This window comes from Rhizobacter sp. P5_A1, from assembly GCF_056400745.1.
Genome location: NZ_JBFUKR010000015.1, coordinates 1 through 112405, shown reverse-complemented (window position 1 = coordinate 112405; position 112405 = coordinate 1). Strand labels below are relative to the sequence as shown.

The window sequence follows — 112405 nt, the reverse complement described above, 5'->3', positions numbered from 1 at the left end:
AGTGTTCGTGCTGTTCTGCTGGCTCACGTCGCTGTTCTACCTGTATTACGAGCAGCACTACAAGATCAAGTCGCTGGGCGCGTTCGTGATGCTGGTGGTCAGCGCCGCGGTCGGCTTCCTGATCTGGTACACCGTCGCGCGCGAGGCGAGCGAGATCCAGCCGCTGGTGCCTGCGCTGCAGAGCTGGTGGATGAAGCTGCACGTGCCGGCGAACTTCATCGGCTACGGCAGCTTCTCGCTCTCGGCGATGGTGGCGCTCGCCTACGTGCTGAAGAACTCGACACCGCGCGCGCTGTGGATCGGCCTGCTCGGCGTGCCGGGCGCCGTGATCGCGCTGCCGTTGCTCGGCTTCGCGCTGTTCGGCGGCCTCTCGCCGGACGGCATGGCGTCGGCCGCCAAGTCGGGCCGGATGGTCGTGGGTCTGATGGCGTTCTTCGCGTTCGCGATCCTCGCGCGCAAGTGGATCAACGCGCGCACGCCGAGCGCCGAGATCGCCGACGACCTGATGTACAAGTCGATCGCGGTCGGGTTCGCGTTCTTCACGATCGCGACCATTCTCGGTGCGTTCTGGGCTGCCGAAGCCTGGGGCGGCTACTGGAGCTGGGACCCGAAGGAAACCTGGGCGCTGATCGTCTGGCTGAACTACGCGGCCTGGCTGCACATGCGGCTGATGAAGGGTCTGCGCGGCAACGTCTCAGCCTGGTGGGCGCTGACCGGGCTCGTCGTCACCAGCTTCGCGTTCCTCGGCGTGAACATGTTCCTTTCAGGCTTGCACTCCTACGGTACGCTGTGATCACCTGATCCTGCCGATCATGGCGGCGATGCTTGCGCCGCGGTCCCGCCTGATTCGGTGACGAGAATCTCATCAGGCATCAACAGCACGTCGACGCCGTACAAGCGCGCCAGGGCGATCAGCTTTGGCGGCGCATGGCGCAGCGCGAACGGCTTGCCCCAGGCATCCGCCGCGCGCTGGCATTCGAGCAGCACGGCCAGCGCGGCCGAGTCGAACTGCTGAAGGTTCGAGGCGTCGATCACCACGGTGGGGTGCTGCTGCTCGTCCTTCAGCGCCTGCATCAGCAGGCGCCGCGTGTCGTTGGCCTCTTTGGCGGTAACGCTGGCGGGCAGCAGCAGCATGGGCGCGATCAGCTCTTCGAGGCGCCGGCCGACTTGTTGCGCGCAGCGAGCTTCGAGATCAGACCGTCGATGCCGCCCGAGCCGATCTCCTGCGAGAAGCTGTTGCGGTAGTTCTCGACGAGCCAGACGCCGAGCACGTTCACGTCGTAGATCTTCCAGCCGTTCGGCGTCTGTTCGAGCCGGTAGTCGAGCTGGATCGGGTCGCCGCGACCCTTGATCTCGGTCTTCACGACGACCTCGGGATCGGTCGGCGCGCCGCGCATCGGCTTGAGTTCGACGGTCTGGTCCTGGACCTGCGCGAGCGCGCCGGAATACGTGCGCACGAGCAGAATCTTGAATTCATCCTGCAGGCGCTTTTGCTGCTCGGGTGTGGCCTGGCGCCAGTAGCGGCCGACAGCCGACGACGTCATGCGCTGGAAGTTCACGTACGGCATCACCTTGGTGTCGACCAGCGCAATGATCTTCTGCACATCACCCTGCTTGACCGACTTGTCGGCCCGCAGCGCATCGAGCACTTCGGTCGAGACTTCCTTGATCAACGCATCGGGCGCCTTGCCCGCCTGGGCTTGCGCCTGCGCGAATGCGCTACCTATGGTCAGCAACAGCGCAGCGGTCAGCCACGGAATGATTCGCTTGAACAACATGTTGTTTCCTTTTCGTTGGACCGGCGCCGCAGCGCCCGATCGCTGTCTGAGCCCGTGCGGGTCGCTTGGTTCAGTGCGGTCCGCCCTCTACAACGCGCGAGGCGAGCATCCGGTTCACGGCTTCGCCGGCGTCGACGCGCCGCGCGCCGGGGCCTCGGGCGCTTCGGGTGCCGACGCTGGCGTGCCGGCGGGTGTCGGCGCCTCGGGCATGTCGGGCGCGTCGCCGTCGAAGACCAGGCTGCGGCGCCGCTGCAGGTAGGCATCGCGAATGAAGCTGTACTTGTCGAGCGCGATGTCGTCGATCACCTGGCTCGCACCGAGCAGTTTCGCGCGCGTGTTGATGATCTGCAGCCCGACGATGCCGAACTGCCAGCTGCCATTGTTGAGGTAGAGCGCCGGCGACGCGGTGCGATCCAGCGGCAGCGCGATCGACTCGCGCACCGACGAGGGCCCGATCAGCGGCCACACGACATAGGCGCCGGCGCCGAAGCCCCAGCGGCCGAGCGTCTGGCCAAAGTCTTCATAGTGGTGCTCGAGCCCGAACTCGCTGGCGATGTCGAGCACGCCGAAGAAGCCGAACACGGTGTTGGTCGTGAAGCGCACGACATCGGTGAACGCCGGCTCGCCCTTGCCCTGCAGCACGTTGTTGACGGCCGACCACGCATCGGCGGCATTCGCGAAGAAGTTGTCGACGCCGCGGCGCACGAACTGCGGCACGACCTTCGCGTAGCCGGTCGCGACCGGCTTCAGGATCTTCTCGTCCAGCCCTTCGTTGAACGCGAAGACCTTGCGATTCCAGTTCTCCCACGGGTCGAGGCGCGCGCCCGGGCCGCCGCGGGCGTCTTTCATGAGAGTCTGCGTTGTCGCACAGCCGCCGAGCACGAGCGACGCGCTCACCGTCAGGGTCAGCAGCGCGAGCCCGTACCACGGGCGCGTGTTGGAGGTGCGGATCATTTCTTGCCTCCGGCGGCTGTGGGCGGCACAGCAGCGGCCGGCGCTGCACCTGCGTCGGCCGCCTTGCTGAACAGGAACTGGCTGATCAGGCTTTCGAGCACGATCGCCGATTGGGTCTGCTTGATCGTGTCGCCGGGGGCGAAGTTCTTCTCGTCGCCGCCAGCTTCGAGGCCGACATACTGATCGCCGAGCAAGCCAGAGGTCAGGATGCGTGCCGACGAGTCGACCGGGAACTGCACCGACTTCTGCATGTCGAGCTTCACGACGCCTTGGAAGGTCTTCGGGTCGAGCACGATCGCCGACACGCGGCCGACGGTGACGCCGGCGCTGCGCACCGGCGAGCGCACCTTCAGCCCGCCGATGTTGTCGAACTTCGCGGTCAGCACGTAGGTTTCACCGCCGTTGAAGGTGCCCAGGTTCGCAGTCTTCAGCGCCAGGAACACCAGGGCGGCGATCCCGAGCAGCACGAAGAAACCGACCAAGATTTCGGTGCCTCTTCGGTTCATCGCAAGGCCTCGTCAGAACGTGTTTTCATCTGCTTCTTCTTTCTGTTGTCGCTCAGCGCGTCGAGAACATCAGCGCGGTGAGCACGAAGTCCATCGCCAGGACACTCAGCGACGAGATCACGACCGTGCGTGTGGTCGCGCGCGCCACGCCCTCGGGCGTGGCCGTGGCCTCGAAGCCCTGGTAGACCGCGACGAAGCTGCAGATCACGCCGAACACGATGCTCTTGACGATGCCGTTGCCGAGGTCGCGCTTCACGTCGACGCCGTGTTCCATGATGGACCAGAAGTTGCCCGGGTCGAGCCCGATCATCAACACGCTGACGACGTAGGCGCCGAGGATACCGACGGCCGAGAACAACAGCGCCAGAACGGGCATCGCAATGATGCCGCCGATGAAGCGCGGCGCGAGTACCCGGCTCTTCGGATCGACCGCCATCAGCTCCATCGCGGCAAGTTGCTCGCCGGCCTTCATCAGCCCGATCTCGGCCGTCAGCGAGGTACCGGCACGGCCCGCGAACAGCAGTGCGGTGACGACCGGGCCGAGCTCGCGCACCAGCGAGAGGTTGACGACGAGACCAACCGAATCGGCGGCGCCGTAGGTGACGAGCGCGTAATAGGTCTGCAGCGCGAGCACGAAGCCGACCGCCAGCCCCGACGACAGGATCACGAGCAGCGAGAGGTTGCCCAGCGCGTGCACCTGCACCACCGCGAAGTACGGACGGCGCAGCGACGCCGGCAGCGTACGCACAAGCTCCCAGAAGAAGAACGCGTGGTGCCCGAGCGCGCGCAGGCATTCGAGCACGAAGCGGCCGATCGCGCCGATCCAGTTCATGCCTGGGCGCCGCGCAGGCCGAGATCCTGCGCCAGCGACGGCGCGGGATAGTGAAACGGCACCGGCCCGTCGGGCTCGCCGCGGATGAACTGGCGCACCTGCGGGTCGGTGCTGGCATTCAGTTCCTCGGGCCGACCGTGCGCAATCACGACGCCGGGTGCGGCCATGATGTAGGCGTAGTCGCAGATCTCGAAGCACTCCTGCACATCGTGCGAGACGATCAACGAGGTCGCGCCGGTCGCGTCGTTCAGCTTGCGGATCAGGTTCGCGGTGACGCCCATTGCGATCGGATCGAGGCCGGTGAACGGCTCGTCGTAGAGCAGCACTTCGGGGTCGAGTGCGATCGCACGGGCGAGCGCAACGCGCCGGCCCATGCCTCCGGAGATCTCGGCGATGCGCAGCTTCGCAGCACCTCGCAGGCCGACGGCATTGAGCTTCATCAGCACGATGTCGCGGATCATCTCTTCGTCGAGATCCGTGTGCTCGCGCAGCGGGAACGCGACGTTCTCGAACACCGACAGGTCAGTGAACAGCGCGCCGAACTGGAACAGCATGCCGAGCCGGCGGCGCAGGCGATAGAGCTGCTCGGCGCTGCGCGTGTCGATCGCCTCGCCATCGACGCGGATGCTGCCGCTGCCCACCGGATGCACCCCGCCGATCAGGCGCAACACGGTGGTCTTGCCGCAGCCCGAACCGCCGAGGATCGCGGTGACCTGGCCGCGCCCGAAGCACATCGAGATGTCGTTGAGGATGTTCCTGCCGGGGTCGTAGCCGAACGTGACGTGGTCGATCGCGATCAGCGTGTCGGGGCTGACGGCGTCGGGGTTCGTTCGGCTGGGGTCACTCGGCATTCTTCGGGCGTTGTTGTCGCGGGCCACAACAGCGCAACGAGGCCGCATTTCTGGCGCGGTCGGCTGTCGAAAACGATTGTCTCACGCGACCTTCGCGGCCGTTGCGCCGCCTCGGGCGCTTTTGCACACCTTCACATGCGCTGTCTCGAGCTCGCAACTCAACGCGGCAGGTCGCTCGCACCCATCAGGAACAGATCGACCGCGCGCGCCGCCTGCCGTCCTTCGCGGATCGCCCACACGACCAGCGACTGGCCACGCCGCATGTCGCCGGCGGCGAAGACCTTGTCGACGTTGGTCGCGTAGCCGCCGACCGCATCGACGCTCGCCCGCGCGTTGCCGCGCGCATCCTTCTCGATGCCGAAGGCCTCGAGCACGCTCGAAACCGGGCTCACGAAACCCATCGCGAGCAGCACCAGGTCCGCCGGCAGCACCTGCTCCGAGCCGGGCACCTCGACCATCTTGCCGCCCTGCCACTCGACACGCACCGCCTTCAGCGCCTTGACCTTGCCCTTGTCCTTGCCCTCGCCGGCGATGAACTCCTTCGTCGCGATCGCGAACTCGCGTTCGCAGCCTTCTTCATGGCTCGACGAAGTGCGCAGCTTGATCGGCCAGTAGGGCCAGACCAGCGGCTTGTTCTCGGACTCCGGCGGCATCGGCAGCAGCTCGAACTGCGTGACGCTGGCTGCACCGTGGCGGTTGCTGGTTCCGACGCAGTCGCTGCCGGTGTCGCCGCCGCCGATCACGATCACGTGCTTGCCATCGGCGCGAATTTGGGTGATTCCATGGTTCTTGAGCTTGCCGCCGGCGTTGATCAAGTTCTGCTGCGGCAGGAACTCCATCGCGAAGTGGATGCCATCGAGCTCGCGGCCCGGCACCGGCAGATCGCGCGACTGCTCGGCGCCGCCGGTCAGCAGCACCGCGTCGAACTCGGCCTTCAACTGCTCCGGCGTGATCGTTTCCTTGGCCCAGTTCGTGACCTTCGAACCCTCCGGAAGCTTGCCGATCAGCACGCCGGTGCGCATCGACACGCCCTCGGCCTCCATCTGCCTGACGCGGCGATCGATGTGTGTCTTCTCCATCTTGAAGTCGGGGATGCCGTAGCGCAGCAGGCCGCCGATCGCATCGTTCTTCTCGAACAGCGTCACGTCGTGGCCGGCGCGCGCCAGCTGCTGCGCCGCCGCCATGCCGGCCGGGCCGGAGCCGACGACCGCAATGCGCTTGCCTGTCTTCGCCTTCGGCGGCCGCGGCTTGACCCAGCCCTCGGACCAGGCGCGATCGATGATCGCGTGCTCGATGCTCTTGATGCCGACCGCGTCGTCGTTGACGTTCAGCGTGCACGCCGCCTCGCACGGCGCCGGGCAGATGCGGCCTGTGAACTCGGGGAAGTTGTTGGTCGAGTCGAGCACCGCAAACGCGTTCTTCCAGTCGGCCCGGTACACGAGGTCGTTGAAGTCGGGAATGATGTTGTTGACCGGGCAGCCGTTGTTGCAGAACGGCGTGCCGCAGTCCATGCAGCGCGCGCTCTGGATCTTGGCCTCGTCCTCCTTGAGGCCGATAACGAATTCCTTGTAGTGCTTCTTGCGCTCGGCGACGGGCGCGTAGCCCTCTTCGAGGCGCTCGTATTCCATGAAGCCGGTGACTTTTCCCATGATGGCGTGTTCTTCTCGTGGTGGCTTACTTGGCGGGCACCGACTGGCTCTTGGCCTTCGTCGCGCTGCCGGCATCCTGGATCGCCTTGGCGGCGGCCAGCTTCGCGGCCTGCTCGCCCAGCGCACGCTTGTACTCGTTCGGGAAGACCTTCACGAACTTCGCGCGCGACTCGACCCAGTGGTCCATGATGTGGCGCGCCCGCAGCGAGCCGGTCCACTTGTGGTGGTCCTCGATCAGCTTCTTCAGCAAGGCCTCGTCGCTCTGGCCCTGGTGCCACAGCGGCTTGTCGGCCTCCTGCTCGGCGGTGCTCAGCACTTTGCCAAGCGTCACCATCGAGGTGTTGCAACGCGATGCGAAGCTGCCGTCTTCGTCGTAGACGTAGGCGACGCCGCCGCTCATGCCCGCCGCGAAGTTGCGGCCGGTCTTGCCGAGCACGGCGACCGTACCGCCGGTCATGTACTCGCAGCCATGGTCGCCGGTACCTTCGACGACCGCGGTCGCGCCCGACAGGCGCACCGCGAAGCGTTCGCCGGCGACGCCGCGGAAGAACGCCTCGCCGCTGGTCGCGCCATACAGCACGGTGTTGCCGACGATGATGTTCTGCGTCGCATCGCCGCGAAACTCGATCGACGGCCGGATCGCGATGCGCCCGCCGCTCATGCCCTTGCCGGTGTAGTCGTTGGCGTCGCCGATCAGGTAGATCGTGATGCCCTTCGCGAGGAATGCGCCGAAGCTCTGGCCGCCGGTGCCCTCCATCTGGATGAAGATGGTCTGGTCGGGCAGGCCCTCGGGCCGGTGCCGGATCAGTTCGCCCGACAACATCGCGCCGACGGTGCGATTGACGTTGCGCACCTCCTCCATGAACTGCACCTTCTCGCCGCGATCGATCGCCGGGCGGCACTTCTCGATCAGCTTGACATCGAGCGCGCGTGCGAGGCCGTGGTCCTGCGCCTCGGTCTGGCGGCGCGGCACCTCGGCCGGCGCGGTCGGTGACTGGAACACGCGGCTGAAGTCCAGACCCTTCGCCTTCCAGTGGGCAATGCCCTTCTTCGTGTCGAGCAGGTCGGCGCGTCCGATCAGATCGTCGAACTTGCGCACGCCGAGCTGCGCCATGATCGAGCGCGCCTCCTCGGCGACGAAGAAGAAGAAGTTGACGACGTGCTCGGGCCGACCGGTGAACTTCTTGCGCAGCACCGGATCCTGCGTCGCGACGCCGACCGGGCAGGTGTTCAGGTGGCACTTGCGCATCATGATGCAGCCCTCGGCGACCAGCGGAGCGGTCGCGAAGCCGAACTCGTCGGCGCCGAGCAGCGCGCCGATGACGACGTCGCGCCCGGTCTTCATCTGACCGTCGGCCTGCACGCGGATGCGCGAGCGCAGCCGGTTCAGCACCAGTGTCTGCTGGGTCTCGGCCAGACCGAGCTCCCACGGCGTGCCGGCATGCTTGATCGAGCTCCACGGCGACGCGCCGGTGCCGCCGTCATGGCCGGCGATGACCACGTGGTCGGCCTTCGCCTTCGCGACGCCGGTCGCGACCGTGCCGACGCCGACCTCGCTGACGAGCTTGACGCTGATGCTGGCGCGCGAGTTCGCGTTCTTCAGGTCGTGGATCAGCTGCGCGAGGTCTTCGATCGAATAGATGTCGTGGTGCGGCGGCGGCGAGATCAGCCCGACGCCGGGCACCGAATAGCGCAGCATGCCGATGTAGTCGGTGACCTTGCCGCCCGGCAGCTGGCCGCCTTCGCCCGGCTTCGCGCCCTGCGCCATCTTGATCTGGATCTGGTCGGCGCTCGACAGGTATTCGGTCGTGACGCCGAAACGCCCCGAAGCGACCTGCTTGATCTTCGAGCGCAGCGAATCGCCCTCGTTCAACTCGAAGTCGACCTGGATGTTGCCGGGCCCGATGACGTCGCTGAACTTCGTGCCCTGCTTGATCGGGATGCCCTTCAGCTCGTTGCGGTAGCGCGCCGGGTCTTCGCCGCCCTCGCCGGTGTTGCTCTTGCCGCCCATCCGGTTCATCGCGACCGCGAGGTTCGCGTGCGCTTCGGTGCTGATCGAGCCGAGCGACATCGCGCCGGTCGCGAAGCGCTTGACGATCTCGCTCGCCGGCTCGACCTCTTCGATGTGGATCGCCTTCGCGGGGTCGACCTTGAACTCGAACAACCCGCGCAAGGTCATGTGCCGATGCGACTGGTCGTTGATGATCTGCGCGTATTCCTTGTAGGTCTCGTACTTGTTGGCGCGCGCGCTGTGCTGCAGCTTGGCGATCGCGTCGGGCGTCCACATGTGCTCTTCGCCGCGCACGCGCCAGGCGTATTCGCCGCCGGCATCGAGCATGTTCTCGAGCACCGGGTCGTCGCCGAACGCGCACCTGTGCATGCGGATCGCCTCTTCGGCCACATCGAAGACATCGATGCCGCCGACCTGGCTCGCGGTGCCGCGGAAGTACTTCTGCACCAGGTCCTTCTCGAGCCCGATCGCCTCGAACAGCTGCGCGCCGCAGTAGCTCATGTAGGTCGACACGCCCATCTTCGACATGATCTTCGACAGACCCTTGCCGACCGCCTTGACGTAGTTGTAGATCGCCTTGTCGGCCGAGAGGTCGCCGGCGAGCTCCTTGTGCATCGCGGCGAGCGTTTCCATCGCGAGGTACGGGTGCACCGCCTCGGCGCCGTAGCCGGCGAGCACGCCGAAGTGATGCACTTCCCGCGCCGAGCCGGTCTCGACGACCAGCCCCGCGGTCGTGCGCAAGCCTTCGCGCACCAGGTGTTGATGGATCGCCGACAGCGCGAGCAGCGCGGGGATCGCGACGAAGTCGCGGTTCATCTGTCGATCGCTGATGATCAGGATGTTGTGACCGCTCTTGATCGCGTCGACGCTTTCGGCGCAGAGCGACGCCAGCTTGGCTTCGACGCCTTCGTCACCCCAGACCAGCGGGTACGTGATGTTCAGCTCATAGCTCTTGAACTTCGCGCCAGTGTGCTTCTCGATCTCGCGCAGCCGCGCCATGTCGTCGAAATCGAGGATCGGCTGCGCCACCTCGAGGCGCATCGGCGGGTTCACCGCGTTGATGTCGAGCAGGTTCGGCTTCGGGCCGATGAACGACACCAGCGACATCACGATCGCCTCGCGGATCGGGTCGATCGGCGGGTTCGTGACCTGCGCGAACAGCTGCTTGAAGTAGTTGTAGAGCGGCTTGTTCTTGTCCGACAGCACCGCGAGCGGCGAGTCGTTGCCCATCGAGCCGATGCCTTCCTCGCCGGCCTGCGCCATCGGGCTGAGCAGGAACTTGAGGTCTTCCTGGGTGTAGCCGAAGGCCTGCTGCCGGTCGAGCAGCGATTCGGGGTGCGCGGCGGGCCGCTCGCCGGGCGGCACGTCGTCGAGCTTGACGCGCACGCTCTCGATCCACTGGCGGTACGGCTTGGCGGACGCGAACTGGTTCTTCAGTTCTTCGTCTTCGATGATGCGACCCTGTTCGAGGTCGATCAGCAGCATCTTGCCGGGCTGCAGGCGCCACTTCTTGACGATGCGGTTCTCCGCGATCATCGGCAGCACACCCGACTCGGAGGCGCCGACCACCAGGTCATCGTCGGTGACGATGTAGCGCGTCGGGCGCAGTCCGTTGCGATCGAGCGTCGCGCCGATCTGGCGGCCGTCGGTGAAGACCATCGCGGCCGGGCCGTCCCACGGCTCCATCATCGCGGCGTGGTATTCGTAAAACGCGCGGCGGCGCTCGTCCATCGTCGCGTGCTGCTCCCAGGCCTCGGGGATCATCATCATCGCGGCATGGGCAAGCGAGTAGCCGCTCATCACGAGCAGTTCGAGCGCGTTGTCGAACGTGGCGGTGTCGCTCTGGTGCTCGAAGCTGATCGGGTAGAGCTTCTTCAGGTCGTCGCCGAGCACCGGCGACCTCATCACGCCCTCACGCGCGCGCATCCAGTTGAAGTTGCCCTTGACGGTGTTGATCTCACCGTTGTGCGCGACCATCCGGTACGGGTGCGCGAGCGGCCACTCGGGGAACGTGTTGGTCGAGAAGCGCTGGTGCACCAGTGCAAGTGCCGAGACGACGCGCGGATCCTGCAGGTCCTTGTAGTACTTGCCGACCTGGTCGGCCAGCAACAGGCCCTTGTAGATGATCGTGCGGCAGCTCATGCTCGGCACGTAGTACTCGCGCGAATGCGTCAGCTTCAGTGCCTGGATCGCCGCCGAAGCGGTCTTGCGGATCACATACAGCTTGCGCTCGAGCGCGTCCGGGACGATCACGTCGGGCCCGCGGCCGATGAAGATCTGCTTCAGGATCGGCTCTTTCGCGCGCACCGTCGGCGACATCGGCAGCTCGGCATCGACCGGCACGTCGCGCCAGCCGAGCAGCACCTGGCCTTCGGCCTTGACGGCACGCTCCAGTTCCTGCACGCAAGCCAGCCTGGAGGCATGCTCCTTCGGCAGGAAGATCATGCCGACGCCGTATTCGCCCGGTGGCGGCAGTTCGACGCCTTGCAGCGCCATCTCGGCACGGTAGTACTCGTCAGGGATCTGGATCAGGATGCCGGCGCCGTCGCCCATCAGCTTGTCGGCACCGACCGCGCCGCGGTGGTCCAGGTTCTCGAGGATCTTCAGCCCTTGCTCGACGATGCTGTGCGCCTTCTGGCCCTTGATGTGGGCGACGAAGCCGACACCGCAGGCATCGTGCTCGCGGCTCGGGTCGTACAGGCCGAGGCGTTGCGCAGCGTCGATCTCATGGACGGGCGCGGGAGCGGAAGTGGCGGGCCCGAGGGCGTGTTTTGGCATGGCGGCGCTCCGTGAATTCGGCGAAGGATACTGCAGTGCAGCATGGCGCTCAAGAACAATCTCTCCAATCTGTCCCCATTTTAGAAGATTGCTATGTCATTTCGTATTAAATGGGGACAGTTCAAATGATAGATCAATCGGTGCCGCTGGCTCTGCGCGGAGGCCGACCGCGCGGTCGTGGCGCGACCGGCCGGTCGCTCGTCGCTGCGACCGCAGCGACAAACGCCGGCGCGCCGAGCGGCCAGCCACCGCGCGCGGCGCCGAACAATTCAGCGACCTGGTCATCGCGCAGTGGGCGCTGCAATTCCTTGTCATGCCGTGCCTCCCGCTCGAACGGCGTGTTGCCGAGCCGCCACCAGAACTCGTGTTCGGTGATCGCGGGGGCCGCGCCGCGACCGACATGGTGGCGCGCGCTGGACCAGGGCCATTCGCTGGCCATCCCCGCTGCGCCAGCCCGGACCGGCGCCTGTTCGATCATCACGATGCAGCGAAGCAAATAACGTTCCGGGTCCAGCGCCGTGGCCTGGAAGCGGCCTGCCCAAAGCGAACCGCTCCCGCCGTGGCGCCGGTGAAACGTCGCGACGTAACGCCGGTTCACGCGCTGCATGAAGCGACCGAGGTCGGCGGCATCGCGCGGCGTCGCGAGCAGCAGCACGGCATCGTCGAGCAACGCGTACGCGTGCAGCGCAACCGGGCCGCCGCGCGTCAGCTCGCGCAGCGCGTCGAGGTAGGCAAGGCGGTCAAGGTCGTCGACGAATGCGGGCTGTGCGCCGCCGCTGCGCTGAACCACCAGATGCGGTTGGCCGGCGACGGCCAGGCGCGGCATGCGGGCCATGGGCGGGATTCGTCCGACGTGACGGTGGTCAATTCGGGCCGGCGCGCGGATCGCCGAGCTCGATCGTCGCACCGGTCAGGCGGCGGTGCTCCTTCAGCGCGAACCGGTCTGTCATGCCCGCGATGTAGTCGACCACGGCCTGTTGCAACGGCAGGCGCCGCGCGTGTTCGGCGGGCAGCTGCGCCGGACGCGCGAGGTAGGCGTCGAACAGTTCGCGGACCACCGTTCTCGCACCATCGGTCGTTCGCACCACCTGCTCGTGCCGATACAGCCCGCGGCGCAGAAAAGCGTTCACCTGGCGCAATTCCTCGCCCATGCCGGCACTGAACGCGATCAGCGGCGGCGCTTGGCGCGCCGCGTCGGCCGAGTCGGGCCGACCTGCGGTCAGCAGTACGGTCGACGCATCGATCAGGTCGTAGACGAGCGCCGACAGCATGCGGCGCAGCGTCTCGTACAGCAGGCGCCGGCCGGTCAGCGTCGGCGCGCTGCGCAGTGCTTCGTGATGGAAGGTCAGGAACAGCGGCAGCTCGAGCAACTGCTCGTAGACCAGCAGGCCGGAACGCACGCCGTCGTCGATGTCGTGCGTGTTGTAGGCGATCTCGTCGGCCAGGTTGCACACCTGGGCCTCCAGGCTCGGCTGGCTGCGATCGAGAAACCGGCGGCCGACGCCGCCTGGCTCGTCGGCCTCGAGCGCGAGCGCACGGCGCCGCGAACAGTGCTTCAGGATGCCCTCGCGCGTCTCGAAGCTCAGGTTCAGCCCGTCGAACGCCGGATAACGTTCCTCGAGAACATCGACCACGCGCAGGCTCTGGAAGTTGTGCTCGAAGCCGCGGCTGTCCGGATCGACCTGGCGCAGGCGCTCGTCGAGCGCATCCTGCCCGGCATGGCCGAACGGCGTGTGCCCGAGATCGTGAGCGAGCGCGATCGCTTCGCACAGATCCTCGTTGAGGCGCATCGTCCGCGCGATCGAGCGCGCCAGCTGCGCGACCTCCAGCGAATGCGTCAGGCGCGTGCGGAACAGGTCGCCCTCGTGGTTCAGAAAGACCTGGGTCTTGTAGACGAGGCGGCGGAACGCAGTGCTGTGCACGACGCGATCGCGATCGCGCTGGAAGTCGTTGCGCGTTGGCGCCGGGACTTCGGCGTGGCGCCGCCCGCGGGTCTTCTCCGGGTCGCTGGCCCAGGCGCTGAGCGAGCCGGGCGGCGAGCTCGAGCCACTCACCCTGTGTGCGCCTCGAGCACCTGCGCCACGAGCGCATCGGGCGCTCGGCGCAGACCGGCACGACCGGGCGCCTCGATCACGACGAAGCGGATCGCTCCCGCCTCGGCCTTCTTGTCGAGCCGCATCAGTTCGAGGTAGCGCTGCGTTCCCAGCTTCGGCCCGACGACCGGCAGCCCGGCACGCTCGATGATCGCGTGGATGCGGCGTGCATAGTCGGCGCCGATCAGGCCGAGCCGCGCCGACAGATCCGCCGCCATCACCATCCCGCAGCCGACGGCCTCGCCATGCAGCCACTCGCCATAGCCCAGGCCGGTCTCGATCGCGTGCCCGAAAGTGTGGCCGAAGTTCAGGATCGCGCGCAGATCGGCCTCGCGCTCGTCCTGCGCGACGACGCCGGCCTTGATCTCGCACGAGCGCTTGATCGCATGCGTCAGCGCCGCCTTGTCGCGGGCTTTCAGCGCATCGAGGTTCGCGTCGATCCAGTCGAGGAACGCGTCATCGGCGATCGGACCGTACTTGATGACCTCGGCAAGGCCAGCGACCAGCTCACGCTGCGGAAGGGTGTCCAGTGAGTCGATGTCGGCGACGACACGCAAGGGCTGGTTGAACACGCCGATCATGTTCTTGCCGAGCGGATGGTTGATCGCGGTCTTGCCGCCGACCGAGGAGTCGACCTGCGCGAGCAGCGTGGTCGGCACCTGCACGTACGGAACGCCGCGCATGTAGCAGGCGGCGGCGAAGCCGGTCATGTCGCCGACGACGCCACCGCCGAGGGCAAACAGCACCGTCTTGCGGTCGCAAGCCGAGGCGAGCAGCGCATCGAAGATCGAGTTGAGCGCGGTCCAGCCCTTGTGCGACTCACCATCGGGCAGCACGATCAATTGCACCTGTGCGAACGTGCCCCGCAGCGCCACCGTCAGGCGTTCAGCGAGCAGCGGCGCGACGGTCTCGTTGGTCACGATGGCTGCCGCATGGCCGGTCGCAAGGTCGCGATAGATTTCGGGCCGATCCAGCAAGCCCGACCCGATCAGGATGTCGTAGCGGCGCTCGGCCAGGTCGATGTGGACACGCTCAATGCCGGAGTTCATCGCCCAAGTGTACGAGGGCACCGCGCGGGCGGCGGCACTCGTCAACGCGGCCGCGAATCGACCGGCGACGGGGCGCTCACGGGATCGACGACACCAGCGAGCTCCAGTTGCATCAGGATCATGTTGACGAGCGTCGGTACCGACGGGCGACCGGTCTCGACAATGAAGTGGGCCGTCTCACGGTACAGAGGATCGCGGACCGCGTACATCTCGCACAGCCGTCCCAAAGGGTCGGCCACCTGAAGCAATGGACGCTTGACGTCGTGGCGCAGGCGCCGGTACAGGTCCTCCGGGGTCGATCGCAGGTAAACGACGATCGCATGCTGGTTCAGCGCCTCGCGGTTGGCTGACCGCAGCACCGCGCCACCGCCGGTCGCAAGCACAAGGTTCGGGGCTTGCACCAACTCCGCGATCACCTGCGCCTCGATTTCACGGAAGCGTTCTTCGCCTTCGTGCTCGAAGAAGGCGCGGATCGAGCAGCCGATGCGCTGCTCGATGACAGCATCGGTGTCGATGAAGTCCCGGTTCAGTCGCCTGGCGAGGTGCCGGCCGATCGTCGACTTGCCGCCACCCGGCATCGAGATCAACGCAATGGTTTCGGGCTTGCGCACGGGCCTGCGCCAACGTGAGTCGTCGGATCTTCCTCGATGTGGCCCCAGGCCGGTCAGGCACCAGGCGTCGTCGTGACGGTCAAGGTGACGTTGTTTCCGAGCTTGTCGACAACAACGATGTTGCCCGGCGAGACACAGCCACCGAGCGTGGTGATGGTGAAACTGCCGCCGCGATCGCTGACCGATCCGGTGTTCAGTGCTATGAAATCCGGCACCGTATTGTCGAGGCGATAAGGAGCCGCGCCGCCATAGACGAAGATCGTCGCGGTTCCGCCGGCGGGGCAGGTGCCCACCGACGTACCGACCGGCGGCGCCGTGAAGGTCACCGTGCTGGGCACGATACTGAACGTCGTGGGTGAGCCCGCCTCCGCATCCCCGCCCCCGCCACAAGCCGTCATCGCTGCGGCAGCGACCAACACGGGAATGGCGGCAATCAGCTTCCTTGATTTCATCGCTCGCACCTGTTTACTAGAGTTCTAAGTATCCGTTCGCGCGGCATCGCGCCATCTGCTCGCTCTCAGCGCGCGGCCGAACGATCCGTGACCACCTTGGGGGTCAGGAAAATTAGCATCTCGGTCTTGGCGCTGGACTTCGTACGCGTCTTGAACAGATTGCCGAGATAGGGCACGTCGCCAAGGAACGGCACTTTGGAAACGTCTTCCCGTTCGTTCTGCTCGAAGATGCCGCCGATCACGACGGTACCGCCGTTCTCGATCAATACCTTGGTCTGGACATGCTTGGTGTTGATAGCGAAACCCGCGATGCCGGCCGACGTGCCCCGGCTGTCCTTTGTCACGTCGACATCCAAGATCACGTTACCTTCCGGGGTAATTTGTGGAGTTACTTCGAGCTTGAGGTTGGCCTTGCGGAAACTGACCGCGGTCGCGCCGCTCGAGGTCGCCGATTGATATGGAATCTCCTCGCCTTGCTCGATCAGCGCCTTCTGCTGATCAGCCGTGATCACGCGAGGGCTGGACACGATCTTGCCCTTGCCATCGGCCTCGAGTGCCGACAACTCGAGGTTCAGGAATCGATTCGCGCCAGCCGTGAACAAGGACAGGGCGAAGCTCGCGGCCGAGTTTCCCCCTTGTGGGGTGGCTGGCAGGTTCACAAAATTGGTATCAGCAAAGGTGCTCGTCGCGCCTGTCTGACCCGTCTGCGTACCGACCGCGTTCAGATTGCCGCCAACGCCAATGTAGTTGCTGCCCCCCACGTTATAGCCGGAGATTCCGCCGTTCAGGCCGCGCTGATCAACCAAGCCAAGCTTCACTCCCAACGAGCGCCCGAACGTGTCATCGGCGATCACGATACGCGACTCGATCAGCACCTGCCGGACCGGGATGTCGATCTTCGCGACCATGTCCTGGATTTCCTGCAGCTTCGTCGGAACGTCGCTGACGAACATTTGGTTTGTCCGCGTTTCGTAGATCACGCTGCCGCGTGACGACAAAATGCGCGAGTTGGCACCGCCGCCTTGCCCGCCCCCTTGGCCAGTCAGCCCCGCTGCGACATCGGCGGCCTTCGCGTAGTTGAGCTGGAACGACTGCGTGCGCAGCGGCTCGAGCGCCGCGATCTGCGCCTTGGCCTCCAGCTCGACCTTTTCCTTCGCGTTGAGTTCGTCCTTCGGTGCAATCAGGATCACGTTGCCGGACTTGCGCAGCCCCAGGCCCTTGGCCTGCAGAATGATGTCGAGTGCCTGATCCCAGGGCACGTCCTTCAGCCGCAAAGTCACGTTGCCGGTCACCGTGTCACTGGTCACGACGTTGAAGTTCGTGAAGTCGGCGATCACCTGCAGCAGCGCGCGAACCTCGATGTTCTGGAAGTTCAGAGACAGCTTCTCGCCCGCATACCCAGGGCCTTGCGTCAGCTTGTTCGGATCGACCTTGCGCTGGCGCACTTCGAGCACGAACTGGTTGTCACTCTGGTAGGCGCTGTGTTCCCAGTTTCCGCGCGGTTCCACCGTCATGCGAACGCGGTCGCCGTTCTGCGAGGTCGTCACGCTCTGCACCGGCGTGCCGAAGTCGGTAACGTCGAGCCGGCGGCGCAGGTTCTCCGGCAGGGTCGAGCGCAGGAATTCGATCACCAGACTCTGGCCCTGCTGGCGGATGTCGACACCGACCTGGTTGTTCGGCAGTTCGACGATCACGCGACCCGCACCATCGGCGCCGCGGCGGAAATCGATGTCCTTCAGCGCGAGCGGATTGGCGTTCTGGCTCGGCGCGAAGTGCACCGGTGCCTGTGCCGTCGCCGTTGCAGGCGCGGCGGCCACCGCGGCCTCCGGCGCCGGACCGGCGTCGAGCACGACCAGCAGCACCTTGCCCTGGATTTCGGCGCGGTAGCTCGCGGCCTTCTTCAGGTTCAGCACGAGGCGCGTGCGCTCGCCGGCCTGCGCGACGTTCACCGAGCGCAGATTGCCCTGGTTGATCTCGACATTGGACTTGCCCAGCGCGTTTGTCACCCCCGGCAGGTCGATCGCGATGCGGGGTGGCGTCTGGATCGCGAACCCGGCCGGAACCGCGGTGAGCGGCTCGGACAATTCGACGCGAATCACTTCCGATCCGCCCTGCTGGCTGCTGTTGATCGACTGGATCGCGTTCTGCGCCAGCGCGGAGGCGCAGGCGCCCAACGACAACAAGAGCGTCAAGGCACGAGCGCGCCACTTAACTGTCATGTGATTCTCCTGATTGCTCTTCATCGCGCCTTCTCCTGAAGCTGGAGGGCGCTGGTGCGCTCAATCCATTCGCCGACTGCATCCTGGACAATTTCGCGGATCGACACATCGGTCTCGGAAATCTTCATGATCTTCCCGTAGTTCTGGCCAAGGTAGTCGCCCTGCTTGACTTGGTAGAGCAAGTTGTCGACCTTCAGCAAGGCATAGGGACGACCGCCTTTGACGACGCTGCCGACCATCGACATGCTGTCGAGCGGATAAGCCTCGAGCGGCTCCTTGCGGCGGTTGATTTCGCTCGCCAGCAGTGAATTCGGCTGCTTGGCCTCCTGCTTGAGCGCGACCGTCAGTTTCTGGGTGCTGAAGGGCTCGATACCGCCGAGCGCAGCGTACGGCTGCGGCGTGAATTTCTTCGGCGGTGACAGCGGCTCCACATTCGGCTTGACCTCGCGCCGCTGCTGCTCCATCCACTGCGTCAGTTCCTGCTGCTCGCCGCCGCAGGCAGACAGCGCGAACGCGACAACGCCGATCGCCATCAGCAGTCGCGGAGGTACCGGTCGCGCCATCATTTCTTCACTCCCGGCTTGGCCTTGGCGGCTGCGTTCTTCTTCACCGCCTCGAGCTCGGTCGCATCGAGGTAGCGATACGTACGTGCAGTCGCCTCCATGGCCAACGCGCCCGTCGTATCGCGCGGCGAGCCGGCGATGTTCAGGTTGTGCAGGGTGACGATGCGCGACAGGTTCGCGATGTCGCCGGCGAATGCGCCCAGGTCGTGATACCGCCCCGACACCCGGATCGAGATCGGGAGTTCCGCGTAGTAGTCCTTGACGACCACCTGGCCCGGGCGGAACAGCTCGAACTGCAGGCCTCGGCCGAGGCCCGCTTGGTTGATGTCTGAGAGCAGCGCGTCCATCTCGGCCTTGCCGGGCAGCTGCTTCTCGAGTTGCGTCACGTACTCTTCGACCTGCAGCTTCTGCTTGCGCAGTTCGGCAAGGTTGACGGCCTGGCCGAGCTTCGCGCGGTAGTCCTGTTTGAGCCCAGGCTCCTTCGCACGCTCGGCGTCGAGCTCCTCATGGGCCGTCGCCAGCAGCGTGAACCATCCCAGCACGACGACCGCGATCGCAACAAGCGACCAGGTTGCGATCTTCGGCAGCATCGGCCACTGGCCGGGCTCGCTCGGGTTGAGGCTTCGAAACTGCGAGACCGCACCTTCGAAGACCGAGTTCAGGTCGACATTGATCGGGGCTGCTTTGGTCGCCATGTCAGACCTTCTTCGCCATTGCGGCACTGGCGGGCGCGCTGGCCGGCGCCGCAGCGGCGGCGGCAGCCGCCTTGGCCTGTGGACGCTTGACCGTCAGACGCATCGAAAAATCGAACAGGCGTTTTTGTTCGCGATTTGCGCCGGTGACCGTCGTCGCCTTGCTCTCGATCAGCTCGGGGGTGACGAACCACTCGGAGTTGTACGCGGTGTTGCGCAGGAACTCTGAGATGCGCTCCTGCGTCTGCGCGATCCCGGTGATGTTCAGCTGTTCGCCGTTCTGTCTCAGCGCGGTGAAGTACATGCCTTCCGGCGTCTGCCGCACGAGCTCGTTCAGGATGTGCACCGGCAGGTTGCGGTCGGTCTGCAGATCCTCGACCGCCTTCTGACGCGCGGTCAACGCGGCGATCTCGGCCTTCAGCGTCGCGATGTCCTTGATCTCGCGGTCGAGCTTGGCGATCTCGGTGGCGAGGAACTGGTTGCGCTCCTGCTGCGCCGCCTTCAGCTGCTCGACGATGAGATACCAGCCCCCGACGATGCCCAGGCCGATCGCGGCCGCCACTCCGAGCCCCGCGAAGAACGCGATCTTCTTGCGCTTGCGCTTCTCTTCCCGGTGCGGGAGCAGGTTGATCAGGATCACTGCACGAACCTCCGCATGGCCAGACCGCAGGCCGTGAGATAGGACGGAGCCTCGCGACGAAGCTTGCTTTCACGCACCGCCGAGCCGAGCTTCATGTTCTCGAACGGGTTCACGACCATCGAGGCGAAGCCCGTCAGCTCGGTGACGCGGTCCTTCAAGCCCGGCAAGGTCGCGGTGCCGCCGGCCAGCATCACGTAGTGCACCTTGTGGTGCGGCGTACTGGTGAAGAAGTACTGCAGTGCGCGGCCGATTTCTTGCGACAGACTGTCGACGAACGGCGCCAGCAAGGTGGTCTCGTAATCGTCGGGCAGATCGGCCGCGAGTTTCTTCTGCTCAGCCTCTTCGTACGAGAAGCCATACTGGCGCGAGATCAGCTGCGTCAGCTGCGAACCGCCGAAGGCCTGATCGCGGTCGTAGAGCATCTCCTCGTCGCGCAGCACCTTCAGGCTGGTCGTGTCGGCGCCGATTTCGAACAGCGCGACCAGCGCGTCCTTGCCCTCGTTTGGCAGCGACGCGATCACCCGGCTCATCGCCAGGCGCGAGGCATGCGATTCGATGTCGAGCACCGCAGGCGTCAGGCCCGCCGCCTCGGCCAGACCCTGTCGATCCTGAACCCGGTCCTTACGCGACGCCGCGATCAGCACCTCGACATCGCCGACCGAGGTCGGGCTCGGCCCGATCACGCAGAAGTCAAGGCTGACCTCGTCGAGCGAGAACGGGATGTATTGATTGGCTTCGGCCTCGACCTGAACCTCGAGTTCTTCCTCGCGCAGCCCGGCGGGCAGCATGATCTTCTTGGTGATGACGGCCGATTGAGGCATCGCCATCACGACCTGGCGGGTCTTGGTGCCGCTCTTCGAGATCACTCGCTTGACCGCCTCGGCGACCTCGTCGAACTTCTCGATCTGGCCATCGGCGATCCAGCCCTTTTCGAAGCTTTCGACGCCGAAACGCTCGACGACGTACTCGCCGGAAGCGCTCTGGCCCAGCTCCACCAACTTCACGCTGGACGAGCTGATGTCCAGCCCGATCATCGGCGGATGTTTGCGGCCCAACAAGGTGTCAAGGAAGCTCACGACGCCTTTCCCCCAGCTGTAAAGATGCGTGCTGGATTGTTAATAAGTTACTTCAATGCTAGCAGTAAAGCCTTTGTGGCACAAAGAAAAATCCGAATTCGCACAGCCTCACTCGTTGCAAAACTCACACGCCGGCAAGGCATGAAACCTGGGTCATCCACGAACCTCGGGAGAACCCCGAAGCTCGCCGTGAAGGGTCGCTCGCGCGGCACGCGGGAGGCTCGAGTGCCATCACTTCGGCGTATTCGCGGCTTTCTATAATGCGAACTTGCAACGTGGAGTGTCATGAGCGAATCCGAGCGCCCAGCCAAGCGGCCCGCTGATCCCCCTGCGCGCGACGGCGCGGCAACTCCGACCTGGGCTCGCTGGCTGACGCGCAGTGCACTGTGGTTGATCGGGCTGGCCGCAAGTGCCGCGATCAGTGTGGTCGTGCTGGTCGGGATCGCGCTCGCGGTCGCCTACCCGAACCTGCCGGAGATCGGCGGACTGATGGATTACCGACCGAAGCTGCCGATGCGCGTGCTGTCGTCCGACGGCGTGCTGCTCGGCGAATTCGGCGAGGAGCGCCGCAACTTCGTGCCGCTCGCGCAGATCCCGAAAGTGATGCAGCACGCGGTGCTGGCATCGGAGGACGCGCGCTTCTATGAACACAGCGGCGTCGACGTGAAGGGCGTGCTGCGCGCCGGCCTCGCGCAGTTCAACCGCTCGCGCAGCCAGGGCGCTTCGACGATCACGATGCAGGTCGCGCGCAACTTCTACCTGTCGACCGAGAAGACCTACACCCGCAAGATCTACGAGATGCTGCTCGCCTTCAAGATGGAGAGCCTGCTGACCAAGGACCAGATCCTCGAGGTCTACATGAACCAGATCTTCCTCGGTCAGCGGGCCTATGGCTTCGCTTCGGCCAGCGAGATCTACTTCGGCAAGCCGCTGCAGGACATCTCGATTGCCGAGGCGGCGATGCTGGCCGGGCTGCCGCAGGCGCCGTCGGCCTACAACCCGATCAACAACCCCGATCGCGCGAAGAGCGGGCAGCTGCGCATCCTCGATCGCATGGTCGACAATGGCTACATCACGCCGGAGCAGCGCGATCTGGCGCGCAACGAGACGCTGCGCTACCGCGAGCCGTCGGAGGTCGCCGTGCACGCGGAATACGTCGCCGAGGCGGCGCGCCAGCTGATCTACACGCAGTACGGCGACGACGCCTACACGCGCGGCCTGAACGTGTACCTGACGCTGAAGTCGAGCGACCAGATGGTCGCGTACCGCGCGCTGCGCCGGGGCATCATGGACTACGAGCGTCGGCAGGTCTACCGCGGCCCCGAAGACTATGTGGACCTGCCGGCGAACCCGAAGGAACTCGACGCACGCATCGCCGAGGCGCTGCAGGACCATCCGGACAACGATGAGCTGAAGGCCGCGATCGCGACCGAAGCCGGGCCGAAGAAGGTGGTCGCGGTGCTGCAGAGCGGCGAGGCGGTCACGATCACCGGCGACGGGCTGAAGCCGGTCGCATCGGGTCTCGTCGTCAAGGGCAACCCGAAGACGCAGATCCGCACCGGCGCAGTGATCCGGCTGATCCGCGGCCCCAGCAAGGACGGCAAGCCCGGCGACTGGAGCATCACGCAGCTGCCCGAGGTCGAGGGTGCGTTCGTCGCGATCGACCCGCGCACCGGCGCCGTCCGCGCGATGGTCGGCGGCTTCGATTACGCGAAGAACAAGTTCAACCACGTCACGCAGGCCTGGCGCCAGCCGGGGTCGAGCTTCAAGCCGTTCATCTACTCGGCGGCGCTCGAGAAGGGCTTCACACCGGCGACCGTGATCAACGATGCGCCGCTGTTCTTCGATGCCGGCTCGACCGGCAGCCAGCCCTGGGAGCCAAAGAACTACGACGGCAAGTTCGAGGGACCGATGACGATGCGGCGCGGGCTCGAGAAGTCGAAGAACATGATCTCGATCCGCATCCTGCAGGCGATCGGCGCGCCGTACGCGCAGAACTGGATCACCCGCTTCGGCTTCGAGGCCGACAAGCACCCTGCCTACCTGCCGATGGCGCTCGGCACCGGTTCGGTCACACCGCTGCAGATGGCATCGGCCTACAGCGTATTTGCCAGTGGCGGCTACCGCGTCAACCCGATGCTGATCAGCAAGATCACCGACAACAAGGGCCGCGTGCTGAACGAGGCCATCCCGCCCGTGCTGAACGAAGGCATGCGCACGCTCGAGGCACGCAACGCGTTCGTGATGGACAGCCTGCTGAATTCGGTCGCATTGCGCGGCACCGCCGCCGCGGCACGGCGCGCGCTGAACCGGCCCGATGTGTACGGCAAGACCGGCACGACCAACGACTCGATCGACACCTGGTTCGCCGGCTTCCAGCCGAGCGTCGTCGCGATCGTCTGGATCGGCTACGACACGCCGCGCAAGCTCGGCGACAACGAAACCGGTGGCGGGCTTTCGCTGCCGATCTGGGTCGAGTACATGAAGCACGCGCTGAACGGCGTGGCGGTCGAGCAGTATCCGGTGCCCGAAGGCGTGGTCAACCTCGGCGACGAGTGGTACTACGAGGAATACACCAAAGGTGCCGGCGTCGCGAGCGTGGGCCTGGACGACAAGATGCCGTCGGCACCCGACGAAGAAGAGCGCAAGAGCATCCTCGATCTCTTCAAACGCTGACGGGCTCCCGGCCCCAGGCCTCAGGTCGGTGGCGTGAACCGCAGTGGCCGACCCGCTTGCGCCGTGGCACAGGCCGACAGCGCCTCGAACAGCTCACCGCCATCGCGCGTGTCGCGCCAGACACCGTTCGCATACTTGTAGTGAAAGCCGCCCGCGCGCGCCGCGAGCCACAGCTCTTGCAGCGGTGGCTGCGTGTTCAGCACGATCATGCTGCCGTTCGGGAAACTCATCTCGAGCAAGCCACCGGTGCGGTGCGCGTCGATGTCCACGACATCTTCTTGCAGCCACGCGTCGATGCAGGCCTCGACGCTCGCCAGGACCGCGTTCGTCCTCGCCACGTATTCGCCGTCGGTCATCGGGTCGTGGGTGAGATCGGCAGACATGGTCGATAGAATCCTGTGATGTTGCAGCGCAAGATCAGTGTAGCGGCGGCCTCGAAGGCTGCGTCGACAGTGGGTGCATGCGTGACCGCGGCCGCGCTGTTCACGGGCTGCGGTCAGAAGGGGCCGTTGACGCTGCCCCGACCTGCAACCGCCGCATCCGCCGCCTCGTCCCCCTCCGCCCCCGCTCAGCGACCATGACTCTGCCCGGCTCCCCGCACATCGCCTATCGCGGCGACGATCTGTTCATCGAGGCGCGTTCGCTCGCCGAACTCGCGCAGGAATACGGCACGCCGCTCTACGCGTATTCGCGTGCGTCGATGCTGGACGCGCTCGCGAGCTATCAGCGCGCGCTCGCCGGCCGCGACCACCTCATCTGCTACGCGATGAAGGCGAACTCCAGCCTCGCGGTGCTGCAGGTCTTTGCGCAGGCCGGCTGCGGTTTCGACATCGTCTCCGGCGGCGAACTCGAACGCGCGCTCGCGGTCGGGGTGCCGCCCGCGAAGATCGTGTTCTCAGGCGTCGGCAAGACGCGCGCCGAGATGCAGCGCGCGCTCGAGGTCGGCGTGATGTGCTTCAACGTCGAAAGCGAAGCCGAACTGGAACTGCTGTCCCGGGTGGCGAGTCAGGCGGGCCGCACCGCCAACATCAGTTTGCGCGTCAATCCGGACGTCGACGCCGGCACGCACCCCTACATCTCGACCGGCCTGAAGGACAACAAGTTCGGCATCGCTCATGCGGATGCACTTGCGAACTACCTGCGCGCGGCCGAGCTGCCGGGCCTGCGGATCGTCGGCATCGATTGCCACATCGGCTCGCAGATCACCGACACCGGCCCGTACCTCGACGCACTCGACCGCCTGCTGGAACTGGTCGAAGCGATCGAGGCCCGCGGCATCGCGATCCATCACCTCGATCTCGGCGGTGGCCTCGGCATCACCTACACCGACGAGGCACCACCGTCGGCTGAGGCGCTCGTCAGGAGCCTGCTCGAACGCGTCGACGCACGCGGCCATGGCCACCGCAAGATCATGTTCGAACCGGGCCGATCGCTCGTCGGCAACGCCGGCGTGCTGGTCAGCGAAGTGCTGTATGTCAAGCCCGGCGAACAGAAGAACTTCTGCATCGTCGATGCCGCGATGAACGACCTGATGCGCCCTGCGATGTACCAGGCCTGGATGAACATCGTCGCGTGTCGCGCGCGCAGCGAAGCGCCGATGCTGTTCGACGTCGTCGGCCCGATCTGTGAATCCGGCGACTGGCTCGGCAAGGATCGCAAACTCGCGGTGCGCGCCGCCGACTTCGTCGCGGTGCTCTCGGCCGGCGCCTACAGCATGAGCATGGCGAGCAACTACAACACGCGCGGGCGCGCGGCCGAGGTGCTGGTCTCGGGCGACCAAGCCTGGCTGATCCGCGATCGCGAGACGGTCGCCGAGTTGTTCCGCGGCGAGCACCTGCTGCCGGCCGGCTGAGAGACCGGCCTCAGATCCGCCCCTCTTCGACCGCGTGGCACGCGATCAGCGCGCCCCCGAACATCTTCAACGCCGGCCGCTCGATCTTGCAACGCTCGTTCGCGTGCGGGCAGCGCGGGTGGAAGCTGCAACCATTCGGTGGATTCAGCGGGTTCGGCACCTCGCCCTGCACCGGCGTGCGTGCGCGGCCGCTCATGTGGATGTCGGGGATCGCATCGAGCAGCATCCGCGTGTACGGATGGCGCGGCCGCGCGAACAACTCACCCTTGTCGGCCAGCTCGACGATGCGGCCGAGGTACATCACGCCGACCTGGTCGCTCACATGCCGCACGACCGCGAGGTTGTGCGAAATGAACAGGTAGGTCAGACCTTGCTTCCTCTGCAGGTCTTTCATGATGTTGAGCACCTGCGCCTGCACCGAAACATCGAGCGCCGAGGTCGGCTCGTCGCAGACCAGGAACTCGGGCTGCGTCGCGAGTGCGCGCGCGATCGAGATGCGCTGCCGCTGACCGCCCGAGAACTGGTGCGGGAATTTCTCGACATCGGCGGCGGCGAGGCCGACCGACTGCAGCAGCTGCGCGACGCGCGCCTTCATCTCGTTCTTGTCGGCGCGCTGGCCCGAGCCGCCCGCGGCCTGCACCAGACCATGCTCCTTCAGCGGCTCGCCGACGATGTCGGCGACCTTCCAGCGTGGGTTCAGGCTCGCGTAGGGATCCTGAAAAATCATCTGCATGCGCCGGCGTAACGCGAGCGCCTGCTTCGAGCGGAAGGTTGCGGCGGTGTCGGTGCCGTCGAACTCGACGCGTCCTTTCGTCGGTGCATACAACCCGACCAGCAGCCGCGCGACCGTGCTCTTGCCGCACCCCGATTCGCCGACCAGCGCGAGCGTCTTGCCGCGCTGGATCGAGAAACTGACGCCGTCGACCGCGTGCACGAACTGGCGCGGCTTGCGTTCGATCACGCGGTTCAGCCACGGCGCGGAAACGTCGAAGGTCTTTGCGAGGTCGTGAACCTCGACCAGTGCGCGCGACTCAGGCTTCGGCACGGCACTCATCAAGCCGCCTCCCGCAGCGCCGGCGCGAGCAGCCAGCAGGCCGCGCGCGTCGCGCCGGCGTCCAGCAGATCGGGACGCTCGACACGGCAGCGATCGAAGACCTTCGGGCAGCGCGGGTTGAACGCGCAACCGGTCGGGATCGCGGTCAGGCGCGGCATCGCGCCGTCGATCTGCAGCAGACGTTCGCGGTCTTCGTCCATCGCCGGAATCGAGCCCATCAGCCCGACGGTGTACGGATGCGCAGGTGCGTGGATCACGTCGTGCACCGGCCCGATCTCGACGATGCGACCGGCGTACATCACCGCGACGCGATCGCAGGTCTCGGCAATCACGCCCATGTCGTGCGTGACCAGCATCACCGCGGCGCCGTGCTCCTTGCACAGGCGCTTCAGCAGCGAAATGATCTGCGCCTGGATCGAGACGTCGAGCGCGGTCGTCGGCTCGTCGGCGACGATCAGCTTCGGCTCGGCCGCGAGCGCGAGTGCGATCACGACGCGCTGGCGCATGCCGCCGGAGAATTGGTGTGGGTACTGGTCGATGCGCGCCTCGGCCGCCGGAATGCCGGTTTCCTGCAGCAACCGGATCGCGCGTTGACGCGCCTCGTCGGCGCTCACCGGCAGGTGCGTCAGGATCGTCTCGACGAGCTGCCGGCCGACCGTGTACAGCGGGTTCAGCGAGGTCAGCGGATCCTGGAAGATCGCGCCGATCTGACGGCCGCGCACCCTGCGCATCTCTTCGTACGGCAGGTTGTCGATGCGCCGACCGTCGAAGCGGATCTCGCCAGCGGCAACACGCCCGGGCGGATCGAGCAGGCCGATGATCGACGCGCCGGTCAGCGATTTGCCGGCGCCGGATTCACCGACGACGCCGAGGATTTCGCCCGGAGCGATCTCGAACGAGACGTCGTCAAGGGCGACGAGCGTGCCGCGGCGGGTCGGAAACTCGACCCTCAGGTGGCGGACTTCAAGCAGCGGCTGGGTCATCGGAGCATCGTCATTTGGAGGTGGCGCTGCAGCCACCGATGGGTTCCTGGTAGTCGACCTTGACCGTGAAGTCGGTCAGCAGCCGATTCGGCTTGACCGCGACCAGGTAGTAGCGGGTGCATGGGGCGACGTTCAGATCGATCGTGCGCTGCTCGCCGAAGCGGTGCGTGCCATCTGGCGGCCCCTGCACGGTGACCTTGCGGAGGCCCGGATCGACGAAGGTCGGGCTGTCCAGCGTGTCGCGATCGTCGACGCGGACGATCTGCACCGAGTAGGTGTCGATCGGCGCCTGGTAGTACTTGTGACCATCGATCTGTCCGTAGCCGGCCGGCAGACCGGCACAAGCGGAGCAGGCCGCGGCGAACGACAGCGACGACGCAAGCTTGAAGAAGGGCAGGTCTTTCATGGTGGACCTCCGAGGTCGTTTGCGGGCAGGGTTCGACCCCGTGTCGCGGCGCAGGTTTCAGCGCAGTCGCGGGTTCAGCGCATCGCGCAGCCAGTCGCCGAACAGGTTCATGCTCAGCGCGATCAGCAGCAGCATCGTGCCGGGGAAGATCACGAGCCACCACGCGCCGCTGAACAGCTGCTTGTTGCCCTCGTTGATGAAGGTGCCGAGCGACGGCGAGGTCGGCGAGACGCCGACGCCGAGGAACGACAGCGTCGCCTCGGTCTGGATCGCCAGCGCAAGGTGGATCGTCGCGAGCACGAGCACCGGCCCCAGCACGTTGGGGAGCACGTGCCTGAGCATGATGCGCATCGGCGGCACGCCGACGACGCGCGCGGCCTGCACGTACTCCTTGCTGCGCTCGACCATCGTCGAGCCGCGTACGGTGCGCGCGTATTGCACCCAGCCCGGCAGCGCGATCGCGAGGATCAGCACGCCGAACGCGAGCGAGTCGTGCGCCTGTGGGAACAGCGCGCGGCCGACACCGGCGATCAACAGCGCAATCAGGATCGACGGGAACGACAGCATCACGTCGCAGACCCGCATGATGAACCCGTCGACGCGCCCGCCGGCGTAGCCCGAGAGCAGGCCGAGCGAGACGCCGATCAGCATCGACACGATCACCGACGCACCACCGATCAGCAGCGAAATGCGCGCGCCGTAGAACAACGCCGACAGCACATCGCGGCCCTGCTCGTCGGTGCCCAGCAGGTACTTCGCCTGGCCGCCTTCCATCCAGGCCGGTGGCAGCATCGAGTCGCTCAGCTCGAGCGTCGCGAGATCGAACGGGTTGTGCGGCGCGATCACGCCGGCGAAGAACGCGCAGAAGGCGCAGGTGAGCGCCACAACCGCGGCGCCGATCGCCATCGGCGAGGTGCGAAACGAATGCCAGACGTCGCCGTCGAAGAAGCGCGCCCAGGCGCCGGGCGGCGCCGCGGGCTTGGCGGGAACCATCACCGTGCTCATGCGGGATCCATCAATGGGCTGGCGCCTTCAACGTGACCCATTTGAAGTACATGTAGTTCGTCGGCAACTGGGTCAGCGTGACGTTCTTCTTGTAGGCCCATGCCAGCGCCTGCTGGTGCAGCGGGATGTGGCCGACATCGTCCAGATGCGTCTTGAACGCTTCGCGAATCATCTCGTCGCGCTTGCTCTTGTCGGTCTCGGTCTGGATCTTCGTTGTCAGCTCGTCGAGCTTCGGGTTGCTGTAGCTGCCCAGGTTGTACTGGCCGCGGCCTGCATCGGTCGGCGTGGCCATCAGGTTGTAGAGCGCGTCGTGCGCATCGGCGGTGCTCGGGGTCCAGCCGAGCAGATAAAAACTGGTGTCGCGACGCAGGATCTTCGGGAAGTAGCTGACCTTGGTCTCGGTCTGCAGATTCACCTTGACGCCGATGCGGGCGAGGTTCGCGGCCACCGCCTGGCAAATCGCGGCATCGTTGACATAGCGGTCGTTCGGGCAGTTCATCCCGACCTCGAAGCCGTTCGGGTAGCCGGCGTCGGCAAGCAGCTTCTTCGCCGCTTCGACATCGTACGGCAGGCGCTTGTTCATCTCGGGCATGAAACCGCGCACGCCCGGCCCGACCATCAGCCCGGTCGGCGCAGCGGCGCCGCGCATCACGCGCGCCTTGATCGTGTCTTCGTCGATCGCCTGGTAGAAGGCCTGGCGCACGCGCTTATCCTTGAACGGATTCTTGCCCTTCACGCTGCTGCTCAGCAGCTCGTCACGCTTCTGGTCCATGCCCAGGAAGATCGTGCGCAGCTCGGGACCCTGCAGCACGGTGAGGCTCGGACTGGCCTTGATGCGCTCGATGTCCTGCAGCGGCACCGGCTCCATCACATCGCTCTCGCCCGACAGCAGCGCGGCAACGCGCGTGGCGTCGTTGCCGATCGGCGTGAAGACGACCTCGTCGAGATTGCTCTCGACCTTGTCCCAATAATTGAAGTTGCGCACGATCACCGTGCGCACCGACGGCTGGCGCTCTTTCAGGCGAAACGGGCCGGTGCCGTTGGCCTTGAAACTCGCCGTGTTCTCGACCCCCTTGCGGCGATCGACCGGGCGCTCGGCCTTGTTTTGCTCACACCATGTCTTGCTCATGATCGCGAAGACCGTCAGCGTGTCCGGCAGGATCGGGAACGGCGTGATGGTTTCGATGTCGACGACGTTGTCGCTGACCTTGCGCACCTCCTTGACCGGCGCGACATAGCCGCGCATGTCGCTGCCGGCGTCGGCCGCGCGCTTGAAACTGAAGATCACGTCGTCGGCGGTGAACGGTGTGCCGTCATGGAATTTGACACCCTTGCGCAGCTCGAAGCGCCACACCGTCGGCGAGGTCTGCGACCACTTCGTGGCCAGCAGCGGCACGACCGACATGTCCTTGCCGCGCCCGACCAGCGACTCGTAGACACTGCCCATGAAGCTCAGCTGCAGCGATTCGTTCAGCGAGTGCGGATCCATCGATTGCACGTCGCCCTGGTTCGACACGCGCAGGGTGACGGCCTGCGCGGCGCCGACGCCCAGTGCCAGGGCCGCGATCAAAAGGGTTTGTTGGAACTTCATGGTCGTCTCCTGACGAGGTAAGTACAAGATTTCAGTGACATCGCGATCAGTGCCCCGCAGTCGACTTCTCGGCCCGCAACCGCGGATCGACGACAAAGTAGAGCATGTCGACGGCCAGATTGATCACGACGAAGATCAGCGCGATCAGGCACAGGTACGCGGCCATGACCGGGATGTCGGCGAAGGTCACCGCCTGGATGAACAGCAGGCCCATGCCGGGCCACTGGAACACCGTCTCGGTGATGATCGCGAATGCAATCAAGCCGCCGAGTTGGAGCCCGGTGATCGTGATCACCGGCACCAGCGTATTGCGCAGCGCATGGCCGAAATACACCACCCGGTTCGGCAGCCCGCGTGCGCGCGCGAACTTGATGTAGTCGGCCCGCAGCACTTCGAGCATCTCAGAGCGCACGAGCCGCATGATCAATGTCAGCTGGAAGACCGCCAGCGTGATCGACGGCAGGATCAGATGCTTCCAGCCATCGGCCGTCAGAAAGCCGGTGCTCCAGGCACCGAGCATCGTGACCTCGCCACGGCCGTAGCTCGGCAGCCATTTCAGCGTGACCGCGAAGATCAGGATCAGCAGGATGCCGATCAGGAAGACCGGCAGCGAGACGCCGACGAGCGAGATCGTCATCAAGGCCTGCGACAGAAAGCTGCCACGGCGCAGCGCCGCGTAGACGCCCATCGGGATGCCGAGTGCCAGCGCGAGGAACGCCGCGCAGAAGGCCAGTTCGAGCGTCGCCGGCAAGCGCTCGGCGATCAGCGACGAGACCTTGCGCCCTTGGCGCAGGCTGAGGCCGAATTCGCCTTGCACCGCCTTGCCGACGAAGCGCACGAACTGCACCGGGAACGGCTGATCGAGACCGAGATCGGCGCGAAGTTGTTCGCGCTGCTCGGGTGTGGCGTCCTGCCCAAGGATGTTGGTGACCGGGTCACCGACGTACTGGAACAGCATGAACGCGATGAACGCGACCGTCAGCATCACGATGACGGCTTGAGCGAGACGGCGGAGAACGAAAACAAGCATCGATTGAGGAGAAACGGTTCAGCCGGCGAGCCGGTGATCGGCTGCGGGCGGATGAAGCAAGAAACGAACGGCTCGAAGGTCGAGGCAGAGTATCGCCGCTCGCGCGTCGAATTCCTCGGAGCGCACCGCACAAGCTCGGTGCGATCAGAGCAAAACCCGAGCCAGCCGTCAAAGGGGAATGCCCGGATGCTGACGGTCCCGCATGTGCGTGCAGCTGCCGAGCACAGGCGAAAAAAAGCCGCCCGAAGGCGGCTTTCGATCTGGCGAGAGCTTGCGCGAGGCAAGCGCCCGATCAGAAGAAGTGACGGATGCCGAACTCGGCACCGGTTGTCCGACCATTGGCGTCGGGGAACGCTGCCAATGAGGATCCACCGAGACTGTTCGGACCTGCAATGGTGCTGGTAGTACGGAACGCCCCGGGGTTGTCGCTCTTCGAACGCGCCACCGTGGTGTAAAGAGCAGTACGCTTTGAAAGGTTGTAAACGTAGCCCAGCGCGAACTGAGTATTCTTGTTGTCAAGTCCCGTATTTGTCAGCTTGCTTCGCTCAGCGCCCACGTGGATCTCGCCCTGGCCCAACGGCACAACGGCGCTGAACGAGAACAGGTTCTCCTTCGCTTGCAGGTATGTGTCGCGATCCCAGTAGCCCAACAGCTTCACAACGCCGAGGTCGTACGAAGCGCCGATGTTGTAGGTCTTGTGCTTGTTGCCAGCCGCATCAAAGGTCTGCTGCGAAGCCGCACCGGCGATATCAAATGGCCCGGCAGCGAACCCGACGCGCCCGCCAACGTAACGACCCGGGAAAGATCCCTCACCAGCGGCGGCCATCAATTGACCATAGACGCCACCGATTCCGCTCGGCAGGAAGTAGCCGATCGTGTTGTCGGTACGCACATAATTTTGGGTCGAAGCCGCAGCGCTGAAGAACTGCTTGATATTGTTCGAACCACCAAGGCCGTTGGTGCCGAACGCATCGAAGATCGTCTCGTTCCAGAACGTCGGCAGATAGTCGCGACCCAACCGGACTTCACCGAAGTTGCCCCACAGGCTGACGGTGGACCGGCGATTCCAGAATTTGCTATTGGCGGTGCCGTTATCGGGATTGACGCCAGCCAGCAGCACGAAACCGGCCTTCAAGCCGCCGCCCAGGTCTTCAGTGCCCTTGAAGCCGAGTTGGCTGCTGTTGATGCCGTCCTGGCTCAGCGACAAACGGCGTGACGAGCCGTCGGCCTTGACGTAGCGCGCGTTCAAGTCGACCGTGCCATACAGGGACACCGAAGATTGAGCCGATGCCACACCAGCGAAAGCGCCCAGAACTGCGAGAGCGAGCAGAGATTTTTTCATTGCAACTATCTCCTAGGTTGAACAAGAGGTCCCGATCAAGAATCACCCTCGTTGGGCAGATCAGGCACAACCCCCTCAGCGGAAGTTGTGCGTATTGCACCAGAGGGGCCGAGTGCTGGAAAGCCTTGCCGGTCAAAAAAGGACTTTATGTTGTCTGAGCACAACGAGGCGCGACGGCCTGTTCGGGGGTCAAAATCGCTCGCCTGCAAGCCCTCGGCTCGGGTCGCCAAGCTGCTCTGACGGGACCTTCTCGGGCTTGCGGTATTCTGCTCAGCACGCCCCACGATCCCACCGCCACTTGTCTCCGATCGACACCCTGTTAAACGCCGCCGACAGCGCGCTGCGCACCTTGTCGGGCGCCAGTCACGCGTCGCGCCGCTGCCCGGCACCGACAGTGCCATCGCCCCCGCTCGACGAGGCCCAACGCCGGCTCGGCGCCGCGCTGATGCGCGTCGATCACGTCGGCGAGGTCTGCGCGCAGGCGCTCTACAGCGCGCAGGCGCTGAGCACACGCGACCCTGTGCTGCGGCGTCAGTTCGAATCGGCGGCGCGCGAAGAGACCGACCATCTCGCCTGGACCCAGCAACGCCTGCGCGAGCTGAACGCCCGCCCGAGCCTGCTGAACCCGCTGTGGTACGCCGGCTCGTTCGCGATCGGCTGGCTCGCCGGACGCGCCGGCGACGCGGTCAGCCTGGGCTTCGTCGTCGAAACCGAACGCCAGGTCGAGCAGCACCTGGAGTCCCACCTGCAGCGCCTGCCGAGCGCGGACACGGCGTCGCTCGCGATCGTTCAGCAGATGAAGGAAGACGAGGCGCGCCACGGCGCGGCCGCACAGGCCGCCGGCGCCGCGGCGCTGCCGGCACCGGTGCGCTGGGGAATGCGCCTGGCCGCGCGGGCCATGACGACCACCGCGCACTACATCTGATTCAGCCGGCCCGGATCTCGAAGCTGGTCGTGATCTCGGCGGTCTTGGCCAGCATGATGGTCGCCGAGCAGTACTTGTCGTGCGACATCTTCACCGCCCGCTCGACCGCCGCGTCGGTCAGCGCCGGGCCGGTGACGACGAAGTGCAGATGAATCTTCGTGAACACCTTCGGATCGGTCGGCGCACGCTCGGAGGTCACGACGACCTGGCAGCCGCGCACATCGTGCCGGCCGCGCTGCAGGATCAGCACGACGTCGTAGGCCGTGCAGCCGCCGGTGCCCGCGAGCACCGTCTCCATCGGGCGCGGCGCGAGGTTGCGGCCACCGCCGTCGGGCGCACCGTCCATCACCAGCAGGTGCCCGCTGCCGGTCTCGGCCGAGAACGCCATGCCGTTCGCGGGCATCCAGTTGATCGTGCATTCCATCGTGTCGTCCTCGATTTTCCGCACCGAATGCGGGCGGCCGCGCGCAGATTGTGCACAGCTTCGCGACGCGTCGAAGCAGCCCTCGCAAATGCCCACGCGTCGTTTATTGCAGCGCAGCAAAAAAGGCTCTACACTCATCGCCACGCGGTGATCGAGCCAGGCCTGAAAGGCGGTTCCGGTTTTCACCCGAACGTTTGTCTCCTCCACCTCCTCCATTGGTGGATTCAGCCCAAGGCAGCAATGCCTTGGGCTTTTTTCTTGGGGCCCTGTGCACCGCTGGCGCGTGCAGGCCGACGTTATGATGCGGCGCCGCAAACCGATCGTCGCTGGAGAGACGCGCATGGCCGCCCCGAACAAGAAGAAGACCGCCCCGCGCGCTGCGAAGGCGAAGACGAAGGCGCCGCTGTCGCTCGCCGACTACCTGCAGAAGATCCTCACCGCGCGCGTCTACGATGTCGCGATCGAGACCGCGCTCGAACCGGCCCGCAGCCTGTCGAAACGGCTGGGCAACCAGGTGCTGCTGAAGCGCGAAGACACGCAACCGGTCTTCAGCTTCAAGCTGCGCGGCGCCTACAACAAGATGGCGCAGCTCAGCCCGGCACATTTGCAGCGCGGCGTGATCTGCGCGTCGGCCGGCAACCATGCACAGGGCGTCGCGCTGGCCGCCAAGCGGCTCGGCTGCAGCGCGATGATCGTGATGCCGGTGACCACGCCCCAAGTGAAGATCGACGCGGTGCGCTCGCACGGCGGCGCCGTCGTGCTGTTCGGCGAGAGCTATTCCGACGCCTACCTGCACGCGCTCGAACTCGAAGCCGAGCACGGCCTGACCTTCGTGCACCCGTTCGACGACCCGGACGTGATCGCCGGCCAGGGCACGGTCGCGATGGAAATCCTGCGCCAGCACCAGGCGCCGATCGACGCGGTCTTCGTCGCCATCGGCGGCGGCGGGCTGATCTCGGGCGTCGCCGCGTACATCAAGTCGGTGCGGCCCGAGATCAAGGTGATCGGCGTGCAGACGCGCGACTCCGACGCGATGCTGCGCTCAGTGAAGGCCGGCAAGCGCGTGCAGCTGCACGATGTCGGCCTGTTCGCCGACGGCACGGCCGTCAAGCTCGTCGGCGAGGAAACGTTCCGCCTCGCGCGCGAGCTGGTCGACGAGTACGTCGTCGTCGACACCGACGCCGCCTGCGCCGCGATCAAGGACGTGTTCCAGGACACGCGCAGCATCCTCGAGCCTTCGGGCGCGCTCGGTGTCGCGGCGATCAAGCAATACGTCGAGACACATCGCTGCAAAGCCAAGACCTTCGTGGCGATCACGAGCGGCGCGAACATGAACTTCGACCGGCTGCGCTTCGTCGCCGAGCGCGCCGAGGTCGGCGAGGAGCGCGAGGCGCTGTTCGCGGTGACGATCCCCGAGGAGCGCGGCAGCTTCCGGCGCTTCTGCGAGCTGATCGGCCCGCGCGCGGTGACCGAGTTCAACTACCGCATTTCAGACGCGAAGCAAGCCCACGTGTTCGTCGGCCTGACGACGACGAACCGCGCCGAATCCGCGAAGCTGACGAAGCACTTCGAACGCCACGGCTTCGGCACGCTCGATCTGACCGACGACGAGCTCGCGAAGGAACACCTGCGCCACATGGTCGGCGGCCGCAGCACCCTGGCGCATGACGAACGTCTGTACCGCTTCGTCTTTCCCGAGCGCCCCGGTGCGCTGATGCGCTTTCTGTCGAGCATGCATCCGGGCTGGAACATCAGCCTGTTCCACTACCGCAACCAGGGCGCCGACCACGGCCGGATTCTGGTCGGCATCCAGGTGCCGCGCGCCGACAAGAAGGGCTTCAAGGCGTTTCTCGCCGGCCTGGCCTACCCTTGCGAGGACGAAACCGACAACCCGGTCTACCGCCTTTTCTTGCGCTGAACTGTCGCGGCGAGCCTCCGCTGATTGCGCGGCGGCGGCCCGGGGCCCCACAATCCCGCCCAGTCCGAGCACTGCCTCGAATCCACGGATGCCCATGTCGGTCAATCGCTCGCTCATTTCCGCCACCTCGAACCCGCTGCTCGAGCAGGCCTTGCGCAAGAAGCTCGCGCACCGTGCCGAAACGACCGGTGGATTGGGCGAACTCGAAGCGCTTGCGGTGCGGCTCGGCCTGATCCAGAACACGCTGAAACCGCGCTTTCGGACGCCCCAGATCGCGATCTTCGCGGCCGACCACGGTCTCGCGGTCGAGGGCCTGAGCGTCGCGGGCAGCCAGTCGACCGCGCTGCTGGCGCATCAGCTGCTGACCTCGCAGCTGCCGGTCGCGGTGTTCGCGCGCATCCAGGGGCTGGAGCTGTCGGTGGTCGATTGCGGCGTCTCCGAATCGGTCGCGCCGCACGCGCGTCTGCTGGCCCGCAAGATCGCGCACGGCACGCGCAACGCACGCGTCGCATCGGCCATGTCGCTCGACCAGGCGCACGCGGCGATCCGCGCCGGCATGGAGATCGCCGATTCGCTGGTCGGCAACGCGGTCGTTTGCGCCGGCATCGGCGTCGGCTCGCACGAGAGTGCGGCACTGGTGTTGTCGCGTCTGTCGGGCGCGAACCTCTCCGACCTGCTGATCGCCGGGCCCGACATGGAAGAGGCGAACCTGGCGCACCTGCTCGCGGTGCTGCAAGGCGCGCAGGCGCGCCACCGCGACGTCACCGATCCGGTCGAGGTGCTGGCCGCGTTCGGCGGCTTCGAGATGGCGATGATGGTCGGCGTGATGCTGGTGGCCGGCAGCAAGCGCCATCTGATCGTCGTCGACGGCATGCCGGCATGCGCGGCGCTGATGGTCGCGGCGCGCATCGCGCCGGCCGTGACCGATTACTGCGTCTACTGCCGCAGTCACAGTCATCAGGGGCTGGACCAGGCCTTGGCCTTGTTTCACGCCTCGGCCCTGCTCGAGCTCGGCATGGAAAGCACCGACGGCACCGGCGCGACGCTCGCGTGGCCGTTGGTGCGCAGCGCCGCCGCGTTGCTCACCGAGGTCGCCGAGGGCGAAGAGCCGGGCCCGACCCATCCAGGCGCAATGAACACCGGCACCGAGCCGGCGACGCCGCTCTGAGCGAGCCGCGCTCGCGAACCGCTTACTGAGTCGGTGCGCCCGAGTCGGGGCGCGGCGGACTTGTCGCCTGACCTGGCGCTGGCGTGACGACCGGCGGCATCGCCTGCGGGGCGATTTGCTGCTGCGGCACGTATTGCGGCACCAGGCCCGGCGGCATCGGGCTCGTCGGCGCGCCGCCGATCGGCGCTGCCGGCAAGCTGCCAGTGGCCGCAGCGAGCTGCCGCGGCAGCTCGAGCGTGATCGTCGGCGCGCCCTGCCCGGCGCCGATCGACGCGGTCCGCAGGCTCACCGATTGCAGTACCAGATTGCCGTCGAGCGGCGCACCGACCGTGTAGGCCTTCGGCATCTTGCCGTCGACCGCGATCAGCGCGACGCCGTGCGCCGAGACGGCACCACCGGCCGCCGCCTGCTTTGGCGCGACGATCCCCAGCAAACGAAAGCGCGACGCGGCCTCGGGTGCCGCCTGCAGCGTCGGCGGCGCGACCGGCGCGGTGCCGAGCAGGCGCGTCAGGTCGCCGCGCACGGCCGCGGCATCGCCGACCGCAACAGCGTACACGGGCGCGGCCGGCGCACGCACCAGCAGGCGCAAGCCCCAGAACACCGCAGTGGCGGCGACCACCGCCCAGATGACGAACGCCGAAAGTCGTGCGAGCATGCGCGATTATGATTCAAGCGACTTCAAATCCCGGCCCCGACCGGCAGGAACATATCCCATGACCTTGGCCCAGAACACCGGCGCACGCTGCGCCTCCGCGGCAGTGGCCCGCAAGGCGCGCGGCTTCACGCTGATCGAACTGATGGTGGTGCTGGTGATCATCGGCGTGCTGGCGGCGCTGATCGTCCCGAACGTGCTCGGCCGCCTCGACCAGGCGCGTGTGACCGCGGCCCGCAGCGACATCAACACGCTGATGGGCGCGCTCAATACCTACAAGCTCGACAACCAGCGTTACCCGACCGCCGAGCAAGGCCTGCAGGCGCTGATCGCCAAGCCGGGCAGCGGCCCGGTCCCGCCGAACTGGCGCGGGCCTTACATCCCGAAGCTGCCGAACGACCCCTGGGACCGTCCTTACCTTTACGCGAATCCGGGCCTGAAGGGCGAGATCGACGTCTACAGCTTCGGCGCCGACGGCGTCACCGGCGGCGAGGACACGAATGCCGACATCGGCTCCTGGCAGTGATGGGGACCTAGCGTGAAGTTGCGCTCGAACGGCTTCACGCTGATCGAACTGGTGGTCGTGATCGCGCTGATCGCGATCGCCAGCGCGATGGCGAGCCTGGCGCTGCGCGACCCGGCCGCGACGCGGCTGGAACACGAAGGCGCGCGGCTCGTCGCGCTGCTCGAGGCGGCGCGCAACGAGGCCCGCGCTGCCGGCTTGAGCGCCCGTTGGGAGCCGCGTGCCGAACAGGAGGGCGCCGAAGGCTTCCGCTTCATCGGCCTGCCGCCGTCATCGCAGCTGCCCAACCGCTGGCTCGTCAGCGGCGTGACGGCCGAGGTGGCCGGCGCGCGCGCGGTGCAGCTCGGCCCGGAGCCGCTGATCGGCGCGCAGCGCATCGTGCTGCACCTCGATACGCAAAGCCTGACGCTGGCGACCGACGGCCTCGGCCCGTTCGTCGTCGTCGACACCGAAGCCGCGACGCCGGCGCGTTCATGAGCCGGCGTCGGTCTTCCGGCTTCACGCTGATCGAGGTGCTGGTCGCGCTGACGATCGTCGCGATCACGCTCGGCGCCGGCATCAAGGCGGCCGGCGCGCTGACCGGCAACACGCAGCGCCTGGGCGACGTCAGCACGGCCCAGTGGTGCGCCGACAACCAGCTCACCGGCCTGCGCCTGAGCAAGCAGACGCCGCCGATCGGCAGCTCCGACTTCACCTGCGTCGAGCTCGGTCAAACCTTCCGCGGCCAGCTCGTCGTGAAGCTGCCGGCGAACCCGAACTTCCGCGTCGTCGAGGCGCAGATCGCCGACGAATCCGGCCAGCCGGTGCTGACCCTGTCGACGGTGATGCAGAAGTGACGACCGGGCCGCGTTCGCGTTCGGTCAGACCCGCGCGTGGCGGCGACTCGCGCGGCTTCACGCTCGTCGAGGTGCTCGTCGCGATGATGGTGATGGCGATCATGGCGGTGATGGCCTGGCAGGGCGTCGACGGCATCGTGCGCGCGCGCGATGCGGCCCAGGCGCGGCTCGAGCAGACGCTGCGCCTGAACACCGTGATCGCGCAATGGGACCAGGACCTCGCGTCGATCCAGGACGGCGGCGTGATGCGCCCGTCGGCGCTGGTCTGCGACGGCGCCACGGTGCGCATGACGCGGCGCACGCCCGATGGCCTGCAGATCGTCGCATGGTCGTTCCGCCCCGAAGCCGACGGCGCCAACACCGGCAGCTGGGTGCGCTGGGCCGGCCCCGCGGTCACCACCTTCGGCGAACTGCAGGACAGCTGGCTGCGCAGCCAACAGCTGCAAGGCACCGAGCCCGGTTCGTTGAAGACGCTGACCGGCCTGAGCGGCTGGCAGGTCTACTTCTATCAGACCAACGGCTGGGCGAACTGCCAAACGACCGGCAACCAGATCGCCGGCACGACCCAACAGGCTCTGCCGTCCGGCGTACGCGTGGTGCTGAGCTTCGCGCCCGGCAGCGGCTTGAACGGCGACCTGACCCGCGACACGCTGGTCACACCCTGAGCGATGCGCACGGTTCTCCTCCAACGCCAACACCGTCCGCGCCGCCAGCGCGGTGCGGCGCTGCTGACCGCGATGATCATCGTGACGCTGGTCGCAACGCTGGCCGCCGGGATGGTCTGGCAACAGTGGCGCGCGGTGCAGGTCGAGGGGGCCGAGCGGGCGCGGGCGCAGTCGGCCTGGATCTTGTACGGCGCACTCGATTTCGCACGCCTGATCCTGCGCGAAGACCTGAAGAGCGGCCGCCCCACCGCGCTGACCGAACCTTGGGCGACGCCGCTCGCCGAGTCGCGGCTGTCGACCTTTCTCGCGGTCGACAAGGCGAACGCCGACGAGGGCCCCGAAGCCTTTCTATCCGGCAACATCAGCGACGCGCAGGCGCGCTACAACCTGACGAACCTGGTGAGCGGCGGCAAGATCGCGCCGCTCGAACTCGAGGCCCTCGAACGGTTGTGCCTGACGCTCGGCCTCGACGCCGGCATGGCCGCGCGCATCGCCCGCGGGATGCTCGACGCGACGCCACTGCCCACGGCCACCACCACCAGCGGCACCGCGACGACCGCCGCAGCCGCGCCGCTGCAGCCGAAGACGATCGCGCAGCTCGCCTGGTTCGGCATTGACCAGAGCTCGCTGCAGACGCTGCAACCCTATGTCGTGCTGCTGCCGGTGGTCACGAAGGTCAACGTCAACACCGCGCCGAAGGAAGTGCTGATTGCGGCGATCAAGGGGCTGGACGCCAGCACCGCCGAGCGCCTGATCCAGGTCCGCCAGCGCACGCCGTTCAAGAACATGACCACGTTCGCCGCCGAGGTGCCGACGCTCGCGCCGCTGCCCGCCAATCTCGACACGGTTTCCAGCTTCTTCGAGGTGCGCGGCCGGCTGCGCCTCGCCGATCACGTGCTGACCGAGCGCTCGATCGTGCAGCGGGCGCCGAACGGCACCTCGACCGTGCAGCTGCGTGAGCGCATCGCGAGCCTCGAGCAGGTCGGTTCGTGAGGCGGCTGCCCGACGCGGCGAGAGCGCCACAACAGGGCGTGGTAAGTCCTTGATTCGCTTCAATTTGTAACCCTTGCGTGCCTACAATGCGCGCGTAACTCACCCGCCCCGCCCATGTCGACCCTCGTTGTCCAGATCCCGCCGCGTTCGCGCCTGCGCAGCAATGCTGCCGGCGACGCAGCACCTGAGGCGAGCGGGCTGGCCACCGAATACGTCTACGTCAGCAGCCCCGACGGGCTCGCGCTCGAGGCGCAGGGCCGCTGCCCCGCCGCATTGCTCCCGAAGGCCACGACGGTGATCGCGGTGCTGTCCGACGCCGACGTCAGCTGGCACCGCATCACGCTGCCGCGAGCACCGGCAGCGCGGATGCGCGCCGCACTCATCGGCGTGCTCGAAGACGCACTGCTCGAGGACGCGGACGACGTCCACCTCGCCCTCGCGCCGAACGCCAGTGCCGGCCAGCCGACCTGGGTCGCGGCGGTCTCGCGGCGCTGGCTGCGCGCTGAACTGGCGGCGCTCGAGAAGGCCGAGGTGTTCGTCGACCGCGTCGTCCCGATGGCCTGGCCCGACGACCCGCCGATCGGCCACTTCGCCGAGACCGAGGTCGACCCGGGCAGCGCCGCGCACGGCATCGCACTGCATTGGTCGCACCCCGACGGTGTCGCGACCGTGCGGCTGCAGGGCGGCCTCGCGCGCGCGCTGGTGCCTTCGCCGGCGCCGGCCGAGACACGCTGGAGCGCGACGCCCGGCGCGGTCGCCGCAGCCGAGCAGTGGCTCGGCGGCCCGGTGCGCGTGATGGCGCCAGGTCAGCGCTTGCTGCAGGCCGCGCGCACGTTGTGGAACCTGCGCCAGTTCGATCTCGCGCGGCGCACCCGCAGCGGCCGGGCGCTGCGCGATTCGGCGCGCAGGTTCTTCAGCCCCGAGTGGCGCGCGGTGCGCTGGGGCCTCGTTGCGCTGCTGGTCGCGCAGATCGTCGGCCTGAACCTGTGGGCCTGGCACCAGCGCGACACGATCGAGGCGAAGCAGCTGGCGATGCAGACCCTCGTCAAGACGACCTACCCGAACGTCAGCGCGCAGGATGTGCAGCGTGACGCCGATGCGGTGATGCAGCGCGAGACGCAGGCCCTGCGCACACTCGCCGGCAAGCCCGGCGACACCGACCTCGAGCCGATGCTGCAGGCCGCCGCATCGGCCTGGCCGGCGGATCGCCCGCCGGTCGAGACGCTGCGCTTCGAGCCCGGCCGACTGACCCTGTCGGCGGCCGGCTGGAGCAACGAGCAGATCGCACAGTTTCGCGGCCTGCTGCGCAGCGGCGGCTGGGCGGTCGAGGCGAGCGAAGGCCGCCTGACATTGAGCCGGGCACGGCCGGGAGCGCTTTCATGAGCCTCGCCCGGCCGCCCGAAGAGGCTCATTCCCGCTCGGCGGGACCGGCCGAAGGCCGAAGGGTGCACCAATGAACGCGACCAGCACGTCGAGCTCGCCCGCGCTGACGAGCCTGCGTCAACAAGCCGGCACCTGGTGGCAGGCACGCGCGTCACGCGAGCGCCAGGCCCTCGCGCTGGTCGCGTTCGTGGTCGTGGCGTTCGTCGTCTGGAGCCTGCTGATCCAGCCGGCGTTGAACACCTTGGCCAAGGCGCCGGCGCAACTCGACCAGCTCGACGCGCAGCTGCAGCAGATGCAGCGCATCTCGAACGAGAGCGGCGCGCTGCGCGCCGCCCCGCGCGTCGCGCCGGGTCAGGCGGCACAGGCGCTGAAGGCCGCGACCGACCGACTCGGCGAGCGCGGCAAGATCGTGCTGCTCGGCGATCGCGCGACGTTGACGTTGACCGGCGCGAGCCCCGAGGCGCTGCGCGGGTGGCTCAACGAGGCGCGCAGCGGCGCGCGCGCGCGGCCGGTCGAGGCACAGTTGCAGCGCGGCCCCCTCGGGTACAGCGGCACGATCGGCGTCGCGCTCGGGGGCAACCCGTGATCCGGCTCAAGCGCAAGCGCACGCGCGGGCTGTTCGCGCCAACCGTCGCGGCCACCGGCTGGGGCGAATCGACCTTCGCCGAGATTTCCTGGGACAAGTCGCGCAGCGCGGCGCTGCGCTGGGCCGCGGCCGGCGTCGTGATCGGCGTGCTCGCGGCGCTCGTCGCATTCGCGCCGGCCGCCTGGCTCGCCGGTGCGGTCGCTTCGGCAACGCAGCAGCGGCTGCTGCTTTCCGACGCGCGCGGCACGGTCTGGAATGGCAGCGCGGTCGCCGTACTGGCCGGCGGCGCCGGCAGCCGCGACGCCAGCTCGCTGCCGGGCCGCCTCGCCTGGACGCTGCGCCCGCAAGGCCTCGGCCTCGAGCTGCAGTTGCAGCACGCGTGCTGCCTGAACGGGGTCGTCGCGCTGCGCGTCAAGCCCGGCTTCGGGCGCACTGAATACACGCTGGTGCCGCCGGCCGGCTGGATCGGCCAGTGGCCCGCCGCACTGCTCGGCGGGCTCGGCACGCCGTTCAACACGATGCAGCTCGGCGGCACGGTGCGGCTCGAGTCGAAGGGCTTGCGCGTCGAGTCGGTGCAGGGCCGCTGGATCGTCGACGGCAAGGCAGATTTCGATGTCGTCGAGGCGGCGTCGCGGCTGAGCACGCTCGAGTCGCTCGGCAGCTACCGGATGAGCATCTCCGGCGACGCCGCGAACCCGGGCATCTCGCTGCTCACCCTGAGCACCGGCGGCGGCGCACTCAATCTCAGCGGCAGCGGCACCTGGGGCCCTGCCGGCGTGCGGTTTCGCGGCGAGGCACGCGCCAGCGCGGTCGAGGAAGCGGCGCTGTCGAACCTGCTGAACATCATCGGACGGCGCGATGGCGCCCGCTCCGTCATTTCGATCGGATGAGCATGAAGCCAAGCGCCAACCCAGAATTTCACGGGCCCGTCGGCGGCCGCCTGCTGCCGACGGTCGTTGCCGCGGCGGTGCTGCTCGCCTCGCTGCTGCCGGCGCCGCTCGTGTTCGCGCAGAGCGCGCGGGCACGGCCCGTGCCGCGCAACGCCGAGACCGTGACGCTGAACTTCGTCAACGCCGACATCGACGGCGTCGCACGCGCCATGTCGGCGATCCTGAAGCAGCAGTTCGTCGTCGATCCGCGCGTCAAGGGCACGATGACGCTGTACAGCGAGACCCCGCTGACCCCGGGCGACGCCTACAAGAACTTCCTGGCCGGGCTGCGCGGCCTGGGCTTCACGGTCGTCGAGGTCGGCGGCCTGTACAAGATCGTCCCCGAGGCCGACGCGAAACTGCAGACCGGCACCGTGACCGTCGGCGAGCGCACCCTGCGCGGCGGCGATCAGGTGCTGACGCAGGTGTTCCGGCTGACGCACGAGAACGCGAACAACCTCGTCGGCGTGTTGCGCCCGCTGATCAGCCCGAACAACACGATCAACGCGAACCCCGGCAACAACACGCTGGTGATCACCGACTACGCCGACAACCTGCAGCGCATCGGCAAGATCATCGCGGCGATGGACACGCCCGCCGCCGGCGACGTCGAGGTCATCGCGCTGAAGTACGCCGTCGCCGCCGACATCGCGCCGCTGGTCCAGCGCATGACCGACAGCACCGGCGCGACGGCCGCCGGCGCGCCGGTACCGGGCGGCGTGGCCGGCAGCACGAACATCTCGTCGGTACAGATCGACACGCGCAGCAACTCGCTGCTGGTGCGCGCGGCGAACCCGGCGCGCATGGCATCGATCCGCGCGCTGATCGACAAGCTCGACAAGCCGGTGCCGTCGGCCGGTGCGGCCGGCAACGTCTGGGTCGTCTACCTGCGCAACGCCGACGCGGTGAAGCTCGCGACCGTGCTGCGCGCGGCCTACGCCAGCGGCACCGGCGGGGCGACCTCGGGCGGCGGCGGCGCCAGCACCGGCTCGCTCGGCACGCCGACGTCGACGACGACCCCCACCGGCGGCGGCACCAGCGGCGCGTCGACTCAGTCGACCTCGCCGCTGACGGCCTCGGGCGGACCGTCGACCGGCGGCTTCGTGCAGGCCGATCCGTCGAGCAACTCGCTGATCATCACCGCGCCCGAGCCGCTGTACCGGCAGCTGCGTGCGGTGATCGACCAGCTCGATTCGCGCCGTGCGCAGGTGTATGTCGAGTCGCTGATCGTCGAGGTCGACCCGAGCCAGAGCGTGGACTTCGGCATCCAGTGGCAGGGCCTCCTCGGCAGCAAGGGCGACAGCAACGTGATCGGCGCCGGAACGAACTTCGGCAGCGGCCTCGACAACATCCTCACGGCCGGCGCCCTCGTCTCGCAGGGCACCAGCGCGATCGCGACGGCAGCGGTCGCGGGCACGCTGCCGAGCTCGGGCTTCAACATCGGTCTCGCGCACAAGTTCGGCAACACCTACACGCTCGGTGCGCTGGCGCGCGCGCTCGACAGCCAGACCGGCACCAACATCCTGTCGACGCCGAACCTGGTCACGCTCGACAACGAAGAGGCCCGCATCGTCGTCGGCCAGAACGTGCCGTTCGTGACGGGCTCGTTCACCAGCACCGGCACCGGCACGACCAGCCCGTTCCAGACCATCGAGCGCAAGGATGTCGGCATCACGCTGAAGCTCAAGCCACAGATCGGCGAGAACGGCACCGTGCGCATGACGATCTACCAGGAGTCGTCGTCGGTCGCGTCCACCACCGCGGTCGGCACCGACAACGCCGGCCCGACGACCAACAAGCGCTCGATCGAATCGACGATCACGGTCGACGACGGTCAGATCATCGTGCTCGGCGGCCTGATCGAAGACAGCTACAACACGACCCGCTCGAAGGTGCCGCTGCTCGGCGACATCCCCTACCTGGGCGCGTTGTTCCGCAGCGAGAGCCGCACGCGCAAGCGCACCAACCTGATGGTGTTCCTGCGACCGGTGGTGATGCGCGACCAAGGCGCCAGCAACAAGATCTCGCTCGACCGCTACGACTACATCCGCGCCCAGCAGATCGAGAACCAGCCGCCGCAGAGCACGATCCTGCGCGTCAACGAATCGCCGGTGCTGCCGCAGGTGCGGCCGGGCGATGTGGGCCCGACCGGCGTGCCGCGCCCGCTCGGCGACACCGCACCGCCACCCCCGCCGATCGCGCCTTCGGTGCCGGCCTCGGGCGTGGCGCCCGAACCGGTGCCGGCGTCGGCGCCGAAGACGAACTGAGGAGCAGGAAGCATGGCCGCCCGCCATCCCCTGCCCTATGCCTACGCGAAGGCGCACACCGTGCTGCTCGAGGACGACGGCGCGCGGCTCGTGCTGTGGGCGCCCGAGTCGGTCGGCCTGCCGGCCCTCAGCGAAGTGCTGCGCCTGTACGACGTCGACGCGCTCGAGCGCGAGGCCGCGGCGTCGCTCGCGAACCGCATCGCGATCGCGTACGCCGGCAGCGAGTCGAGCGCCGCGACCGTGATCGGCGAGGTCGAGAGCGCGGTGGACCTGAGCCGGATGATGCAGGAGCTGCCGGCGATCGAAGACCTGCTCGAGGCCTCGAACGACGCGCCGATCATCCGCATGCTCAACGCGCTGCTGACGCAAGCCGCGAAGGATGGCGCCTCCGACATCCACATCGAACCGTACGAGCGCAGCAGCTCGGTGCGCTTTCGCGTCGACGGCACCTTGCGCGAGGTCGTGCAGCCGAACAAGGCGCTGCACGCCGCGCTGATCTCGCGCCTGAAGATCATGGCCGAGCTCGACATCGCCGAGCGCCGGCTGCCGCAGGACGGCCGCATCTCGCTGCGCATCGGCGGGCGCGCGGTCGATGTGCGCGTGTCCACGCTGCCATCGGCGCACGGCGAACGCGCGGTGCTGCGCCTGCTCGACAAGGCCGAATCGAAGTTCACGCTCGAGGGCCTGGGCATGAGCGGCGAGGTGCTGAAGAAGTTCGACCGGCTGGTGCAACAGCCGCACGGCATCGTGCTCGTGACCGGGCCGACCGGCTCGGGCAAGACGACGACGCTGTATGCGTCGCTGGGCCGCGTCGACACGGCGGGCACGAACGTGCTGACGGTCGAAGACCCGGTCGAATACGAGTTGCCCGGCATCGGCCAGACGCAGGTCAATCCGAAGATCGACCTGACGTTCGCGAAGGCGCTGCGCGCGATCCTGCGCCAGGATCCGGACGTCATCATGATCGGCGAGATCCGCGACTACGAAACCGCGCAGATCGCGATCCAGGCTTCGCTGACCGGCCACCTCGTGCTCGCCACGGTCCACACCAACGACGCGCCGAGCACCGTGACGCGGATGATCGACATGGGCGTCGAGCCGTTCCTGCTGTCGTCCAGCCTGATCGGCGTGCTCGCGCAGCGCCTGGTGCGCAAGCTGTGCCCGCACTGCAAGAAGATCGACGCGCGCGGCCGCTACCACCCGGTCGGCTGCAGCGAGTGCGGCAACACCGGCTACAAGGGCCGCACCGGCGTCTACGAGCTGATGGCGGTCGACGACCAGATCCGGGCGCTGATCCACGGCCGCGCCGCCGAGTCGCAGATCTTCGTCGCGGCCGAAGCCGCCGGTCTGCACTCGATGCGCGAAGACGGCGAGCGCCTCGTCGCCGAAGGCATCACGTCCGCCGAAGAGGTCATGCGCGTCACTCGCGAGTAGCCAGGTGCCCGCCTACAAATTCGAAGCCCTCGACGCTGCCGGCAAATCGACCACCGGCCTGCTCGATGCCGAAAACGCGAAGGCTGCGCGCGGCCAGTTGCGTGCGCAGGCGCTGGTGCCGCTCGCGGTCACGCCGGTCGCGTCGGCCGGCACGCAGGCGACCGGGCTGCGCTTCACGCGGCGCGTCTTCAACACGACCGGCCTGACGGTCTGGACGCGCCAGCTCGCCGGCCTCGTCGGCGCCGGGCTGCCGCTCGAGCGCGCGCTGACCGCGCTCGGCGAAGAGGCCGAGGACCCGCGTCAGCGCGAGCTGATTGCGCACCTGAAGAGCGAGGTCAACAGCGGCTCGCCGTTCGCGCGCGCGCTCGCGAGCGCGCCGCGCGAGTTCGACGAGGTCTATCGCGGCGTCGTCGCGGCCGGTGAGCAGAGCGGTGCGCTCGGCCGCGTGCTCGAGCGCCTCGCCGACGACCTCGAAGAGCGCCAGGAACTGCGCGGCAAGCTGATCGGCGCGACGCTGTACCCGGCGATCGTCTCGCTGATCGCGGTCGTGATCGTGATCTTCCTCGTCACCTACGTGGTGCCGCAGGTCGCATCGGTGTTCACGAGCTCGAAGCGCGCGCTGCCGTTCCTGACGATTGCAATGCTTTCGGTCAGCGGCTTTCTGCGCAGCTGGGGCTGGGCCGTGGCACTGATGCTCGCGGCCGCTGTCGGCCTGCTGATGCTGATGCTGCGCAACGAGACCTTTCGCCAGAGCTTCGATGCCGGCTGGCTCGAATTGCCGCTGATCGGCAAGCTCGCGCGCGGCTACAACGCGGCGCGCTTCGCCGGCACGCTGGCGATGCTCGCCGGCGCCGGCGTGCCGATCCTGAAGGCGCTGCAGGCGGCGAGCGAGACGCTGTCGAACCGCGCGATGCGCGCCGACGCGATGGACGCGCTGGTGCAGGTGCGCGAAGGCGCGCCGCTCGCTTCGGCGCTGGCCGGCAAGAAGCGCTTTCCCGGCCTGCTCGCGATGTTCTCGCGCCTCGGCGAGCAGACCGGCCAGCTGCCGCTGATGCTCGAACGCGCCGCGCGCCAGCTCGGCGCCGAGGTACAGCGCCGCGCGCTGCAGATGGCGACGATCCTCGAGCCGCTGCTGATCGTCGCGATGGGCGGCGTCGTGATGCTGATCGTGCTTGCGGTCTTGCTGCCGATCATCCAGCTGAACACTTGGGTGAAGTGAGCCCCCGGCCGCGGGTACGCGGCCACCCCCCGAGGGGGTGCGGGCCGGCTTGGGGCGGCCCGGCGCTCGGCCCGCCCGCGACGGCGGGAACCATCGGCTACGGGAACCCTTGGCACGCTAACTGCATCACAAACGTAGCGTGTCTGAGGCCCGTTCCAGGGCTTGTTCGCGTGATCTCGGCCCGGGGGCTGTGATTGAATGATCCCGGTGCAGCGTCTTGATGTGGAGGTTCGTTCATGACCGCTTCCAACGATCTGGTTCCGGCCCCGATGCGCCGCAGCGGCATCCCGATCGCCCGCATGCGCAGCCTCTACCGTGTCGACGAGGTCGGCGCCAAGCTCGACAAGCTGCCGCACAAGGAACACGAGAGCCTGCGCTCGACCTACGAGCGCATGCTCGAGAAGGGCCCCGAGCGCTTCCAGGTCAAGCCCTCCGGCCTGCCGGTGATGGATCACCTCTACGACGAGCTGCCCAACTTCGCCGAGGTGCTCGACGATGTCCGGCGCCAGCTCGCGCTCTGCGAAGACAGCCGCGACGCGCTCGAGATCACACCGCTGCTGCTGCTCGGCCCGCCGGGTGTCGGCAAGACGCACTTCGCGCGCGAGCTCTCGGTGCTGCTCGGCACCGGCATGGGCTTCCTGTCGATGAGCTCGATGACCGCCGGCTGGCTGCTCTCGGGCGCATCGAGCCAATGGAAGGGCGCGCGCCCCGGCAAGGTCTTCGAGACCCTGGTCGATGGCCAGTACGCGAACCCGGTGATGGTCGTCGACGAGATCGACAAGGCCGGCGGCGAGCACGCCTACGACCCGCTCGGCGCGCTGTACAGCCTGCTCGAGCACGACACCGCCGGTTGCTTCACCGACGAGTTCGCCGAGGTGCCGATCGACGCGAGCCAGGTGATCTGGGTCGCGACCGCGAACGACGGCCGCGCGATCCCCGACCCGATCCTGAACCGCATGAACGTCTATGAGGTCCAGGCACCGACGCGCGACGCCGCACGTCGCATCGCCGCGAAGCTGTACCGCAGCATCCGCGCCACGCACGGCTGGGGCGAACGCTTCGACACCGAGCCCGGCAGCGACGTGCTCGACGCGCTGAGCGAGATGGCCCCGCGCGAGATGCGCCGCGCCTGGATGACCGCGTTCGGCAACGCCAAGCTCGACCGGCGCGAGCGCATCGAGACGCGCGACCTGCCCGATGCGCGCAGCAAGCGCGGCGCGATCGGGTTCGTGCAGTAGCGCGGGGCCCGGGCGCGCGACGCCGCCGCAACCAACGAAACAAATCCGCCCCCGATCCGAAACGGCGCCGCAACGCGCGCCCGCGATGCTGACGGCTTCTAGCAAGGAGCCCCGATGAACCGCCAGCAGATCGACCTCGTCCGCGCCAGCTTCGCGCTCGTGCAACCCATCGCAACGCAGGCCGCGGCGATCTTCTACGACAAGCTGTTCGCGGCCGACCCGTCGCTGCGCACGCTGTTTCGCGGCGACATGGCGCATCAGGGCGAGCGCCTGATGACGATGATCGGCAGCGCGGTCGGCCTGCTCGACCGACCCGACACGCTGTTGCCGGTGCTGCGCCAGCTCGGCGCGCGCCACGGCGGCTACGGCGTCGTCGACGCGCACTATGCGAGCGTCGGTAGCGCGCTGCTGCAGACGCTCGAGCAGGGCCTGGGTGCGGCATTCACAGCCGAGGTGCGCGACGCGTGGGTCGAGACCTACGGGCTGATCAGCCGCACGATGATCGAGGCCGCGCGCGAGCCGGCCACGGCCGATTGAGGCCGCTCAGCGCAGCAGGGCCGCGACCTTGGCGAGCAGATCCGCCTTCGAGAACGGCTTGTCGAGCGACGCGCAGCGCGCGCTGCGCAGGAACTCGTGCGCGTCGGGCGACAGCGTATCGCCGGTGACGAACAACATGCTGCGCGCAATCCGCGGATGGCGCGCCGAGACCTCGCGCCACAGGCCCGCGCCGTCCATGTCGGGCATGCGCAGGTCGGAGACGATCGCGTCGAAGCGCGCGGTCGCGAGCAGTTCGAGCGCGACCGCGCCCGATTCGGCGGTCGCGACCTCGTAGCCCGCACTCTCCAGCATCTCGCGCATGACGTCGGCCAGCTCGGCCTCGTCGTCGACGACCAGCACCCGCGCCTGCAACGAGGCGCCGGCCTCGGGCGGCGCCGCCGGCGCGGTGTCGGCCTCGGCCAGGCCGCTGATCGGCAGGCTCAGCCGGAAGCTCGCACCGCCCCCCGCCGACGCGGGCTCCAGCACGAGTTCGCCACCATGGTCGCGGGCGAGCGAGCGCGAGACCGCGAGGCCCAGGCCGGTGCCGGTGCCTTCGGGCTTGGTCGTGAAGAAGGGCTCGAACACGCGCTCGCGTGCCGCCCCCGCCACGCCCGGGCCGTTGTCGGAGACGCGCAGCCAGACGCGCGGTTCGCGGTTCGCACGTCGCGGCTCCAGCCCGGTCTGCACGCACACGCGGCGCGCACCCTGCGCACCGGCCAGCGCCTGCTGCGCATTGACGAGCAGGTTCATCACGACCTGGCCGATCTGGTCGCCATCGGCGATCACGTCGGGCAGCGCCTCGGCCAGCGCCGTCTCGAGCTCGATGCCGTGCGTGCGGTAGCCGTACTGCAGCATGTCGAGCGCGGCGCGCACCATCTCGTTCAACGCGACCGGGCCGCGGGCCGATGGCCGGCTGCGCGCCATGTCCAGGAACGTGCGCACGATGCGGCCGCAGCGCTCGGCAGCCTCGCGGATGCGCTGCGCATCGGCCTGCAGTTCGGGCAGCGCCGCGCACTTTTCTTCGAGCAGGCTTGCGCGGCCCATCACGATCGCCAGCGGGTTGTTCAGCTCGTGGGCGACACCCGCCAGCAGGCTGCCCATCGCGGTCAGCTTCTCGCTCTGGCGCAAGGCCTCGCGCTGGCGCTCGATCTCGCGCGTCGCGGCATGCACCTCGGTCACGTCGACCATCGACGCGGTGTAGAAGGTGGCGCCCCGCACATCGGTGCGCCACAGCACCATCTCGATCGGGAACTCGGCGCCGTCGGCGCGCAGCGCGTGCAGCTGCATGCGCGTGCCAAGCACGCGCGGCGCGCCGCCCGCCTGCATGCGCTGCAGCCCGGCCTCGTGCAGCGCGCGAAAGCGCTGCGGCATCATGACCTCGCTGACGAGTCGGCCGAGCACGTCGGCACGCCGGCGCTGGAACATCGCCTCGGCCGAGGGGTTGAACTCGACGATCCGGCCGGCGTCGTCGCTGGTGATCAGTGCGGCCAGTGCGTGGTCGACGATCGCCGACTTCAACGCCTCGCTCTCCTGCAGTTCCTGCAGCCGCGCGGCGAGCTCGACCTCGCGCTGCTTCAGTTCCGTGAACTCGCGCCCGAAGGCCATCACCGCACGCACCGCGCCGCCGCCCGGCGCGTACGGCAGCAGGTGCTCCTGCATGTAGCGCCGGCCCTGGCGCGGGTAGTCGACCCAGCCTTCCCAGCGCACCGATTCGCCGCGAAACAGCCGTTCGGCGACCGGCTCGAAACTGCCGTAGATCGCGTCGCCGAGCAGCTCCGAGACATGCCGGCCGATCGCCTGCTCGGGGCGCTGCAGGCCCATGAAGTCGAGGAACTCGCGGTTGACGTAGATGTAGCGATGATCCGGCCCGATCACGATCACGCGGCCGGGGATGTGGTCGAGCAGCGCCTGCAGCACGTCCAGATCGGGCGGCGGCAGCGTCTGCGCGCCTTCGCGGGCGGGATCGGCCGCGTCGGTCATTGCGGGCCCGGATCGGACGTCGGCACGAACACGTAACCGACGTTGCGCACGGTCTTGATCAACTCCGGCTTGTCGGGGTTGCGCTCGATCTTGCGGCGCAGCCGCATGATGCGCAGGTCGATCGACCGGTCGAACACGTCCCAGCCGCGGTTGTGCGCCTGCTCCATGATCTGGTCGCGGTTCAGCGGCCGGTTCGGGTGACGCGCGAACAGCGCGAGCAGGTCGAACTCGGCGGCGCTGATCTCGATGTCGGCACCGTCGGCGCCGAGCAGGCGGCGCTCGTCGAGGTCGAGCTGGCAGCCACCGAACGCGACGCGGCGCAATGCAGGCACCGCTTCGCCCGACGCGGCAGTGGCCGGCGTGAGCGCGGCGATTGCCGCAGCGGTCACCTCGGCACGGCGCAGCACCGCGCGCACGCGCGCCAGCAGTTCGCGCATCTCGAACGGTTTCGGCAGGTAGTCGTCGGCGCCGAGCTCGAGGCCGACGATGCGATCGACCGATTCGCCGGCCGTCGTCAGCATCACGAGGCCGGTGCGCGGATGCGACTCGCGCATCCAGCGCGCCAGCGACAGGCCGTTCTCCCCAGGCATGTTGATGTCGAGGATCGCGAGCGCCGGCGCCTGCTCGGCGATCGCCAGCCGCGCGGCCGCCGCGTCGGCGGCGGTGCGCACCGCGAAGCCGTGGCGGCCAAAGTACTCGGCGAGCAGCGAGCGCAGCTCGGGCTCGTCGTCGACGACGAGCACGATCGGGCTCGGCTGGCCTGCGGCTGGATGCATCGACGCGGCTCCCGGAAAACGGCTGGTGGCGAAGTCTACCGAGCGCGCCGACGTCGCAGCGCTGTTCTCGCAATGCAGTGACATGGCGCTCAGGCGAACGCCGCCGCGGCCGGTTCACGCAGGCCGTTCGCTTCGAGGTGCCGCACGATCGCCGCCGCAACCCGCGGCGCATGCGTCATCGGCCCGAGGTGGCCGGCGTCCGCGATCTCGACACGCCGCGCCTGCGGCAACGCGTCGGCCAGCCATTCGGCGACCCGGCGTGCCGGTGCGCGCGTGTTCGCACCCTGGATCAGCAGCACCGGCATCGTCAGGCAGGCGAGCAGACGCCGGCTCCAGGTCGCTCGAAACAGCGCGGCGAAGTGACGCGGCACGGTGCCGATGCGCGCCAGCACGGCCGCGCGTTGCGTCGCGCCCATCGCCTCCCAGCTCGCGGCACCGCCCCAGAAGTTGACGAAGGTGCGTGCCGCGCCTTCCGGATCGCCGCCGCGCAGCAGCGCGGCCACCGAGCGCGCGATGTCTTCGATTTCGCCGAACGCCGGGTCACCCTTCGCGCACCCGCGCAGCACGCCGAACGGCACCGGCTCGTACAGTGTCAGCGAGCGCACCCGGCGCGGCTGGCACAGCGCGATCTGCAGCGCGACCGCACCGCCGTACGAGTGCCCGACGAGGTGCACGCCCCGCGGCGCGGAGCCGTCGTCGGCCGCCGGCCAGCACCCGCTCGCGCCGTGGGCATCGACGTGCAAGGTGCTCGGCACCTGCGCCGGCCACGCCGGGCTGCGGCCATGGCCGTGCAGGTCGGGCGCGATCGTTGCGCAGCGGCCGGCGAGCGCGTCGGCCAGCGTGCGCCACTGCGCATGGCTGCCGGTGCTCGAATGCAGGCACACGACGGCGTCGCCTGCGCCCTGGCCGCGCACGAACAGCGGCGGCCGGGATTGGTGCGACAGCTGCGGCGCATCGGACACGGCGTTCATCGTGGCGCCTCGGCGTGCGTTCGGGTCAGTGGTTCGCCGCAGGTGCGGCAGCGCCGGCGGCCAGCTGCTCGCTGCGACGCAGCCAGGCGATCGCGATCGGCGGCTGCTCGATGTAGCGCTGCAGATCGGAGGCGGAGGCCTGCTGGGCCATGCGCGCCACCGCGACGGCGGGGTGGTCGTAGGTCGGGGTCGGCGTCGCGATCACGAACAGGCCGGCCGGGTGCATCAGGATCAAGCGATTCGTGTCGATCTGCGGCGTCTGGCGCTGGATCAGGATCGCCGGGTGCTGCCCCAGCGGGTGGGCTGCGGATTCCGCGCCGGCAGTTTGGGCGCTGGCGCTCGAGCAGGCGCCGAGTAGCGCGGCGGCGATCGCGGCGACGAGGTGGAAGCGGTGGTGGTTCATGGAAGCTCTCCGTGGCGTGGGTGGTTCGGCTGAAGCTGCTGGCTGCAGCAAACCGTATCGCCATGATCGGAGGCCGCGGTTTCAGGCGCGTTGCGCGGCCCCACCGCGTCTGTTTCGTTTGTTGCCGGCCCGGCCAGTCGCTTCGCTAGAGAGTGCCGGAAGGCGCATCGGCGCCGGCGCGCAGCACGACGGCGACCTTCGCCAGCAACTCGGCCTTCGAGAACGGCTTGTCCAGGCCCGCGCAGCCCGAGCGCGCGAAGAAGCCTGCGGCGTCGGGCGACAAGGTGTCGCCGGTGACGAACAGCAGCCGGCCGATCAGCGCCGGGTGCTGCTCGCAGACGCAGCGCCAGAGTGCGGCGCCGTCCATGTCGGGCATCCGCAGGTCGGAAACGACGGCGTCGAAGCGCGCCATGCCGAGCAGCTCGAGCGCCACGGCGCCCGACTCGGCGGTCGAGACCTCGTAGCCGGCCGACTCGAGCATCTCGCGCATCACGCCGGCGAGCTCGGCCTCGTCGTCGACGACCAGCACGCGTGCCAACGTGGCCGGCTCGGCGGCCGACGCCTGCGCCGCGCCGCGCGGCGCGACGCCGGCATCGGCGACCGGCAGCCGGAGGCAGAACACCGCACCGCCGTCGCCCGGCGCGGCTTCGAGCAGCAGGTCCCCGCCATGCTCGCGCGCCAGTGCGCGCGACACCGACAGGCCCATGCCGGTGCCGATGCCCTCGGCCTTGGTGGTGAAGAACGCCTCGAACAGGCGCGCACGCGCCGCCGCCGAGATGCCTGGGCCATTGTCGGCAACGCGCATCCAGACGCTGGGACCCGCGGTCGCGCCGCTGCCGGCGGGTTCGACCCCGGTGCTGACCCGCACCGCTCGGGTTCGATCGACGAGCGCGAGCGCCTGCTGCGCGTTGACGAGCAGGTTCAGCACGATCTGGCAGACCTGGTCGCCGTCGGCGCTGATCTCGGGCAGCGCGGCATCGAGTTCGAGATGCAGCGCGATGTCGTGGCTGCGGTAGGTGTAGCCGAGCATGTCGCCGGCGGCGTGTACCGCGTCGTTCAGCGCGACGCGGCTGCGCCGCGCCGGCTTGCTGCGCGCCATGTTCAGGAAGGTGCGCACGATGCGGCCGCAGCGCTCGGCGGCTTCGCGGATGCGCTGCGCGTCGCGCGCCAGCGTCGGGTCGTCCTCGCACTTCTCTTCGAGCAGGCTGGCACGGCCCATCACGATCGCGAGCGGGTTGTTCAGCTCGTGCGACACGCCGGCGAGCAGGCTGCCCATCGCGGTCAGCTTCTCGCCCTGGCGCAAGGCCTCGCGCTGGCGCTCGATCTGCTGCGCCGCCTCGAAGCGCTCGGAGAGATCCGAGATCGACGCGGTGTAGAACACCGTGCCCTCGGCATCGGTGCGCCACAGCACCATCTCGATCGGGAACTCGCTGCCGTCGGCGCGCAGCGCGTGCATCTCCATGCGCTTGCCGATCACCCGCGCCGCCTCGCCGCGCTGCATGCGCCGCACGCCCTGCTCGTGCGCGTCGCGAAAGCGTGCCGGGATCATCACATCGGCGACCGACCTGCCGATCACCTGTGCGCGCGTGCGGCCGAACATCGCCTCGGCCGCGGGGTTGAATTCGACGACGCGGCCCGCCGCGTCGGTCGAGACCAGCGCCGCCAACGCGTGATCGAAGATCGCCGATTTCAGGGCCTCGCTGGTGCGCAGCTCGGCGCGCTTCCGGGCGAGCTCCTGCTCGCCCAGGCGCTGCTCGGTCTGGTCGAGGCCGCAGACCACGACCGCCTGTACCGGCCCGCCGCCGGGCCGGTACGGCACATACCACTGCTCGCGAAAGCGCCGTCCCTGCTTGGCGTAGTCGGCCCAGCCGCGCCGGTGCAGCGATTCGCCGGCGAACGCGCGATCGAACAGCGGGATCAGGCTCTGGTAGACGCCGGCGTCGAGCACTTCGGACATGTGGTGGCCGATCACCCGCTCGGGCGGCAGGCCCATGAAGCGCAGCGTTTCGCGGTTCGCGTAGCGGTACCGGCGATCGAGGCCGACGACCGCGACGCGGGTCGCGATGTTTTCGAGCAGCAGCTTCATCAGCGCGGTGTCGAGCTCGGGCAGGGTCGACTCGGCATCGCCCCAATGGGCGGTCGACCACACGAGTCCGTGTCCGTCTTCGTGCATGCGTGTGCCTTGACTTCAGGCCGGCGAGCGCGGCGATGGATGTTCGGCGACCGACGCGCCGGCGCCGCTCGCGAGGACCGCAGCGGCGCGGGAATGTTAGCGCACCGCTCCCGCGACGGAGCCGGTGCGCGTCACTCGGTGCGCGATGCGCCGACGGTCTCGACCGCGGTGATCGGGGTCGTGTCGAATGGCTCACGCGGCGCCGGCATCGCGGCGTCGAACGCCGGCGAGGGCGCCGTGGCGCTCGGCGCGGCCGGCTGGGCCGGCACCGCGATGACGCATCCGGCCAGCGTCACGAAAATGGCGATGCCCAGTGCGGCGGCAAGGATCTTGGTTGTCATGGCAGTGTCTCGTTGGGATCAGTGGGACGGGGACGAATCGAACAGGTCTTCGGCGAAGCCCTCGCTGCGGAACAGCATCGGCATGGTTTCCGCGGCCTCGGCCACATGCGCCTGCGCGGCGGCCTGCAAGCGCCGCTGCGTTGGGCCGGTGCCGGAGGGCCGCGCGAGGCTGCGCAGCAGCAGGTTCTGCAAGGTGGCGGTGACGTAGGCGGTCATGGGCAGCTCCGGTGAAGACGGAGTGAATGTGGACGGCGTCGGTATCAGTCGCGTTGCGCGCCGCGCCCGCCTGTGTTTCGTTTGTTGCGCAGCGCCGCTCGTATCATCGACCGCATGCCCACCTCACTCGACGGTCAGCTCGTCGTCGCGATCTCGTCGCGCGCGCTCTTCGACTTCGAGGAGGAGAACCAGCACTTCGAGGCGAACGACGACCGCGCGTACATGCAGCTGCAGCTGGAGCGGCTCGACAGCGCGGCGAAACCGGGCGTCGCGTTCTCGCTGGTCAACAAGCTGCTCGCGTTCAACGTCGGCTCGCCGCGGGTCGAGGTCGTGATCCTGTCGCGCAACGACCCGGTGTCGGGCATGCGCGTGTTCCGCTCGGCCCAGCACTATGGGTTGCCGATCCAGCGCGGCGTGTTCACGCGCGGCCAGTCGCCGTGGCGCTATCTGCGGCCGCTGAACGCGCATCTGTTCCTGTCGACGAACGAGGCCGATGTGCGCTCGGCACTCGGCGCGGCGGTGCCGGCGGCGCGCGTCTATCCGCATTCGGCACGCGCGTCGAACGAGCACCCGAACGAGGTGCGCATCGCGTTCGACGGCGATGCGGTGCTGTTCTCCGACGAGGCCGAGCGCGTGTTCCAGCGCAGCGGGCTCGACGCGTTCCAGGCGCACGAGCGCGACCACTCGGCGACGCCGCTCGCGGCCGGCCCGTTCAAGCCGTTGCTGCTCGCGCTGCAACGGTTGCAGCAGGAGCCGGCCGGGCGCATGCGCATCCGCACCGCGCTCGTCACTGCGCGGAGCGCGCCGGCGCACGAGCGCGCGATCCGCACGCTGATGGACTGGAACATCGAGGTCGACGAGGCGATGTTCCTCGGCGGGCTGCAGAAGGGCGAGTTCCTGCGCGAATTCGAGCCCGACTTCTTCTTCGACGACCAGACCGGTCATGTCGACTCGGCCGCGGCGCACGTGCCGGCCGGCCACGTCGCGTCGGGCGTCTCGAACGGTTGACGCGCGTCGCGCTCCCGATTTCGGGGGTGTCGGCCGGCGTGTCGCTGCTCAGTTCAGCAACCTGCAGCTGAGCCCCGTCACTGCCGTCCCCGAGCCCGGAACCTACGCGATGCTGCTCGGCGGCCTCGGCGCGATCGGCTTTGTCGCCACGCGCCGGCGCACGCACCGCGCCAACGGCTGACGCTTTCAGGGATGGGTCGGCCGGCGCCGGCCGTGGAGAATGCAGGCTCCGCGCTCACGAGGCGTGCCCGCCTGCCGCCACTCATGCGCCATCCGACCCGTTCCCTGATCCTCGGCTTCGCGCTGGCGCTCACCGGCGGCTTCGCCTTCGCCCAGGTCAACGGCTTCTATCGCTTCCCGTCGCTGCACGGCGAGCGCGTCTGGTTCACCGCCGAGGGCGACCTCTGGCGTGTCGGCACCGGCGGCGGCCGGGCCGAACGCATCACGACGCACCCGGCGTACGAGACCCGCCCCGCGGTCTCGCCGGACGGCCGCTGGCTCGCGTTCACCGGCGCCTACGAGGGCCCGACCGAGGCCTACGTGATGGCGGTCGACGGCGGCGTGCCGAAACGCCTCACGTGGGGCGGGCAGACCGTGCTGGTGATGGGCTGGACGCCGAACGGCGAGGTTCTCGTCACCGCGCCGGCCGCGAATGGCCAGCCCGACACGCAGCTCTACGCCCTCGACCCCGCCACGCAGGCGCGCCGCGCGCTGCCCGTCGGCCAGGCCAGCGACGGCGCGCTCAGCGCCGACGGCAAGACGCTCTACTTCACGCGCAGCGGCCTGCGCGGCGACAACGTGCGCGCGTACCGCGGCGGCGCGATGGCGCGCCTGTGGGCGCTGCCGCTCGATTCGAACGCCGAGGCGCGCCCGCTCGTCGACGCCGACGCCAACGCGCGCCGGCCGATGCCCTACGTCACGGCACAAGGCGAGGCCCGTGTCGCGTTCCTGTCGGACAGCGACGGCACGCTGAACCTGTGGTCGGTGACCGCGCAAGGTCTCGACGCACGCCAGCACACGCGCCACGTTGGCTGGGACATCCGCCATGCGTCGATCGACGGCCGCCGCGTGGTCTACGCGCTCGGCGCCGACCTGCACCTGATCGATCTCGCGACCGACATCGACCGCCTGCTGTCCGTTTCGCTCGGCGGCGACTTCGACCAGCAGCGCACGCGCTGGGTCAAGGCGCCGCAGCGCTACCTCTCGGCGGCCCACCTCGCACCGAACGGCGAGCGCGTCGCGCTGACGGTGCGCGGCCACGTGGCGACGCAAGGCGTCGCAGCACTACGCCGCGCCGAGCTGCCGGTGCCGGCCGGGGCGCGCTGCCGCGAGGCCGCGTTCAGCCGCGACAGCCGCGACGTGTTCGCGCTCTGCGACAGCAGCGGCGAGATCGAGGTCTGGCGCTTTGCTGCCAACGGCAGCGGCACGCCAGTGCAGATCACGCAGGGGGCGACGACGCTGCGGCTCGCGTTGTTCCCGTCGCCCGACGGCAAATGGCTCGCGCACTTCGACCAGAACGCCCGGCTCACGCTGACCGCGCTGACCCCGGCGGGCGGCGGTGCGAGCCGGGTGATCGACGCGCCGCGCGCGGCCGGCGAGCCGTTCGTCGCCTGGTCACCCGACAGCCATGCGCTCGCGTTCGCGCGCCCCTTGGCCACAGGCCCGCGTGATCAGCTGATGCTGTTCACGATCGCCGACGCAGCGCTGCATGTGCTGAGCAGCGACCGCTACGACAGCGGCTCACCGGCGTTCACGCCCGACGGCAAGTGGCTGTACTTCCTCTCCGAGCGCAGCTTCGCGTCGCTGAACCGCAGCCCCTGGGGCGATCGCAACATGGGACCGTACTTCGATCGCCGGGCCAAGGTCTACGCGCTCGCGCTGCAGCCGGGCACGCGCTTCCCGTTCCAGCCGCAAGACGAGCTCGCGCCGGCTGCGCCGCGCCCCGAGCCCGGGCCGACGACAACCGCAACGGCCGTCGTCAACGCGCCCGCCGGCGCCGCATCGGCCTCGGTCACCGTGCAGACCAAGCCACCGGCCCCGGCCGCGAAGCCCGCCGGCCCGTTGCCGCCGATCGTGACCGACGGGCTGGCGCAGCGCCTGTTCGAGGTGCCGCTGGCCGCCGGCAACTACGACAAGCTCGGCACCGACGGCAAGCGCCTGTACCTGCTCGAGGCCGAGAGCACGCCCGAGCGCCGCAAGAGCCTGCGCAGCCTCGCGATCGAGAACACCGGCCCGCAGCCCGAATTGTTCGCCGCCGAGACGAAGGACTTCGAGATCACGCCCGACGGCAAGAAGTTGATGCTGGTGCGCAGCACGCGAGGCGACGACGCCGGCGACATCCTGCTCGTCGACACCGGCGCGAAGCTGCCGTCCGACGTCGCCAAGAGCAAGGTCAACTGGACCGACTGGGCGATCGCGGCCGACCCGCGCGCCGAATGGCGGCAGATGTTCAACGACGCGTGGCGCCTGCACCGCGACTACTTCTACGACGCGAAGATGCTCGGTGTCGACTGGACCGGCGCGCGCCGGAAGTACGAGCCGCTGCTCGCGCGCGTGACCGATCGCGCCGAGCTCAACGAGTTGCTCGCGCAGATGGTCAGCGAACTGCACACGCTGCACAGCCAGGTCTACACGCGCGATCTGCGCGATGGGCCCGACGAGATCGGCGCGGCCGGCCTGGGCGCGCGGGTCGTGAAGGTTGCCGAGGGCTTTCGCGTCGAGCAGGTCTACCGCAGCGACCCGGAACTGCCGTCCGAAGCCGCGCCGCTGGCGCAGGCGCGCGTCGCCAGCGGCGACGTGATCACCGCGGTCAACGGGCGGCCGACGCGCGCGGTCGCCGACCTGTCGGAGCTGCTGCGGGGCCAGGCCGGGCGCCAGATGCTGTTGAGCCTGAAGCGCGATGCGGCCCAGCCGCGCGAGGTCGTCGTCACGCCGGTCGACGCGACGCGCGAGCGCCAACTCGCGACGGGCGACTGGGAGGCCGGTCGCGCAGAACGCGTGCAGGCGCTCGGCGCCGGCCGCATCGGCTACCTGCGCCTGCGCGCGATGGGCTCCGGCGACATCGCGACCTTCGCGCGCGAGTTCTATGCGAACGTCGAGCGTGATGGCCTGATCATCGACGTGCGCGGCAACAACGGCGGCAACATCGACAGCTGGGTGATCGAGAAGCTGATGCGCCGCGCGTGGGCCTTCTGGCAGCGTCGCTCGCCCGAAGGGTCGAGGCCGTACCCGAACATGCAGAGCGCGTTCCGCGGGCATCTCGCGGTGCTGATCAATGAGGACACCTACTCCGATGGCGAGACCTTCGCCGAGGGCGTCAAGCGCCTGAAGCTCGGCGCACTGATCGGCAAGCGCAGCTCGGGCGCCGGCGTCTGGCTCTCCGACCGCAACCGCCTCGAAGACAACGGCCTGATGCGCGCGGCCGAATCGGCACAGTTCGCACTCGACGGCGCCTGGCTGGTCGAGGGCAAGGGCGTGACACCGGACATCGAGGTCGAAAATCCGCCGCGCGCCAGCTTCAATGGCGGCGATGCGCAACTCGACGCGGCGATCGAGCACCTGCAGCGTCGGCTGCTCGAGGAGCCGGTGCCGGTGCCGGTCGCGCCGCCGCGCTGATCGCCGATCGTTCAGCCGATCCGCCGCAGCCCTTCCAGATCGAGCACGCTGACGCCGCCGTACTCGATCCGGATCAGGCCCTTGTCCTGCAGCGAATTCAGCGCCTGGTTGACGCGTTGGCGTGACAGCCCGATCAGGTAGCCCAGCTCCTGCTGCGTGATGCGCAGCAGCCCGCCGACACCGGGGTACAGCACCGGATGGAACAGCGCGCCGAGACTGCGCGCGACGCGCGCGTCGACATCGATCATCCGGTCGGTCTCGCGCGCGCCGATGAACTGGCCGAGGCGCTCGTTCAATTGCTGGATCACGAAGCGATTGAACGGGATGCTGCGGTCGAGCAGCCAGTGGAAGGTCGCGACGCTCAGGCCGGCGACCAGGCTCGTGCGCACGGCCTGGATGTTGTAGCGATAGACCTCGCGCTTGATCACGGTGCCCTCGCCGAACCAGCCGCCCGGCGGCAGCCCGGTGAAGGTGATCGGGATGCCGAGCCCGCTGTCGTTGCTCATCTTCAGGAAACCGTCGATCACGCCGAACCAGTAGGTCACCGGCCGGCCGACCCGGCACAGCAACTCGCCGGTCGCGACGCGCACGACCTTCAGGTCCGCGACCGCGGCGGCGCGCTCCTCGCGGTCGAGCGCGGGCAGCCACGGGATATCGGCGAGCTCGGCGCTGTTCGGTGCTCGGGCGCGCTGGTAGAGCGGCGCCTGGGTGACAGAAGCGGTCGCGACAACGGCGGAGTTCATCGAGGGAAACACCCGAGGGGACTGACCCTAGGATTGTCGTCAGAACGACAACGTGGCGTCAAACATGTTTCTACATTCGCATCCAGGCCTGCCTCGCATGCCGACCCCCGGAGACGCTCCGTGCCCACCACCTTCACCCGCCTGATGCTCGAACACGCGGCCCAGCGCCCGAACGCCGCGGCACTGCGCGAGAAGGAATTCGGCATCTGGCAGACGCTGACCTGGAGCGCGCTCGCCACGCTCGTGCGCGAGCTCGCCTGCGGGCTGCACGAGGCCGGGCTGCAGCGCGGCGAGCACCTGGTCGTGATCGGCGAGAACCGGCCACGCCTGTACGCGTGCATGCTCGCCGCGCAATCGCTCGGCGCGATTCCGGTGCCGCTGTACCAGGACGCCGCCGCGACCGAGTTCGTCTTCCCGATCACCAATGCCGCGGTCGCGTTCGCGATCGTCGAAGACCAGGAGCAGGTCGACAAGATGCTCGAAGTGCGCGAGCAGTGCCCGCAGTTGAGAAGCCTCTGGTTCGACGACCCGCGCGGGCTGCGCCACTACCGCGAGCCGGGCCTCGCGCCGCTCGATGCGCTGATCGCCGCCGGCCGCGCATTCAACGCGGCGAATCCCGGTCTGTTCGATGCCGAGGTCGAGAAGACCCGGCCCGACGACGTCGCCGCGATGTTCTTCACCTCGGGCACGACCGGCAACCCGAAGGGCGTCGTCCACACCCACATGACCCTGATCGACCGCGCCCAGGCCGGCGCGCGTTTCGACAAGCTGACGCACGCCGAGGAAGTGCTCGCCTACCTGCCGCCGGCGTGGATCGGCCAGAACATCTTCTCGTACGCGCAGTGGCTGGCCTGCGGCTACGTCGTGAACTGCCCCGAGTCGGCGGCGACGGTCAGCATCGACCTGAACGACATCGGGCCGACCTACTACTTCGCGCCGCCGCGGATCTTCGAGGGGCTGCTGACGACGGTGATGATCCGGATGGAAGACGCCGGCGCGATCAAGAAGTGGCTGTTCCGGCACTTCATGGACGTGGCCCGGCGCGTCGGCCCGCGGCTGATGGATGGCCGGGCGGTGGGCGCGCTCGACCGCCTGCATTACGCGATCGGCAGATGCGCGATCTACGGGCCGCTGCGCAACACGCTGGGCCTGTCGCGGGTGCGCGTCGCGTACACCGCCGGCGAAGCGATCGGCCCGGATCTGTTCACGTTCTACCGCTCGATCGGCATCAACCTGAAGCAGCTCTACGGCTCGACCGAGACCGCGGTGTTCGTCTGCCTGCAGCCCGACCACGAAGCGCGCGCCGACACCGTCGGCGTGCCGATCGAAGGCGTGGAGATCAGGCTGACCGAAGCCGGCGAGATCCTCGTCAAGTCGCCGGGGCTGCTGCGCGAGTACTACCGCAACCCGGCCGCGACCGCCGAGGTGCTGACCGCCGAGGGCTGGTACCACACCGGCGACGCCGGCTTCCTCGATGCCGGCGGGCACCTGAAGATCATCGATCGCGCGAAGGATGTCGGCCGCATCGAGGGCGGTGCGAACGACGGCGCGATGTTCGCGCCCAAGTATGTCGAGAACAAGCTGAAGTTCTTCCCGCACATCAAGGAGGCGGTCGCGATCGGCGACCGGCGCGCGACCGTCTGTGCCTTCATCAACATCGACTTCGAGGCGGTCGGCAACTGGGCCGAACGGCGCAACCTGCCCTACGCGGGCTACACCGACCTGGCACAGAAGCCGGAGGTCTACGAGCTGATCCGCGAGTGCGTCGAGAAGGTCAACGCCGACCTCGCGGTCGACGAGAAGCTGGCCGGCTCGCAGATCAGCCGCTTCCTGATCCTGCACAAGGAACTCGACGCCGACGACGGCGAACTGACGCGCACGCGCAAGGTCCGGCGCGGCTTCATCGCCGAGCGCTACCAGGTGCTGGTCGATGCGCTGTACGGCGGCAAGACGCACCAGTTCATCGAGACCCAGGTCAAGTTCGAGGATGGGCGCAGCGGCGTCGTCTCGGCCGACCTTGCGATCGTCGACACGAAGGTGTTCCCGGCCGTGAAGAAGGCCGCCTAGATGAGCGGCGTCCGCAAGACCGGCGACGTGATCCTCGAGGTCAGGAACATCAGCCTCGCGTTCGGCGGCGTGAAGGCGCTGACCGACATCAGCTTCGACGTGAAGGAGCACGAGATCCGCGCGATCATCGGCCCGAACGGCGCGGGCAAGAGCTCGATGCTGAACTGCATCAACGGCGTCTACCAGCCGCAGCAGGGTTCGATCACGTTTCGCGGCCAGACCTTCAGGCACATGAACTCGCGCCAGGTCGCCGAGATGGGCCTGGCGCGCACGTTCCAGAACCTGGCGCTGTTCAAGGGCATGAGCGTGCTCGACAACATCATGACCGGGCGCAACCTGAAGATGAAGACGAACCTGTTCCAGCAGGCGATCCGCTGGGGCGCCGCCGAGCGCGAAGAGACCGCGCAACGCCTGGTCGTCGAACGCATCATCGATTTCCTCGAGATCCAGCCCTACCGCAAGACGCCGGTCGGCAAGATGCCGTACGGGCTGCAAAAGCGCGTCGACCTCGGCCGCGCGCTCGCGATGGAGCCGCAGGTGCTGCTGCTCGACGAGCCGATGGCCGGCATGAACGTCGAGGAGAAGCAGGACATGAGCCGCTTCATCCTCGACGTCAACGACGAGTTCGGCACGACGATCGTGCTGATCGAGCACGACATGGGCGTCGTGATGGACATCTCCGACCGCGTCGTCGTGCTCGACTACGGCAAGAAGATCGGCGACGGCACGCCGCACGAGGTGCGCAGCAATCCCGACGTGATCAGCGCCTACCTCGGCACCACGCACTGACGCCTATCGCAATGGGATTCTTCCTCGAAACCCTGTTCGGCGGCCTGATGGCCGGGATGCTGTATTCGCTGATCGCGCTCGGCTTCGTGCTGATCTACAAGGCCAGCGGCGTCTTCAACTTTGCGCAGGGCGCGATGGTGCTGTTCGCGGCGCTCGCGATGGCGCGCTTCTCGCAGTGGATTCCCCACCTGCTCGGCTTCGACAACAAGCTGCTCGCCAACGTGCTCGCCTTCGCGGCCGCCGTGCTGGTGATGATCGGCGTGGCCTGGGTGATCGAGCGCCTGGTGCTGAGCAGGCTGGTGAACCAGGAAGGCATCACGCTGCTGATGGCGACCCTGGGCGTCACCTACTTCCTCGAAGGCTTCGGCCAGAGCCTGTTCGGTTCGGACATCTACAAGATCGACGTCGGCATGCCCAAGGAGCCGCTGATGCTGCTCGACAAGGTCTTCGAAGGCGGCGTCCTGATCGGCCTGGAGGACCTCTACGCCGCGCTGATCGCCGCGGCGCTGGTCGCGCTGCTCGCGCTGTTCTTCCAGAAGACCGCGACCGGGCGCGCGTTGCGCGCGGTCGCCGACGATCACCAGGCGGCGCAGTCGATCGGCATCCCGCTCGGGCGCATCTGGATCATCGTCTGGTCGGTGGCCGGTTTCGTCGCGCTGGTCGCCGGCGTGATCTGGGGCAGCAAGCTCGGCGTGCAGTTCTCGCTCTCGCTGGTGGCGCTGAAGGCCTTGCCGGTGGTGATTCTCGGCGGCCTGACCTCGGTGCCCGGCGCGATCATCGGCGGGCTGATCATCGGGGTCGGCGAGAAGCTGTCGGAGGTCTACATCGGGCCCTTCCTCGGCGGCGGCATCGAGATCTGGTTCGCCTACGTTCTGGCTTTGCTGTTTCTTCTCGTGAGGCCGCAGGGCCTCTTCGGCGAGAAGATCATCGATCGGGTCTGACCTCATGCTGTACAGAGAAAACGGTCAGTTCAAGACCAGCTACCGCGCCGACCAGCAGATCTTTCCGATCCTGCAGGATCGCATCGTGATCGGGCTGCTGCTGCTCGCGGCGTTCGTCGCGGTGCCGTTCGCGGCCGACGAGTACCTGCTGCGCGCGATCCTGATTCCGTTTCTGATCCTGTCGCTGGCCGCGCTCGGTCTGAACATCCTGGTCGGCTACTGCGGACAGATCTCGCTCGGCACCGGCGCGTTCATGGCGGTCGGCGCCTACGCGGCCTACAACTTCCATGTGCGCATCGACGGCATGCCGCTGATCGCGTCGCTGCTGCTCGGCGGGCTGTGCGCCACCGGCGTCGGCGTGCTGTTCGGCATCCCGTCGCTGCGCATCAAGGGCCTGTACCTCGCGGTGGCGACGCTGGCCGCGCAGTTCTTCGTCGACTGGGCCTTTCTGCGCATCAACTGGTTCACCAACGATTCTCCGTCGGGCTCGGTCAATGTCTCCGGGCTGCAGGTGTTCGGCTTGCCCGTCGAGTCGCCGGTGCAGAAGTACCTGTTCTGCCTCGGCATCGTGTGCGTGTTCGCGCTGCTCGCGAAGAACCTGGTGCGCGGCGCGATCGGCCGCGAGTGGATGGCGATCCGCGACATGGACGTCGCCGCCGCCGTGATCGGCATCCGGCCGGTCTACGCGAAGCTGACCGCGTTCGCGGCGAGCTCGTTCATGGTCGGCGTCGCGGGCGCGCTGTGGGGCTTCGTCTACCTCGGCGCCTGGGAGCCTGCGGCGTTCTCGATCGACCGCTCGTTCCAGCTGCTGTTCATGGTGATCATCGGCGGGCTCGGCTCGATCATGGGCAGCTTCTTCGGCGCGTTCTTCATCGTCGTGCTGCCGATCTTCCTGAACCAGTTCCTGCCCGCGCTCGGCCGCGTGTTCGGGGTCGAACTGCACACCGCGACCGCGTCGCACGCCGAGCTGATGATCTTCGGCGGGCTGATCGTGTTCTTCCTGATCGTCGAGCCGCACGGCCTGGCGCGCCTGTGGTCGACGGCCAAGGAAAAGCTGCGCCTGTGGCCGTTCCCGCATTGAGCCGCGCAATGCATTCAACCACGCACCGACGAGTGCCCCTTCCACCTCTGGAGACAAGCATGAAACTCAAAGCCTATGCCGCAACCGTTGCGATCGCGGCCGCCACCCTCGGTGCGCTGGCCACGGCGCCCGCTGCCTACGCGCAGGCGAAGGAGCAATTCTTCCCGGTGCTGTCGTACCGCACCGGGGCCTACGCGCCGAACGGCGTGCCGTGGGCCAACGGCTTCGTCGACTACCTGAAGCTCGTCAATGCGCAGGGCGGTATCAACGGCGTGAAGATCGCCTTCGAGGAGTGCGAGACGGGTTACGACACGGCGCGCAGCGTCGAGTGCTACGAGCGGCTGAAGGGCAAGAACGGCGGCGCCTCCGCGTTCCAGCCGCTGTCGACCGGCGCCACCTTCGCGCTGACCGAAAAGGCGCCGGGCGACAAGATTCCCTTGATCACCGCGGGCTATGGCCTGAGCGAATCGCAGGACGGCGGCGTTTTCAAGTGGAACTTCCCGCTCGCCGGCACCTACTGGGTCGCCGCCGACGCGCTGATCCAGCAGATCGGCAAGAAGGAAGGCGGGCTGGCGAAGCTCAAGGGCAAGAAGATTGCGCTCGTCTACCACGACAGCCCGTACGGCAAGGAGCCGATCCCGCTGCTGACCGAGCGCTCGAAGATGCTCGGCTTCGATCTGCAGCTGCTGCCGGTGACGGCGCCGGGCGCGGAGCAGAAGTCGACCTGGCTGCAGATTCGCCAGAGCCGGCCCGACTACGTGCTCCTGTGGGGCTGGGGCGTGATGAACTCCACCGCCATCAAGGAGGCGCAGGCCACCGGCTATGCGCGCGAGAAGATGTACGGCGTCTGGTGGGCCGGCGCCGAGCCCGACGTGAAGGACATCGGCGAAGGCGCGAAGGGCTACAACGCAGTGACGATGCAGCACGGCGCCGAGCCGAACTCGAAGGTCGTGAAGGACATCGCCACGCTCGTGCACGCCAAGGGCCAGGGCACCGGGCCGAAGGAGGAGCTGGGCACGGTGCTGTACATGCGCGGCGCGATGTCGGCGATGCTCGGCGTCGAAGGCGCACGGCGCGCGCAGGAGCGCTTCGGCAAGGGCAAGGTCATGACCGGCGAGCAGGTGCGCTGGGGCCTCGAGAACCTGACGCTGGACCAGAAGAAGCTCGACGCGCTCGGCTTTGCCGGCGTGATGCGCCCGATCAGCACCAGCTGCGTCGACCACCTGGGCGCCAACTGGGCTCGTGTGCACACCTGGGACGGCACGAAATGGGTGTTCACCTCCGACTGGCTGCAGGCCGACGAGCAAATCATCCGGCCGATGGTCAAGGTGGCGGCCGACAAGTACGCGGCCAACAAGAAGTTGACCCGGCGCACTCCCGAAGACTGCCAGTCCTGAGGTCGAGATGACGATGGCTTCGATCCTTCTCGACGTCAACGGCATCGAGGTCATCTACAACCATGTGATCCTGGTGCTGAAGGGGGTTTCGCTGCGCGTGCCCGAGGGCCGCATCGTCGCGTTGATGGGCGGCAACGGCGCCGGCAAGACGACGACCCTGCGCGCGGTCAGCAACCTGCTGAAAAGCGAGCGCGGCGCCGTCACGAAGGGCTCGATCGAGTTGCGCGGCGAGCGCATCGAGCGCCTCGGTACTTCGGAGATGGTGAACCGCGGCGTGATCCAGGTGATGGAAGGCCGCCACTGCTTTGCGCACCTGACGATCGAAGAGAACCTGATGACCGGCGCCTACACGCGCCGCGACGGCAAGGCCGCGGTCGCGGCGACGCTCGAGAAGGTCTACGCCTACTTCCCGCGCTTGAAGACGCGGCGCAGCTCGCAGGCCGCATACACCTCGGGCGGCGAGCAGCAGATGTGCGCGATCGGCCGGGCGCTGATGGCGAATCCGAAGATGGTGTTGCTGGACGAGCCGTCGATGGGGCTGGCGCCGCAGATCGTCGAAGAGGTGTTCGAGATCGTGAGGGATCTCAACACGCGCGAGCAGGTGACGTTTCTGCTCGCCGAGCAGAACACGAACATGGCGCTGCGCTATTCCGACTACGGCTACATCCTCGAGAACGGCCGCATCGTGATGGACGGCGAGGCCGCTTCGCTGCGCGAGAACGCCGACGTCAAGGAGTTCTACCTCGGCACCGGCGGGTCGGAGAAGGACGGCGGCGAGCGCAAGAGCTTCCGCGACGTGAAGAGCTACAAGCGGCGCAAGCGCTGGCTCGCCTGACAAACGGAGAACCCACGATGGCCCACGCCGACGAAGCCGCCCTCGCCCGCCTGCTGCCGCTGCTGCGCCAGCTGCGCGAGATCAAGGGGCTGCGCGAAATGAAGCCCGGCATCTTCTACCTGAAGGGCAGCGCGTTCATCCACTTCCACGACGACGGCGGTGCGCTCGTGGCCGATCTGAAGAAGGCGGGCGGCAGCGGCTTCGACCGCTACCCGGTCGATGCACCGCCGGGCCAGCGCAAGCTGGTCGACGACGCGAAGCGGCGCGCCGCGCGCAGCGACGAAGACTGAGCATGAACTTCGACGCACAACGCAGGGTCGCCGCGGCACTCGCCGGCGCCACCGAAGACGTCAAGTGGGGCGCCGACCTCGTGTATTCGATCGGCGCGAAGATGTTCTGCGTCTTCCTGCTTGACGCCGCGAAGCACGCGCAGAGCTGCTCGTTCAAGGTCGACGACGAGCGCTTTCTCGAGCTCACCGGCGTGCCGGGCGTGATCCCTGCGCCCTACCTCGCGCGGGCGAAGTGGGTGCAGGTCAAGCCCGGCCACGCGCTCGGCACGGCCGCGCTGAACGACCTGATCCGGCGCTCGCACGCGCTCGTGCTGGCGCGCCTGCCGAAGAAGCTGCAACGGGAACTGAACCCATGAACCCGATCGCCGGCGTCCACTACGACGCGCTCGAGATCCGCCCCGCCGCACAGCGCGAGGCCGCGCTGATGGCCGCGTTGCCGCTGCAGATCGCGCACGCAAAGGCCCATGCGCCGGCATTCGCGGCCAGCCTGGCCGAGGTCGACGCGTCGCAGGTGACGAGCCGCGAGACGCTCGCCCGCCTGCCGGTGATTCGCAAGCACGAGCTGCTCGAGCGGCAGCGCGACCCGGGTGCGCCCGATGTGTTCGGCGGGTTCTCGGCGCTGGGCTGGGGCAACGCGCCGGCGCAGCACCGCGCGCTGCGCGTGTTCGCGTCGCCCGGCCCGATCCACGAACCCGAGGGCAGCGCGGCCGACTACTGGCGCATGGCGCGCGCGCTGTTCGCCGCGGGCCTGCGCGCCGGCGAACTGGTGCACAACAGCTTCAGCTACCACTTCACGCCGGCCGGCGCGATGATGGAGAGCGGCGCGTTCGCGCTCGGCTGCACGGTGTTCCCGGCCGGCACCGGCCAGACCGAGCAGCAGGTGCAGGCCATCGCGACCCTGAAACCGGCGGCCTACATCGGCACGCCGAGCTTCCTGAGGATCATCCTCGAGAAGGCCGACGAGCTCGGCACCGCGCTGCCGACGCTGATCAAGGCCTCGGTCGGCGCCGAGGCCTTCCCGCCGAGCCTGCGCGACTGGCTGGCGGCGCGCGGCATCACCGCCTATCAGAGCTACGGCACCGCCGACCTGGGGCTGATCGCCTACGAGACCGAGTCGCGCGAGGGACTGGTCCTCGACGAGGGCGTGATCATCGAGATCGTCCGGCCCGGGACCGGCGACGTGCTGCCGGCCGGCGAGGTCGGCGAGGTCGTCGTGACGGCGCTGAACCCCGGCTACCCGCTGATCCGCTTCGGCACCGGCGACCTGTCGGCGCTGCTGCCGGGCACCTGCCCGACCGGCCGCAGCAACGCGCGGATCAAGGGCTGGATGGGCCGCGCCGACCAGACCGCGAAAGTGCGCGGCATGTTCGTGCACCCGGCCCAGGTCGCCGAGATCGTGCGGCGCCACCCGCAGGTGCGCAAGGCGCGGCTCGTCGTCAGCGGCGAGATGGCGAACGACGCGATGACCTTGCACGCCGAGACCGAGGGCGCGCCGGAGGGCCTGGCGGCGCGACTCGGCGAGTCGATGCGCGAGCTGACGAAGCTGCGCGGCGAGGTCGTGCTGTGCCCGATCGGCAGTCTGCCGAACGACGGCAAGGTGATCGAGGACGCGCGCCGCTACGACTGAACGGCGATCCCGATGCGGCGCGCAGGGTCATGCCGAGCGCAGTGTTCGATCGCCGCGAGCTGCTAGTACTTTCCGCGATGGCACCCCGCGCGACGTTCAGGACAATCGCGCGTCGCTCACCTATTCATCGCTTGGGAAACACATCATGAAGCGTCTTCTGCTCGCCGCGCTCGCGGCCGCCCTGACCGCGCCGGCCTGGGCCGACTACCCCGAGAAGCCGATCACGATCGTCGTGCCGTTCGCGGCCGGCGGGCCGACCGACAAGGTCGCGCGCGACCTGGCCGAGGCGCTGCGCAAGCCGCTCGGCGGCCAGTCCATCATCATCGAGAACGTCGGTGGCGCCGGCGGCACGCTCGGCGCCGCGAAGGTCGCGAAGTCGCCGAACGACGGCTACACGCTGCTGCTGCACCACATCGGCATGAGCACCGCGCCGGCGCTGTACCGCAAGATGACTTACGACACGTTGGGCGATTTCGAGTACCTCGGCATGGTCAACGAAGTGCCGATGACGCTGATCGGCCGCCCCACGCTGCCGGCCAAGAACTACGCCGAGCTGCTGAAATGGTTCGAGGCGAACAAGGGCAAGATCAACCTCGCGAACGCCGGCCTCGGCGCAGCCTCGCATCTGTGCGGCTTGCTGTTCCAGAGCTCGCTGAAGATCGACATGCAGACCGTGCCCTACAAGGGCACCGGTCCGGCGATGACCGACCTGCTCGGCGGCCAGGTCGACATCATGTGCGACCAGACGACCAACACGACGAGCCAGATCGCCTCGCACGCCGTGAAGGCCTTTGCCGTGACCACCGCGAAGCGCCTGGGCACGCCGGCACTGAAAGACCTGCCCACGCTCGACGAATCAGGGCTGAAGGGCTTCAACGTCACGATCTGGCACGGCCTGTACGCGCCGAAGGGCACGCCGAAGGCCGTCACCGACAAGATCAACGCTTCGCTGCGCACCGCGCTGAAGGATGCCGAGTTCGCGAAACGCGAAGAAGCGCTCGGTGCGGTGATCGTGACCGATGCGCGGCTGGGCGGCGAGGAGCACAAGAAGTTCGTCGCGGCCGAGATCGCGAAATGGGGGCCGATCATCAAGGCCGCCGGTCAGTACGCCGACTAGCTGCCTGCGGGCCGAGCGCCGGGCGCTCCGTTCAGCGCAGCGTGATCGGGATCGTCACCGGCCCGTCGTTGACCAGGCTGATCTGCATGTCGGCCCCGAACTCGCCACACGCGACCTGCGGGTGCAGCGCGCGTGCGGTCGCCAGCACGCGCTCGTAGAGCCGCCGCCCGAGCGCTGCCGGTGCGGCGCCCGTGAAGCTCGGCCGGTTGCCGGCCGAGAGATCGGCGGCCAGCGTGAACTGGCTGACGATCAACAGGCCGCCGCACACATCGACGACGCTGCGATTCATCTTGCCCTGATCGTCCGAGAAGATGCGCAGCTTCAGCAGCTTGTGGACGAGCCTGTCGGCGATCGCGTCGCTGTCGTCCGGTTCGGCGCAGACCAGCACCAGCAAGCCTTGGTCGATCGCGCCACGCACAGCGCCTGCGATGCTGACCTGCGCGCGGCTGACACGCTGAACGACCGCGATCATCGATCTGCAGCCTCGTCGAACTGCGCTTCGACATCCGACGGCAGCAGCTGGATCGACGCGCGCAGCCCCGGCACCTCGCTCATCAGCGCCTGCTCGACATCGGTGCGCAGCGCCGCCGCGCGGCCGAGCGTCCAGCTCGCGGGCATGTGCATGTGCAGGTCGACGAAGCGACGCTGCCCGGCACGGCGCGTCACGAGGTGGTCGAAGCGGATCGTGGGATGCGCGAACTGCGCCAGCGTGCGATCGATCTGCGCGCGCACGTCGGGCTCGACAGCGCTGTCCATCAGGCCCTCGACCGAACGCCACGCGAGGTGCGCGCCCTCGCGCAGGATGTTCAGTGCGACGCCGATCGCGAGCACCGGATCGAGCCAGATCCAGCCTGTCATCTGCACCAGCGCGAGCCCGGCGACGACACCGGCGGAGGTCCAGACATCGGTGTACAGGTGGCGCGCATCGGCCTCGAGCGCGATCGATCGGTGCGCGCGCGACGCGACCATCATGCGATGCGCGAGCAGCCCGTTGATCGCCGAACTCGCCACCGCCAGCGCGAGGCCCCAGCCGAGCGATGCAAGCGGCTGCGGGTTCGCGAAACGATGCACCGCGGCCCAGATGATTCCGGCCGCCGCGGCGGCGATCAGCAGGCCCTCGAAGCCGCTCGAGAAGTACTCGGCCTTGGTGTGGCCGGACGGGTGATCCGCGTCGGCCGGGCGCTGCGCGATCGTGACCATCAGCAGCGCGAACAGCGCCGACGCAAGGTTCACGAATGATTCCATCGCGTCGGACAGCAGACCCACCGAGTCGGTGATCCACCAGGCGGCCGTCTTCATCGCGATCGTCGCGACGGCCGCCGCGATCGACAGCTTCAGGAGGGTCTTGACCTGCACGCGCCGCTAGGCGGGCTGGCGCTCGATGCGCTTCAGCTCCTCGCCGAGAAACTGGCTTGCGAGCATCGTCTTGCCGTCGGCGAACTTCACGTGGTAGGGCTCGCCGCTCATGCTGGACTTGCTGGCAATGCGCTCGATGAACTCGCGCGCCGTGGTGATCTCACGGCCCATCGCCTCGAGCTTGCCGCGCAGGAACCTGGCCGCATCGGCGGCGTCGTACTCCGAGCCGTTGCGGATGAACGTCATGTCCTTGCGCGATTCGACCGCATGGATCAGCCGGTCGATCCGCGATTGCTCCTGGGGCGGCGGCGCCGCCGCCGCGCCGATCGCGATCAGAGACGCGAGACCCGCGAGAAAGCATCTGCGAAACATGTGGATCACTCCAGCGTCACCCGCGCGAACTTGCGCTTGCCCACCTGTACGACATAGATTCCGGCGCCGAGTTTCAAGCCGCGGTCGCCGACGACCGCACCGTCGACCCGAACCCCGCCGCCGTCGACCAGGCGCAGCGCCTCACTCGTCGATGGCGCAAGGTTAGCCTGTTTCAGCACGGCGCCGATGCCCAGCGGGGCGCCGGCAAGCGTCACGGCGTCGATCACGTCCGGTACGCCGCCGCGGGCGCGGTGGTTGAAGTCGAGCTCGGCCGCTTCGGCGGCAGCGGCGCTGTGGAAGCGGGTCGTGATCTCCTTGGCCAGCAGGACCTTCACTTCCTTCGGGTTGCGTCCGCCCGCGATTTCCTGCTTGAAGCGCGCAATCTCGGCCTCGGGCCGAAAGCTCAGCAAAGTGAAGAACTTCCACATCAGCGTGTCGCTGATCGACAGCAGCTTGGCGAACATGTCGTTCGGCGGCTCGGTGATCGCGATGTAGTTGCCCTTGCTCTTCGACATCTTCTCGACGCCGTCCAGCCCCTCGAGCAGCGGCATCGTCAGGATGCACTGCGGCTCCTGGCCGTATTCGCTCTGCAGCGCGCGCCCGACCAGCAGGTTGAACTTCTGGTCGGTGCCGCCGAGCTCGAGGTCGGACCGGAGCGCCACCGAGTCGTAGCCCTGCATCAGCGGGTACAGGAACTCGTGCACGCTGATCGGCGTGCCGGCCTTGAAGCGATCGTGGAAGTCGTTGCGCTCCATCATCCGCGCGACCGTGTAGCGCGACGCGAGCTGGATCATGCCGCGCGCGCCGAGCCGGTCGCTCCATTCGGAGTTGTAGCGAACCTCGGCGCGATCGATGTCGAGCACGAGGCTGATCTGGTCGAAGTAGGTCTTCGCATTGGCCTCGATCTGCTCGCGCGTCAGCGGCGGGCGGGTCGTGTTGCGGCCCGACGGGTCGCCGATCATCGATGTGAAGTCGCCGATCAGCGGAATCACCGTGTGGCCCAGATCCTGGAGCTGGCGCAGCTTGTTGAACACAACCGTGTGGCCGAGGTGCAGATCGGGCGCGGTCGGGTCCAGGCCGAACTTGATCCGAAGTGGCACGCCGGTTGCTTCTGACCGGGCAAGCTTGGCCAGCCAGTCGGCCTGCGGCAGCAGTTCGTCGCAGCCCCTCAGCGAGATCGCCATCGCCTCGCGCACCCGATCTGTCACCGGGTGCGCCGGGCCCGCCGGGGCGGAAGCTGAAGCTTGACTGGAAGGCTGGGACATACGGGGCTTTTACGGGGATTGGCGCGGGGCCGGGTCGGTATACTTCGCGGCTTCTCGTGGGCCCGCCTGGCCGGGTTCGCGAAGCTTGCGAACCAGACGCGATGTCGGTGTCTGCCCAGAGGCGAGCGCCCCGGATTCTAGTAGAGGCCCTTCGGGGTGTTAGGGATAAAAGATCGAAGTGCGCGGCCACGCTGCCGCCACTCGCACCAGAGCGTCGAACGCTCCTGAACCGAATTGAAATCGCTGGACTTTCTCGATCGCGCCGTGGCTGCGGCCGCCGCGCGCACGGGTCGCTTTGTGTCCGCCCACCCGCGCAGCCTGTCGGCGGCGGTGATGTTCGGCCTGGCCGGATTCGGCGTCACCGCGTTCGGTATCGCGCCGATGGCGCCCGACGCCGCTGACATTCCGAAACGTCTCGTGACCGAAACCGTCGCTCCCGACGGAATCCAGTCGCAGCTCGACGCGTTGGCGGAACACGAACTGCAGCTCTACCGGACCGACCTGAGCCGCTCGAGCGACACGGCCGACAGCCTGCTGAAGCGCCTGAACGTCAGCGACGCCGACGCCGCGCAGTTCCTGCGCACCGACCCGACCGCGCGCAAGCTGCTCGAGGGCCGCGGCGGCAAGATGGTTCGCGTGCAGACCGACGCGAACGGCGCGCTGACCGAGCTGATCGCGCGTTACGCGCCGGCCAACCCGGAGCAGCTCGGCACCCACTTCACGCGGCTGAGCATCAAGCGCATCGCCGGCAAGCTGCTCGCGATCCTCGAGACCGCGCCGCTGGCCGCGCAGGTGCGCATGGGCAGCGGCACGATCCGCTCGTCGCTGTTCGCGGCGACCGACGAGGCGCGCATCCCCGACAACGTCGCGACCCAGCTCGCCGACGTGTTCTCGACCGATCTCGATTTTCACCGCCAGCTGCAGAAGGGCGACACCTTCTCGGTGCTGTACGAGGCGCTGACCGCCGACGGCGAGCCGATCACCTGGGGCCCGACGAACGCCGGCCGCGTGCTCGCCGCCGATTTCGTCAACGGCGGTCGCACCTACTCGGCCGTCTGGTTCAAGGATGCGAACGGCAAGGGCAGCTACTTCGGCTTCGACGGGCAGAGCAAGCGCCGCGCATTCCTCGCCAGCCCGATGGAGTTCTCGCGGGTGACTTCGGGCTTCGCGATGCGCATGCACCCGATCCTGAACAGCTGGAAGCAGCACAAGGGCGTCGACTACGGCGCACCGACCGGCACCGCGATCCGCACGGTCGGCGACGGCACGGTCGATTTCGCCGGCTGGCAGAACGGCTACGGCAACGTCGTCGAGATCCGCCACAGCGCGCAGCGCTCGACCTTGTACGCGCACATGAGCCGCATCGATGTGAAGCCCGGCGCGCATGTCGAACAGGGCCAGCGCATCGGCGCGGTCGGCTCGACCGGCTGGGCCACCGGGCCGCATCTGCATTTCGAGGTCAAGGTCGGGGGCGTGCAGCAAGACCCGATGATCATGGCGAAGACGTCGGAGTCGGTGCCGCTCGCGCCGGCGCAGAAGGCCGAGTTCGCGCAGCTGGCGCGCAGCCTGCAGAGCCAGCTCGAGGTCGCCGATTCGGTCGCACAATCGGGCGCCTACGCGGAGTAGGCGAAGCGCGAGCGCATTGCGCAAAGCGACGATCGAAGGGCCCGCATGCGCGGGCCTTCTCTTTTTCAGACGGTCACAATCGGGCGATGACTGAGCTCTACCTCGGATTGATGTCCGGCACCTCGCTCGATGGCGTCGACGGCGTGCTGGTGGATTTCGACGCGCCTGGGGCGCAGCTGCTGCGTGTCGTCGCGCACGCGCATCGACCCTTCACATCGGGGCTCGCGCACGAGCTGCTGGCGCTGAACGCGCCGGGCGAGAGCGAGCTGCACCGCGCCGCGCTCGCGGGCAACGCGCTCGTGCGCGTCTATGCGGAAGTCGTCGACACCCTGCTCGCCGCGAGCGGCGCCTCACGCGGGCAGGTGCGGGCGATCGGCGCGCACGGCCAGACCGTTCGACACCGCCCGCGCGAGTTCGACGGTCTGGGCTACACGGTGCAGCTGAACAACCCGGCGCTGCTCGCCGAGCTGACCGGCATCGACGTGATCGCCGACCTGCGCAGCCGCGACGTCGCCGCCGGCGGCCAGGGGGCGCCGCTGGTGCCGGCGTTTCATTGCGCGATGTTCGGCCGGCCCGACGCGACGATCGCCGTGCTCAACCTCGGCGGTATCGGCAACCTGACGGCCCTGCACGCCGATGGTTCGACGGTCGGCTTCGATTGCGGACCGGGCAATGCGTTGATGGACCACTGGTGCCGCGTGCACACCGGGCAGCCCTGCGATGCGGACGGCGCCTGGGCCGCATCCGGCCAGGTGATCGATCCGTTGCTCACGTCGATGCGCGCCGAACCGTATTTCGCGTTGTCGCCGCCCAAGAGCACGGGCCGCGATCTGTTCAACGCTGCGTGGCTGCAGGCGCAGCTCGCGCGCTGCGCGCCGTCGCCGCAGCCGGTCGACGTGCAGGCGACGCTCACCGAACTCACCGCAGCGACCTGCGCGGCCGACGCGCTCGCGCACGCACCCGGCGCGCGCGAACTGCTGGTCTGCGGCGGCGGCGCGTTCAACGCCGAGCTGATGCGCAGGCTCGCTGCACGCCTGCCCGGCATCGACGTGCTGCCGACCAGCGCGCGCGGGCTGCCGGCCGATCAGGTCGAGGGCTGCGCATTCGCATGGCTGGCGCGCGCGTTCATGCGGCGCGAACCGGCGAATCTTCCGAGCGTCACCGGCGCGGCGGGCCCGCGCGTGCTCGGCGCGCTGTATCCGTCGCATTGAAGAAACGCAAAAGCCGCCCGAAGGCGGCTTGAGGATTGAAGCGAAGAGGCGACAGCCTAGGCCGAGAAGCTCGAGCCGCAGCCGCAGGTCGTCGTCGCGTTCGGGTTCTTGATCACGAACTGGGCGCCCTGCAGGTCGTCCTTGTAATCGATCTCGGCGCCGGCCAGGTACTGCAGGCTCATCGCGTCGATCAACAGCGTGACGCCGTTCTTGCTCATCTGCGTGTCGTCGTCGTTGACGATCTCGTCGAACGTGAAACCGTACTGGAAGCCGGAGCAACCGCCACCCTGCACGAACACGCGCAGCTTCAGTTCGGGGTTGCCCTCTTCGTCGACCAGTTCCTTGACCTTGTTGGCGGCGCTGTCGGTGAAGACCAGCGGCACCGGCGGCTCGTCCATCGCGGCGAGCGATTGGAGGTTGTCAGTCTGGACTTTTTCAGCGATAGCGCTCATGCGGAACTCCTGCGGCAATGTGCCGATGCGCTCGATTATCCCGGATTCGACGCGGCGAGTTTGAGACCGGGCTTCTCTGCGGCACCGATCGGCCGCAGTTCACCATCAATGGTGGCGCCCGGGTGCATTTCAAGCACCTCGTATCGCACGTCGCCGACGATCACCGCCTTCGGCTGCAGCTCGAGCAGTTCGCTCGAGCGGACCGGCCCGGTGACCGACCCGTTGATGATCACGTGCCCGCCCGAGACCTTGCCCGTGACGCGGGCTTTCTCGCTGATCACGAGGATGCTCGAAGCATCGCCGGCAGCGGTCACGTCACCAAGCACCTCGCCGTCGATGCGCAAGCCTTCGGTGAAACGCAGCTCGCCGTGGATCACGGTGCCCTCGCCGACCAGCGTGCGGATGGGCGGTTGGTTCTTTTTGCCGAACATGGGAGGCTCTCCAACGTGTCAGCCTGTATCGGCCGTTTTTCGCGCCACTTAAGGCTTGATGGTCAGGCTGGCTCTCAGCGCGCCGCTCAGGTCGGTCACCCTGACCGAGACGGTTTTTACCATGGCCTGCGGTACATGATCGATCATTCCTTCGACGCGCAGATATTGTTTCAATTGCAGCGTCCGCGGACCGTCGGGCGGCGTGAAGCTCCACGGTTTGCCATCGAGCAAACCCGCCAGCGTGACCTCGTAGCGGCCCCTGAATTCGGGCGGCGTCTTGCCGGCCTGCATCATGAGCAGTTGAAAGCGCAGGTGGCCGGGCGACATGGGCTCGGCCTGCAGCCCGCGGATCGCCAAGCCCTCGCCCGCCCCGGCCGGCAGCAGGCGCTCGAAGAAGCCGAGGTCGCTCTTGATCGCGAGGCTCTCGGCCTCGGCGAGCCGGAGTTGCTGGGCGAGCTTGTCCTGCACCGCCTTCTCGGCCTTCAGCAGGCTTTCGGCGGTGTTGGCGATCGAGATCGCCTTCTCACGTTCGCCGCGCAGTTGCGCGACCTCGACGCGCAGCCGTTGCAGTTCGTCGGCCGAGTTGCGCTCGAGCCCGGCGATGGTCTTGCCGATTTCGAACGCCCACAGTGCCAGCGCGGCCGAGAAGCCGAACATCAGCGCGATCACCGCCCAGCGCAGCGGCCATGGCAGGTGGCTGCGCACGATCATGCGCGGCGCGCTGATCGACAGGCGGCGGCGCAGCAGCTTGAAACGCATCTCCGGGTCCGGCTTCTCGTCAAGGAGGCGCGATTGTAGAAGCGCCACAAAACACAAAAGCCACCCGAAGGTGGCTTGGCGTTGGGGGCGGCCGCGGGCCCAGCGCCGGGCCGCTCCCAAGCGGGCCCGCATCCCCTCGGGGGATCGGCCGACGTACCCGTCGGCCGAGGGGTGCCAGTTACCGCTTGCTGAACTGCTTGCGACGGCGCGCGCCGTGCAGACCGACCTTCTTGCGCTCGACCTCGCGCGCGTCACGCGTCACGAAACCGGCGTGCTTGAGCGGCGGCTTCAGCGTTTCGTCGTAGTCGATCAGCGCACGCGTGATGCCGTGGCGCACCGCGCCGGCCTGGCCCGATTCGCCACCACCGCGCACATTGACCTTGACGTCGAACGCGGCGTCGTTCGACGTCAGCACCAGCGGCTGACGCACGACCATGATGGAGGTCTGGCGGCCGAAATACTCGTCGACGGTCTTGCCGTTGACGATGATCTGGCCGGTGCCCTTCTTGATGAAGACGCGTGCCACCGATGACTTGCGGCGGCCGGTTCCGTAGTTCCAAATTCCGATCATTGCTGCCGCTCCTTAGATGTCCAGCACTTTGGGCTGCTGGGCAGTGTGCGGATGCGAGGCACCGGCGTACACCTTCAGCTTCTTCACCATCGCGTAGCCCAGCGGACCCTTTGGCAGCATGCCCTTGACGGCCTTCTCGATCGCGCGAGTCGGATGCTTGGCCTGCATGTCCTTGAACTTGGTCGCGTGGATACCGCCCGGGTAGCCCGAGTGCCGGTAGTAGACCTTGTCGTTGGCCTTGTTGCCGGTGACGCGGATCTTGTCGGCGTTGACGATGACGATGAAATCGCCGGTGTCGACGTGAGGCGTGTAGATGGCCTTGTGTTTGCCGCGCAAGCGGAGGGCGACTTCACTGGCCACCCTTCCGAGAACCTTATCGGTCGCGTCAATCACAAACCACTCATGCGTCACTTCGGCCGGTTTGGCGCTGAAGGTTTTCATGGTTGATTGGTTGGTTTGTCAGCCCCTGCAATGTATGCAACGCGCTCGGTTCCGCTTCTGTCGGGGACTCTCGCACGCCTCTTTCCCACGGGGCAAATCTCGGGAAAGCCTGCAACTATAGCAGAGCCGGCCCTTTCTCACTCTGGTGCGGTGCAACAATTCGGGAGTCCCGCCTAGCCGAATGCCGTAGACTGGGGTTAACCCGAATCTCCGGGAGACCTTCGCAATGAGCACCTCCGACCGACCTACTCCCTCACTCGACGCACCGCATGCAGCTGCCGGCAAGACCGGCCCGAGCTGGAGCTGGGTGCCAATTCGCTCGCTGGGCCCACGCCATCGAGAGCGCATCACGGCCCACTTGCTGGCCCTGGAAGTGAACGACCGCTATCTGCGATTCGGTTATGCAGCCACGGATGCGCAGATCTCAAAGTACGTCGACATGCTCGATTTCGAGCAGGACGAGGTGTTCGGCATTTTCAGCCGCCGCCTCGAGCTGATCGCGATGGCCCATCTGGCGCACTCGGTCGTCGCACCGAAGAAGGATGCCCCGGCGATGTCCGAATTCGGCGTCTCGGTGCTGCCGCACGCACGCAACCGCGGCTTCGGGCGGCGCTTGTTCGAGCATGCCATGCTGCATGCGCGCAACCGCGGCGTCGAAACGCTGCTGATCCACGCGCTCAGCGAAAACACCGCCATGTTGCGGATCGCGCGCAACGCCGGTGCGACGGTCGTGCGCGAAGGCTCCGAATCCGATGCCTGGCTGAAGCTGCCGCCCGACAGCTTCGCATCGCACATCGACGAGCTGGTCGAGCAACAGGCCGCGGAGCTCGACTACCGGCTCAAGGTCCACGCCCGCCAGGTCGGCGGGTTGCTGGACGCCATCACCGAAGTCAAGGCCTCGCTGAACAAGGCCACGCACGTCGCGGAAGAGTGACACTGCGGCGTGCATTCCGCACAGCGCAGGCGCGCGCGCCGGCGCGATCCGCCCACCCGAAGAAACAGAAGGTTACCGATCCAGTCACATCCGGTACAGTGCGTGATCGGGGCCGTCGCATCGACCTGGCCCCGGCTCTCTGAACCGCACTGTCCGACCATGCAAGTGCTCCCGTGGATCATTGCACTCGTTGCCCTGGGGCTGCTGGCCGTCGTGCTCGGCGTCTGGGCGCTGAAGAGCACGCCGAAGAAATCGGCCGAGCTGCCGACCGAGTGGGCGCTCGCGCCGCGGCCGGTCTTCTCGACCGACGAACGCCGCGTCTACCGCCTGCTGCGTGAAGCGCTGCCGCATCACATCGTGTTGTCGAAGCTGCCGCTGGTGCGCTTCTGCCAGCCGACCGATCCGAACGAGGTGCGTTTCTGGTTCGACCTGCTTGGCACCAGCCACGTGACCTTTGCGGTCTGCAGCGCGAACGGCCGCGTGCTCGCCGCGATCGATCTCGACACCGACCGCGGCAACTCGCGCCGCGTGATGCAGATCAAGCAGTCGGTGCTCAGCGCCTGCCGCGTGCGTTACCTGCGCTGCCCGGTCGATCAGTTGCCGTCGGTCGCCGAGCTGCAGCTGCTGGTGCCGAGCGCCAGTTCGCCGGCGCGCGGTCCGCAGCCGGCCTCGGCGCCGCCGGCCAACCTGCATCAGGCGCGCGACTCGCTGTCGACCACCGTCGCGACGCGCCGCGCCGAGCGCACCGCGCTCTGGCAAGACTCGACCGTGTTCCAGGATTCGTTCTTCGCGCCCGATTCGCGCGACGGCTTCAGCAGCAGCGAATTCGCGCCGCTGCCGAGCGCGAAGCCTTCGCGTCGCACCAGCACGCGCAGCGGCGAGCCCTCCAGCTTCGGCGGTCTCGACGACCGGGGCGCGAGCAGCGATGAGCCGAACGACGGCGCGGGCGGCGGTGTCGTCGTCGACACACCACGCTTCTCGAGCGGCTCGCGCCGCTGACCATCCCCCAACGGCCCCGGGGGTCGGCGCGTACGATGCGCGCATGACATCACCCACCGAGGCCTTTCCCGCCGGATCGCCGGCAGCGGACGCCGACGCCCCGTTCGCCGGCCTCGATCCCGATACCGTTCTCGACGCGCTCGACGCCGTCGGGCTGCGCGGCGATGGCCGGCTGCTGCAGCTCAACTCGTACGAGAACCGCGTCTTCCAGGTCTTCCTTGAGGACGGGCGTGTCATCGTGACCAAGTTCTACCGGCCGGGGCGCTGGAGCGATGCGCAGATCCTCGAAGAGCATGGGTTCGCGAACGAGCTCGCGGCGAACGAGATTCCGGTCGCCGCGGTATGGCCACTTGCGATCGACGCGGCGTCGCGCCATGCCGATCGCGTGTCAAGGCTCGGGGCGACGCTTGCGCAGCTCCAGACGCGTTCGGGCGCCTACCGCTTCAGCGTCAGCGCCCGCCTGGCCGGGCGCGCGCCCGAGCTCGAGAACGAGGGCACGCTCGAATGGATTGGCCGCTTCGTCGGGCGCATGCACGCGGTCGGCGTGCACAAGCCGTTCGAGTTTCGCCAGACCCTGGACGTGCAGACCTTCGGCTTCGACAACCGCGACTGGCTGCTCGCCCAGCGCATCATTCCGCCGGACGCCGAGCCCGGTTGGCGCCAGACCGCCGACGAAGCGCTCGCCGCGGTCAGGCAGGCCTTTGACGAAGGCGCAGCAGCGCGCACTTTGCGGCTGCACGGCGACTGCCATCTGGGCAACGTGCTGTGGGCTGCCGATGGTCCGCACTTCGTCGATCTCGACGACGCCGTCACCGGCCCGGCGACGCAGGATCTGTGGATGCTGCTCTCGGGTGACCGCGCGGCGATGACGCGCCAGCTGTCGGCCGTGCTCGAAGGCTACGAAGCCTTCATGGACTTCGACTGGCGCGAGCTGCGGCTGATCGAACCGCTGCGCACCTTGCGCATCATTCACCACAGCGCCTGGATCGCGCGGCGCTGGAACGACCCGGCGTTCCCCATCGCGTTCCCTTGGTTCGAGAGCCCGAAGTACTGGGCCGAGCAGACGACGCGGCTGCGTCAGCAGATCGACGCGATGGCCGAGCCGCCGCTCGGCAGCCTCGGCTGATCAGGCCACGAGCAGGGCGTTGACGCGCTTCACATAGGCGGCCGGATCCTCCAGCTGCCCGCCCTCGGCGAGCAGTGCCTGGTCGAACAGGATGTTCGCCAGGTCGTCGAAATGCGCGCTGCCGTCGAGGCGTTTGACCAGCGCATGCTCGGCATTGACCTCCAGCGTCGGCAGCGACTTGGGCGCGCTCTGGCCGGCCTGCTTCAACAGGCGCGCGAGGTGCCCGCTCATGTCGCCTTCCTCGACGACCAGGCAGGCCGGCGAATCGACCAGCCGGGTCGTCACGCGCACATCCTTCGCGCGCTCCTTCAGCACCTCCTTCAGCCGATCGAGCACCGGCTTGAAGGCGGTCGCGGCCTCTTCGGCCTGCTTCTTCTCGGCCTCGTCCTGCAGCTTGCCGAGATCGACGCTGCCCTTCGCGACGCTTTGCAGCGCCTTGCCGTCGAACTCGTACAGGTGGCTCAGCATCCACTCGTCGACGCGGTCGATCAGCAGCAGCACCTCGATGCCCTTCTTGCGGAAGATCTCGAGTTGCGGGCTGCTCTTCGCGGCGGCCAGGCTGTCGGCAGTGATGTAGTAGATGGCCTCCTGGCCTTCCTTCATGCGGCCGAGGTAGTCGGTCAGCGAGACGCCTTCGTCGGCATGCGTCGAGGCAAAGCGCAGCAGCTTCACGAGCCGCTCCTGGTTCGCGTGGTCCTCGCCGACGCCTTCCTTCAGCACGACGCCGAAGTCCTTCCAGAACGCCGCGTACTTGGCCTTCTCGGCCTCGTCTTCGCTGTCGGCCAGGCCTTCGAGCATGCTCAGCACGCGCTTGGTCGAGCCTTCGCGGATCGCCTTCACGTCGCGGCTTTCCTGCAGCAGCTCGCGGCTCACGTTCAGCGGCAGGTCGGCGCTGTCGATGATGCCCTTGACGAAGCGCAGGTAGACCGGCATCAGCGCCTCGGCGTCGTCCATGATGAAGACGCGCTTGACGTAGAGCTTGACGCCGCCGCGCTTGTCGCGGTTCCACAGGTCGAACGGCGCCTTGGCCGGCACGTACAGCAGCTGCGTGTACTCGCTGCGACCCTCGACGCGGTTGTGCGTGTAGGCCAGCGGCGCCTCGCTGTCGTAGCTGATCTGCTTGTAGAACTCGGTGTACTGCTCGGGCGTGATCTCGCTCTTGCTGCGTGTCCAGAGTGCGGCGGCCTTGTTGACCGGCGCCCACTCGTCCTTCAGCACCTGCTTGCCGGCCTCGGCGTCCCACTCTTCCTTGCGCATCAGGATCGGCAGCGAGATGTGGTCGGAGTACTTGCCGATGATCGACTTGAGCTTCCAGCCGTTCAGGAACTCGTCTTCGCCGTCGCGCAGGTGCAAGGTCACGCTGGTGCCGCGCGCGGCGCGCGTCAGCGGCTCGATCTCGAACTCTCCGCTGCCTTCGGAACTCCAGCGCACGCCTTCGTCGGCCGGCAGACCGGCGCGGCGCGACTCGACCGTGATCCGATCGGCGACGATGAAGCCGCTGTAGAAGCCGACGCCGAACTGGCCGATCAGCTGCGCGTCCTTCTTCTGCTCGCCCTCGAGCGCGGCGACGAACTCGCGCGTGCCGCTCTTCGCGATCGTGCCCAGGTTCGCGACCGCTTCCTCGGCCGACAGGCCGATGCCGTTGTCGGTGATCGTGATCGTCTTCGCGTCGGCGTCGAACGCGACGCGCACGTCGAGGTTCGGCGCGTCCTCGAGCAGGCCCGGGTGGTTCAGCGCTTCGAAGCGCAGCTTGTCGCAGGCATCGGAGGCGTTCGAGACCAGCTCGCGCAGGAAAATTTCCTTGTTCGAGTACAGCGAGTGGGTGACGAGGTGCAGGATCTGCTTGACCTCGGCCTGGAATGAGAGCGTCTGTTTGTCCATGATTCTTCGCGGATGCTGCCCGGGCGACACCATGCCGCCGGCAAACGCGGGATTTTGGGCCATGGACGGCCGATTTCAAGACGCCGGCGGCCCGACCGCGCCGCGCGCCGCTGTCAAGCGGGTTCGGGCAGCAGCTCGAACGTTCCCTTCTGCTGCGCCCAGGTGTCGTGCCCGGAGCCGAACCCGACCATCTTCCCCTGCGCGAGGTTCAGTGCCACCGTCAGCGTGTAGCCGCCCGCCGAGGCGTACGAGACGACGACGACGTCGTCGCTGATCGGTGCCACCGCGCCGAACTTCTCGCGATGCAGTTTCGTCGGCTCCTTGCCGTCGACGCTGCGCCAGACGACGCTGCCATCGTCGTTGAACGTGTGCTCGAAGGTCTGCCCGGCGACCGGTCCGTCGGCAAAGCGCCAGCGGATCGTGCGGCCCAGCAAGGTGGTTCGTTCGGATCGGTCGGTGGTCATCGTTCGGCTCCTGTCGCCTGTCGCGCGCAGCGCACGAACAAGTATCGGCAGTGCCCCGCGGCGCCGCGAGTCGGAGGGTGCCGCGTCGCGCCGCTGGCCGCGTCCTACAGCAGAATGCAGCATGCCGCTTCGCACCGTCACCGCCACCCGCTATGTCACGCCGCTGCGCGAAGGCGGCTCGCTGCCCGCGGTGATCGAGGCCGACGACGACGGCCTGTACGTGCTCAAGTTTCGCGGTGCCGGCCAGGGCCCGCGCGCACTGATCGCCGAGCTCGTCGCCGGCGAACTCGCGCGCGCGGCGGGCCTGCCGGTGCCGGAGATCGTGTTCGCCGAGCTCGAGCCCGAACTCGCGCGCACCGAGCCCGACCCGGAGATCCAGGACCTGATCCGCGCCAGCGCCGATCTCGTGCGCGGCAGCGGCGGCCTGAACCTCGCGCTCGACTACCTGCCCGGTTCGGTCACGTTCGACGCGCTCGCGATGCAGCCCGACCCCGAGCTCGCGTCGCGCATCGTCTGGTTCGATGCCTTCGTCAGCAACCTCGACCGCACCGCGCGCAACACCAACATGCTGGTCTGGCACGGCAAGCTCTGGCTCATCGACCACGGCGCCTCGCTGTACTTCCACCACGACTGGCGCGACCACCTCGCGCGGGCCACGAGCCCATTCGCACTGATCAAGGACCACGTGCTGCTGCCGTTTGCCAGCGCGCTCGACGCGGCCGATGCGTGGATGACCGCACAGCTCACGCCGCCGCGCATCGCGGCGATCGTGCAACTCATTCCCGACACCTGGCTCGAAGATGAACCGACGTTCGCGAGCAAGGTGGTCCACCGCGACGCCTATCTGCAGTACCTGACGCAGCGGCTCGCTGCGCCGCGCGCGTTTTTCGAGGAGGCCGTCCGTGCCCGTACACAGCACGTATGACTACGCGATCGTGCGCGTCGTGCCGCGCGTCGAGCGCGGCGAGTTCATCAACGCCGGCGTGATCCTCTCGTGCGCCGAGCGGGGACTGCTGCAGGCCGCGATCGATCTCGACGAGCCGCGCCTGCTCGCGCTCGACCCGGGCGCCGACCTGCCCGGCATCCGCGCCGCGCTCGCCGCGATCCCGTTGATCTGCGCCGGCGGCGAGGCGGCGGGCGCACTCGGCCGTCTGTCGACGCGCGAGCGCTTCCACTGGCTGGTCGCGCCGCGCAGCTCGAGCATCCAGACCTCGGCGGTGCACACCGGCCGCTGCGAAGCGCCGGGGCGGATGCTCGACGCGCTGATGCGCAAGATGGTGCGGCGGCCGGCACCGCCGGCGACCCGGCCCGATCAGCCGGCGGCGTAGCTCGCCATGGCCTCGCCGAGGCGGATCGTTCGCGCCGGCGCCCAGTCGGGGTTGAACTGCAGCCGCGCCTTCGGGAACAGCATCACGACCGTCGAGCCGAGCAGGAAGCGCCCCATCTCGTCGCCCTGCTTCAGCACGACCGGCTTGTCGTCGTAGCGCCACTCGCGCACCTCGGCGACGCGCGGCGCGTTGACGACGCCATGCCACACGGTCGCCATGCTGCCGACGATGGTTGCGCCGACGAGCGTCAGCACGAACGGCCCGCGTGCCGATTCGAACACGCAGACGACGCGCTCGTTGCGCGCGAACAGCCCCGGCACGACCCGCGCCGTCACCGGGTTCACCGAGAACAACTCGCCCGGCACATGGATCATGCGCAGCAGCCGGCCGTCGCACGGCATGTGGATGCGGTGGTAGTCCTTCGGGCTCAGGTAGAGCGTCGCGAAGTGGCCGTCGACGAACTGCGCGGCGAGGGACGCGTCGCCGCCGACCAGCGCGGTCGTCGAATACGCATGGCCCTTGGCCTGGAAGATCTGGTCGCGCCGGATCGGGCCGAACTGGCTGATCGCACCGTCGACCGGGCAGACCAGGTCGGCCGCCGCGAGCGGCCGCACGCCCGGCTTCAACGCGCGCGTGAAGAACTCGTTGAAGCTCGGGTAGCTCGCGATGTCGGGATTCGCCGCTTCGCTCATGTCGACGCCGTACTTCGCGACGAAGCCGCGGATCAGCTTCGTCGTGCGCGGCCCCCAGCGGCGCGACGCGCGCCAGCCGGCGTAGCGCGTCAGCGCGCGCTTCGGGAGCATGTATTGCGGGAGCACTTTGAGGCGATCGGACACGGGGGCGGCGCGCGAGTGAAGACGCGGGATTGTATCGACGGGTCCCGCCGATGAAGGTGTCCGGATCCGGCCAGCGCCGACACCGTTGCGCGCCTATCTTCGGGCTTCAACAGGAGACGTCCCATGACCCCCGAGCAGAACAAGCAAGCCGTGATCCAAGCCTGGAAGAGCTTCGCGAGCCGCGACCCGGCGCGCGTCGCAGAAGCCTTCACGCCCGACGCCGAATGGCTCGCGCCGGCCGACAACGCGACGGCCGTCGCGCTGCACAGCGTCGGCCACATGATCGGCCGCGAGCGCATCGTGCGCTTCCTCACCGAGGAATTCCAGACGCTGTTCGTCGCCGACGTGAAGGTCGAGTGGCGCAGCCTGTTCGCCGAGGGCGACACCGTGATCATGGAACACCGCTTCCAGGGGCGGCTCGCCAACGGCCGCCACTACGACAACGACTACGCGTTCTTCATCGAGATGAGGGACGGCCGCATCCACCGGCTGCGCGAATACATGGACACGCAGCGCGGTCACCGGATGATCTTCGGCACGCACTGAACGGGCCGCGCCGCGGGGCGGCGAAGCTGGACTACAGTGGCCGGCATCGCCGAGGAACAACGATGCCCGCAGCTGAACCCGCCACCGCGCCCGCCCACCTGGCCCACTGGCCGCCGGCGCTGCCGCAGCACCTGACGCTGCCCGAGACCAACCTGTTCCACAACGTCGAGGTCGCGGCGGCGCGCTACCCGGACAAGCCCTTCATCGTCTTCTACGACTCGCTCATCACGTTCCGCGAATTCCGAGACGAGGCCGAGCGCATCGCCGGCTTCCTGCAGCACGATTGCGGCGTGCGCGCCGGCGACCGCGTGCTGCTGTACATGCAGAACAGCCCGCAGTGGATCGTCGCGTTCTACGCGATCCTGCGCGCCAATGCGGTCGTCGTGCCGGTGAACCCGATGAACCGCACCGAGGAGCTGCGCCACTACGTGCGCGACACCGGCGCGACGACCGCCTTCGTGCCGCAGGACCTGGTCGAACAGATGCAGCCGCTGCTCGGCGGCCCGGGTCACACTGAAGGCAGCGAGCGCGGCCTGCGGCACCTGATCGTCGCGACCTACAGCGATTGCCTGAAGCAGCCGACCGACCTGAACGTGCCGGAGTTCGTCGCCGAACGGCGCCGCCGCTTCGACGACGCCGGCATCACGCCGTGGGCCGACGCGCTCGCGCGCCATCTGCGGCCGGGCGCGCTGACGCAAGGCGCCGACGACCTCGCGGTGATGCCCTACACCTCGGGCACGACGGGCGCGCCGAAAGGCTGCATGCACACGCACCGCAGCGTGATGAGCACGCTGGTCGGCGGCGTCGAGTGGTTCCAGCGCACGCAGGATTCGGTCTTCCTGACGGTGCTGCCGCTGTTCCACGTCACGGGGCTGTCGGGCAGCATGAACGGCCCGCTGTACGCCGGCGCGACGATCGTCGTGCTGCCGCGGTGGGACCGCGACACCGCCGCACTGTGCGTGCAGCGCTACCGGGTCAACACCTTCCAGGCGATCTCGACGATGCTGGTCGATTTCCTGTCGAATCCGAAGCTTGCCGACCACGACCTGAGCAGCCTGCGTGTCGTGCGCGGCGGTGGCGCGGCGATGCCGGCGGCCGTCGCCGCGAAGCTGTTCGAGCTGACCGGCCAGCGCTACATCGAGGGCTACGGCATGAGCGAGACGATGGGCGCGACCCACATCAACCCGATGCACCGCCCGAAGCCGCAGTGCCTGGGCATTCCGGTGTTCGATGTCGACGCCCGCGCGATCGACCCGGCGACGCTGCGAGAAGTGCCGCAGGGCGAGACCGGCGAGGTCGTCGTCGCCGGCCCGCAGGTGATGCGCGGCTACTGGAACGACGCAGCCGCGACCGCGCAGGCCTTCATCGAGATCGACGGCAAGCGCTTCCTGCGCACCGGCGATCTCGCGATGGTCGATGCCGACGGGTACTTCTTCATGGTCGACCGGCTGAAGCGGATGATCAACGCGTCGGGCTACAAGGTCTGGCCGGCCGAGGTCGAGGCGCTGCTCTACCACCACCCGGCGATCCTCGAAGCCTGCGTGATCGCGGCCCGTGACGCGAAGCGCGGCGAGACCGTCAAGGCGCTGGTCGTGCTGAAGGAAGACCAGCGCGGCCGGGTCACCGAACGGCAGGTCATCGACTGGGCGCACGCGCACATGGCGGCGTACAAGAGCCCGCGGATAGTCGAGTTTGTACTGTCACTGCCGAAGTCGGGATCGGGCAAGGTGCAATGGCGCGAGCTGCAGGAGCGCGAGCTCGCACCACGCGGCGAGCACGGCCGCTGAACAAGACCACCCACCGGAGACCGACGCGATGACGATCCACGACACTCACGCGCTGCGCCGCCGCAGCGTGCTGCTCGGCGCCGCCGCGCTCGCCGCGCCGTTCGGCGCACGGGCGCAGGCCTTTCCGGGCAAGCCGATCACGCTGATCGTGCCGTGGCCGGCCGGCGGCTCGACCGACCGGCATCTGCGCGCGCTCGCCGAGATCGCCGCCAGGAACCTCGGCCAGAACGTCATCGTCGAGAACCGCCCGGGCGGCGGCGGCACGACCGGCCCGGGCACGATGGCGCTGACCGCGAAGCCCGACGGCTACACGATCGCGCAGTACCCGATGGGCATGGTGCGGCTGCCGCACATGCAGAAGGTGCCATGGGATCCGTTGAAGGACTTCAGCTTCATCATCGGCATCAGTGGCTACACCTTCGGCTTCACGGTGCGCGCCGACTCGCCGTACAAGACCTTCAACGAGTACATCGAGGCCGCACGCAAGGCGCCCGGCAAGATCGACTACGGCTCGACCGGCACCGGCACCTCGCCGCACCTGCTGATGGAAGAGCTCGCCGGCAATGCGAAGGTCGAGCTGAACCACGTGCCGTTCAAGGGCAACGCCGACCTGACGCAGGCGCTGCTCGGCGGCCATGTGATGGCGATGAGCGACGCGACCGGCTGGGACAAGTTCGTCGACGGCGGCCAGATGCGCCTGCTCGTCACCTTCGGCGAGCAGCGCACCAGGCGCTGGCCGGCGGTGCCGACCGCGAAGGAGCTCGGCTACAGCGTCGTCTCGACCTCGCCGTACGGCCTGGTCGGCCCGAAAGGCATGGACCCGGCCGTCGCGAAGACCTTGCACGACGCCTTCAAGAAGGCGATGGACGATCCGAAGCACGTGGAGCTGCTGGCGCAGCTGAACCAGGATCCCTGGTACCGCAGCGGCGACGACTACGCGAAGTGGGCACGCGAGCAGTTCGCGAAAGACAAGGCGCTGATCGAACGCCTCGGCCTCGCGCCGAAGTGACCGTCAGCGCCGCAGATCGTCGAACAGGTCGGGCTTGTCGGTCTTCGGTGCCACGTCCTGCGTTCCCGGACTGGGCCAGCGCTCTTCGAGATGGCGCGCGACCCAGTCCTTGCAGCCCAGGCCGACCGCCAGCGCCGCCGCGAACACCAGTCCGGCGAGCACGATCAGGAAGCTGTCGCGCACGATCGGGCCGCCGATGTTGACCTGGTCGAGCGCGATCAGCGCGACGAACGCGAGGATCGCGTAGCGCGCGAGCCGGCCCAGCAGCTCGCCGTCGTGCAGGCCGACGTTGCGCGTGTACGCGATCACCGTCGTACCGATGAAGCGCGCGAAGTAGCTGCCGAACGCGAGCACGATCAGCGCGACGAACACGTTCGGCACGAACAGCACGACGCGGTGCAGCAGGTCGGTGATGTAGGTCAGCCCGAGGCCGTTGCACGCGATGATCAGCGCGGCGAGGATCACGAGCCAGTAGACGAGCAGCCCGAAGATGCCGTTCGTGTCGACCTGCAGGCCGCCCTGGCGCAGGAAGCCGTCCATGCCGGCGCGCTCGGTGAGCACGTGGAAGTTGATCGTGCGCAAGGCCTTGACGACCGTGAAGCGCGCCAGCTTCGCGACCAACCAGCCGCCGACCAGCACCACCACCGCGAGCAGCAGCCGCGGCAGGAACACGCCGATCTGCGACAGGAAGGCGCGCACCGGTTCGAACAGCATGTCGACGCTTTGCATGACGGTTCTCCTTGACCTGATCAGCCGGCGGCACCGGGCTCGCCGAGCAGCGCCCGGATGCCCTGCAGCGGCACGACGACCCAATCAGGCCGGTTGCCGAGTTCGTAGCGAAGCTCGTAGAGCGCCTTCTCGAGCTCGAACAGGCCGAGCAGCCCGCTGCCCGGCTCGACGGGAACCGCCGCAAGCGCGCTCGGCAGCGCCTGCCGGTAGCCGGCCAGGAATGCGGCTCGCGTCTGCGCCTCCCAGGCCTGCGCATGCGGCGTCAGCTTGTCGAGTTCGTCGCTGCTGTGTGCGACCTCGCGCAGTGCGCTCCAGTGCGCATAGTTGAACGAGCGCAGCATGCCGGCCACGTCGCGCAGCGAGGAGCCCTTGCCGCGTCGGTCTTCGAAGGGCCGTGCCGGTTCGCCCTCGAAGTCGATGATGACGAAGTCGTTGCGCGTGACGAGCACCTGGCCCAGGTGGTAGTCGCCGTGATGGCGGATCTTGACGCCGCCGGGGGTCGGCACCGCCAACGCCGCGATGCGAGCCTGCATGCGCTCGCGTTCCGGCAGCAGCGCGCGCGCCAGCTCGCGCGGGCCGTCGGCAAGCTGGTCGAGCTGGGCCTGCAGCAGATCGAAGCTCGCGGCGGCCTCGTCGAGCGCGCGGCGGCGCAGCGCCTCGACATCGTCGGCGCTCAACGGTTCGGGATCGAACCCGGCGTCACCGGTCGACCGGGCCAGCGCCGCATGCAACTCGGCGCTGCGCAGGCCCAGCGTGTGCACCAGCGCGAGATAGGCACCGTGCACGTCGGGTGGCACCGCTTCCGCGGCGGTGCGCAGCGGCTCGAGGAAGCGGCCGAGGTAGGCGAGCGTGTACGACCAGCCGTCGCCCTGGTTCGCGACGAAGGCCTGCACCAGCGCGAGGGTCACGGCCACGCCGTTCGCCGAGGTGTACTCGAGCGAGCCGGCGACCGGCACGCAGTTCCGGTAATGGGCCACGTCGGTGAGGTAGCGGCCGACTTCGAGCTCGGGGTTCACGCCGCTGCGCAGTCGCCGGTAGCCCTTCAGGAACAGGCGGTCGCCGAGCGTGACGATGGTGTTGCTGCTCTGCGCCTGCGGCCGCGATACCGGCAGCGCGGCGAGATCCGGGCCGGCGATCGACGCATACGCCGCGGTCGGCCGGAAATGCAGCTGGCCGCTCGCGGTCGGCAGCTCGAGCCCGGCGCCGATCGCGGCGACGACGGCGCGGCAGAAACCCTCGTCGGCAAACGCGTCGCCCATCACGCCGACATTGGCCTGCTGGCGCACCTTGGCCAGCGCCGCCGCGGTGACGCTCTTCAGCCGCTCCTCGTCGTGGTCTTCCCAGGCCAGCGCGAGCGGCGCGAAGTAGCCTGAACGCTCGCTCGGGCCCTCGACATCGATCAGCGGCAGCAGCCAGCCGTCGTCGCCCTGCTGCCAGTGCGCGTAGTCGGCGAGGCGCGCACGGGTGACCGGCGTGCCCTTGGTCGCGTACCAGCGCTGCGCCTCGATGTAGCGCGGCAGCGCCTCGGTCTCGAACTGCAGGCGCAGCCGCTCGGCCATGCCGATGCGCCAGGGCATCACGCGCTCGCGGAACAGGCTGGTCCAGCCGTCGAACAGCACCAGCGTCGGCCGCTCCTCGAGGGCCGCGTGTTCCTCGTGCCAGTGCGGCGGCGCCGCATCGAGGGTCAGGCGGAACCAGTAGAAGCCGTAGCCCGGCAGTGTCAGCAGGTAGGGCAGCTCGCCGATCGGCGGGAACGCGGTGCGGCCCAGCAGCTCGACCGGCACCCGGCCCTTGAAGCGCGACAGGTCGAGCTCGACCGGCTGCGCCGAGCGGCTCAGGTTGCACACGCACAGGATGCTGTCGTCGCCGTATTCGCGCAGGTAGGCGAGCACCTTGCGGTTGCCCGGCGACAGGAAGCGGCGCTGGCCGCGCCCGAACGCGTGGCTGGTCTGGCGCACCGCGAGCATGCGCTTGGTCCAGTTCAGCAGCGAACTCTGGTCGCGCGTCTGGGCCTCGACGTTGAGCGCCTCGTAGCCGTACATCGCATCCATGATCGGCGGCAGGTACAGGCGCTGCGGGTCGGCGCGCGAGAAGCCGGCGTTGCGGTCGGGGCTCCACTGCATCGGCGTGCGCACGCCGTTGCGGTCGCCGACGAAGACGTTGTCGCCCATGCCGATTTCGTCGCCGTAGTAGATGATCGGCGAGCCCGGCATCGACAGCAGCAGGCTGTTCATCAGCTTGACGCGATCGGGATCGTTCTCCATCAGCGGCGCCAGGCGCCGGCGGATGCCGAGGTTGATGCGCGCGCGCGGGTCGATCGCGTAGGTGCGGTACATGTAGTCGCGCTCGCGGCTCGTCACCATCTCGAGCGTCAGCTCGTCGTGGTTGCGCAGGAAGATCGCCCACTGGCAGTTCTCGGGGATGTCCGGCGTCTGCTGCATGATCTCGACGATCGGGTAGCGGTCTTCCTGGGCGATCGCCATGTACATGCGCGGCATCAGCGGGAAGTGATACGCCATGTGGCATTCGTCGCCGTCGCCGAAGTACTCGCGCACGTCTTCGGGCCACATGTTGGCCTCGGCCAGCAGGAAGCGGTTGCGGTAGCGCGCGTCGATCGCGGCGCGCAGCTGCTTGATGACCTGGTGCGTTTCGGGCAGGTTCTCGCAGCTCGTGCCGTCGCGCTCGACGAGGTAGGGAATCGCGTCGAGCCGGAAGCCGTCGACGCCCATGTCGAGCCAGAAGCGCATGGTCTTGAAGACCGCCTCGAGCACGAGCGGGTTGTCGTAGTTCAGGTCCGGCTGGTGGCTGAAGAAGCGGTGCCAGAAATAGGCCTTCGCGACCGGGTCCCAGGTCCAGTTCGAGGTCTCGGTGTCGGTGAAGATGATGCGCGTGCCGCGGTACTTCTGGTCGGTGTCGCTCCAGACGTAGAAATCGCGCTCGGGCGAGCCGGGCGGGGCCTTGCGCGCGGCCTGGAACCACGGGTGCGCGTCGGAGGTGTGGTTGATGACCAGCTCGGTGATGATCCGCAGCCCGCGCTTGTGCGCCTCGTCGAGCATCTCGCGAAAATCGGCCAGCGTGCCGTACTGCGGGTGCACATCGTCGTAGCTCGCGATGTCGTAGCCATCGTCGCGCAGCGGCGACGGGTAGAACGGCATCAGCCAGATCGTGTTGACGCCGAGTTCCTTGACGTAGTCGAGCTTCGAGGTCACGCCTTTGAAGTCGCCGACGCCATCGGCGTCGGAATCGAAGAAGGCCTTGACGTTGAGCTGGTAGATGACGGCGTCCTTGTACCAAAGCGGGTCGGCAGTGGTGTCGATCTCGCGCTGTTCGGGATCGACGATGGCCAAGGGTGCGTCCATTGCGGGGCGGCGTCTGCCTTAAAGGAAGTAGTCGAAGTCACGCTCGCTGCGCACGCGGCGGCGCAGCACGAACACATGCGCCGGCGCGCGCGCCGGGTCGAGCCGCACGAAGCGGCGCGGGCCCTGCCAGACGAAGCGCTGGTTGGCCAGCAGATCGTGCATCTGGAACGACTGCGCCAGATCGAGGTCGAGTTCGGCCGCCGCGAGATCGATCCAGCCCGACTGCGCATTGTGCGGGTCGAGATTGACGACGCACAGCACGATGTTCTCGTCGCCTCCGGCACCGCTGCGCTTCACGTAGGCGATCAGCTGATCGTTGTCGACCGGCACGAAGCGCAGGCTGTGGTCGGCCTGCAGCGCCGGGTTCTCGCGCCGGATGCGGTTGATGCGCGCAATGAACGGTGCGAGGCTCTCGGCACGCGTCAGGTCCCAGTGGCGCAACTGGTACTTCTCGGAGTCGCGGTACTCCTCGCTGCCCGGCTCGCGCGGGTCGCCCTCGAGCAGCTCGTAGGCCGGCCCGTAAATGCCGTAGTTGGCCGCCAGCGTCGCCGCCAGCACCAGCCGCATCATGAACACCGCCCGCTCGCCGCCGTGCAGGTGCTCGTTCAGGATGTCGGGCGTGTTCGGCCAGGCGTTCGGGCGAAAGTATTCGCGCCCCGGCCCCTGCGCGAGCTCGGTGAAGTACGCGATCAGCTCCGGCTTCGTGTTGCGCCACGTGAAGTAGGTGTACGACTGCGTGAAGCCGACCTTCGCGAGCCGGTGCATCACCTTCGGCCGCGTGAAGGCCTCGGCGAGGAAGATCACGTCCGGGTGCTCGCGCTGGATCTCCTCGATGACCCATTCCCAGAAGCCGAAGGCCTTGGTGTGCGGGTTGTCGATGCGGAAGATGCGCACGCCCTCGCCGACCCAGTGCTCGAGCACGCCCTTCAGTTCGAGCCAGAGCGCGCGCCAGTCCTCGCACTCGAAGTTGAACGGGTAGATGTCCTGGTACTTCTTCGGCGGGTTCTCGGCGTACTGCACCGTGCCGTCGGGGCGCCAGCGGAACCACTGCGGATGCGCCTTCACGTACGGGTGGTCGGGCGCGCACTGGAACGCGATGTCCAGCGCGATCTCGAGGCCGTGGCGCGCGGCCTCGGCGACCAGGTGGCGAAAGTCTCCGGGCGTGCCGAGCGCCGGCAGGATCTGCTTGTGCCCGCCCTCGGCCGCGCCGATCGCCCATGGGCTGCCGACGTCGTCGGGCCCCGCGGCCAGCGTGTTGTTGGGGCCCTTGCGCTTGTCGCGGCCGATCGGGTGGATCGGTGGCAGGTAGAGCACGTCGAAGCCCATCCCGGCGACGTAGGGCAGCCGCGCCTCGACGTCGCGGAAGGTGCCATGGCGCCCCGGCTCGCTCGACGCCGAGCGCGGGAACAGCTCGTACCAGCTGCTGAAGCGCGCACGCGGACGGTCGACGGTCAGCGGCAGCTCTGCCGGAAAACGCAGCTCGAGGCGGCGATCCGGGTGGCGCGCCGCGGTCGCCGCCAGCGCCGCGTCGAGCGCGATCGCCTTCAGTGCCGGGGCATCGGCCGCGCTCGCGTCGACGGCGCGCGCATCGAGCGCGATCGCCCACTCGGCCAGCGCCGCCCGATCGGCGCCGTCGGCGCGCTGCGCGGCGGCATCGATCAACAGCGCGCCGCTGCGCGCCGCGACGCGGATGTCGTCGGGATCGACGCGCCGCTCGAGTTCGTGCCGCCACGACTCGAACGCGTCGACCCAGGCGCAGACCGTGTAGCGATAGCGGCCGGGCGCCGGCGCGCTGAAGCCTGCATGCCAGACGTCGTTCGGTCGTGCGCGCATCGGCACCTCGTGCCACGCCGTGTCGCCTTCGGCGCGCCACAGCAGCAGCACGCGCAGCAGGTCGTGGCCGTCGGTGAAGCAATGCGCCTCGACCTCGAGGCGTTCGCCCGCGACGCGCTTGACGGCGAAGCGCCCGCCGTCGACGGTCGGGAGCACCGCGTCGACGACGGCACGGCGGCGGCCGTCGACGGCGGTGTCGAGCAGCGAGGCGGCAGATGGCCGGGTTCGGGTTTCAGTCATGGGGCTTCGTGTCGAAGGACGATGGTCGAGAGCGGCGGCAGCACCAGGTTCAGCGAGTGGCTGCGTCCGTGCGCGCCGATCGGCGCCGCCTCGACGCCGCCCAGGTTGCCCCAGCCGGCACCGCCGTAGTCGCGTGCGTCGCTGTTCAGCACTTCGCGCCAGATGCCGCCAGCGGGCACCCCGACGAGGTAGTTCTCGCGCGGGACCGGCGTGAAGTTGCAGACCGCGAGCAGCCGCGCGCCGCCGTCGCGCGGCTTGCGCAGGAACGCGATCACGCTCGCCGGCGCATCGTCGGACTCGATCCACTCGAAGCCTTCGGGCGCGAAGTCGATCTGCCACAGCGCCGGCTCGGCGCGGTACAGCCGGTTCAGCGCCTGCACGAAGCGCATCACGCCGGCGTGCTCGGGGCGCTCGGCGACCCACCACTCGAGCTCGCCGTCATGCGTCCATTCGCGCCGCTGCGCGAACTCGCCGCCCATGAACAGCAGCTTCTTGCCCGGGTGCGCCCACATCAGACCGTAGAGCGCGCGCAGGTTCGCGAACATCTGCCAGTCGTCGCCCGGCATCTTGGCCGTAAGCGAGCCCTTGCCGTAGACCACTTCGTCGTGCGAGAGCGGCAGCACGAAATTCTCGTTGAACGCGTAGACGAGCGAGAACGTGAGCCGGCCGTGATGGTGGCGGCGATGGATGGGGTCTTCCTTCAGGTAGGCCAGCGTGTCGTGCATCCAGCCCATGTTCCATTTCAGGCCGAAGCCGAGCCCGCCCATCTCGGTGGGCCGCGAGACCATCGGCCACGCGGTCGACTCCTCGGCGACCATCATCACGTCGGGATGAGCGGCGTAGACCGCGCGGTTGAGCTCCTGCAGGAACGCGATCGCCTCCAGGTTCTCGTGGCCGCCGTGGCGATTCGGGACCCATTCGCCGGGCCGGCGCGCGTAGTCGAGGTAGAGCATCGACGCGACCGCATCGACGCGCAGCCCGTCGAGGTGATAGGTCTCGAGCCAGAACCGCGCCGACGACAGCAGGAAGCTGCGCACCTCGCCGCGGCCATAGTTGAAGATGCTCGAGTTCCATTCCGGGTGAAAGCCCTGGCGCGGATCGGCGTGCTCATACAGGTGCGTGCCGTCGAAGAACTGCAGCCCGTGTTCGTCGGTCGGGAAATGCGAGGGCACCCAGTCGAGCAGCACGCCGATGCCGCGCTGGTGCAGGTGGTCGACGAAGTACATGAAGTCCTGCGGCGTGCCGTAGCGGGCGGTCGGCGCGAAGTAGCCGGTGGTCTGGTAGCCCCACGAGCCGTAGAACGGGTGCTCGGTGATCGGCATCAGCTCGACGTGCGTGAAGCCCATCGCGACGACGTGATCCGCCAGCGCATGCGCCAGTTCGCGGTAGCTGAGCCAGCGGCCGTCGCTGCGCCGCCACGAGCCGGCATGCAGCTCGTAGATCGCGAGCGGCGCATCGAGCGCGTTGTGCGCGGCGCGCGCGGCCATCCAGTCGGCATCGCGCCAGCGGTAGCCGAGCTCCCAGGCCCGCGACGCGGTCGCCGGCGGCTCCTCGGCCCAGACCGCGAACGGATCGGCCTTGTCGGCCGCATGCCCGTGCTGGTTCGACACGACGCGGTACTTGTAGGCCTGCCCGCGCCGCACCTGCGACACCCGGCCCTGCCAGACGCCGCTGTCATCCGGGCGCCGCGTCAACGGCGACGCGCCGGGCTGCCAGCCGTTCCATTCGCCGATCACCGAGACCTCGGCCGCGTTCGGCGCCCAGACGCCGAAATCGGCGCCGCCTTCGGCGCCGAGCAGGTGGCAGCCGAGGCTCTCATGCAGCTGCGCATGCGTGCCGTCGCGAAACCGCTGCACGTCGAGCTCGCTCGCTTCGATGGCGCCGCCCGACAGGCTGACGGGCGGCTCCGGTCGTTGGGTCTTCTTGATTCGATTCACAGGCTCTCCTGGCGATCGCACCGCGCTCCGAACCGTGGTTATCGCAAAATCCGCGGCCTCGTGCGGTGAGGGGATGTGTCCGGATCGCAAAATGGTCCGGACTGGTTTCTCCCGCCAGCGCCCGGCAAGCGGGAGGCCCGCGACGCTTTTTCGAGGTTTGCATGCTCATCTACCAGGTCTACCCGCGCAGCTTCCAGGACAGCAACGGCGACGGCATCGGCGATCTGCCCGGCATCGCCGCCCGGCTCGAGTACATCAAGCGCCTCGGCGTCGACATGGTCTGGATCGGCCCGGTGTTCAGGTCGCCTATGCGCGATTTCGGCTACGACGTGGCCGACTACCGCAGTGTCGACCCGGTCTTCGGCAGCCTTGCCGACCTGCGCGACGTGATCGCTCGCGCCCGGCAACTCGACATCGGCGTGATGCTCGACATGGCGGTCTCGCACACCTCCGACCACCATCCCTGGTTCGAGGCCAGCCGCCGGCGCGAAGACGGCAAGGACGACTGGTACCTGTGGGCCGATGCACTGCCCGACGGCTCGCCGCCGAACAACTGGCTGTCGGTCTTCGGCGGCGGCGCCTGGGAGTGGGATGCGACGCGCCGCCAGTACTACTTCCACACCTTTCTCGACAGCCAGCCGGACCTGAACTTCCACCACCCCGATGTCCAGCAGCAGGCGCTCGACGAGATGCGCTTCTGGCTCGAGCTCGGCATCGCCGGGTTCCGCTTCGACGCCTGCAACCACTACTTCCAGGACCAGGCCCTGCGCAGCAATCCGCCGGCCCCCGGTGGTGCCGAGCATGCGCTGCACCCGTACGGCTTCCAGCAGCATCGGTACGACAAGAACCGCCCGGAGGTGCCAGCCTTCCTGGTCCGCGTGCGCGAGTTGCTCGATCGCTACGGCGCCTACTCGGTCGCCGAGGTCGGCGGCAGCGACGGCGCGCAGCTCGCGATCGAGTATGTCGCGCCCGGCCTGCTGCACAGCGCCTACAGCTTCGACCTGCTGCGCGCCTCGCACAGCGCGGCCTATGTGCGCGGCATCCTCGAGCGGCTCGACGTGGAAATGCCCGGCCCCGGCGTCGCCTGTCACGCACTGAGCAACCACGACAAGCCGCGCGTCGCGAGCCGCTGGGGCGAGGGCCGCGATCCCGCCGCGGTGGCGCGCCAGATGCTGGCGCTGCTCGCCTGCCTGCGCGGCACGATCTGCCTGTACCAGGGCGAGGAACTCGGCCTGACCGAGGCCGACGTGCCGTTCGAGCGCCTGCAGGACCCCTACGGCAAGCGCTTCTGGCCGCGCTTCAAGGGCCGCGACGGCTGCCGCACGCCGCTGCCATGGAACGCCGGCCCGCACGCCGGTTTCAGCAGCGCCGAGCCGTGGCTGCCGATGCCGCCCGAGCACGTCGCGCTGAACGTCGCGGCGCAGGAGGCCGACCCGCACTCGGTGCTCAACTTCGCATGCCAGGTCTTCGCGCTGCGCCGCACCCGACCCGAACTGCACGCCGGCAGCCTGGCCTTCAACGCGACCGCGGACGAGACTGCGCGTGGCTTGCTGGGCTTCGAACGGCAGGCGAACGGCATTACGCTCACCTGCCTGTTCAACCTCGGCGACGAGCCCTTGAGCGTGGCCGCACTGGCGCCCGACCGAATCCTGCTCTGCGGCGCGCTGCGGCAGACGCCGGCGCATACCGTGCTCGAGCGCAACGGCTTCGCGATCGCGGTAGCGGCGCGGTGACCGCAGCGGTGGCGGGTACAGTGTCGAGCATCGCCGCGGCCCGGCCGCATCCACTTCTGCTTCTGAACCCATGTCCAACCTGATCGTGCACGGCGGCACGCCGTTGCGGGGCCGCATCACCCCGTCGGCGAACAAGAACGCGGTGCTGCCCGTGCTCTGCGCCACGCTGCTCAGCGGCGAGCCGCTGCGCCTGCACGGCGTGCCCGACATCACCGACGTGCGCAAGATCCTCGAGATCTTTCGCAGCTTCGGCAGCGCGGTGCAGATGGACCACGCGACCGGCACGCTCGAGCTGCATCACCACGCGACCGTGTTCGACGCGGCGCGCCACCGGCTGCCCGAAGAGATGCGCTCGTCGATCATGCTGGTGCCGCCGCTGCTGGCGCGCTTCGGCATTGCGCGCCTCGAGGACAACGTCAAGGGCTGCACGCTCGGCGTGCGCGAGATCGATCCGCACGTCGATGTCTTCCGCCGCTTCGGCGGCGAGGTCGAGCGCGTCGACGGCTCGCTGCTCGTGCGCCGTGCCGGCCGCTTGACGCCGACCGAGCACTGGCTCGACTACGCCTCGGTCACGACGACCGAGAACTTCGTGCTGTGCGCGGCCGCGGCGAGCGGCACGTCGACGCTGACGAACGCGGCGTCGGAGCCGCACGTGCAGGAGTTCTGCCGCTTCATGACGATGATCGGCGTGCGCATCGACGGCATCGGCACCTCGCGCCTGACGGTGCACGGCGGCAGCGCGCTGAGCGGCGGCGAGTTCAGCTTCGACGAAGACTTCCACGAGATCACGACCTTCCTCGCGCTCGGCGCGATCACCGGCGGCGATGTCGTCGTGCGCAACGGCGCGCCGGGCAACTTTCCGCTGATCGACCGCACGTTCGCGAAGTTCGGCGTGCAGATCACGCACGAGGACGGCTGGTCTCGCGCCAGCCGCAGCGGCCCGCTGAAGGTGCAGACGCCGTTCACCCCCAACGTGCTGACGAAGGTCGAGGCCGCGCCGTGGCCGTATTTCCCGGTCGACCTGCTGCCGATCTTCATCGCGCTGGGCGTGTGCGCGCAGGGCAACGCGATGTTCTGGAACAAGGTCTACGACGGGGCGCTCGGCTGGACCGGCGAGCTGTCGAAGTTCGGCGCCCATGTGTTCTCGTCGGATCCGCACCGGCTCATCACCTTCGGCGGCAACCCGCTGACGCCGGCGGTGGTCGAGAGCCCCTACATCATCCGCGTCGCGATCGCGCTGTTCATGGTCGCAGCCAGCATCGAGGGCCGCTCCGAGATCCGCAACGCGATACCGATCCGGCGCGCGCATCCGCGCTTCGTCGAGAACCTGCGCGGCCTCGGCGTGCAGGTCGAATGGACGAGCGAGGAGTGACGGCATGAACGACGACCCCGCGTACCGAACCCTCGGCGCGCTGCTGCGCGAACACGCGCGCGCCCGGCCCGAGCAGGCCGCGCTCGTGCAGGGCGACACGACGCTGAGCTACGCCGCGCTCGATGCGCTGATGGATCGCATCGCCGCGTCGCTGCAGCGCGACGGCCTGCGGCCTGGGGACGCGATTGCGATCTGCGCGCAGGCCTCGCCGCGCTATGCCGCGGTGTTTCTCGGCGCGCTGCGCGCCGGCATCGCGGTCGCGCCGCTCGCGCCGTCGGTCACGCCCGAGAGTTTCGCGGCGATGCGCGGCGACGCGCAGGCGCGCTGGCTGTTCGCCGACGCGGCCGCGCTCGATGCGCTCGGCGGCGCCGGCAGCGCGGCCGACTGCATCGCGCTCGACGGCGTCGGCCCCGGTCTCTCTTTCGACGCCTGGCTGATGCCCGAAGGCGCGCGACCGACGCCGGTCGATGTACCGCCCGACGCGCCGTTCAACATCATCTATTCGTCCGGCACGACCGGGCTGCCGAAGGGCATCGTGCAGTCGCACGGCATGCGCTGGTCGCATGTCGCGCGCGGCGCGAACTATGGCTACGGCCCCGACGGCGTGACCTTGCTCGCGACACCGCTGTACTCGAACACGACGCTGGTCGTGTTCTTCCCGACGCTCGCGTACGGCGGCACGGTCGTGCTGATGGCGAAGTTCGATGCGGCGCAGTACCTGGCGCTCGCGCAGCGCCACCGCATCACGCACACGATGCTGGTGCCGGTGCAGTACCAGCGCATCATGGCGCTGCCGCAGTTCGATGCGCACGACCTGTCGAGCACGCAGTTCAAGTTCTGCACCAGCGCGCCGTTCGGCGCCGCGCTGAAGGCCGACGTGCTGAAGCGCTGGCCCGGTGGGCTGGTCGAGTTCTACGGCATGACCGAAGGCGGCGGCACCTGCATCCTGCTCGCGCACGCGCACCCGGACAAGCTGCACACCGTCGGCCAGCCGGCCGCGGGCCACGACATCCGCCTGATCGACGATGCCGGGCACGAGCTGCCGCCGGGCGCGACCGGCGAAGTCGTCGGCCATTCGGCGGGCATGATGACCGGCTACCACCGCCAGCCGGGCAAGACGCGCGAGGCCGAATGGTTCGACGCCGCCGGCAAGCGCTTCATCCGCACCGGCGACGTCGGCCGCTTCGACGCCGACGGCTTTCTCGTGCTGATGGACCGCAAGAAGGACATGGTCATCAGCGGCGGCTTCAACATCTACCCGAGCGATCTCGAGGCGGTGCTGCGCGAGCATCCGGCGGTCACCGACGCGGCGGTCGTCGGCGTGCCGTCGCTGCAATGGGGCGAGACCCCGATCGGGTTCGTCGTGCGGCGCGCCGACAGCAGCGCGAGCGACGCGGAGCTGCTGCAATGGCTGAACGCACGCGTCGGCAAGACGCAGCGGCTCGCGCGCCTGCAGTTCGTCGACGAGCTGCCGCGCAGCGCGATCGGCAAGGTGCTGAAGCGCGAGCTGCGCGACCAGCACGTTGCCAGCGGGCAGGACCCGCGCTGAGCACGATGGAAGCGGCCGCGCTATAACGGCGCATGACCGACACGACCGTTCCCGTCACCTACCACCCGCTCGGCGCGAGCGGCCTGAAAGTCTCGAAGCTCTGGCTCGGCACGATGATGTTCGGCGACCAGACCGATGCCGCCGAGGCGGCGAGCATCGTGGCCGCCTCGCGCGACGCGGGCCTGAACGCGATCGACACCGCCGATGTGTATGCCGGCGGCGAGTCCGAGCGCATCACCGGCCGGCTGATCGCTGCCGACCGCGAACGCTGGGTCCTCGCGACCAAGCTCGCGAACCCGATGGGCCCGGGGCCGAACGATCGTGGCCTGTCGCGCCGCCACATCCTGAGCGCCGTCGACGCGAGCCTGCGGCGCCTCGGCACCGACTGGGTCGACGTGCTGTACCTGCACCGCGAGGACCCGAGCACGCCGCTCGACGAAACGCTGGCCGCGGTCGCGCAGCTGATCGAGCGCGGCAAGGTGCATCACTTCGGGCTGTCGAACTTTCGCGCCTGGCGCATCGCGCGGGTCGCCGAGATGTGCCGCGCGATGGCGATCGCGCCGCCGATCGTCTGCCAGCCGCCGTACAACGCGATGTCGCGCCAGATCGAGACCGAGCTGCTGCCGTGCTGTGCGCACTACGGCCTCGGCGCGGTCGTCTACAGCCCGCTCGCGCGCGGCGTGCTCAGCGGCAAGTACCGGCCCGGCGCGGCGCCGCCCGAAGGCTCGCGCGCGGCACGCAACGACCCGCGCATCATGCAGACCGAGTTCCGCCCCGAATCGCTCGCGCTCGCGACCCGGATGGCCGAGCACGCGCGCTCGCGCGGCCTGACGCCGACACAGCTGGCGCTCGGCTGGGTCTGGAACAACACGCTGGTGAACGGCGTGATCGGCGGGCCGAAGACGCTCACGCAGTGGCGCGACTACCTCGGCGCGCTCGACACGCCGTTCGATGCGGCCGACGAAGAATTCGTCAGCGCGCTCGTCAGCACCGGGCACGCGTCGACGCCCGGCTACAACGACCCGCAGTACCCGGTCACGGGGCGCGTGCCGCGCAGCGGTTGAATCAGCGCCGCGCGGCACCCGCCTCGTGGCCGGAACGCGTCTGCGCGTCGAGGCCGCGATCGGGGGATTCGGCGACCTGCGTTTCGCCCGCACCGACCTCGATCAGTTCCTCGATCGTCAGGTGGCCGTAGCCCTGCGCGCGGGTCGCGTTGAAGCGGCGCGCGATGGCCGCGACGCGCTGTGCCTGTTCGGGCTTCGGGGCGCGCACGACGAGGAAACTGTGGCCCTTCTCGGCCAGCTCGCGATGCGCCTTCACGAGGTTCAGCTCCTGGCCGATGCCGGCCAGCACGCCGGCCTGCTCGATGTCGATCTCGGCCTGGCGCTTCATCTGCGCGGGCGAGTAGTGCACCACGTCGGCGGCCGGGAAGCCGGCGCGCAGCAGCGCGGTCAGCGCGTGCTGCGCATCGTCGTCGCTCGGCAACGCGACGATGACATGGCCGACGGGCTTGAAGACACCGTACGCGGCGGGGCGGTCGGTCGGGTTCATGCGCACTCCTCGATGACGAGCCCTCCGGCTCGAATGTCCCATCGTCGGCGGTGCGCGCCGCCGCGTCACTCGGCCGACCGAGCATTCGCGCGTCGGCGTGCGCCTACACGGCGGCGGCGTATCCGCTGGCGCCAGCCGGCGACGCGTGCGCCGATCGCGGTGCCGGCGTCGACTCAGCGCGAGGTCGCCGCCTTCGGGAACACCGCCGCGCGCCAGCCGCGGCGCTCGAACGGCCGCCATTGCCCTTCGGGCTGCGCGAGTCGCTCGGCCACCGCATACAGCACCGCCGGATGCACCGCCATGCCGATGTGGCTGCTGACGACCTCGATGCTCTCGGTGTTGGGGCTCGCGGCCTCGAGGCTGCTCTGCCACGCGACGACGCCGTCGCTGCGGCTGTAGATCGAGGTCGTCGGCACAAGGGGCGCTTGCGTGACCTGCTTCCAGCGCCGCGGATCGACCGAACTTTTGCCGCTGGTGAACTCATAGACGCGCCAAGCGTTGCTGGCGCGCGGATGACCGGTCACCGGGCTGCCCAGCGTGATCACACTGCGCACCGCGTCGGGCCGCCGCGCCGCGAGCAGCCGCGCGTACGCACCGCCCAGGCTCTGGCCGATCAGGCTGAGCTTGCGGCCGGTCTGCGCATGCAGTCGGTCGATCGTCGCGAGCATCGCTTCCTCGACACCGGGCCGCGGGCCGTAGTTGCGGCCCAGGCCCCAGCCGTGGACCGCGTAGCCGCGCCGCGCCAGGAAGTCGCGCAGCAACTTCGTCGACGCGTCGCTCGCGACCAGGCCCGGCAGCACCAGCACCGGGTGGCCGTCGCCGCGTGGCGCGAGGCGCAGCCACGGCAGCGCGGCGATGCCGGCCGCGAACTCCCAGCTCGCACGCAGCTCCAGCAGTTGCAGCAGCCGCGAGGGCGGCGCGATGCGCTCGGCGTGGTGGGTTCGGGTCGTCATGCGAGGGTCTCCGTGGCTTGTTGTCGGTGATGCGTCGAAGCGCTCAGCGCAGGTACTTCGAGCGCAGGTAGTTCAGGTAGTCGCGCGCGTCGCCGACGACGTACGGCGACAGGAAGGTCAGCGTGTAGTACGCCGCGAGCGCCGGCTCGGCGTGCGGCTGCGGGCCGCGCTTCGGCGTCAGGCGCCGGAAGCTGAACCAGCAGGTCGTCGAGAACACGATCTGCAGCGCGAGCATCTCGACCTCTTCGTCGCCGGCCTCGATCACGCCCGCGTCCTTCAGCCCGGCGCACAGGCCCTTCGCGGCGAGCAGGTTGTGCGCGGTCAGCGCCTGCGCGCGCGCCTCGAGCTCGGGGTACTCGCTCAGCAGGTAGGCCACGTCGCGATAGACGAAGCGGTATTCGTTGATCGCCTCGAAGATCAGGTGCAGCGAGAGCCAGAGATCGTCGATCGCGCAGACGCTCGCGGCGGCGTCCATGCAGGCCGCGAGCCGTTCCTCGAAGCGGCGGAACAGGCCGGCAACGATCAGCTGCTTGGCCTTGAAGTGGTAATGCAGGTTGCCCGGGCTGATGCCGAGCTCGGCGGCGATGCGGTGCGTCGAGACGGCGGCCAGGCCGTCGGCGTTGAACAGCGCGAGGCTGGCCTCGAGGATGCGGTCACGCGTGCGCGTCGCGGGTGCCGTCATGGCGCGAGGATCACGACACTGGGCTCAGCGCTTGCGCGGCGGCGCCTTCGGGCGGCGCGCCTCGGCCGGCAGCCGGGCCCGCAGCGCGGCGACTTCGGCGCGCAGCGCGGCGACCTCGTCGCCGAGCGCCTGCAGCGCGTCGATCGTCGGCATGCCCATGCGCTCGAGCGCGCTGCCGACGCGCTGGTCGAACACCGCCTCGAACTTGCGCAGCCCCAGCTCCTCTTGCGCGAGCTTGGCGGCGGCCGTGTCGCGCTTGACCAGCCCCGACCAGCCGGCACCCGGCTCGATGCCGAGGATCGCCTCGAACACGCGGCTCTGGTGCTGCACGACGTCGTCGCGGACCTTGCCGAGCGCCTTCAGGCCGGCGCGCAGCGGGCTCGCTTTCGTGGCGGCGTGTTCGGTGGCAGCCGGCTCGGCTACGGCCGTGCGCTTGCGCGGCGCGGCGCGCTTCGTTTTCGTGACCATCGTGCGTTCCTTCGTTCGAGATGATCGCAGATGAACCAAGGGCCTTCGCTCGCGCGAAGGCCCTCGTATTCACCGATGCGAGTTCGCGAAGATCAGGCTCGGGCCTTGACCGTGCGCACGGCCTTCTTCGCGACGCGCTTCGCCGCGCGCTTCGCGGTCACGACGACCTGCTCGACTTCCGCTTCGGCACCGCTCACGCGCGCCGACAGGCGCTTCGTGCCGGCGACCGCACGCTTCGCGATCTCGAGCGAGACCTGCGCAGCCGGCAGCGACAGCTGGCCGACGGCGGTCAGCGCCTTCGTGTTGAAGGCGCTCTCGACGCGTTCGGCCGTCGCGCTGGCACGCTGGATGCCGCCGTTGACGCCGCCGGCGAGCAGCTCGATCGCCTGCTCGGCACGGCCGGTGCCGGCGTTGATGCCGCCGACGACTGCGTGCGCGAGCTTCGTCTGCAGCTCGATCAGGCTGGCCTTGACCGCGTCGCTGACGAGCGGCAGCGCGCGGCTGTGGACGAACGACGCATAGCGCGTATTGACGCCGCCGACGAGACGCTGCGCGCCGCTGCGGTACGCGCCGACGACGATCTTGCCGGCCTGGCTGTACTGGCCGACGACATGCTGGGCGACCGAGCTGAGGGATGGGGTGGACATGGGAGATCTCCGGTGGGTGTTGACGAGATGACCGGATGATCCGCGCGAAGGCCTAGGCCTTGAAAGCTAGAAGCTCGCGATAGTTAGGTCGTTTGCCCTAGGGCCTCCAGATCGCGCAGGTCGCGCCCGCGCGTTTCGATGCAGAAGCGCCAGACCAGCACCAGCGCCACCAGCACCGGCACCAGAATCGCCAGTGCCGCGACGAACAGCGCCGGCACGAGCCCGAGCAGGCTCAGCAGCTGCGCCATCAGCCCGCCGCCCTTGGTGCAGGCCGCGACCCAGCCGGTCGCGCGGCCGCGGATGTTCAGCGGGTAGCTCTCGGCCGCGTACGGCAGCAGCATCGCGACGATCGCGTTGATACCGACGATCAGCAGCGCGATCGGCCAGACCGGGCTCGCGTTCGCGGCGGTCGAGAGCTCGAGCTGGATCAGCCCGAGCAGGCCCAGGCCGGTCAGCACGATCGCGCCGAGCAGCGCGCCCTTGCTGCTCCAGCGGCTGTACAGGAACGCAGCGACGAACACGGTCGGGATCGCGATCAGCGCCGAGGCCGCGAGCAGCGAACTCGAGATCGCCATGCTGTAGCCCTTCTCGACCAGGTGCACCGGCATCCACAGCAGCAGGCCGAAGTTGATCAGGCCCCAGGCGACCGCGGTGATGCTCAGCGCCCAGGTGCGGGCGGCCAGGCCGTGCACGGCGATCGGCATCGCGACCCGCGGCACGGCGATCGCGCCCGCGTGGGCATGCAGCACGCAGCCGAAACTGCGCAGCGTCTCGTTCGCCTCGGCGATGCGGCCGCGCGCGACCAGGTACTTCGGGGATTCGGGAATGAACGCGTTCAGGAAGATCAGCACCAGCCCCGTCGGCAGGTTCAGGAACCACAGAACGCGCCAGCTCAGCAGCGGCTCGAGCCAGGCCGCGAAGCCGCTCGCCGCGAGGTAGCCGCCGACCGCGCCGAGCCCGCCGACCAGCACCAGCACCCAGCCACGGTGCTTCGACGGCATCGTCTCGGCGAGCAGTGCATAGGTCACCGGCAACATGCCGCCGGCGGCCGCGCCCATCAGGAAGCACATGCCGACGTTCCACCACAGCGACGGCATCGACCCGCAGATCGCGGTGCCGACGAACATCACCGCGCTGAGCAGGATCGACGCGCGCCGCCCGTACAGGTCGGCGAGCCAGCCCCAGACGACCGAACCGACGACCGTGCCGCACAGCGCGGCGAACGGCAGCCACGCGACCGTCGTCTTCGGCACCGCGTACTCGGCCGCCATGCCGGGCAGCACGAAGCCCAGGCTCGCGGGCTTCATCACGTCGATCACGAGCGCGATCGTCAGCACGACCATCAGGCGCCAGTGCGCCGGGCTCAGCGGCGCGTCCTCGGGGGCGGACACGTCGAGCGTCGACACCGCCGCGGCGTCGCGCCCGCTCGGCGCCTTCGGCAGCAAGCCATAGGCCGCGACCGCGAGGCCGACGATGATCAGTCCCATGCCCCAGACCATCTCGGCGTCCATTGGCATGTCGGCGAGGTGAAAGCCGTTGTCGCGCCCCATCCAGTACATCGGCAGGTGCAGCACCACGCCGGCGGTCACGGCAAGGCAGCCGAGCACGAAGGCCCACAGGTGCGGGCGGTCGGCGAGAACGCGGGTCGGGGTCATCGTGGGCAGGCAGCAGCAGCGCGAAACCGCGCACGATACCCGATGTGCGCGGCGCTCAGGGCCGCACGGCCGGCGCGTCGACGCGCATGCCGGCCGCACGCCGCGCGAGGTAGAGCTCGAGCTCGACCAGCTCGGGTGCACCGTAGGCGAACGGCTCGGCGCGCACGCCGGCCATGCAGCTGCGCAGCCGGCGTTGCAACGAACCCATGCCCTGCCACTCGAGGCGATAGAGCGGGTAGCCGGTCGGGTGCGCCTGCGGGATCGTGCTGCCGGCCAGGCGCTGGCCGGCGTGCGCGTCGTGACACTGAGCGCACGCGAAGTCGAGCTGGCCCATGCGCTGCGTGAACAGCTGCGCCCCGCGCTCGAGCGCGGGGCGCAGACGCGGATCGCGAGGTGGCGCGATCGGCAGGCCGCGCGACTGCAGCGCGACGAAGCTCTCGATGCCGAGCTGGTCCTCGTTCTCGGTCGCGAACGGCGCGGCCTGCTGGCGCTCCACGCGGCACTGGTTGATGCGCTGGCGCAGGTCGATCGGGCGCTGCAGCGCGGCATCGAAGGCCGGATAGCGCGCCGCGACGCCGCGCATCGACACGGCCGCGGCGCCGTGGCAGCTCGCGCACGACCGGCCGCTCGCGCCGGCGCCGCGCTCCCACAGCGCCGCACCGCCCTGCACCCACAGCATCGCCGGGTTCGCCGCATCGTCGCGCTGCATCGCCTGGAGCTGCGGCGTCATGAAGTCGAAGCCGGAACGGCGCGGGTCGGGCGGCGCGTCGGTCGCTGCGACTGCGAGCCGCATGCACGCGAGCAGTGCCCACACCGCGAGCGTGCCCCGCTTCATGTGACGGCCAGGTTCACGCTCTCGGTCTGCGCGAAGCCGTTGTCGCCCTGCCAGCTGAAGCGCAGCACACCGCTCCCGGTCGCGATCGTGAAGAACGAGATGTAGGGGTTGGCGGCGATGGCCGGGAACAGCTCGGCGCTGAAGACCTCCACGTCGTCGCGGCCGTCGAAGTAGTGGCAGCTGAGGCGGCGGATGATGTTGCGCGGCACGATCGCACCGTTCTCGCCGGCGCGGTAGCCGGTCTCCATCGGGTGCGCGACCAGCGTGCGGATCTCGATGATCTCGCCGCGCCGCGCGGTCTTCGGCATCGTGATCAGCGCGCGTGCCATCGGGTGTTCATCTTCAGGACTCGACGCAGGCCGCGAGCGTGACGATCACGTCGACGCTGTGGGACCAGCACGAGCCGTCGCTCAGCTTCGCGACCGCAACGAGCTGCTGCGAGGTTGCAAGGCGAATCCGCGTCGCGACCGTCGCGCGCCCGGCGCGCGGGCCGAGGCGGAAGACCGCGACATCGCGTTGCGGGTTGCGTTCGTTGAACACCGCGATCGCCGTGACGTGATCCGACTCGGTCATCGCGCTGTCGACGCTGACGCCGATCGGCACCACGTTGCCGTTCTCGACCAGCGGCGCGATGTCGAGCCGCACCCGGCCCGCACGCACCGGCGCGCCGCCGGCGAAGGCCGCGATCGCGGCCGCGAGGTCGTCGGC

107 protein-coding genes and 1 pseudogene (1 of these 108 cut by a window edge) are annotated in these 112405 nt (G+C 68.4%); 47 read left to right on the top strand and 61 right to left on the bottom strand.

Features of this window, described 5'->3' with window-relative positions; all coding sequences use genetic code 11:
* Window positions 1-793: the 3' portion of a c-type cytochrome biogenesis protein CcsB gene (ccsB, locus tag AC1DTW_RS17355; RefSeq protein ID WP_477982534.1), read on the top strand. It extends 578 nt beyond the left edge of the window; only the last 793 of its 1371 coding nucleotides appear in the window; its start codon lies beyond the left edge, outside the window; it ends in the stop codon at window positions 791-793.
* Window positions 794-810: 17 nt separating this feature from the next.
* Here ccsB and AC1DTW_RS17350 read toward each other — a convergent pair whose 3' ends face one another.
* From AC1DTW_RS17350 to AC1DTW_RS17265, 18 genes are all read right to left on the bottom strand, one after another.
* Window positions 811-1134 (bottom strand): STAS domain-containing protein, encoded by a 324-nt coding sequence (locus AC1DTW_RS17350; protein WP_477982533.1) that lies wholly within the window; start codon window positions 1132-1134, stop codon window positions 811-813.
* 8 nt (window positions 1135-1142) lie between these two features.
* Complete coding sequence (locus AC1DTW_RS17345) at window positions 1143-1778, bottom strand: MlaC/ttg2D family ABC transporter substrate-binding protein (RefSeq protein WP_477982532.1); 636 nt, start codon at window positions 1776-1778, stop codon at window positions 1143-1145.
* 114 nt (window positions 1779-1892) lie between these two features.
* The gene (locus tag AC1DTW_RS17340; RefSeq protein WP_477982530.1) at window positions 1893-2732 is read right to left on the bottom strand and encodes an MlaA family lipoprotein; all 840 of its coding nucleotides are present in this window, start codon (window positions 2730-2732) and stop codon (window positions 1893-1895) included.
* The gene (gene mlaD, locus AC1DTW_RS17335) at window positions 2729-3238 is read right to left on the bottom strand and encodes an outer membrane lipid asymmetry maintenance protein MlaD (RefSeq protein ID WP_477982529.1); all 510 of its coding nucleotides are present in this window, start codon (window positions 3236-3238) and stop codon (window positions 2729-2731) included. The genes AC1DTW_RS17340 and mlaD overlap by 4 nt, the downstream gene beginning before the upstream one ends.
* A gap of 52 nt (window positions 3239-3290) precedes the next feature.
* Window positions 3291-4070, bottom strand: a complete 780-nt coding sequence (gene mlaE / locus AC1DTW_RS17330; RefSeq protein WP_477982528.1) for a lipid asymmetry maintenance ABC transporter permease subunit MlaE — start codon at window positions 4068-4070, stop codon at window positions 3291-3293.
* Complete coding sequence (locus AC1DTW_RS17325; RefSeq protein ID WP_477982526.1) at window positions 4067-4921, bottom strand: ABC transporter ATP-binding protein; 855 nt, start codon at window positions 4919-4921, stop codon at window positions 4067-4069. Before AC1DTW_RS17325 ends, mlaE begins: the two co-directional genes overlap by 4 nt.
* Before the next feature lie 158 nt (window positions 4922-5079).
* The gene (locus tag AC1DTW_RS17320; protein WP_477982525.1) at window positions 5080-6570 is read right to left on the bottom strand and encodes a glutamate synthase subunit beta; all 1491 of its coding nucleotides are present in this window, start codon (window positions 6568-6570) and stop codon (window positions 5080-5082) included.
* A gap of 25 nt (window positions 6571-6595) precedes the next feature.
* Window positions 6596-11359, bottom strand: a complete 4764-nt coding sequence (locus tag AC1DTW_RS17315; RefSeq protein WP_477982524.1) for a glutamate synthase-related protein — start codon at window positions 11357-11359, stop codon at window positions 6596-6598.
* A gap of 133 nt (window positions 11360-11492) precedes the next feature.
* Entirely contained in the window at window positions 11493-12185 is a 693-nt protein-coding gene (locus AC1DTW_RS17310) for a transposase (RefSeq protein ID WP_477982523.1), read from the bottom strand.
* Window positions 12186-12222: 37 nt separating this feature from the next.
* A complete protein-coding gene (locus AC1DTW_RS17305) occupies window positions 12223-13413 on the bottom strand; it encodes a deoxyguanosinetriphosphate triphosphohydrolase (RefSeq protein WP_477982522.1) in 1191 nt (396 codons plus the stop codon).
* The gene (aroB, locus tag AC1DTW_RS17300; RefSeq protein ID WP_477982521.1) at window positions 13410-14501 is read right to left on the bottom strand and encodes a 3-dehydroquinate synthase; all 1092 of its coding nucleotides are present in this window, start codon (window positions 14499-14501) and stop codon (window positions 13410-13412) included. Before aroB ends, AC1DTW_RS17305 begins: the two co-directional genes overlap by 4 nt.
* Before the next feature lie 41 nt (window positions 14502-14542).
* A complete protein-coding gene (locus AC1DTW_RS17295; protein WP_477982571.1) occupies window positions 14543-15079 on the bottom strand; it encodes a shikimate kinase in 537 nt (178 codons plus the stop codon).
* A gap of 86 nt (window positions 15080-15165) precedes the next feature.
* A complete protein-coding gene (locus AC1DTW_RS17290) occupies window positions 15166-15564 on the bottom strand; it encodes a hypothetical protein (RefSeq protein ID WP_477982520.1) in 399 nt (132 codons plus the stop codon).
* Window positions 15565-15629: 65 nt separating this feature from the next.
* On the bottom strand, window positions 15630-17807 hold the full coding sequence (locus AC1DTW_RS17285; RefSeq protein WP_477982519.1) for a type IV pilus secretin PilQ: 2178 nt from the start codon (window positions 17805-17807) through the stop codon (window positions 15630-15632).
* Window positions 17804-18349 carry a pilus assembly protein PilP gene (locus tag AC1DTW_RS17280; protein WP_477982518.1) on the bottom strand — a complete coding sequence of 182 codons (546 nt, stop codon included), beginning with the start codon at window positions 18347-18349 and terminating at the stop codon, window positions 17804-17806. The genes AC1DTW_RS17285 and AC1DTW_RS17280 overlap by 4 nt, the downstream gene beginning before the upstream one ends.
* Window positions 18346-19041 carry a type IV pilus inner membrane component PilO gene (locus AC1DTW_RS17275; protein WP_477982517.1) on the bottom strand — a complete coding sequence of 232 codons (696 nt, stop codon included), beginning with the start codon at window positions 19039-19041 and terminating at the stop codon, window positions 18346-18348. The genes AC1DTW_RS17280 and AC1DTW_RS17275 overlap by 4 nt, the downstream gene beginning before the upstream one ends.
* Window position 19042: 1 nt before the next feature.
* Window positions 19043-19678 (bottom strand): PilN domain-containing protein, encoded by a 636-nt coding sequence (locus AC1DTW_RS17270; RefSeq protein ID WP_477982516.1) that lies wholly within the window; start codon window positions 19676-19678, stop codon window positions 19043-19045.
* Window positions 19675-20712, bottom strand: a complete 1038-nt coding sequence (locus AC1DTW_RS17265; RefSeq protein WP_477982570.1) for a pilus assembly protein PilM — start codon at window positions 20710-20712, stop codon at window positions 19675-19677. The genes AC1DTW_RS17270 and AC1DTW_RS17265 overlap by 4 nt, the downstream gene beginning before the upstream one ends.
* Before the next feature lie 327 nt (window positions 20713-21039).
* Between AC1DTW_RS17265 and AC1DTW_RS17260 the strand changes: the two genes are divergently transcribed.
* Window positions 21040-23430: a penicillin-binding protein 1A gene (locus tag AC1DTW_RS17260; protein ID WP_477982515.1), complete on the top strand. Its 2391-nt coding sequence runs from the start codon at window positions 21040-21042 to the stop codon at window positions 23428-23430.
* Window positions 23431-23450: 20 nt separating this feature from the next.
* Here AC1DTW_RS17260 and cyaY read toward each other — a convergent pair whose 3' ends face one another.
* Window positions 23451-23786 carry an iron donor protein CyaY gene (gene cyaY / locus AC1DTW_RS17255; protein WP_477982569.1) on the bottom strand — a complete coding sequence of 112 codons (336 nt, stop codon included), beginning with the start codon at window positions 23784-23786 and terminating at the stop codon, window positions 23451-23453.
* Between the two features lie 45 nt (window positions 23787-23831).
* Between cyaY and lptM the strand changes: the two genes are divergently transcribed.
* Together lptM and lysA are read left to right on the top strand one after the other, a co-directional pair.
* The gene (gene lptM / locus AC1DTW_RS17250) at window positions 23832-24011 is read left to right on the top strand and encodes an LPS translocon maturation chaperone LptM (protein ID WP_477982514.1); all 180 of its coding nucleotides are present in this window, start codon (window positions 23832-23834) and stop codon (window positions 24009-24011) included.
* A complete protein-coding gene (lysA, locus tag AC1DTW_RS17245; RefSeq protein WP_477982513.1) occupies window positions 24008-25282 on the top strand; it encodes a diaminopimelate decarboxylase in 1275 nt (424 codons plus the stop codon). The genes lptM and lysA overlap by 4 nt, the downstream gene beginning before the upstream one ends.
* A gap of 10 nt (window positions 25283-25292) precedes the next feature.
* Here lysA and AC1DTW_RS17240 read toward each other — a convergent pair whose 3' ends face one another.
* From AC1DTW_RS17240 to AC1DTW_RS17210, 7 genes are all read right to left on the bottom strand, one after another.
* A complete protein-coding gene (locus tag AC1DTW_RS17240) occupies window positions 25293-26336 on the bottom strand; it encodes an ABC transporter ATP-binding protein (RefSeq protein ID WP_477982512.1) in 1044 nt (347 codons plus the stop codon).
* A complete protein-coding gene (locus AC1DTW_RS17235; RefSeq protein ID WP_477982510.1) occupies window positions 26336-27319 on the bottom strand; it encodes an ABC transporter ATP-binding protein in 984 nt (327 codons plus the stop codon). The genes AC1DTW_RS17240 and AC1DTW_RS17235 overlap by 1 nt, the downstream gene beginning before the upstream one ends.
* A gap of 10 nt (window positions 27320-27329) precedes the next feature.
* On the bottom strand, window positions 27330-27725 hold the full coding sequence (locus AC1DTW_RS17230; protein WP_477982509.1) for a hypothetical protein: 396 nt from the start codon (window positions 27723-27725) through the stop codon (window positions 27330-27332).
* Between the two features lie 57 nt (window positions 27726-27782).
* Window positions 27783-28730 carry an ABC transporter permease gene (locus AC1DTW_RS17225; RefSeq protein WP_477982508.1) on the bottom strand — a complete coding sequence of 316 codons (948 nt, stop codon included), beginning with the start codon at window positions 28728-28730 and terminating at the stop codon, window positions 27783-27785.
* Between the two features lie 10 nt (window positions 28731-28740).
* The gene (locus tag AC1DTW_RS17220) at window positions 28741-30321 is read right to left on the bottom strand and encodes an ABC transporter substrate-binding protein (RefSeq protein ID WP_477982507.1); all 1581 of its coding nucleotides are present in this window, start codon (window positions 30319-30321) and stop codon (window positions 28741-28743) included.
* A gap of 46 nt (window positions 30322-30367) precedes the next feature.
* A complete protein-coding gene (locus AC1DTW_RS17215) occupies window positions 30368-31351 on the bottom strand; it encodes an ABC transporter permease (RefSeq protein WP_477982506.1) in 984 nt (327 codons plus the stop codon).
* 292 nt (window positions 31352-31643) lie between these two features.
* Window positions 31644-32693 carry a porin gene (locus tag AC1DTW_RS17210; RefSeq protein ID WP_477982505.1) on the bottom strand — a complete coding sequence of 350 codons (1050 nt, stop codon included), beginning with the start codon at window positions 32691-32693 and terminating at the stop codon, window positions 31644-31646.
* Window positions 32694-33000: 307 nt separating this feature from the next.
* On the opposite strand from AC1DTW_RS17210, the gene coq7 reads away from it, so the two are divergent.
* Complete coding sequence (gene coq7, locus AC1DTW_RS17205; RefSeq protein ID WP_477982568.1) at window positions 33001-33618, top strand: 2-polyprenyl-3-methyl-6-methoxy-1,4-benzoquinone monooxygenase; 618 nt, start codon at window positions 33001-33003, stop codon at window positions 33616-33618.
* Window position 33619: 1 nt separating this feature from the next.
* Here the strand turns inward: coq7 and AC1DTW_RS17200 are convergent, their stop codons facing one another.
* Complete coding sequence (locus AC1DTW_RS17200) at window positions 33620-34042, bottom strand: OsmC family protein (protein WP_477982566.1); 423 nt, start codon at window positions 34040-34042, stop codon at window positions 33620-33622.
* A 340-nt stretch (window positions 34043-34382) separates the two neighbouring features.
* Here AC1DTW_RS17200 and ilvA point away from each other — a divergent pair, with 340 nt between their 5' ends.
* Entirely contained in the window at window positions 34383-35960 is a 1578-nt protein-coding gene (gene ilvA / locus AC1DTW_RS17195) for a threonine ammonia-lyase, biosynthetic (RefSeq protein WP_477982504.1), read from the top strand.
* Window positions 35961-36054: 94 nt separating this feature from the next.
* The gene (locus AC1DTW_RS17190; RefSeq protein ID WP_477982503.1) at window positions 36055-37128 is read left to right on the top strand and encodes a nicotinate-nucleotide--dimethylbenzimidazole phosphoribosyltransferase; all 1074 of its coding nucleotides are present in this window, start codon (window positions 36055-36057) and stop codon (window positions 37126-37128) included.
* Window positions 37129-37150: 22 nt separating this feature from the next.
* Here AC1DTW_RS17190 and AC1DTW_RS17185 read toward each other — a convergent pair whose 3' ends face one another.
* Complete coding sequence (locus tag AC1DTW_RS17185; protein WP_477982502.1) at window positions 37151-37783, bottom strand: type II secretion system protein N; 633 nt, start codon at window positions 37781-37783, stop codon at window positions 37151-37153.
* A gap of 58 nt (window positions 37784-37841) precedes the next feature.
* On the opposite strand from AC1DTW_RS17185, the gene gspG reads away from it, so the two are divergent.
* The 13 genes from gspG (at window position 37842) to AC1DTW_RS17120 (ending at window position 50390) form a co-directional block, all read left to right on the top strand.
* Window positions 37842-38306 carry a type II secretion system major pseudopilin GspG gene (gene gspG / locus AC1DTW_RS17180; RefSeq protein ID WP_477982501.1) on the top strand — a complete coding sequence of 155 codons (465 nt, stop codon included), beginning with the start codon at window positions 37842-37844 and terminating at the stop codon, window positions 38304-38306.
* Window positions 38307-38318: 12 nt separating this feature from the next.
* Complete coding sequence (locus AC1DTW_RS17175) at window positions 38319-38780, top strand: prepilin-type N-terminal cleavage/methylation domain-containing protein (protein ID WP_477982500.1); 462 nt, start codon at window positions 38319-38321, stop codon at window positions 38778-38780.
* Complete coding sequence (gene gspI, locus AC1DTW_RS17170; RefSeq protein ID WP_477982499.1) at window positions 38777-39139, top strand: type II secretion system minor pseudopilin GspI; 363 nt, start codon at window positions 38777-38779, stop codon at window positions 39137-39139. Before AC1DTW_RS17175 ends, gspI begins: the two co-directional genes overlap by 4 nt.
* The gene (locus AC1DTW_RS17165; RefSeq protein WP_477982498.1) at window positions 39136-39804 is read left to right on the top strand and encodes a PulJ/GspJ family protein; all 669 of its coding nucleotides are present in this window, start codon (window positions 39136-39138) and stop codon (window positions 39802-39804) included. Before gspI ends, AC1DTW_RS17165 begins: the two co-directional genes overlap by 4 nt.
* Before the next feature lie 3 nt (window positions 39805-39807).
* Window positions 39808-40797, top strand: a complete 990-nt coding sequence (gspK, locus tag AC1DTW_RS17160) for a type II secretion system minor pseudopilin GspK (protein ID WP_477982497.1) — start codon at window positions 39808-39810, stop codon at window positions 40795-40797.
* Window positions 40798-40911: 114 nt separating this feature from the next.
* A complete protein-coding gene (gene gspL / locus AC1DTW_RS17155) occupies window positions 40912-42180 on the top strand; it encodes a type II secretion system protein GspL (RefSeq protein WP_477982496.1) in 1269 nt (422 codons plus the stop codon).
* Window positions 42181-42250: 70 nt separating this feature from the next.
* On the top strand, window positions 42251-42766 hold the full coding sequence (locus AC1DTW_RS17150) for a type II secretion system protein M (RefSeq protein WP_477982495.1): 516 nt from the start codon (window positions 42251-42253) through the stop codon (window positions 42764-42766).
* Window positions 42763-43656: a type II secretion system protein N gene (gene gspN, locus AC1DTW_RS17145; RefSeq protein ID WP_477982493.1), complete on the top strand. Its 894-nt coding sequence runs from the start codon at window positions 42763-42765 to the stop codon at window positions 43654-43656. The genes AC1DTW_RS17150 and gspN overlap by 4 nt, the downstream gene beginning before the upstream one ends.
* Window positions 43653-45962: a type II secretion system secretin GspD gene (gene gspD, locus AC1DTW_RS17140; protein ID WP_477982492.1), complete on the top strand. Its 2310-nt coding sequence runs from the start codon at window positions 43653-43655 to the stop codon at window positions 45960-45962. Before gspN ends, gspD begins: the two co-directional genes overlap by 4 nt.
* 12 nt (window positions 45963-45974) lie before the next feature.
* Window positions 45975-47396: a type II secretion system ATPase GspE gene (gene gspE / locus AC1DTW_RS17135; RefSeq protein ID WP_477982491.1), complete on the top strand. Its 1422-nt coding sequence runs from the start codon at window positions 45975-45977 to the stop codon at window positions 47394-47396.
* A gap of 4 nt (window positions 47397-47400) precedes the next feature.
* On the top strand, window positions 47401-48615 hold the full coding sequence (gene gspF, locus AC1DTW_RS17130; protein WP_477982490.1) for a type II secretion system inner membrane protein GspF: 1215 nt from the start codon (window positions 47401-47403) through the stop codon (window positions 48613-48615).
* Between the two features lie 236 nt (window positions 48616-48851).
* Window positions 48852-49853 carry an AAA family ATPase gene (locus AC1DTW_RS17125; RefSeq protein ID WP_477982489.1) on the top strand — a complete coding sequence of 334 codons (1002 nt, stop codon included), beginning with the start codon at window positions 48852-48854 and terminating at the stop codon, window positions 49851-49853.
* Between the two features lie 114 nt (window positions 49854-49967).
* Entirely contained in the window at window positions 49968-50390 is a 423-nt protein-coding gene (locus AC1DTW_RS17120; protein WP_477982488.1) for a globin family protein, read from the top strand.
* Window positions 50391-50396: 6 nt separating this feature from the next.
* On the opposite strand, the gene AC1DTW_RS17115 is transcribed toward AC1DTW_RS17120, so the two are convergent.
* From AC1DTW_RS17115 to AC1DTW_RS17085, 7 genes are all read right to left on the bottom strand, one after another.
* On the bottom strand, window positions 50397-52370 hold the full coding sequence (locus AC1DTW_RS17115; protein WP_477982487.1) for a PAS domain S-box protein: 1974 nt from the start codon (window positions 52368-52370) through the stop codon (window positions 50397-50399).
* On the bottom strand, window positions 52367-53146 hold the full coding sequence (locus AC1DTW_RS17110; RefSeq protein ID WP_477982486.1) for a response regulator: 780 nt from the start codon (window positions 53144-53146) through the stop codon (window positions 52367-52369). The genes AC1DTW_RS17115 and AC1DTW_RS17110 overlap by 4 nt, the downstream gene beginning before the upstream one ends.
* A gap of 89 nt (window positions 53147-53235) precedes the next feature.
* A complete protein-coding gene (locus AC1DTW_RS17105) occupies window positions 53236-54117 on the bottom strand; it encodes an alpha/beta fold hydrolase (protein ID WP_477982485.1) in 882 nt (293 codons plus the stop codon).
* Window positions 54118-54142: 25 nt separating this feature from the next.
* The gene (locus tag AC1DTW_RS17100; RefSeq protein WP_477982484.1) at window positions 54143-54520 is read right to left on the bottom strand and encodes a hypothetical protein; all 378 of its coding nucleotides are present in this window, start codon (window positions 54518-54520) and stop codon (window positions 54143-54145) included.
* A 145-nt stretch (window positions 54521-54665) separates the two neighbouring features.
* Entirely contained in the window at window positions 54666-56693 is a 2028-nt protein-coding gene (locus AC1DTW_RS17095) for a hybrid sensor histidine kinase/response regulator (protein ID WP_477982482.1), read from the bottom strand.
* Window positions 56694-56824: 131 nt separating this feature from the next.
* On the bottom strand, window positions 56825-57034 hold the full coding sequence (locus AC1DTW_RS17090; RefSeq protein ID WP_477982481.1) for a hypothetical protein: 210 nt from the start codon (window positions 57032-57034) through the stop codon (window positions 56825-56827).
* An 18-nt stretch (window positions 57035-57052) separates the two neighbouring features.
* Window positions 57053-57250, bottom strand: a complete 198-nt coding sequence (locus AC1DTW_RS17085; protein ID WP_477982479.1) for a hypothetical protein — start codon at window positions 57248-57250, stop codon at window positions 57053-57055.
* A 114-nt stretch (window positions 57251-57364) separates the two neighbouring features.
* On the opposite strand from AC1DTW_RS17085, the gene AC1DTW_RS17080 reads away from it, so the two are divergent.
* The 3 genes and pseudogenes from AC1DTW_RS17080 to AC1DTW_RS17070 all read left to right on the top strand — a co-directional run bounded on the left by AC1DTW_RS17080 (window position 57365) and on the right by AC1DTW_RS17070 (window position 61873).
* Window positions 57365-58258 carry a 5'-nucleotidase gene (locus AC1DTW_RS17080; RefSeq protein ID WP_477982478.1) on the top strand — a complete coding sequence of 298 codons (894 nt, stop codon included), beginning with the start codon at window positions 57365-57367 and terminating at the stop codon, window positions 58256-58258.
* Window positions 58259-58334: 76 nt separating this feature from the next.
* A pseudogene (locus AC1DTW_RS17075) lies at window positions 58335-58439 on the top strand (PEP-CTERM sorting domain-containing protein); the annotation flags it as partial.
* Between the two features lie 83 nt (window positions 58440-58522).
* Entirely contained in the window at window positions 58523-61873 is a 3351-nt protein-coding gene (locus tag AC1DTW_RS17070) for a S41 family peptidase (protein ID WP_477982477.1), read from the top strand.
* 11 nt (window positions 61874-61884) lie between these two features.
* Here AC1DTW_RS17070 and AC1DTW_RS17065 read toward each other — a convergent pair whose 3' ends face one another.
* Window positions 61885-62616 carry a Crp/Fnr family transcriptional regulator gene (locus AC1DTW_RS17065; protein WP_477982476.1) on the bottom strand — a complete coding sequence of 244 codons (732 nt, stop codon included), beginning with the start codon at window positions 62614-62616 and terminating at the stop codon, window positions 61885-61887.
* A 120-nt stretch (window positions 62617-62736) separates the two neighbouring features.
* On the opposite strand from AC1DTW_RS17065, the gene AC1DTW_RS17060 reads away from it, so the two are divergent.
* The 10 genes from AC1DTW_RS17060 to AC1DTW_RS17015 all read left to right on the top strand — a co-directional run bounded on the left by AC1DTW_RS17060 (window position 62737) and on the right by AC1DTW_RS17015 (window position 72760).
* Entirely contained in the window at window positions 62737-64683 is a 1947-nt protein-coding gene (locus tag AC1DTW_RS17060) for an AMP-dependent synthetase/ligase (protein ID WP_477982475.1), read from the top strand.
* Window positions 64684-65472 carry an ABC transporter ATP-binding protein gene (locus AC1DTW_RS17055; RefSeq protein WP_477982474.1) on the top strand — a complete coding sequence of 263 codons (789 nt, stop codon included), beginning with the start codon at window positions 64684-64686 and terminating at the stop codon, window positions 65470-65472.
* A gap of 11 nt (window positions 65473-65483) precedes the next feature.
* The gene (locus AC1DTW_RS17050; protein ID WP_477982473.1) at window positions 65484-66413 is read left to right on the top strand and encodes a branched-chain amino acid ABC transporter permease; all 930 of its coding nucleotides are present in this window, start codon (window positions 65484-65486) and stop codon (window positions 66411-66413) included.
* Window positions 66414-66417: 4 nt separating this feature from the next.
* Window positions 66418-67494 carry a branched-chain amino acid ABC transporter permease gene (locus tag AC1DTW_RS17045; protein WP_477982472.1) on the top strand — a complete coding sequence of 359 codons (1077 nt, stop codon included), beginning with the start codon at window positions 66418-66420 and terminating at the stop codon, window positions 67492-67494.
* A 59-nt stretch (window positions 67495-67553) separates the two neighbouring features.
* Window positions 67554-68891, top strand: a complete 1338-nt coding sequence (locus tag AC1DTW_RS17040) for an ABC transporter substrate-binding protein (protein ID WP_477982471.1) — start codon at window positions 67554-67556, stop codon at window positions 68889-68891.
* A 13-nt stretch (window positions 68892-68904) separates the two neighbouring features.
* Complete coding sequence (locus AC1DTW_RS17035; RefSeq protein WP_477982470.1) at window positions 68905-69726, top strand: ABC transporter ATP-binding protein; 822 nt, start codon at window positions 68905-68907, stop codon at window positions 69724-69726.
* Window positions 69727-69743: 17 nt separating this feature from the next.
* The gene (locus tag AC1DTW_RS17030; protein ID WP_477982469.1) at window positions 69744-70016 is read left to right on the top strand and encodes a hypothetical protein; all 273 of its coding nucleotides are present in this window, start codon (window positions 69744-69746) and stop codon (window positions 70014-70016) included.
* A 2-nt stretch (window positions 70017-70018) separates the two neighbouring features.
* Window positions 70019-70372: an MmcQ/YjbR family DNA-binding protein gene (locus AC1DTW_RS17025; protein ID WP_477982468.1), complete on the top strand. Its 354-nt coding sequence runs from the start codon at window positions 70019-70021 to the stop codon at window positions 70370-70372.
* Entirely contained in the window at window positions 70369-71643 is a 1275-nt protein-coding gene (locus tag AC1DTW_RS17020; RefSeq protein ID WP_477982466.1) for a phenylacetate--CoA ligase family protein, read from the top strand. Before AC1DTW_RS17025 ends, AC1DTW_RS17020 begins: the two co-directional genes overlap by 4 nt.
* Before the next feature lie 145 nt (window positions 71644-71788).
* Complete coding sequence (locus AC1DTW_RS17015; protein WP_477982464.1) at window positions 71789-72760, top strand: tripartite tricarboxylate transporter substrate-binding protein; 972 nt, start codon at window positions 71789-71791, stop codon at window positions 72758-72760.
* A 31-nt stretch (window positions 72761-72791) separates the two neighbouring features.
* On the opposite strand, the gene dtd is transcribed toward AC1DTW_RS17015, so the two are convergent.
* Genes dtd through tyrS form a run of 4 tightly spaced genes read right to left on the bottom strand, consistent with a single transcriptional unit; the run spans window position 72792 to window position 75753 of the window.
* Complete coding sequence (gene dtd, locus AC1DTW_RS17010; protein ID WP_477982463.1) at window positions 72792-73232, bottom strand: D-aminoacyl-tRNA deacylase; 441 nt, start codon at window positions 73230-73232, stop codon at window positions 72792-72794.
* The gene (locus AC1DTW_RS17005) at window positions 73229-74116 is read right to left on the bottom strand and encodes a cation diffusion facilitator family transporter (RefSeq protein ID WP_477982462.1); all 888 of its coding nucleotides are present in this window, start codon (window positions 74114-74116) and stop codon (window positions 73229-73231) included. Before AC1DTW_RS17005 ends, dtd begins: the two co-directional genes overlap by 4 nt.
* Window positions 74117-74122: 6 nt before the next feature.
* Window positions 74123-74488 (bottom strand): DUF5329 family protein, encoded by a 366-nt coding sequence (locus tag AC1DTW_RS17000; protein WP_477982461.1) that lies wholly within the window; start codon window positions 74486-74488, stop codon window positions 74123-74125.
* Between the two features lie 5 nt (window positions 74489-74493).
* Entirely contained in the window at window positions 74494-75753 is a 1260-nt protein-coding gene (tyrS, locus tag AC1DTW_RS16995; protein ID WP_477982460.1) for a tyrosine--tRNA ligase, read from the bottom strand.
* A gap of 234 nt (window positions 75754-75987) precedes the next feature.
* On the opposite strand from tyrS, the gene AC1DTW_RS16990 reads away from it, so the two are divergent.
* Window positions 75988-77379, top strand: a complete 1392-nt coding sequence (locus AC1DTW_RS16990; protein WP_477982459.1) for a M23 family metallopeptidase — start codon at window positions 75988-75990, stop codon at window positions 77377-77379.
* Between the two features lie 86 nt (window positions 77380-77465).
* Window positions 77466-78590: an anhydro-N-acetylmuramic acid kinase gene (locus AC1DTW_RS16985; RefSeq protein WP_477982458.1), complete on the top strand. Its 1125-nt coding sequence runs from the start codon at window positions 77466-77468 to the stop codon at window positions 78588-78590.
* 56 nt (window positions 78591-78646) lie between these two features.
* On the opposite strand, the gene erpA is transcribed toward AC1DTW_RS16985, so the two are convergent.
* Genes erpA through rplM form a run of 5 tightly spaced genes read right to left on the bottom strand, consistent with a single transcriptional unit; the run spans window position 78647 to window position 81244 of the window.
* Window positions 78647-79042, bottom strand: coding sequence for an iron-sulfur cluster insertion protein ErpA (gene erpA, locus AC1DTW_RS16980; RefSeq protein ID WP_477982456.1), 396 nt, complete (start codon window positions 79040-79042; stop codon window positions 78647-78649).
* Between the two features lie 35 nt (window positions 79043-79077).
* A complete protein-coding gene (locus AC1DTW_RS16975) occupies window positions 79078-79473 on the bottom strand; it encodes a bactofilin family protein (protein ID WP_477982455.1) in 396 nt (131 codons plus the stop codon).
* Window positions 79474-79521: 48 nt separating this feature from the next.
* Window positions 79522-80364, bottom strand: coding sequence for a DUF6776 family protein (locus AC1DTW_RS16970; protein ID WP_477982453.1), 843 nt, complete (start codon window positions 80362-80364; stop codon window positions 79522-79524).
* Window positions 80365-80410: 46 nt separating this feature from the next.
* Window positions 80411-80803 (bottom strand): 30S ribosomal protein S9, encoded by a 393-nt coding sequence (gene rpsI, locus AC1DTW_RS16965; protein ID WP_477982452.1) that lies wholly within the window; start codon window positions 80801-80803, stop codon window positions 80411-80413.
* 12 nt (window positions 80804-80815) lie between these two features.
* Window positions 80816-81244 carry a 50S ribosomal protein L13 gene (rplM, locus tag AC1DTW_RS16960; RefSeq protein WP_477982451.1) on the bottom strand — a complete coding sequence of 143 codons (429 nt, stop codon included), beginning with the start codon at window positions 81242-81244 and terminating at the stop codon, window positions 80816-80818.
* 226 nt (window positions 81245-81470) lie between these two features.
* On the opposite strand from rplM, the gene AC1DTW_RS16955 reads away from it, so the two are divergent.
* From AC1DTW_RS16955 to AC1DTW_RS16945, 3 genes are all read left to right on the top strand, one after another.
* A complete protein-coding gene (locus AC1DTW_RS16955) occupies window positions 81471-82178 on the top strand; it encodes a GNAT family N-acetyltransferase (protein ID WP_477982450.1) in 708 nt (235 codons plus the stop codon).
* Between the two features lie 159 nt (window positions 82179-82337).
* On the top strand, window positions 82338-83177 hold the full coding sequence (locus AC1DTW_RS16950; protein ID WP_477982448.1) for a DUF2726 domain-containing protein: 840 nt from the start codon (window positions 82338-82340) through the stop codon (window positions 83175-83177).
* 43 nt (window positions 83178-83220) lie between these two features.
* Window positions 83221-84303 carry a serine/threonine protein kinase gene (locus AC1DTW_RS16945; protein ID WP_477982447.1) on the top strand — a complete coding sequence of 361 codons (1083 nt, stop codon included), beginning with the start codon at window positions 83221-83223 and terminating at the stop codon, window positions 84301-84303.
* On the opposite strand, the gene htpG is transcribed toward AC1DTW_RS16945, so the two are convergent.
* Both htpG and AC1DTW_RS16935 read right to left on the bottom strand, forming a co-directional pair.
* Window positions 84304-86184 carry a molecular chaperone HtpG gene (gene htpG, locus AC1DTW_RS16940; RefSeq protein WP_477982445.1) on the bottom strand — a complete coding sequence of 627 codons (1881 nt, stop codon included), beginning with the start codon at window positions 86182-86184 and terminating at the stop codon, window positions 84304-84306.
* Between the two features lie 113 nt (window positions 86185-86297).
* A complete protein-coding gene (locus AC1DTW_RS16935; protein WP_477982444.1) occupies window positions 86298-86648 on the bottom strand; it encodes a hypothetical protein in 351 nt (116 codons plus the stop codon).
* Between the two features lie 121 nt (window positions 86649-86769).
* Here AC1DTW_RS16935 and AC1DTW_RS16930 point away from each other — a divergent pair, with 121 nt between their 5' ends.
* Both AC1DTW_RS16930 and AC1DTW_RS16925 read left to right on the top strand, forming a co-directional pair.
* Window positions 86770-87573 carry a HipA family kinase gene (locus AC1DTW_RS16930; RefSeq protein ID WP_477982443.1) on the top strand — a complete coding sequence of 268 codons (804 nt, stop codon included), beginning with the start codon at window positions 86770-86772 and terminating at the stop codon, window positions 87571-87573.
* Window positions 87551-87976, top strand: coding sequence for a DUF3037 domain-containing protein (locus tag AC1DTW_RS16925; protein ID WP_477982442.1), 426 nt, complete (start codon window positions 87551-87553; stop codon window positions 87974-87976). The genes AC1DTW_RS16930 and AC1DTW_RS16925 overlap by 23 nt, the downstream gene beginning before the upstream one ends.
* Here the strand turns inward: AC1DTW_RS16925 and asd are convergent.
* Entirely contained in the window at window positions 87961-88812 is an 852-nt protein-coding gene (gene asd / locus AC1DTW_RS16920; RefSeq protein WP_477982441.1) for an archaetidylserine decarboxylase, read from the bottom strand. The genes AC1DTW_RS16925 and asd overlap by 16 nt on opposite strands.
* 123 nt (window positions 88813-88935) lie before the next feature.
* Between asd and AC1DTW_RS16915 the strand changes: the two genes are divergently transcribed.
* The 3 genes from AC1DTW_RS16915 (at window position 88936) to AC1DTW_RS16905 (ending at window position 92154) form a co-directional block, all read left to right on the top strand.
* Window positions 88936-89358, top strand: a complete 423-nt coding sequence (locus AC1DTW_RS16915) for a nuclear transport factor 2 family protein (RefSeq protein ID WP_477982440.1) — start codon at window positions 88936-88938, stop codon at window positions 89356-89358.
* A gap of 62 nt (window positions 89359-89420) precedes the next feature.
* Window positions 89421-91145 carry a long-chain fatty acid--CoA ligase gene (locus AC1DTW_RS16910; RefSeq protein WP_477982439.1) on the top strand — a complete coding sequence of 575 codons (1725 nt, stop codon included), beginning with the start codon at window positions 89421-89423 and terminating at the stop codon, window positions 91143-91145.
* A 28-nt stretch (window positions 91146-91173) separates the two neighbouring features.
* Window positions 91174-92154: a tripartite tricarboxylate transporter substrate binding protein gene (locus AC1DTW_RS16905; protein WP_477982438.1), complete on the top strand. Its 981-nt coding sequence runs from the start codon at window positions 91174-91176 to the stop codon at window positions 92152-92154.
* A gap of 3 nt (window positions 92155-92157) precedes the next feature.
* Here the strand turns inward: AC1DTW_RS16905 and AC1DTW_RS16900 are convergent, their stop codons facing one another.
* From AC1DTW_RS16900 to glgB, 4 genes are read right to left on the bottom strand one after another with little or no spacing between them, the layout of a single operon-like run.
* The gene (locus AC1DTW_RS16900) at window positions 92158-92883 is read right to left on the bottom strand and encodes a mechanosensitive ion channel family protein (RefSeq protein ID WP_477982437.1); all 726 of its coding nucleotides are present in this window, start codon (window positions 92881-92883) and stop codon (window positions 92158-92160) included.
* Between the two features lie 20 nt (window positions 92884-92903).
* Window positions 92904-96242 carry a maltose alpha-D-glucosyltransferase gene (gene treS / locus AC1DTW_RS16895; RefSeq protein ID WP_477982436.1) on the bottom strand — a complete coding sequence of 1113 codons (3339 nt, stop codon included), beginning with the start codon at window positions 96240-96242 and terminating at the stop codon, window positions 92904-92906.
* Window positions 96243-96260: 18 nt separating this feature from the next.
* Window positions 96261-98315 (bottom strand): alpha-1,4-glucan--maltose-1-phosphate maltosyltransferase, encoded by a 2055-nt coding sequence (locus AC1DTW_RS16890; RefSeq protein ID WP_477982435.1) that lies wholly within the window; start codon window positions 98313-98315, stop codon window positions 96261-96263.
* The gene (glgB, locus tag AC1DTW_RS16885) at window positions 98312-100207 is read right to left on the bottom strand and encodes a 1,4-alpha-glucan branching protein GlgB (protein ID WP_477982564.1); all 1896 of its coding nucleotides are present in this window, start codon (window positions 100205-100207) and stop codon (window positions 98312-98314) included. The genes AC1DTW_RS16890 and glgB overlap by 4 nt, the downstream gene beginning before the upstream one ends.
* Before the next feature lie 206 nt (window positions 100208-100413).
* On the opposite strand from glgB, the gene AC1DTW_RS16880 reads away from it, so the two are divergent.
* The 4 genes from AC1DTW_RS16880 to AC1DTW_RS16865 all read left to right on the top strand — a co-directional run bounded on the left by AC1DTW_RS16880 (window position 100414) and on the right by AC1DTW_RS16865 (window position 105970).
* Entirely contained in the window at window positions 100414-101985 is a 1572-nt protein-coding gene (locus tag AC1DTW_RS16880) for an alpha-glucosidase (protein WP_477982434.1), read from the top strand.
* 70 nt (window positions 101986-102055) lie between these two features.
* Window positions 102056-103357 (top strand): UDP-N-acetylglucosamine 1-carboxyvinyltransferase, encoded by a 1302-nt coding sequence (locus AC1DTW_RS16875; RefSeq protein ID WP_477982433.1) that lies wholly within the window; start codon window positions 102056-102058, stop codon window positions 103355-103357.
* Window positions 103358-103361: 4 nt separating this feature from the next.
* Window positions 103362-104906 carry a class I adenylate-forming enzyme family protein gene (locus tag AC1DTW_RS16870; protein ID WP_477982432.1) on the top strand — a complete coding sequence of 515 codons (1545 nt, stop codon included), beginning with the start codon at window positions 103362-103364 and terminating at the stop codon, window positions 104904-104906.
* 32 nt (window positions 104907-104938) lie between these two features.
* Complete coding sequence (locus AC1DTW_RS16865) at window positions 104939-105970, top strand: aldo/keto reductase (RefSeq protein WP_477982431.1); 1032 nt, start codon at window positions 104939-104941, stop codon at window positions 105968-105970.
* Between the two features lies 1 nt (window position 105971).
* Here AC1DTW_RS16865 and AC1DTW_RS16860 read toward each other — a convergent pair whose 3' ends face one another.
* From AC1DTW_RS16860 to AC1DTW_RS16820, 9 genes are all read right to left on the bottom strand, one after another.
* Window positions 105972-106457 carry a hypothetical protein gene (locus AC1DTW_RS16860; protein ID WP_477982429.1) on the bottom strand — a complete coding sequence of 162 codons (486 nt, stop codon included), beginning with the start codon at window positions 106455-106457 and terminating at the stop codon, window positions 105972-105974.
* 173 nt (window positions 106458-106630) lie between these two features.
* Window positions 106631-107410, bottom strand: coding sequence for an esterase/lipase family protein (locus tag AC1DTW_RS16855; protein ID WP_477982428.1), 780 nt, complete (start codon window positions 107408-107410; stop codon window positions 106631-106633).
* Between the two features lie 43 nt (window positions 107411-107453).
* Window positions 107454-108092, bottom strand: a complete 639-nt coding sequence (locus tag AC1DTW_RS16850) for a TetR/AcrR family transcriptional regulator (RefSeq protein WP_477982427.1) — start codon at window positions 108090-108092, stop codon at window positions 107454-107456.
* A 24-nt stretch (window positions 108093-108116) separates the two neighbouring features.
* A complete protein-coding gene (locus AC1DTW_RS16845; RefSeq protein WP_477982426.1) occupies window positions 108117-108560 on the bottom strand; it encodes a phasin family protein in 444 nt (147 codons plus the stop codon).
* A 92-nt stretch (window positions 108561-108652) separates the two neighbouring features.
* Window positions 108653-109207, bottom strand: coding sequence for a hypothetical protein (locus AC1DTW_RS16840; protein ID WP_477982425.1), 555 nt, complete (start codon window positions 109205-109207; stop codon window positions 108653-108655).
* Between the two features lie 83 nt (window positions 109208-109290).
* Window positions 109291-110862, bottom strand: coding sequence for an MFS transporter (locus AC1DTW_RS16835; protein ID WP_477982424.1), 1572 nt, complete (start codon window positions 110860-110862; stop codon window positions 109291-109293).
* Window positions 110863-110917: 55 nt separating this feature from the next.
* Window positions 110918-111697 carry a sulfur oxidation c-type cytochrome SoxA gene (soxA, locus tag AC1DTW_RS16830; protein WP_477982423.1) on the bottom strand — a complete coding sequence of 260 codons (780 nt, stop codon included), beginning with the start codon at window positions 111695-111697 and terminating at the stop codon, window positions 110918-110920.
* Window positions 111694-112026 (bottom strand): thiosulfate oxidation carrier complex protein SoxZ, encoded by a 333-nt coding sequence (locus tag AC1DTW_RS16825; protein ID WP_477982422.1) that lies wholly within the window; start codon window positions 112024-112026, stop codon window positions 111694-111696. The genes soxA and AC1DTW_RS16825 overlap by 4 nt, the downstream gene beginning before the upstream one ends.
* A gap of 13 nt (window positions 112027-112039) precedes the next feature.
* The coding region (locus AC1DTW_RS16820; RefSeq protein ID WP_477982421.1) for a SoxY-related AACIE arm protein at window positions 112040-112405 on the bottom strand (366 nt) is incomplete at its 5' end.

Coding starts and splice junctions, on each gene's coding strand:
- AC1DTW_RS17350 (WP_477982533.1), bottom strand. CDS start 1,134: ATGCTGCTGCTGCCCGCCAGCGTTACCGCCAAAGAGGCCAACGACACG.
- AC1DTW_RS17345 (WP_477982532.1), bottom strand. CDS start 1,778: ATGTTGTTCAAGCGAATCATTCCGTGGCTGACCGCTGCGCTGTTGCTG.
- AC1DTW_RS17340 (WP_477982530.1), bottom strand. CDS start 2,732: ATGATCCGCACCTCCAACACGCGCCCGTGGTACGGGCTCGCGCTGCTG.
- mlaD (WP_477982529.1), bottom strand. CDS start 3,238: ATGAACCGAAGAGGCACCGAAATCTTGGTCGGTTTCTTCGTGCTGCTC.
- mlaE (WP_477982528.1), bottom strand. CDS start 4,070: ATGAACTGGATCGGCGCGATCGGCCGCTTCGTGCTCGAATGCCTGCGC.
- AC1DTW_RS17325 (WP_477982526.1), bottom strand. CDS start 4,921: ATGCCGAGTGACCCCAGCCGAACGAACCCCGACGCCGTCAGCCCCGAC.
- AC1DTW_RS17320 (WP_477982525.1), bottom strand. CDS start 6,570: ATGGGAAAAGTCACCGGCTTCATGGAATACGAGCGCCTCGAAGAGGGC.
- AC1DTW_RS17315 (WP_477982524.1), bottom strand. CDS start 11,359: ATGCCAAAACACGCCCTCGGGCCCGCCACTTCCGCTCCCGCGCCCGTC.
- AC1DTW_RS17310 (WP_477982523.1), bottom strand. CDS start 12,185: ATGCCGCGCCTGGCCGTCGCCGGCCAACCGCATCTGGTGGTTCAGCGC.
- aroB (WP_477982521.1), bottom strand. CDS start 14,501: ATGAACTCCGGCATTGAGCGTGTCCACATCGACCTGGCCGAGCGCCGC.
- AC1DTW_RS17295 (WP_477982571.1), bottom strand. CDS start 15,079: ATGCCGGGTGGCGGCAAGTCGACGATCGGCCGGCACCTCGCCAGGCGA.
- AC1DTW_RS17290 (WP_477982520.1), bottom strand. CDS start 15,564: ATGAAATCAAGGAAGCTGATTGCCGCCATTCCCGTGTTGGTCGCTGCC.
- AC1DTW_RS17285 (WP_477982519.1), bottom strand. CDS start 17,807: ATGAAGAGCAATCAGGAGAATCACATGACAGTTAAGTGGCGCGCTCGT.
- AC1DTW_RS17280 (WP_477982518.1), bottom strand. CDS start 18,349: ATGATGGCGCGACCGGTACCTCCGCGACTGCTGATGGCGATCGGCGTT.
- AC1DTW_RS17275 (WP_477982517.1), bottom strand. CDS start 19,041: ATGGCGACCAAAGCAGCCCCGATCAATGTCGACCTGAACTCGGTCTTC.
- AC1DTW_RS17265 (WP_477982570.1), bottom strand. CDS start 20,712: ATGATCGGGCTGGACATCAGCTCGTCCAGCGTGAAGTTGGTGGAGCTG.
- AC1DTW_RS17260 (WP_477982515.1), top strand. CDS start 21,040: ATGAGCGAATCCGAGCGCCCAGCCAAGCGGCCCGCTGATCCCCCTGCG.
- cyaY (WP_477982569.1), bottom strand. CDS start 23,786: ATGACCGACGGCGAATACGTGGCGAGGACGAACGCGGTCCTGGCGAGC.
- lptM (WP_477982514.1), top strand. CDS start 23,832: ATGTTGCAGCGCAAGATCAGTGTAGCGGCGGCCTCGAAGGCTGCGTCG.
- lysA (WP_477982513.1), top strand. CDS start 24,008: ATGACTCTGCCCGGCTCCCCGCACATCGCCTATCGCGGCGACGATCTG.
- AC1DTW_RS17240 (WP_477982512.1), bottom strand. CDS start 26,336: ATGAGTGCCGTGCCGAAGCCTGAGTCGCGCGCACTGGTCGAGGTTCAC.
- AC1DTW_RS17235 (WP_477982510.1), bottom strand. CDS start 27,319: ATGACCCAGCCGCTGCTTGAAGTCCGCCACCTGAGGGTCGAGTTTCCG.
- AC1DTW_RS17230 (WP_477982509.1), bottom strand. CDS start 27,725: ATGAAAGACCTGCCCTTCTTCAAGCTTGCGTCGTCGCTGTCGTTCGCC.
- AC1DTW_RS17225 (WP_477982508.1), bottom strand. CDS start 28,730: ATGAGCACGGTGATGGTTCCCGCCAAGCCCGCGGCGCCGCCCGGCGCC.
- AC1DTW_RS17220 (WP_477982507.1), bottom strand. CDS start 30,321: ATGAAGTTCCAACAAACCCTTTTGATCGCGGCCCTGGCACTGGGCGTC.
- AC1DTW_RS17215 (WP_477982506.1), bottom strand. CDS start 31,351: ATGCTTGTTTTCGTTCTCCGCCGTCTCGCTCAAGCCGTCATCGTGATG.
- AC1DTW_RS17210 (WP_477982505.1), bottom strand. CDS start 32,693: ATGAAAAAATCTCTGCTCGCTCTCGCAGTTCTGGGCGCTTTCGCTGGT.
- AC1DTW_RS17200 (WP_477982566.1), bottom strand. CDS start 34,042: ATGGAATGCACGATCAACTGGATGCCCGCGAACGGCATGGCGTTCTCG.
- ilvA (WP_477982504.1), top strand. CDS start 34,383: ATGGCCGCCCCGAACAAGAAGAAGACCGCCCCGCGCGCTGCGAAGGCG.
- AC1DTW_RS17190 (WP_477982503.1), top strand. CDS start 36,055: ATGTCGGTCAATCGCTCGCTCATTTCCGCCACCTCGAACCCGCTGCTC.
- AC1DTW_RS17185 (WP_477982502.1), bottom strand. CDS start 37,783: ATGCTCGCACGACTTTCGGCGTTCGTCATCTGGGCGGTGGTCGCCGCC.
- gspG (WP_477982501.1), top strand. CDS start 37,842: ATGACCTTGGCCCAGAACACCGGCGCACGCTGCGCCTCCGCGGCAGTG.
- gspI (WP_477982499.1), top strand. CDS start 38,777: ATGAGCCGGCGTCGGTCTTCCGGCTTCACGCTGATCGAGGTGCTGGTC.
- gspK (WP_477982497.1), top strand. CDS start 39,808: ATGCGCACGGTTCTCCTCCAACGCCAACACCGTCCGCGCCGCCAGCGC.
- gspL (WP_477982496.1), top strand. CDS start 40,912: ATGTCGACCCTCGTTGTCCAGATCCCGCCGCGTTCGCGCCTGCGCAGC.
- AC1DTW_RS17150 (WP_477982495.1), top strand. CDS start 42,251: ATGAACGCGACCAGCACGTCGAGCTCGCCCGCGCTGACGAGCCTGCGT.
- gspD (WP_477982492.1), top strand. CDS start 43,653: ATGAGCATGAAGCCAAGCGCCAACCCAGAATTTCACGGGCCCGTCGGC.
- gspE (WP_477982491.1), top strand. CDS start 45,975: ATGGCCGCCCGCCATCCCCTGCCCTATGCCTACGCGAAGGCGCACACC.
- AC1DTW_RS17125 (WP_477982489.1), top strand. CDS start 48,852: ATGACCGCTTCCAACGATCTGGTTCCGGCCCCGATGCGCCGCAGCGGC.
- AC1DTW_RS17120 (WP_477982488.1), top strand. CDS start 49,968: ATGAACCGCCAGCAGATCGACCTCGTCCGCGCCAGCTTCGCGCTCGTG.
- AC1DTW_RS17115 (WP_477982487.1), bottom strand. CDS start 52,370: ATGACCGACGCGGCCGATCCCGCCCGCGAAGGCGCGCAGACGCTGCCG.
- AC1DTW_RS17110 (WP_477982486.1), bottom strand. CDS start 53,146: ATGCATCCAGCCGCAGGCCAGCCGAGCCCGATCGTGCTCGTCGTCGAC.
- AC1DTW_RS17105 (WP_477982485.1), bottom strand. CDS start 54,117: ATGAACGCCGTGTCCGATGCGCCGCAGCTGTCGCACCAATCCCGGCCG.
- AC1DTW_RS17100 (WP_477982484.1), bottom strand. CDS start 54,520: ATGAACCACCACCGCTTCCACCTCGTCGCCGCGATCGCCGCCGCGCTA.
- AC1DTW_RS17095 (WP_477982482.1), bottom strand. CDS start 56,693: ATGCACGAAGACGGACACGGACTCGTGTGGTCGACCGCCCATTGGGGC.
- AC1DTW_RS17090 (WP_477982481.1), bottom strand. CDS start 57,034: ATGACAACCAAGATCCTTGCCGCCGCACTGGGCATCGCCATTTTCGTG.
- AC1DTW_RS17085 (WP_477982479.1), bottom strand. CDS start 57,250: ATGACCGCCTACGTCACCGCCACCTTGCAGAACCTGCTGCTGCGCAGC.
- AC1DTW_RS17080 (WP_477982478.1), top strand. CDS start 57,365: ATGCCCACCTCACTCGACGGTCAGCTCGTCGTCGCGATCTCGTCGCGC.
- AC1DTW_RS17070 (WP_477982477.1), top strand. CDS start 58,523: ATGCGCCATCCGACCCGTTCCCTGATCCTCGGCTTCGCGCTGGCGCTC.
- AC1DTW_RS17065 (WP_477982476.1), bottom strand. CDS start 62,616: ATGAACTCCGCCGTTGTCGCGACCGCTTCTGTCACCCAGGCGCCGCTC.
- AC1DTW_RS17055 (WP_477982474.1), top strand. CDS start 64,684: ATGAGCGGCGTCCGCAAGACCGGCGACGTGATCCTCGAGGTCAGGAAC.
- AC1DTW_RS17050 (WP_477982473.1), top strand. CDS start 65,484: ATGGGATTCTTCCTCGAAACCCTGTTCGGCGGCCTGATGGCCGGGATG.
- AC1DTW_RS17045 (WP_477982472.1), top strand. CDS start 66,418: ATGCTGTACAGAGAAAACGGTCAGTTCAAGACCAGCTACCGCGCCGAC.
- AC1DTW_RS17040 (WP_477982471.1), top strand. CDS start 67,554: ATGAAACTCAAAGCCTATGCCGCAACCGTTGCGATCGCGGCCGCCACC.
- AC1DTW_RS17035 (WP_477982470.1), top strand. CDS start 68,905: ATGGCTTCGATCCTTCTCGACGTCAACGGCATCGAGGTCATCTACAAC.
- AC1DTW_RS17030 (WP_477982469.1), top strand. CDS start 69,744: ATGGCCCACGCCGACGAAGCCGCCCTCGCCCGCCTGCTGCCGCTGCTG.
- AC1DTW_RS17025 (WP_477982468.1), top strand. CDS start 70,019: ATGAACTTCGACGCACAACGCAGGGTCGCCGCGGCACTCGCCGGCGCC.
- AC1DTW_RS17020 (WP_477982466.1), top strand. CDS start 70,369: ATGAACCCGATCGCCGGCGTCCACTACGACGCGCTCGAGATCCGCCCC.
- AC1DTW_RS17015 (WP_477982464.1), top strand. CDS start 71,789: ATGAAGCGTCTTCTGCTCGCCGCGCTCGCGGCCGCCCTGACCGCGCCG.
- dtd (WP_477982463.1), bottom strand. CDS start 73,232: ATGATCGCGGTCGTTCAGCGTGTCAGCCGCGCGCAGGTCAGCATCGCA.
- AC1DTW_RS17000 (WP_477982461.1), bottom strand. CDS start 74,488: ATGTTTCGCAGATGCTTTCTCGCGGGTCTCGCGTCTCTGATCGCGATC.
- tyrS (WP_477982460.1), bottom strand. CDS start 75,753: ATGTCCCAGCCTTCCAGTCAAGCTTCAGCTTCCGCCCCGGCGGGCCCG.
- AC1DTW_RS16985 (WP_477982458.1), top strand. CDS start 77,466: ATGACTGAGCTCTACCTCGGATTGATGTCCGGCACCTCGCTCGATGGC.
- erpA (WP_477982456.1), bottom strand. CDS start 79,042: ATGAGCGCTATCGCTGAAAAAGTCCAGACTGACAACCTCCAATCGCTC.
- AC1DTW_RS16975 (WP_477982455.1), bottom strand. CDS start 79,473: ATGTTCGGCAAAAAGAACCAACCGCCCATCCGCACGCTGGTCGGCGAG.
- AC1DTW_RS16970 (WP_477982453.1), bottom strand. CDS start 80,364: ATGCGGGCCCGCTTGGGAGCGGCCCGGCGCTGGGCCCGCGGCCGCCCC.
- rpsI (WP_477982452.1), bottom strand. CDS start 80,803: ATGATCGGAATTTGGAACTACGGAACCGGCCGCCGCAAGTCATCGGTG.
- rplM (WP_477982451.1), bottom strand. CDS start 81,244: ATGAAAACCTTCAGCGCCAAACCGGCCGAAGTGACGCATGAGTGGTTT.
- AC1DTW_RS16955 (WP_477982450.1), top strand. CDS start 81,471: ATGAGCACCTCCGACCGACCTACTCCCTCACTCGACGCACCGCATGCA.
- AC1DTW_RS16950 (WP_477982448.1), top strand. CDS start 82,338: ATGCAAGTGCTCCCGTGGATCATTGCACTCGTTGCCCTGGGGCTGCTG.
- AC1DTW_RS16945 (WP_477982447.1), top strand. CDS start 83,221: ATGACATCACCCACCGAGGCCTTTCCCGCCGGATCGCCGGCAGCGGAC.
- htpG (WP_477982445.1), bottom strand. CDS start 86,184: ATGGACAAACAGACGCTCTCATTCCAGGCCGAGGTCAAGCAGATCCTG.
- AC1DTW_RS16935 (WP_477982444.1), bottom strand. CDS start 86,648: ATGACCACCGACCGATCCGAACGAACCACCTTGCTGGGCCGCACGATC.
- AC1DTW_RS16930 (WP_477982443.1), top strand. CDS start 86,770: ATGCCGCTTCGCACCGTCACCGCCACCCGCTATGTCACGCCGCTGCGC.
- AC1DTW_RS16915 (WP_477982440.1), top strand. CDS start 88,936: ATGACCCCCGAGCAGAACAAGCAAGCCGTGATCCAAGCCTGGAAGAGC.
- AC1DTW_RS16910 (WP_477982439.1), top strand. CDS start 89,421: ATGCCCGCAGCTGAACCCGCCACCGCGCCCGCCCACCTGGCCCACTGG.
- AC1DTW_RS16905 (WP_477982438.1), top strand. CDS start 91,174: ATGACGATCCACGACACTCACGCGCTGCGCCGCCGCAGCGTGCTGCTC.
- AC1DTW_RS16900 (WP_477982437.1), bottom strand. CDS start 92,883: ATGCAAAGCGTCGACATGCTGTTCGAACCGGTGCGCGCCTTCCTGTCG.
- treS (WP_477982436.1), bottom strand. CDS start 96,242: ATGGACGCACCCTTGGCCATCGTCGATCCCGAACAGCGCGAGATCGAC.
- AC1DTW_RS16890 (WP_477982435.1), bottom strand. CDS start 98,315: ATGACTGAAACCCGAACCCGGCCATCTGCCGCCTCGCTGCTCGACACC.
- AC1DTW_RS16880 (WP_477982434.1), top strand. CDS start 100,414: ATGCTCATCTACCAGGTCTACCCGCGCAGCTTCCAGGACAGCAACGGC.
- AC1DTW_RS16875 (WP_477982433.1), top strand. CDS start 102,056: ATGTCCAACCTGATCGTGCACGGCGGCACGCCGTTGCGGGGCCGCATC.
- AC1DTW_RS16870 (WP_477982432.1), top strand. CDS start 103,362: ATGAACGACGACCCCGCGTACCGAACCCTCGGCGCGCTGCTGCGCGAA.
- AC1DTW_RS16865 (WP_477982431.1), top strand. CDS start 104,939: ATGACCGACACGACCGTTCCCGTCACCTACCACCCGCTCGGCGCGAGC.
- AC1DTW_RS16860 (WP_477982429.1), bottom strand. CDS start 106,457: ATGAACCCGACCGACCGCCCCGCCGCGTACGGTGTCTTCAAGCCCGTC.
- AC1DTW_RS16855 (WP_477982428.1), bottom strand. CDS start 107,410: ATGACGACCCGAACCCACCACGCCGAGCGCATCGCGCCGCCCTCGCGG.
- AC1DTW_RS16850 (WP_477982427.1), bottom strand. CDS start 108,092: ATGACGGCACCCGCGACGCGCACGCGTGACCGCATCCTCGAGGCCAGC.
- AC1DTW_RS16845 (WP_477982426.1), bottom strand. CDS start 108,560: ATGGTCACGAAAACGAAGCGCGCCGCGCCGCGCAAGCGCACGGCCGTA.
- AC1DTW_RS16840 (WP_477982425.1), bottom strand. CDS start 109,207: ATGTCCACCCCATCCCTCAGCTCGGTCGCCCAGCATGTCGTCGGCCAG.
- AC1DTW_RS16835 (WP_477982424.1), bottom strand. CDS start 110,862: ATGACCCCGACCCGCGTTCTCGCCGACCGCCCGCACCTGTGGGCCTTC.
- soxA (WP_477982423.1), bottom strand. CDS start 111,697: ATGAAGCGGGGCACGCTCGCGGTGTGGGCACTGCTCGCGTGCATGCGG.
- AC1DTW_RS16825 (WP_477982422.1), bottom strand. CDS start 112,026: ATGGCACGCGCGCTGATCACGATGCCGAAGACCGCGCGGCGCGGCGAG.